Annotated in this window: 110 protein-coding genes, 1 tRNA gene and 2 pseudogenes (2 of these 113 cut by a window edge); 76 read left to right on the top strand and 37 right to left on the bottom strand. The window is 68.1% G+C overall.

Annotation, left to right across the window (positions count from 1 at the left end):
- Positions 1 to 526, top strand: the 3' portion of a protein-coding gene (locus tag AC07NF_RS12795) for a hypothetical protein (RefSeq protein ID WP_494626363.1). 38 nt of this gene lie to the left of the window's left edge; the window shows 526 of its 564 coding nt (coding positions 39-564); its start codon lies off the left edge, out of view; its stop codon occupies positions 524 to 526.
- On the opposite strand, the gene ubiB is transcribed toward AC07NF_RS12795, so the two are convergent.
- Together ubiB and AC07NF_RS12805 are read right to left on the bottom strand one after the other, a co-directional pair.
- Positions 523 to 2,040: a 2-polyprenylphenol 6-hydroxylase gene (gene ubiB, locus AC07NF_RS12800; RefSeq protein WP_494626365.1), complete on the bottom strand. Its 1,518-nt coding sequence runs from the start codon at positions 2,038 to 2,040 to the stop codon at positions 523 to 525. The genes AC07NF_RS12795 and ubiB overlap by 4 nt on opposite strands.
- A 4-nt stretch (positions 2,041 to 2,044) precedes the next feature.
- Entirely contained in the window at positions 2,045 to 2,803 is a 759-nt protein-coding gene (locus tag AC07NF_RS12805) for a class I SAM-dependent methyltransferase (protein WP_494626367.1), read from the bottom strand.
- Positions 2,804 to 2,884: 81 nt separating this feature from the next.
- Here AC07NF_RS12805 and mutM point away from each other — a divergent pair, with 81 nt between their 5' ends.
- Complete coding sequence (gene mutM, locus AC07NF_RS12810) at positions 2,885 to 3,748, top strand: bifunctional DNA-formamidopyrimidine glycosylase/DNA-(apurinic or apyrimidinic site) lyase (protein ID WP_494626369.1); 864 nt, start codon at positions 2,885 to 2,887, stop codon at positions 3,746 to 3,748.
- On the opposite strand, the gene AC07NF_RS12815 is transcribed toward mutM, so the two are convergent.
- Both AC07NF_RS12815 and AC07NF_RS12820 read right to left on the bottom strand, forming a co-directional pair.
- A complete protein-coding gene (locus AC07NF_RS12815; protein ID WP_494626371.1) occupies positions 3,745 to 4,281 on the bottom strand; it encodes a hypothetical protein in 537 nt (178 codons plus the stop codon). The two genes, mutM and AC07NF_RS12815, sit on opposite strands and share 4 nt — an antisense overlap.
- On the bottom strand, positions 4,278 to 5,447 hold the full coding sequence (locus AC07NF_RS12820; protein ID WP_494626373.1) for a putative hexosyltransferase: 1,170 nt from the start codon (positions 5,445 to 5,447) through the stop codon (positions 4,278 to 4,280). Before AC07NF_RS12820 ends, AC07NF_RS12815 begins: the two co-directional genes overlap by 4 nt.
- Positions 5,448 to 5,566: 119 nt before the next feature.
- Between AC07NF_RS12820 and AC07NF_RS12825 the strand changes: the two genes are divergently transcribed.
- From AC07NF_RS12825 to AC07NF_RS12840, 4 genes are all read left to right on the top strand, one after another.
- Entirely contained in the window at positions 5,567 to 6,355 is a 789-nt protein-coding gene (locus tag AC07NF_RS12825) for an enoyl-CoA hydratase (RefSeq protein WP_494626375.1), read from the top strand.
- A 146-nt stretch (positions 6,356 to 6,501) separates the two neighbouring features.
- A complete protein-coding gene (gene rpsT, locus AC07NF_RS12830; RefSeq protein WP_454718605.1) occupies positions 6,502 to 6,777 on the top strand; it encodes a 30S ribosomal protein S20 in 276 nt (91 codons plus the stop codon).
- A 407-nt stretch (positions 6,778 to 7,184) separates the two neighbouring features.
- Positions 7,185 to 8,657 carry a chromosomal replication initiator protein DnaA gene (dnaA, locus tag AC07NF_RS12835; protein WP_492816048.1) on the top strand — a complete coding sequence of 491 codons (1,473 nt, stop codon included), beginning with the start codon at positions 7,185 to 7,187 and terminating at the stop codon, positions 8,655 to 8,657.
- 117 nt (positions 8,658 to 8,774) lie between these two features.
- Positions 8,775 to 9,962 (top strand): tetratricopeptide repeat protein, encoded by a 1,188-nt coding sequence (locus AC07NF_RS12840; RefSeq protein WP_494626378.1) that lies wholly within the window; start codon positions 8,775 to 8,777, stop codon positions 9,960 to 9,962.
- Here the strand turns inward: AC07NF_RS12840 and AC07NF_RS12845 are convergent.
- A complete protein-coding gene (locus tag AC07NF_RS12845) occupies positions 9,959 to 10,576 on the bottom strand; it encodes an alpha-ketoglutarate-dependent dioxygenase AlkB (RefSeq protein ID WP_494626380.1) in 618 nt (205 codons plus the stop codon). The two genes, AC07NF_RS12840 and AC07NF_RS12845, sit on opposite strands and share 4 nt — an antisense overlap.
- Positions 10,577 to 10,669: 93 nt before the next feature.
- Between AC07NF_RS12845 and AC07NF_RS12850 the strand changes: the two genes are divergently transcribed.
- The 3 genes from AC07NF_RS12850 (at position 10,670) to dnaJ (ending at position 16,861) form a co-directional block, all read left to right on the top strand.
- A complete protein-coding gene (locus AC07NF_RS12850) occupies positions 10,670 to 13,312 on the top strand; it encodes a M1 family metallopeptidase (protein WP_494626382.1) in 2,643 nt (880 codons plus the stop codon).
- Positions 13,313 to 13,641: 329 nt separating this feature from the next.
- Positions 13,642 to 15,543: a molecular chaperone DnaK gene (gene dnaK / locus AC07NF_RS12855; protein ID WP_492816040.1), complete on the top strand. Its 1,902-nt coding sequence runs from the start codon at positions 13,642 to 13,644 to the stop codon at positions 15,541 to 15,543.
- A gap of 160 nt (positions 15,544 to 15,703) precedes the next feature.
- Positions 15,704 to 16,861, top strand: a complete 1,158-nt coding sequence (gene dnaJ, locus AC07NF_RS12860; protein ID WP_454713480.1) for a molecular chaperone DnaJ — start codon at positions 15,704 to 15,706, stop codon at positions 16,859 to 16,861.
- Here the strand turns inward: dnaJ and AC07NF_RS12865 are convergent.
- Entirely contained in the window at positions 16,858 to 17,334 is a 477-nt protein-coding gene (locus AC07NF_RS12865) for an energy transducer TonB (RefSeq protein ID WP_494626385.1), read from the bottom strand. The two genes, dnaJ and AC07NF_RS12865, sit on opposite strands and share 4 nt — an antisense overlap.
- Before the next feature lie 130 nt (positions 17,335 to 17,464).
- Between AC07NF_RS12865 and mutS the strand changes: the two genes are divergently transcribed.
- From mutS to AC07NF_RS12900, 7 genes are all read left to right on the top strand, one after another.
- Positions 17,465 to 20,191 carry a DNA mismatch repair protein MutS gene (gene mutS, locus AC07NF_RS12870; protein WP_494626387.1) on the top strand — a complete coding sequence of 909 codons (2,727 nt, stop codon included), beginning with the start codon at positions 17,465 to 17,467 and terminating at the stop codon, positions 20,189 to 20,191.
- A 20-nt stretch (positions 20,192 to 20,211) separates the two neighbouring features.
- Complete coding sequence (locus tag AC07NF_RS12875) at positions 20,212 to 23,034, top strand: [protein-PII] uridylyltransferase (protein WP_494626389.1); 2,823 nt, start codon at positions 20,212 to 20,214, stop codon at positions 23,032 to 23,034.
- A 65-nt stretch (positions 23,035 to 23,099) separates the two neighbouring features.
- Entirely contained in the window at positions 23,100 to 23,270 is a 171-nt protein-coding gene (locus AC07NF_RS12880; protein ID WP_454758188.1) for a hypothetical protein, read from the top strand.
- A 106-nt stretch (positions 23,271 to 23,376) separates the two neighbouring features.
- Positions 23,377 to 25,326, top strand: a complete 1,950-nt coding sequence (locus AC07NF_RS12885) for a DNA/RNA non-specific endonuclease (protein ID WP_494626391.1) — start codon at positions 23,377 to 23,379, stop codon at positions 25,324 to 25,326.
- 45 nt (positions 25,327 to 25,371) lie between these two features.
- On the top strand, positions 25,372 to 27,006 hold the full coding sequence (gene murJ / locus AC07NF_RS12890) for a murein biosynthesis integral membrane protein MurJ (RefSeq protein ID WP_494626393.1): 1,635 nt from the start codon (positions 25,372 to 25,374) through the stop codon (positions 27,004 to 27,006).
- Positions 27,007 to 27,047: 41 nt separating this feature from the next.
- Positions 27,048 to 28,094, top strand: coding sequence for a tryptophan--tRNA ligase (gene trpS, locus AC07NF_RS12895; protein WP_494626396.1), 1,047 nt, complete (start codon positions 27,048 to 27,050; stop codon positions 28,092 to 28,094).
- Between the two features lie 31 nt (positions 28,095 to 28,125).
- Positions 28,126 to 28,614, top strand: a complete 489-nt coding sequence (locus AC07NF_RS12900) for a universal stress protein (protein ID WP_494626398.1) — start codon at positions 28,126 to 28,128, stop codon at positions 28,612 to 28,614.
- Positions 28,615 to 28,777: 163 nt separating this feature from the next.
- On the opposite strand, the gene AC07NF_RS12905 is transcribed toward AC07NF_RS12900, so the two are convergent.
- A complete protein-coding gene (locus AC07NF_RS12905) occupies positions 28,778 to 30,046 on the bottom strand; it encodes a cytochrome P450 (protein ID WP_494626400.1) in 1,269 nt (422 codons plus the stop codon).
- Between the two features lie 144 nt (positions 30,047 to 30,190).
- Between AC07NF_RS12905 and AC07NF_RS12910 the strand changes: the two genes are divergently transcribed.
- The 14 genes from AC07NF_RS12910 (at position 30,191) to trmB (ending at position 41,577) form a co-directional block, all read left to right on the top strand.
- Positions 30,191 to 30,769 (top strand): NifU family protein, encoded by a 579-nt coding sequence (locus AC07NF_RS12910; protein WP_494626402.1) that lies wholly within the window; start codon positions 30,191 to 30,193, stop codon positions 30,767 to 30,769.
- Between the two features lie 75 nt (positions 30,770 to 30,844).
- On the top strand, positions 30,845 to 31,432 hold the full coding sequence (locus AC07NF_RS12915) for a malonic semialdehyde reductase (protein WP_494626405.1): 588 nt from the start codon (positions 30,845 to 30,847) through the stop codon (positions 31,430 to 31,432).
- A gap of 39 nt (positions 31,433 to 31,471) precedes the next feature.
- Complete coding sequence (locus AC07NF_RS12920; RefSeq protein ID WP_494626407.1) at positions 31,472 to 32,110, top strand: DUF1131 family protein; 639 nt, start codon at positions 31,472 to 31,474, stop codon at positions 32,108 to 32,110.
- Between the two features lie 3 nt (positions 32,111 to 32,113).
- Positions 32,114 to 32,749 carry a tRNA (adenosine(37)-N6)-threonylcarbamoyltransferase complex dimerization subunit type 1 TsaB gene (gene tsaB / locus AC07NF_RS12925; RefSeq protein ID WP_494626408.1) on the top strand — a complete coding sequence of 212 codons (636 nt, stop codon included), beginning with the start codon at positions 32,114 to 32,116 and terminating at the stop codon, positions 32,747 to 32,749.
- Positions 32,746 to 33,198, top strand: a complete 453-nt coding sequence (rimI, locus tag AC07NF_RS12930; RefSeq protein WP_492816014.1) for a ribosomal protein S18-alanine N-acetyltransferase — start codon at positions 32,746 to 32,748, stop codon at positions 33,196 to 33,198. Before tsaB ends, rimI begins: the two co-directional genes overlap by 4 nt.
- A gap of 45 nt (positions 33,199 to 33,243) precedes the next feature.
- Positions 33,244 to 33,651 carry a Fur family transcriptional regulator gene (locus AC07NF_RS12935; protein ID WP_492816012.1) on the top strand — a complete coding sequence of 136 codons (408 nt, stop codon included), beginning with the start codon at positions 33,244 to 33,246 and terminating at the stop codon, positions 33,649 to 33,651.
- A 63-nt stretch (positions 33,652 to 33,714) separates the two neighbouring features.
- Positions 33,715 to 35,067, top strand: coding sequence for a tRNA (N6-isopentenyl adenosine(37)-C2)-methylthiotransferase MiaB (gene miaB, locus AC07NF_RS12940; protein ID WP_494626411.1), 1,353 nt, complete (start codon positions 33,715 to 33,717; stop codon positions 35,065 to 35,067).
- A complete protein-coding gene (locus tag AC07NF_RS12945) occupies positions 35,064 to 36,008 on the top strand; it encodes a PhoH family protein (protein ID WP_494626413.1) in 945 nt (314 codons plus the stop codon). Before miaB ends, AC07NF_RS12945 begins: the two co-directional genes overlap by 4 nt.
- Positions 36,009 to 36,026: 18 nt before the next feature.
- Positions 36,027 to 36,482 (top strand): rRNA maturation RNase YbeY, encoded by a 456-nt coding sequence (ybeY, locus tag AC07NF_RS12950; protein ID WP_291878961.1) that lies wholly within the window; start codon positions 36,027 to 36,029, stop codon positions 36,480 to 36,482.
- A gap of 8 nt (positions 36,483 to 36,490) precedes the next feature.
- The gene (locus tag AC07NF_RS12955) at positions 36,491 to 37,405 is read left to right on the top strand and encodes a hemolysin family protein (RefSeq protein WP_494626415.1); all 915 of its coding nucleotides are present in this window, start codon (positions 36,491 to 36,493) and stop codon (positions 37,403 to 37,405) included.
- Positions 37,402 to 38,994 (top strand): apolipoprotein N-acyltransferase, encoded by a 1,593-nt coding sequence (gene lnt / locus AC07NF_RS12960; RefSeq protein ID WP_494626417.1) that lies wholly within the window; start codon positions 37,402 to 37,404, stop codon positions 38,992 to 38,994. Before AC07NF_RS12955 ends, lnt begins: the two co-directional genes overlap by 4 nt.
- A gap of 34 nt (positions 38,995 to 39,028) precedes the next feature.
- A complete protein-coding gene (locus tag AC07NF_RS12965) occupies positions 39,029 to 39,460 on the top strand; it encodes a helix-turn-helix domain-containing protein (protein ID WP_492816002.1) in 432 nt (143 codons plus the stop codon).
- A gap of 120 nt (positions 39,461 to 39,580) precedes the next feature.
- Positions 39,581 to 40,804, top strand: a complete 1,224-nt coding sequence (metK, locus tag AC07NF_RS12970) for a methionine adenosyltransferase (RefSeq protein WP_492816000.1) — start codon at positions 39,581 to 39,583, stop codon at positions 40,802 to 40,804.
- A 92-nt stretch (positions 40,805 to 40,896) separates the two neighbouring features.
- On the top strand, positions 40,897 to 41,577 hold the full coding sequence (trmB, locus tag AC07NF_RS12975; RefSeq protein ID WP_494626420.1) for a tRNA (guanosine(46)-N7)-methyltransferase TrmB: 681 nt from the start codon (positions 40,897 to 40,899) through the stop codon (positions 41,575 to 41,577).
- Here trmB and AC07NF_RS12980 read toward each other — a convergent pair.
- Positions 41,567 to 42,481 carry a LysR family transcriptional regulator gene (locus AC07NF_RS12980; RefSeq protein WP_494626422.1) on the bottom strand — a complete coding sequence of 305 codons (915 nt, stop codon included), beginning with the start codon at positions 42,479 to 42,481 and terminating at the stop codon, positions 41,567 to 41,569. The two genes, trmB and AC07NF_RS12980, sit on opposite strands and share 11 nt — an antisense overlap.
- Positions 42,482 to 42,864: 383 nt before the next feature.
- On the opposite strand from AC07NF_RS12980, the gene AC07NF_RS12985 reads away from it, so the two are divergent.
- A complete protein-coding gene (locus tag AC07NF_RS12985; protein ID WP_492815993.1) occupies positions 42,865 to 43,437 on the top strand; it encodes a LytTR family DNA-binding domain-containing protein in 573 nt (190 codons plus the stop codon).
- Here AC07NF_RS12985 and AC07NF_RS12990 read toward each other — a convergent pair.
- Positions 43,424 to 43,837, bottom strand: coding sequence for a DUF5990 family protein (locus AC07NF_RS12990; protein WP_494626424.1), 414 nt, complete (start codon positions 43,835 to 43,837; stop codon positions 43,424 to 43,426). The genes AC07NF_RS12985 and AC07NF_RS12990 overlap by 14 nt on opposite strands.
- A 5-nt stretch (positions 43,838 to 43,842) precedes the next feature.
- The gene (gene ppa / locus AC07NF_RS12995; RefSeq protein WP_295107376.1) at positions 43,843 to 44,376 is read right to left on the bottom strand and encodes an inorganic diphosphatase; all 534 of its coding nucleotides are present in this window, start codon (positions 44,374 to 44,376) and stop codon (positions 43,843 to 43,845) included.
- Positions 44,377 to 44,743: 367 nt separating this feature from the next.
- Between ppa and rimP the strand changes: the two genes are divergently transcribed.
- The 17 genes from rimP to AC07NF_RS13080 all read left to right on the top strand — a co-directional run bounded on the left by rimP (position 44,744) and on the right by AC07NF_RS13080 (position 60,542).
- Positions 44,744 to 45,334, top strand: a complete 591-nt coding sequence (rimP, locus tag AC07NF_RS13000; RefSeq protein ID WP_454713520.1) for a ribosome maturation factor RimP — start codon at positions 44,744 to 44,746, stop codon at positions 45,332 to 45,334.
- 2 nt (positions 45,335 to 45,336) lie between these two features.
- On the top strand, positions 45,337 to 47,040 hold the full coding sequence (gene nusA / locus AC07NF_RS13005; RefSeq protein WP_494626427.1) for a transcription termination factor NusA: 1,704 nt from the start codon (positions 45,337 to 45,339) through the stop codon (positions 47,038 to 47,040).
- Between the two features lie 69 nt (positions 47,041 to 47,109).
- Positions 47,110 to 47,760, top strand: a complete 651-nt coding sequence (locus AC07NF_RS13010; RefSeq protein ID WP_494626429.1) for an RNA-binding protein — start codon at positions 47,110 to 47,112, stop codon at positions 47,758 to 47,760.
- A 291-nt stretch (positions 47,761 to 48,051) separates the two neighbouring features.
- A complete protein-coding gene (gene infB / locus AC07NF_RS13015) occupies positions 48,052 to 51,165 on the top strand; it encodes a translation initiation factor IF-2 (RefSeq protein WP_494626431.1) in 3,114 nt (1,037 codons plus the stop codon).
- Between the two features lie 72 nt (positions 51,166 to 51,237).
- Positions 51,238 to 51,789, top strand: a complete 552-nt coding sequence (locus AC07NF_RS13020; protein WP_494626433.1) for a YcxB family protein — start codon at positions 51,238 to 51,240, stop codon at positions 51,787 to 51,789.
- 38 nt (positions 51,790 to 51,827) lie between these two features.
- A complete protein-coding gene (locus tag AC07NF_RS13025; RefSeq protein WP_494626435.1) occupies positions 51,828 to 52,349 on the top strand; it encodes a DUF2939 domain-containing protein in 522 nt (173 codons plus the stop codon).
- Positions 52,346 to 52,921 (top strand): hypothetical protein, encoded by a 576-nt coding sequence (locus AC07NF_RS13030; protein ID WP_494626436.1) that lies wholly within the window; start codon positions 52,346 to 52,348, stop codon positions 52,919 to 52,921. Before AC07NF_RS13025 ends, AC07NF_RS13030 begins: the two co-directional genes overlap by 4 nt.
- A gap of 71 nt (positions 52,922 to 52,992) precedes the next feature.
- Positions 52,993 to 53,349: a YciI family protein gene (locus tag AC07NF_RS13035; RefSeq protein ID WP_494626438.1), complete on the top strand. Its 357-nt coding sequence runs from the start codon at positions 52,993 to 52,995 to the stop codon at positions 53,347 to 53,349.
- 42 nt (positions 53,350 to 53,391) lie between these two features.
- Entirely contained in the window at positions 53,392 to 54,177 is a 786-nt protein-coding gene (locus AC07NF_RS13040; protein WP_494626440.1) for a dienelactone hydrolase family protein, read from the top strand.
- A 238-nt stretch (positions 54,178 to 54,415) separates the two neighbouring features.
- Complete coding sequence (rbfA, locus tag AC07NF_RS13045; protein ID WP_494626442.1) at positions 54,416 to 54,883, top strand: 30S ribosome-binding factor RbfA; 468 nt, start codon at positions 54,416 to 54,418, stop codon at positions 54,881 to 54,883.
- A 3-nt stretch (positions 54,884 to 54,886) separates the two neighbouring features.
- Positions 54,887 to 55,819 (top strand): tRNA pseudouridine(55) synthase TruB, encoded by a 933-nt coding sequence (gene truB / locus AC07NF_RS13050; protein WP_494626444.1) that lies wholly within the window; start codon positions 54,887 to 54,889, stop codon positions 55,817 to 55,819.
- 13 nt (positions 55,820 to 55,832) lie between these two features.
- Entirely contained in the window at positions 55,833 to 56,102 is a 270-nt protein-coding gene (rpsO, locus tag AC07NF_RS13055) for a 30S ribosomal protein S15 (protein ID WP_454713536.1), read from the top strand.
- Between the two features lie 243 nt (positions 56,103 to 56,345).
- Positions 56,346 to 58,496, top strand: a complete 2,151-nt coding sequence (pnp, locus tag AC07NF_RS13060) for a polyribonucleotide nucleotidyltransferase (protein ID WP_492815970.1) — start codon at positions 56,346 to 56,348, stop codon at positions 58,494 to 58,496.
- Between the two features lie 129 nt (positions 58,497 to 58,625).
- Positions 58,626 to 58,877 carry a hypothetical protein gene (locus AC07NF_RS13065; protein ID WP_494626447.1) on the top strand — a complete coding sequence of 84 codons (252 nt, stop codon included), beginning with the start codon at positions 58,626 to 58,628 and terminating at the stop codon, positions 58,875 to 58,877.
- A 76-nt stretch (positions 58,878 to 58,953) separates the two neighbouring features.
- Entirely contained in the window at positions 58,954 to 59,193 is a 240-nt protein-coding gene (locus tag AC07NF_RS13070) for an antitoxin (RefSeq protein ID WP_494626449.1), read from the top strand.
- Positions 59,194 to 59,580: a PIN domain-containing protein gene (locus tag AC07NF_RS13075; protein ID WP_494626451.1), complete on the top strand. Its 387-nt coding sequence runs from the start codon at positions 59,194 to 59,196 to the stop codon at positions 59,578 to 59,580.
- Positions 59,581 to 59,705: 125 nt separating this feature from the next.
- Entirely contained in the window at positions 59,706 to 60,542 is an 837-nt protein-coding gene (locus tag AC07NF_RS13080) for an alpha/beta fold hydrolase (RefSeq protein WP_494626453.1), read from the top strand.
- Here the strand turns inward: AC07NF_RS13080 and AC07NF_RS13085 are convergent.
- The 3 genes and pseudogenes from AC07NF_RS13085 to AC07NF_RS13095 all read right to left on the bottom strand — a co-directional run bounded on the left by AC07NF_RS13085 (position 60,529) and on the right by AC07NF_RS13095 (position 62,068).
- Positions 60,529 to 60,661: pseudogene (locus AC07NF_RS13085) on the bottom strand (hypothetical protein). The gene AC07NF_RS13080 and the pseudogene AC07NF_RS13085 overlap by 14 nt on opposite strands.
- 12 nt (positions 60,662 to 60,673) lie before the next feature.
- Entirely contained in the window at positions 60,674 to 61,375 is a 702-nt protein-coding gene (locus AC07NF_RS13090; RefSeq protein WP_494626455.1) for a ribonuclease T2, read from the bottom strand.
- Between the two features lie 60 nt (positions 61,376 to 61,435).
- Entirely contained in the window at positions 61,436 to 62,068 is a 633-nt protein-coding gene (locus AC07NF_RS13095; protein WP_454713546.1) for a LysE family translocator, read from the bottom strand.
- A gap of 867 nt (positions 62,069 to 62,935) precedes the next feature.
- On the opposite strand from AC07NF_RS13095, the gene AC07NF_RS13100 reads away from it, so the two are divergent.
- From AC07NF_RS13100 to AC07NF_RS13115, 4 genes are all read left to right on the top strand, one after another.
- Positions 62,936 to 65,281 (top strand): TonB-dependent receptor, encoded by a 2,346-nt coding sequence (locus tag AC07NF_RS13100; RefSeq protein WP_494626458.1) that lies wholly within the window; start codon positions 62,936 to 62,938, stop codon positions 65,279 to 65,281.
- Positions 65,282 to 65,423: 142 nt separating this feature from the next.
- Complete coding sequence (locus AC07NF_RS13105; protein ID WP_494626460.1) at positions 65,424 to 66,107, top strand: Fe2+-dependent dioxygenase; 684 nt, start codon at positions 65,424 to 65,426, stop codon at positions 66,105 to 66,107.
- Positions 66,108 to 66,199: 92 nt separating this feature from the next.
- Entirely contained in the window at positions 66,200 to 68,896 is a 2,697-nt protein-coding gene (locus tag AC07NF_RS13110) for a PAS domain S-box protein (RefSeq protein ID WP_494626462.1), read from the top strand.
- 58 nt (positions 68,897 to 68,954) lie between these two features.
- On the top strand, positions 68,955 to 70,595 hold the full coding sequence (locus AC07NF_RS13115) for an MFS transporter (protein WP_494626464.1): 1,641 nt from the start codon (positions 68,955 to 68,957) through the stop codon (positions 70,593 to 70,595).
- On the opposite strand, the gene AC07NF_RS13120 is transcribed toward AC07NF_RS13115, so the two are convergent.
- On the bottom strand, positions 70,588 to 71,478 hold the full coding sequence (locus AC07NF_RS13120) for an NAD(P)-dependent oxidoreductase (protein ID WP_494626466.1): 891 nt from the start codon (positions 71,476 to 71,478) through the stop codon (positions 70,588 to 70,590). The genes AC07NF_RS13115 and AC07NF_RS13120 overlap by 8 nt on opposite strands.
- Before the next feature lie 14 nt (positions 71,479 to 71,492).
- Positions 71,493 to 71,807, bottom strand: coding sequence for an MliC family protein (locus AC07NF_RS13125; RefSeq protein WP_492815947.1), 315 nt, complete (start codon positions 71,805 to 71,807; stop codon positions 71,493 to 71,495).
- Positions 71,808 to 71,996: 189 nt separating this feature from the next.
- Between AC07NF_RS13125 and AC07NF_RS13130 the strand changes: the two genes are divergently transcribed.
- The 5 genes from AC07NF_RS13130 to AC07NF_RS13150 all read left to right on the top strand — a co-directional run bounded on the left by AC07NF_RS13130 (position 71,997) and on the right by AC07NF_RS13150 (position 76,100).
- Complete coding sequence (locus AC07NF_RS13130) at positions 71,997 to 72,527, top strand: (2Fe-2S)-binding protein (RefSeq protein ID WP_494626468.1); 531 nt, start codon at positions 71,997 to 71,999, stop codon at positions 72,525 to 72,527.
- Positions 72,524 to 74,704: a xanthine dehydrogenase family protein molybdopterin-binding subunit gene (locus AC07NF_RS13135; protein WP_494626470.1), complete on the top strand. Its 2,181-nt coding sequence runs from the start codon at positions 72,524 to 72,526 to the stop codon at positions 74,702 to 74,704. The genes AC07NF_RS13130 and AC07NF_RS13135 overlap by 4 nt, the downstream gene beginning before the upstream one ends.
- 62 nt (positions 74,705 to 74,766) lie before the next feature.
- Positions 74,767 to 75,261 (top strand): helix-turn-helix domain-containing protein, encoded by a 495-nt coding sequence (locus AC07NF_RS13140; protein WP_494626472.1) that lies wholly within the window; start codon positions 74,767 to 74,769, stop codon positions 75,259 to 75,261.
- 199 nt (positions 75,262 to 75,460) lie between these two features.
- On the top strand, positions 75,461 to 75,898 hold the full coding sequence (locus AC07NF_RS13145) for a hypothetical protein (protein ID WP_492815939.1): 438 nt from the start codon (positions 75,461 to 75,463) through the stop codon (positions 75,896 to 75,898).
- Positions 75,876 to 76,100 carry a hypothetical protein gene (locus AC07NF_RS13150; protein WP_492815937.1) on the top strand — a complete coding sequence of 75 codons (225 nt, stop codon included), beginning with the start codon at positions 75,876 to 75,878 and terminating at the stop codon, positions 76,098 to 76,100. Before AC07NF_RS13145 ends, AC07NF_RS13150 begins: the two co-directional genes overlap by 23 nt.
- Positions 76,101 to 76,124: 24 nt before the next feature.
- Here AC07NF_RS13150 and AC07NF_RS13155 read toward each other — a convergent pair whose 3' ends face one another.
- Positions 76,125 to 76,745: a nucleotidyltransferase family protein gene (locus tag AC07NF_RS13155; RefSeq protein ID WP_494626475.1), complete on the bottom strand. Its 621-nt coding sequence runs from the start codon at positions 76,743 to 76,745 to the stop codon at positions 76,125 to 76,127.
- Positions 76,746 to 76,774: 29 nt separating this feature from the next.
- On the opposite strand from AC07NF_RS13155, the gene moaA reads away from it, so the two are divergent.
- The 6 genes and pseudogenes from moaA to AC07NF_RS13185 form a co-directional block, all read left to right on the top strand.
- Positions 76,775 to 77,803 (top strand): GTP 3',8-cyclase MoaA, encoded by a 1,029-nt coding sequence (gene moaA / locus AC07NF_RS13160; protein WP_494626477.1) that lies wholly within the window; start codon positions 76,775 to 76,777, stop codon positions 77,801 to 77,803.
- Between the two features lies 1 nt (position 77,804).
- On the top strand, positions 77,805 to 78,035 hold the full coding sequence (locus AC07NF_RS13165; RefSeq protein ID WP_494626479.1) for a MoaD/ThiS family protein: 231 nt from the start codon (positions 77,805 to 77,807) through the stop codon (positions 78,033 to 78,035).
- Entirely contained in the window at positions 78,032 to 78,475 is a 444-nt protein-coding gene (locus AC07NF_RS13170; protein ID WP_494626480.1) for a molybdenum cofactor biosynthesis protein MoaE, read from the top strand. Before AC07NF_RS13165 ends, AC07NF_RS13170 begins: the two co-directional genes overlap by 4 nt.
- A gap of 11 nt (positions 78,476 to 78,486) precedes the next feature.
- On the top strand, positions 78,487 to 79,038 hold the full coding sequence (moaB, locus tag AC07NF_RS13175; RefSeq protein ID WP_492815927.1) for a molybdenum cofactor biosynthesis protein B: 552 nt from the start codon (positions 78,487 to 78,489) through the stop codon (positions 79,036 to 79,038).
- The gene (gene moaC / locus AC07NF_RS13180) at positions 79,035 to 79,505 is read left to right on the top strand and encodes a cyclic pyranopterin monophosphate synthase MoaC (RefSeq protein WP_494626483.1); all 471 of its coding nucleotides are present in this window, start codon (positions 79,035 to 79,037) and stop codon (positions 79,503 to 79,505) included. The genes moaB and moaC overlap by 4 nt, the downstream gene beginning before the upstream one ends.
- 15 nt (positions 79,506 to 79,520) lie before the next feature.
- Positions 79,521 to 79,605 (top strand): annotated as a pseudogene (locus AC07NF_RS13185) (hypothetical protein); the annotation flags it as partial.
- Positions 79,606 to 79,610: 5 nt separating this feature from the next.
- On the opposite strand, the gene AC07NF_RS13190 reads toward AC07NF_RS13185, so the two are convergent.
- The 7 genes from AC07NF_RS13190 to tsaD all read right to left on the bottom strand — a co-directional run bounded on the left by AC07NF_RS13190 (position 79,611) and on the right by tsaD (position 85,387).
- Entirely contained in the window at positions 79,611 to 81,407 is a 1,797-nt protein-coding gene (locus tag AC07NF_RS13190; protein ID WP_494626485.1) for a methyl-accepting chemotaxis protein, read from the bottom strand.
- 108 nt (positions 81,408 to 81,515) lie between these two features.
- Positions 81,516 to 82,286, bottom strand: coding sequence for a class I SAM-dependent methyltransferase (locus AC07NF_RS13195; protein WP_494626487.1), 771 nt, complete (start codon positions 82,284 to 82,286; stop codon positions 81,516 to 81,518).
- Between the two features lie 46 nt (positions 82,287 to 82,332).
- The gene (locus AC07NF_RS13200) at positions 82,333 to 82,698 is read right to left on the bottom strand and encodes a Rieske (2Fe-2S) protein (protein ID WP_494626490.1); all 366 of its coding nucleotides are present in this window, start codon (positions 82,696 to 82,698) and stop codon (positions 82,333 to 82,335) included.
- The gene (locus tag AC07NF_RS13205; protein ID WP_494626492.1) at positions 82,695 to 83,018 is read right to left on the bottom strand and encodes a YciI family protein; all 324 of its coding nucleotides are present in this window, start codon (positions 83,016 to 83,018) and stop codon (positions 82,695 to 82,697) included. Before AC07NF_RS13205 ends, AC07NF_RS13200 begins: the two co-directional genes overlap by 4 nt.
- Positions 82,988 to 83,272 (bottom strand): YciI family protein, encoded by a 285-nt coding sequence (locus AC07NF_RS13210; protein WP_494626495.1) that lies wholly within the window; start codon positions 83,270 to 83,272, stop codon positions 82,988 to 82,990. The genes AC07NF_RS13205 and AC07NF_RS13210 overlap by 31 nt, the downstream gene beginning before the upstream one ends.
- Positions 83,273 to 83,291: 19 nt before the next feature.
- On the bottom strand, positions 83,292 to 84,287 hold the full coding sequence (locus AC07NF_RS13215) for an NAD(P)H-dependent glycerol-3-phosphate dehydrogenase (RefSeq protein WP_494626497.1): 996 nt from the start codon (positions 84,285 to 84,287) through the stop codon (positions 83,292 to 83,294).
- Complete coding sequence (gene tsaD, locus AC07NF_RS13220; RefSeq protein WP_494626499.1) at positions 84,284 to 85,387, bottom strand: tRNA (adenosine(37)-N6)-threonylcarbamoyltransferase complex transferase subunit TsaD; 1,104 nt, start codon at positions 85,385 to 85,387, stop codon at positions 84,284 to 84,286. Before tsaD ends, AC07NF_RS13215 begins: the two co-directional genes overlap by 4 nt.
- 71 nt (positions 85,388 to 85,458) lie before the next feature.
- Between tsaD and hemC the strand changes: the two genes are divergently transcribed.
- The 6 genes from hemC (at position 85,459) to AC07NF_RS13250 (ending at position 90,073) form a co-directional block, all read left to right on the top strand.
- Positions 85,459 to 86,427, top strand: coding sequence for a hydroxymethylbilane synthase (hemC, locus tag AC07NF_RS13225; protein WP_494626501.1), 969 nt, complete (start codon positions 85,459 to 85,461; stop codon positions 86,425 to 86,427).
- Positions 86,428 to 86,431: 4 nt separating this feature from the next.
- A complete protein-coding gene (locus AC07NF_RS13230) occupies positions 86,432 to 87,109 on the top strand; it encodes a uroporphyrinogen-III synthase (RefSeq protein WP_494626503.1) in 678 nt (225 codons plus the stop codon).
- Positions 87,110 to 87,154: 45 nt separating this feature from the next.
- The gene (locus AC07NF_RS13235) at positions 87,155 to 88,048 is read left to right on the top strand and encodes a COG4223 family protein (protein WP_494627566.1); all 894 of its coding nucleotides are present in this window, start codon (positions 87,155 to 87,157) and stop codon (positions 88,046 to 88,048) included.
- Positions 88,045 to 89,589: a heme biosynthesis HemY N-terminal domain-containing protein gene (locus AC07NF_RS13240; RefSeq protein ID WP_494626505.1), complete on the top strand. Its 1,545-nt coding sequence runs from the start codon at positions 88,045 to 88,047 to the stop codon at positions 89,587 to 89,589. Before AC07NF_RS13235 ends, AC07NF_RS13240 begins: the two co-directional genes overlap by 4 nt.
- 39 nt (positions 89,590 to 89,628) lie before the next feature.
- Positions 89,629 to 89,704, top strand: a tRNA-Thr gene (locus AC07NF_RS13245).
- Between the two features lie 72 nt (positions 89,705 to 89,776).
- Positions 89,777 to 90,073: a hypothetical protein gene (locus AC07NF_RS13250; protein ID WP_494626507.1), complete on the top strand. Its 297-nt coding sequence runs from the start codon at positions 89,777 to 89,779 to the stop codon at positions 90,071 to 90,073.
- On the opposite strand, the gene AC07NF_RS13255 is transcribed toward AC07NF_RS13250, so the two are convergent.
- From AC07NF_RS13255 to AC07NF_RS13285, 7 genes are all read right to left on the bottom strand, one after another.
- A complete protein-coding gene (locus tag AC07NF_RS13255) occupies positions 90,070 to 90,705 on the bottom strand; it encodes a hypothetical protein (protein ID WP_494626509.1) in 636 nt (211 codons plus the stop codon). The genes AC07NF_RS13250 and AC07NF_RS13255 overlap by 4 nt on opposite strands.
- A gap of 133 nt (positions 90,706 to 90,838) precedes the next feature.
- On the bottom strand, positions 90,839 to 93,037 hold the full coding sequence (locus AC07NF_RS13260) for a 3-hydroxyacyl-CoA dehydrogenase NAD-binding domain-containing protein (RefSeq protein ID WP_494626511.1): 2,199 nt from the start codon (positions 93,035 to 93,037) through the stop codon (positions 90,839 to 90,841).
- A gap of 18 nt (positions 93,038 to 93,055) precedes the next feature.
- Positions 93,056 to 94,261: an acetyl-CoA C-acetyltransferase gene (locus AC07NF_RS13265; RefSeq protein ID WP_492815902.1), complete on the bottom strand. Its 1,206-nt coding sequence runs from the start codon at positions 94,259 to 94,261 to the stop codon at positions 93,056 to 93,058.
- A 60-nt stretch (positions 94,262 to 94,321) separates the two neighbouring features.
- A complete protein-coding gene (locus AC07NF_RS13270) occupies positions 94,322 to 94,696 on the bottom strand; it encodes a hypothetical protein (RefSeq protein WP_492815901.1) in 375 nt (124 codons plus the stop codon).
- Positions 94,693 to 95,856 carry an acyl-CoA dehydrogenase family protein gene (locus AC07NF_RS13275; protein ID WP_494626513.1) on the bottom strand — a complete coding sequence of 388 codons (1,164 nt, stop codon included), beginning with the start codon at positions 95,854 to 95,856 and terminating at the stop codon, positions 94,693 to 94,695. Before AC07NF_RS13275 ends, AC07NF_RS13270 begins: the two co-directional genes overlap by 4 nt.
- Positions 95,857 to 95,858: 2 nt before the next feature.
- On the bottom strand, positions 95,859 to 97,652 hold the full coding sequence (locus tag AC07NF_RS13280) for an acyl-CoA dehydrogenase C-terminal domain-containing protein (RefSeq protein WP_494626515.1): 1,794 nt from the start codon (positions 97,650 to 97,652) through the stop codon (positions 95,859 to 95,861).
- A gap of 90 nt (positions 97,653 to 97,742) precedes the next feature.
- Positions 97,743 to 98,222 (bottom strand): MerR family transcriptional regulator, encoded by a 480-nt coding sequence (locus AC07NF_RS13285; protein ID WP_291874532.1) that lies wholly within the window; start codon positions 98,220 to 98,222, stop codon positions 97,743 to 97,745.
- A 194-nt stretch (positions 98,223 to 98,416) separates the two neighbouring features.
- Between AC07NF_RS13285 and AC07NF_RS13290 the strand changes: the two genes are divergently transcribed.
- Positions 98,417 to 99,061, top strand: a complete 645-nt coding sequence (locus tag AC07NF_RS13290) for a S24 family peptidase (protein WP_494626517.1) — start codon at positions 98,417 to 98,419, stop codon at positions 99,059 to 99,061.
- Between the two features lie 21 nt (positions 99,062 to 99,082).
- On the opposite strand, the gene AC07NF_RS13295 is transcribed toward AC07NF_RS13290, so the two are convergent.
- The 4 genes from AC07NF_RS13295 to pgm form a co-directional block, all read right to left on the bottom strand.
- Complete coding sequence (locus tag AC07NF_RS13295) at positions 99,083 to 99,292, bottom strand: hypothetical protein (RefSeq protein ID WP_454713591.1); 210 nt, start codon at positions 99,290 to 99,292, stop codon at positions 99,083 to 99,085.
- 137 nt (positions 99,293 to 99,429) lie between these two features.
- Positions 99,430 to 100,248, bottom strand: a complete 819-nt coding sequence (locus AC07NF_RS13300; RefSeq protein WP_494626519.1) for a DUF6624 domain-containing protein — start codon at positions 100,246 to 100,248, stop codon at positions 99,430 to 99,432.
- Positions 100,249 to 100,318: 70 nt separating this feature from the next.
- Positions 100,319 to 101,977 carry a lysine--tRNA ligase gene (locus AC07NF_RS13305; RefSeq protein ID WP_494626521.1) on the bottom strand — a complete coding sequence of 553 codons (1,659 nt, stop codon included), beginning with the start codon at positions 101,975 to 101,977 and terminating at the stop codon, positions 100,319 to 100,321.
- Positions 101,978 to 102,009: 32 nt separating this feature from the next.
- Complete coding sequence (pgm, locus tag AC07NF_RS13310) at positions 102,010 to 103,650, bottom strand: phosphoglucomutase (alpha-D-glucose-1,6-bisphosphate-dependent) (RefSeq protein WP_494626523.1); 1,641 nt, start codon at positions 103,648 to 103,650, stop codon at positions 102,010 to 102,012.
- Positions 103,651 to 103,896: 246 nt separating this feature from the next.
- On the opposite strand from pgm, the gene AC07NF_RS13315 reads away from it, so the two are divergent.
- A complete protein-coding gene (locus tag AC07NF_RS13315) occupies positions 103,897 to 104,322 on the top strand; it encodes a helix-turn-helix domain-containing protein (RefSeq protein WP_492815894.1) in 426 nt (141 codons plus the stop codon).
- On the opposite strand, the gene AC07NF_RS13320 is transcribed toward AC07NF_RS13315, so the two are convergent.
- Entirely contained in the window at positions 104,323 to 105,201 is an 879-nt protein-coding gene (locus tag AC07NF_RS13320) for an isoaspartyl peptidase/L-asparaginase family protein (RefSeq protein ID WP_494626527.1), read from the bottom strand. It abuts the gene before it with no gap.
- A gap of 71 nt (positions 105,202 to 105,272) precedes the next feature.
- On the opposite strand from AC07NF_RS13320, the gene AC07NF_RS13325 reads away from it, so the two are divergent.
- The 5 genes from AC07NF_RS13325 to AC07NF_RS13345 all read left to right on the top strand — a co-directional run bounded on the left by AC07NF_RS13325 (position 105,273) and on the right by AC07NF_RS13345 (position 109,447).
- On the top strand, positions 105,273 to 106,271 hold the full coding sequence (locus AC07NF_RS13325) for an NADPH:quinone oxidoreductase family protein (protein WP_494626529.1): 999 nt from the start codon (positions 105,273 to 105,275) through the stop codon (positions 106,269 to 106,271).
- A gap of 106 nt (positions 106,272 to 106,377) precedes the next feature.
- Complete coding sequence (locus tag AC07NF_RS13330) at positions 106,378 to 107,298, top strand: WecB/TagA/CpsF family glycosyltransferase (RefSeq protein ID WP_492815891.1); 921 nt, start codon at positions 106,378 to 106,380, stop codon at positions 107,296 to 107,298.
- Positions 107,299 to 107,373: 75 nt separating this feature from the next.
- Positions 107,374 to 107,565 carry a hypothetical protein gene (locus tag AC07NF_RS13335; protein ID WP_494626531.1) on the top strand — a complete coding sequence of 64 codons (192 nt, stop codon included), beginning with the start codon at positions 107,374 to 107,376 and terminating at the stop codon, positions 107,563 to 107,565.
- Positions 107,566 to 107,666: 101 nt separating this feature from the next.
- On the top strand, positions 107,667 to 108,557 hold the full coding sequence (locus AC07NF_RS13340) for an SDR family NAD(P)-dependent oxidoreductase (RefSeq protein WP_494626534.1): 891 nt from the start codon (positions 107,667 to 107,669) through the stop codon (positions 108,555 to 108,557).
- Positions 108,554 to 109,447: a DMT family transporter gene (locus tag AC07NF_RS13345; protein WP_494626536.1), complete on the top strand. Its 894-nt coding sequence runs from the start codon at positions 108,554 to 108,556 to the stop codon at positions 109,445 to 109,447. Before AC07NF_RS13340 ends, AC07NF_RS13345 begins: the two co-directional genes overlap by 4 nt.
- Here the strand turns inward: AC07NF_RS13345 and AC07NF_RS13350 are convergent.
- Positions 109,435 to 110,406, bottom strand: a complete 972-nt coding sequence (locus AC07NF_RS13350) for an NAD-dependent epimerase/dehydratase family protein (protein WP_494626538.1) — start codon at positions 110,404 to 110,406, stop codon at positions 109,435 to 109,437. The genes AC07NF_RS13345 and AC07NF_RS13350 overlap by 13 nt on opposite strands.
- A gap of 4 nt (positions 110,407 to 110,410) precedes the next feature.
- Positions 110,411 to 110,983, bottom strand: the final stretch of a protein-coding gene (locus AC07NF_RS13355) for a UDP-glucose dehydrogenase family protein (RefSeq protein ID WP_494626540.1). 735 nt of this gene lie beyond the right edge of the window; 573 of the gene's 1,308 nt are visible here — the last part of the coding sequence; its start codon lies beyond the right edge, outside the window; its stop codon occupies positions 110,411 to 110,413.

Below are 110,983 nucleotides of genomic sequence, written 5' to 3' on the forward strand. Positions count from 1 at the left end.
GCTCTTGTTGCTGGCGGGCCTCGCGGCCTGCGACAGCGGGGCCTCGGCGGTGAAGGCGCAAAAGGCCGGGGAGCGGGCGGTCGCCGATGTCGCGCCCCCGTTGACCGGCGGCGAAAGCAGCAGCGGCGGCCGGCGCGCCGATCCGCGCGACGCCCCGGTCAAGCTGGTCTCGGGCAAGCCCTACTGGGCCGCCAACCGTACGCGGTCGGCCGAGGAGAACGCCCAGCGCTCATTTGAGCGTAACGGCGCGACCTTCGAGGCCAAGACCGCCGACGACTATGTCGCCAAGGTCCACGCCTTCGTCAGCGACCCGCCCAAGGGCTCGGAAACCCTGAAGCGGTCGAACGGCGACCTCCTGATCTACGACCCCAAGGGCAATGTCTTCGCGGTGGTCTCGCGCGAGGGCGCGCCGCGCACGATGTTCAAGCCGGACGAAGGCGCGGCCTATTGGGACGAACAGAAGACCCGCGAGGCGCGCAGGGCCTCGGCGTCGAACCGGCGCGAGCGCGAACCGGCGGAGAGCTAGACCGGCGGCCGCGCCAGCAGTAGGCCGGTGACGAAGGCCGCGCCGGCGGTGGCGGCGCCGACCAGGAACCACAGCAGGGGCCAGGCGTGCTGGCGCTCCGGGACCACGGCGACGGGCGCCGGCGGGGCCTCGGCCAGGCGAGCCAGGGCCTTGATGGCGCGCAGGGCTTCCTCGGCGAAGTCGCGGGCCTTGGCGGCGGGTGACAGCTCGCGGCCGATCCAGCGGCGCACCACCGGGTCGGCGGCAGCCCACAGGTCGTGGGTCGGGTCGATGCGGCGGGCGACGCCCTCGACGGTGACCATGGTCTTCTGCAGGAGCACGAGCTCCGGCCGCAGGGCCATGTCGAACAGGGCGGTGATCTCGAAAAGCTGCGCCAAGAGGCGGCCCATCGAGACGTCGCGGGCGTTGCGGCCGAAGACCGGTTCGCCGACGGCGCGCAGGGCCTGGGCGAAGGCGTCCATGTCCTGGTGGGCCGGGACGTAGCCGGCGTCGAAATGCACCTTGGCCACGCGGGCGTAGTCGCGGTTCAGGAAGCCGTACAGGATTTCGGCCAGGTACCGGCGCTCACCGGGGCCCAGGCGCCCGACGATGCCGTAGTCGACGGCGACCACCTCGGCCGGGGCGGCCACGAACAGGTTGCCCTCGTGCAGGTCGGCGTGGAACAGGCCGTGGTCCAGGGCTTGAGCCAGAAAACCACGGGTGACGTTCTCGGCCAGGGCCTTGCGGTCCAGGCCCGGCAACTCCAGCGCGGCGACCTCGGACAGCGGCGCGCCTTCGGCCCAGGTCAGGGTCAGGACGCGTTTGCCGACACCCTCCCAGCAGACCAGCGGCGCGCGCATGTAGGAGTCGACCGCCATGGCCTCGCCCAGCTCGGCGCAGCCGGCGGCTTCGAACCGCAGGTCCATCTCCAGGTCCAGGGCGCGGATCACGACCTCGACGAATTCGGTGGGGCGCAGGCGGCGCGACGCGGGCGCGAGTTTCTCGGCCAGGCGCGCAGCCAGGCGCAGCACGGCGGTGTCCTGGGCCACCTGGCGCTCGACGCCGGGACGCAGCACCTTCACGGCGACCTTGCGGCCGTCGACCAGCGTCGCCGGATGGGCCTGGGCCAGCGAGGCGGCGGCGACCGGCTCGCCGATCTCGGCGTAGATTTCGGCCAGCGGCTTGCCCAGGTTGCGGGCGATCTCGGCCTTGGCCACCGCCAGCGGGAAGGCCGGCAGCCGGTCCTTCAGGCGCGACAGGTCGTCGGCGAAGGCAGTCCCGAAGATGTCGGCGCGGGTCGACAGAAACTGGCCCATCTTGATCGCGGCCGGACCTTGATGCTCGAGCACATGCGCCAAGCGTTCGCCCGGCCGGCCGCGTCGGGCCGCGCCGCCGGCGAACAGGCGCAAAAACCGGCCCGCCCACTTGGCCGAGGTCGGCAGCAGCGGTTCGACCTCGCGCGGGATCAGGGCGTCGGCCCGGACCAGGGCCCAGCCCGCGCCGGTCAGGCGCCAGAAGGCGGAAAAGCGGGTCACCGTTCTAGAGCGCCCAGCCCTGGTGCAGGGCCGCGACGCCGCCGGTGAAGTTGGTGTAGGTCACCCGTTTGAAGCCGGCGTTTTCGATCATGCCAGCGAAGGTGCGCTGGTCGGGGAAGCGGCGGATGCTCTCGACCAGGTACTGATAGGCGTCGCGATCCTTGGCGACCCACTCGCCGACCTGCGGAATGACCTTGAAGCTGTAGGCGTCGTACGCCTTGGCCAGCGCTTCCGTCACCGGCCGGGAGAACTCCAGGCACAGGAAGCGGCCGCCCGGCTTCAGCACCCGGCGCGCCTCGCGCAGGGCCGCGTCGATGTCGGTGACGTTGCGGATGCCGAAGCTGATCACATAGGCATTGGCGTAGTTGTCGGGCAGCGGCAGGCGCTGAGCGTCGCCGACGGTCCAGGTGATCTCGGGTTCGCCGCCGCGCTCGATGCCGGCCATGATCATCTCGGCATTGTAGTCGACGATGTTGATGGTGGCGTCCGGACCGCCGCGGCGCTCCTGCGCGTTGCGGGCCATCTTGGCGAAACGGCGGGCCATGTCGCCGGTGCCGCCGGCGCAATCGACGATCACCTCGCCCGGCTGCGGATTGAGGCGCGCGGCCACGGCGTCCTTCCAGAGCCGGTGCACGCCGCCGCTCATCAGGTCGTTCATGATGTCGTAGTTCTTGGCGACGCGGTCGAAGACCCCGCGCACCAGGCCCGCCTTCAACGAGGCGTCGACATCCGTGAAACCGAAGCTGGCGGAGGTGTTGCTCATGACGTCTTTGGGCCGAACTCTCTATATGACAGGACGCTCTTAGCCCGCGTCACGCGTCGCGTCATCCGCCGAAGGTTTGCCTTGCCCGAATTGCCCGAAGTCGAGACCGTCCGTCGGGGCCTGGAGCCGGTGCTGTCCGGCGCGCGTCTGGCCCGTGTCCGCGCCAACCGGCCCGACCTGCGTTTCCCGCTGCCGGACGGCTTCGTCCAGCGGCTGACGGGGGCCAAGATCCTGCGCCTGGACCGCCGGGCCAAATATATCCTGGCCCCACTGGATCGCGGCGACACCCTGGTGATGCACCTGGGGATGACCGGGCGGTTTGAGATTGCCGCCCCGGAAGGATCTGTGCGTCCCGGCGACTTCGCCCGCGAGGTCACGCCCGACGACAAGCACGCCCACGTCGTCTTCGAGACCGAGGACGGCGCCACCGTCACGTATTACGACCCCCGACGGTTCGGCTTCATGGACCTGATCCCGACCGACCGCGTCAGCCACCACCCGTGGTTCGCGACCATGGGCCCCGAGCCGCTGGGCGACGGCTTCGACGCCAAGACCCTGGAAAAGGCCTTCGCCAATCGCAAGCAGGGCCCCAAGACTCTGCTCTTGGACCAGAAGACCGTCGCGGGCCTGGGTAATATCTATGTGTGCGAGGCCCTGCACCGGTCGCACATCTCACCGTTCAAGCCGTCGGGCGGGATCGCCAAGAAGCGGCTTGCGCCCCTGACCACGGCGATCAAGGAGGTCCTGGCCGAGGCTGTCGAGGTGGGCGGCTCCAGCCTGAAGGACTTCGCCGCCGCCGACGGCGCCCTGGGCTATTTCCAGCACCGCTTCCGCGTCTACGACCGCGAGGACGAGCCGTGCCCGACCCCCGGCTGCAAGGGCGTCATCGCCCGCGAGGTCCAGGCGGGACGGTCGACCTTCTTCTGCCCGGTGTGCCAGGTCTAGGGCGCGCGCAGGATCCGGGTCGAGGCGCGGACGAGCCGGATCGGCTGGGCCGCGCCGTCCGCGCCCGCCAGGTCGAAGTCCACCCGCAGCTGGTAGCTCAGCACCCGCTGTGAACGGGGAACGATAAAACGCACCGTCTCCTCGCCGCTGCCGGCCGGGCTCCAGGTTCCGACGGGGAGGGACCCGACCGGCGCGTCGCCGGCCTTCACGTCCGCCGGCCGGGTTCGGGGCGCGGACGAGGCCAGGACCAGGGTCAGCTCGACATCGCCCGCGGCGGTGGAGGTCGGCAGCAGCAGGGTCGGCCGCAGGATGGTCGACACCGCGCCCTGGCCGGGCGTGGGCGCGCTCCAGCCATAATAGAGAATGAGCGGTCCGACCGGATGGTCGAACAGCACGGTGACGGCGCGGATATCGCTGCGGACTGGCGTGGCCGCTTCGTAGGCCTGGTTGGCGCGGCTGCACATCTGGATCAGCAGGATGATCGCGAGGCCCGCGAACGTCGCCAGGCCCAGGGCGCGAAGGACGCGGCTCATGCGGCGACCCTCAGGGCCAGGGTCCAGGTCACCATCAGGAAGCCGTTCAGCATGGCCAGGGCCGCGATGACGGCGGGCGCCAGCTTGGGCCGGTCGGCCAGGAGCCTGGCGGCGACCAGCCACAGCGGCAGCACGACCAGGGCGTAGCGCGCGAACGAGTTGAGGCCGGCCGCCAGTGGGACCAGGGTCAGGAACAAGGCCAGGCTCAGCAGCCGCCAGCGGCGCATGGCGGCCAGCACGATCAGCAGGCCGATCGCCAGCCAGCCGGCCGCCAGGCTCAGCAGGTTGGCGTCGTGCACCGTCGACGGATGCAGCAGGCCGTTCACCAGGACCGAGACGGGGTCGCCGAACGTGCGATGCCAGGCCTTTTGCACATGCATGAAGGCCAGGGCATCGCCGGTGCGAGCCTTCAGATGCAGCACGAAACCGAGCAGCGCCGCGACGGGGATCACGCCGCCCAGGCCGATGCGGGCCAGCTCCGCCGCGCGAGGGGGAGGGGCGGCTCGCAATCGCTCCAGCGCTGTCCAGGCGTAGGGCAAGAGCAGGCCGACGCCGAGATTGCGGGTCAGGACGGCCAGCGCCATGACCGCGCCGGCCGCCAGCCAGCGCCGGCTTCGGATCAGGACCAATCCGCCGGCCACGCAGGCCAGGAACAGCGCCTCGGTATAGGCGGCCGAGAAGATGTAGCTGCCCGGCGCCGCGCACAGCAGCACGACGGAGAGATCGGCGGTCCTGGGGTCGAACTCGTCGCGCGCCAGGCGGTGGATCAGGACCAGCGCCGCCAGGAACGCCAGGTTCGAGATGACCAGCATGGCCTGGAACACGCTCAGGCCGGTCAGGTGGGCCAGCGCGCTGGCCAGGCCCGGATAGGCCGGAAAGAAGGCCCAGTTGGCCTGGCCGTCCAGGCCCGGCGCGCGCTGATAGCCGTTCAGCGCCAGGTCCATGTACCAGCCGCTGTCGGAAGCGCCCCACAGGTTCAGCGCCTGCTGGCCGCTGAGGCTCAGCACATTGCCGGCGGTGGTGAGCGGCCGGAGGTGGATCAGGGTCAGCAGGCCGATGACCAGCAGCGCCAGCCGGCTGGCCAGGAAGGCGTAGAGGATGACGGCATGGTCGCTTAGCGCGCGCCGGGCCAGGGTCATCAATTCGCGCGCTTGTTGTCCGGTCAACGGAAGCTCCGGCCTGGGTTGCGCCCCTTGTCGCCCGCTTCGTGCGTGACGACAACGCGGGAGGGCTCCCCAAGTGCGCGCGCCTCTCTATAACTGCACCGTTCAAGCAGGAGACCGTGATGGCCGAGTACCAGACCCTGATCGTCGAGGCGCCGGAAAAGGCGCCGGGCGTGACCCTGATCCGCCTGAACCGGCCCGAGGCCCTGAACGCTCTGAACACCGCCCTGCTGGCCGAGCTGGCCCAGGCGCTGGCGGCGGCCCAGGCCGATGACGCGGTGGGCTGCATCGTGCTGACGGGCTCGGCCAAGGCCTTCGCGGCTGGCGCCGACATCAAGGAGATGTCGGACAAGAGCTATGCCGACATGTTCAAGGCCGACTTCTTTACGGCTGGCGCGCGGGCGATCGAGCAGTGCCGCAAGCCGATCATCGCCGCCGTCGCCGGCTACGCCCTGGGCGGCGGCTGCGAGCTGGCGATGATGTGCGACTTCATCCTGGCCGCCGACACCGCCAAGTTCGGCCAGCCCGAGATCAATCTGGGCGTCGCGCCCGGCATCGGCGGCACCCAGCGCCTGACGCGCTTCGTCGGCAAGTCCAAGGCCATGGACATGATCCTGACCGGCCGGATGATGGGCGCCGAGGAGGCCGAGCGCTCGGGCCTGGTGTCCCGGATCTTCCCCGCCGACACCCTGGTCGACGAGGTCCTGGCGGTCGCCGCCAAGATCGCCAGCCAGTCGCCGCTGGCCGTGGCCATGAACAAGGAACTGGTCGAGGCCGCCTATGAGACGACCCTGACGACCGGGGTCGCGCTGGAGCGGCGGCTGTTCCACTCGCTGTTCGCGTTCGAGGATCAGAAAGAAGGCATGGCGGCGTTCGTCGAGAAGCGTAAGCCGGCCTTCAAGGGTAAGTGATCCGGTAAGAAACGATTGCGTCACCGGCCTCGCAGGAATCTGGCCTGTGGACCGTTGACCCCGGCCAACGCTTCCCGTATATCCGCGCGCTCTATTTTCCCTGCTTCGCGGCCGCCCGCGGGCTGTCCGTTTGAAGGTCCTACCTTATGGCCAATAATCCCGGCGCTAAGAAAGCGATCCGCAAGATCGCCCGTCGCACCGAAGTCAACACCGCTCGTCGTTCGCGCGTGCGCACCTTCCTGCGCAAGTTCGAAGACGCCATCGCCAAGGGCGACGTCACCGTCGCCAAGGCCGCTTTCGTGGAAGCTCAATCGGAGCTGATGCGCGCGGTGTCGAAGGGCGTCGTTCACCCGAACACGGGTTCGCGCAAAGTGTCGCGTCTGGCGGCTCGCCTGAAGAAGCTGGATAAGGCCGCCGCCTAAGTCCAGAATTTGGACGAACGCTGTTCGTTCAATGATTACAAGTATTTACAGAAGCCGGTCAGGTCCGCCTGACCGGCTTTTGCTTTGAATCCAACGCTCTATTTTTGGCGTTGCAATCTGTGATCTGAGGGACTGGCTTCACTATTCCCTTGCCACGCGAGGGGCTCTCGCGAGTCAACAGAAATATCCGGACTCGGACGCAAGTTTTCCGTTTGACCGGCCCCCTCCGCTGGCTAGTTTAAGCGTCTCAGCGCTTCTCCAGTCTTGGAAAAAACAAGGCGGCGGCGGACCTCCTGCGTTCGCCGGGTAAGAACCTGTGTGCGCTGAGTAACCGGCTGTACGCCATGGGGGGCGAGCGGCTGAAGTGGGTTTGCGGCGGTTGTTTTTGTGCGAAGGCGGTGGATGTAATGACGATGAAGGGCGGGGTGGCCAGCCAGGACTTTTCGGCGGCGATCGCGACGGCTGTAGAGCCGGCTGCGACCGTGTGGTCGAAAGTGACCGTGGCTCTGAAACGCGAGCTGGGCGACGCGGCCTTCGGGTCATGGATCGCACCGGCGATGCTGCGTGAGGCCGCGACCGGTGACGTCGTGTTGGTCACGCCGACGGGCATTGCGCGGGACTGGATCCGTCGCAGCGCCTGGCGCCGCATTGGCGAGCTGTGGGCCGCCAATGACGCGACCGGTCGTCGCATCGACCTGAAGTCGCGTTTGGAATTCGAGGCTTCGGCTGGCGCCTATGTCGAGGCCGCCCCGAAAGCCGCCGCGGCTGAACCCATCGAGATCGTCCTGCCCGTGTCGACCGACGCGCCGGCCGTCGTAGCGCCCAGCGCCAAGTCGCCCCGCACCCAGGGTCTGCAAGAGCGCTTCACCTTCGAGACCTTCGTCCCGGGTCCGGCCAACGAGTTCGCCCACGCCGTGGCGCGCCGGATCGCCAACTGGGCCGACGGCCACTTCAATCCCGTGCTGTTCCACGGCCCCTACGGCTTCGGCAAGACGCACCTGCTGAACGCCCTGGCCTGGGAAGCCATGCGCAACGCGCCGGAAAAGCGCGTCGTGTACCTGACCGCCGAGCGTTTCCTGTCGACCTTCGTGCGCGCCCTGATGGATCGCCAGACGGCGGCCTTCAAGGAAGAGCTGCGCGCCGCCGACCTGCTGATCATCGACGATGTGCATTTCATCGCCGGCAAGCAGTCGACCCAGGAAGAGCTGTTCCACACCCTGACCGCCCTGGTCGGCGAAGGCGGCCGCGTCGTGTTCTCGGCGGACCGTCCGCCGTCGGCCATGACCGAGATGGACCCGCACCTGCGCTCGCACCTGTCGGCGGGCCTGGTCTGCGGCCTGGAGCCGGCTGACCGCAACCTGCGCATGGGCATCCTGGAGCGCAAGATCCAGACCCTGGCCGCCGCGCATGGCTTCGATCCGACCATGCGTCCGGACGTGCTGCAGTTCCTGGCCGACCGCTTCACCGACAGCGTCCGCGAGCTGGAAGGCGCGCTGAACACCCTGTCGGCCCGCGCCGGCGAAGGCCTGTCGCGCATGACCCTGGACGAGGTGCAGGCCATCCTGCGTCCGCACCTGCGGTCGGGCGAGAAGCGCATCACCATCGACGACATCCAGAAGGCGACGTCTGAGCACTACGGCATGAAGCAGGCTGACCTGCTCAGCGAGCGCCGCAACCGCGCCGTGGCCCGTCCGCGCCAGGCCGCCATGTGGCTGGCCAAGCAGCTGACCACCCGTTCGCTGCCGGACATCGGCCGTCGTTTCGGTGGCCGCGACCACACCACCGTCCTGCACGCCGTGCGCCGCATCGAGGCGCTGCGCGCCGAGGACAGCGCCCTGAACCACGACCTGGAAGTCATCACGCGCAAGCTGCGCGGCTGATCCGGGGCAAGCCGGGACACCGGTTTCCAAGACACGAGAAGGCCGCTCCGAAAGGGGCGGCCTTTTTCGTTATCAGCGGCTGGCTTTAGGATCGGGCGGTTCGCGTCAGGAGGGATCGTGTTCGAGTTTGTCGCCAAGGGTCTGCGGACCACGATCCTGTCTGTCTTTGCGTTGGCGCTGGGGGCGTCGGCGGCGATGGCCCAAACAGCGCCAGCCAATCTGGACGCCGTCTCCAGCACGGCCTCGCGTTATTCCGTCCTGTCCGACGCGCTGTGGACCATGGGCTCGGACGCCGTGCCCGAGCGGCTCGACACCGCCCAGGCCGCCTTCGCCGCCGATCCTCGCAGCGCCGAGGCCAATCTGCGGCTGGGCCTGGCGATGCGGCTGGAGCATCCCGAAGCTGTGACCCTGATCCAGCGCGCCTACGAAGAGGCTCTGCGGCTCGATCCCAAGTCGCCCCGCGCCTATGCCGTGATGGGCGAGTTCCTCAGCGACCAGGGCGACGCAGAGGGCGTGGCGAAGAACTACCAGGCCTGGCTGGCCTTCGCGCCGAACGATCCTCGGGCGCACCTGTCCTACGCCCTGGCGCTGGGGCGGCTGGGCCAGATCCCGGAAGCCCATGCGGAGCTCGACAAGTCCCTGGCGCTGGGCCCGACCTCGGCGGCCTATCAGCTGAAAGCCGTGTTGGCCGAGGGCGGTCCGCCGGAAGAGGTCCTGGCCGCGCTCGAGGCGGCGCTGAAGGTCGGTGGCGGCGAAGACCGGATCTATTATTACCGCGCCCGGATGCGCTGGGGGCGAGGGGAGACGGACCTCGCCCTGGCCGATGTCGCCAGGGGGCTGGCGTACGCGCCCAGCAGCTTTCGCTTTCGCCAGCTGCGCGGCGAGATCAATGCCGACGCGGGGCGCTACGACCTGGCGATCGCCGAGTACGACGCCTTGATCGCCCAGCAGCCCGGCTGGCCGGACCTGATGAACGATCGCTGCTGGGCGCGGGCGAGGGCGGGCAAGGAGCTGCAGAAGGCGTTGGCCGACTGCGATGCCGCTCTGGGCCTGGATCCGGGCCGGCCCGAGGCGCTGGACAGCCGGGGCTTGGTCAAGCTGCGGCTGGGCGACCTGCCGGGCGCGCTGGCCGACTATGACGAGGCGTTGAAGACCGATCCACCGGTGCCGACCGCTCTCTATGGTCGCGGCATCACCAAGCGCCGAAATGGCGACAAGGCTGGCAGCGACGCCGACCTCGCCAAGGCCCAGGAGCTCGATCCCGGGCTCGACCAGCAGTTCGCCCGGTTTGGCGTGACGCCTTAGGCCGGTTGCGCCCGCCGGAGGGTCAGGTTGATCCGGCCGCCGCCGGGGACCAGGCTCGACGACCCGGCCAGGATGCGGTCCACCCCGTGGAAAGCCAGGCGCGCTGGACCGGACAGCCGACACACATCCCCGGAGCTCAGTTTCAGGCTCCGCGTCGGGTCCTTGCGGTTGGTCCCGCCGATGCGGAACACGGCGGTGTCACCCAGCGAGATCGACAGCACCGGAAAGCGCGGATCGGCCTCGTCGCGGTCCTGATGCAGGCCCATGCGGGCGCCGTCGCGATAGAGGTTGATCAGGCACGAGTCCGGCGGCGTGTCCGGGTCGCCCAGTTTGGTCCACAGGTCGAGCAGGGCAGGGGGCATGGCGGGCCAGGGCTGGTCCGTGTCCGGATGCCGTTCGGCGTAGCGGTATCCGCCAGTATCGCTGGTCCAGCCCAGCGGGCCGAACGCCGTCATCGCTACGCTCATCGGCTTACCATAGGCCGTGCCATAGTTCGCGAACGGAGCAGTTTCCGCCGCTGCCAGCACGGCGTCGACCAGGTCCCGCTGGGCCGCGGCGTCCAGGAAACTGGGCCAGAGGTCGAAACCCGGAATGACGGTCAGGGGCTGAAACATTACTGAAACTTAACGCGCGCCATAGGGGCGAAGGGTGTTGGTTTGCCCGGCCGGCTGAGGGGGCCGGATAATTTTTCCATACTAGGACCGAACATGCGTCGTCTTATGTCCTCAGCGGCCATGGCCGTGATTTTGTTAACCGCCGGCAGCGCTTCCGCCGCCCCGGCCGCTGTCGGCACGAAGGGCGCGACTTTCGCGACCGTGACGACCCAGCTGCCGCGTAACGTCCGGCCGTCGCATTATGATCTGGCCTTCACGCCCGACGCTGACAAGCTGACCTTCACGGCTCAAGTGAAGATCGCCATCGAGGTCGTCGAGCCCACCGCCACCATCACCCTGCAAGCCGCCGACCTGACGTTCGCCAAGGCGCAGATCGCCGGGATCGGCGCGGCCAAGATCAAGGTCGACGAAGAGGCCCAGACCGCCGCCTTCACGTTCGCCAAGGCCCTGCCGAAGGGCAAGTACGTCCTGTCGATCGACTATGCCGGCAAGATCTACAAGCAGGCCGCCGGCCTGTTCGCCCTCGACTACGAGACCGACGCCGGCAAGAAGCGGGCGCTCTACACCCAGTTCGAGAACAGCGACGCCCGCCGCTTCATCCCGTCGTGGGACGAGCCGTTCTACAAGGCCACCTACACCGTCGAGGCGACGATCCCGACCGGCCAGATGGCCCTGGGCAACATGCCGATCGCGTCCTCGAAGGACATCGGTGGCGGCAAGAGCGTCGTGAAGTTCGCGACCTCGCCCAAGATGTCGACCTACCTGCTGTTCTTCGGCCTGGGCGAGTTCGACCGCGCCTCGGTCAAGGCCGCCGGCGTGGATGTCGGCGTGGTGACCAAGAAGGGCGACACCCCCAAGGCCGACTTCGCCCTGAAGTCGGCCGCCGACATCCTGCCCTGGTACAACGACTATTTCGGCACGCCCTATCCGCTGCCGGTGCTGGACAACATCGCCGCGCCGGGCCGAAGCCAGTTCTTCAGCGCCATGGAGAACTGGGGGGCGATCTTCTACTTCGAATACGCCATGAACCTGGACCCGAAGATCTCGACGGAGTCCGACAAGCAGAACGTCTTCACCACGGTCGCCCACGAGATGGCGCACCAGTGGTTCGGCGACCTGGTCACCATGGCCTGGTGGGACGACCTGTGGCTGAACGAGGGCTTCGCCTCGTGGATGGAAGGCCGGGCGACCGAGCACTTCCACCCCGAATGGAACGCCGCCGTCGGCGCGGTGAACGGCCGTGAATACGCCATGGGCCTGGACGCCCTGCAGACCACCCACCCGGTGGTGCAGCACGTCGAGACCGTCGAGCAGGCCAGCCAGGCCTTCGACGCCATCACCTACCAGAAGGGCGAGGCCGTCATCCGCATGCTGGAAAGCTATGTGGGCCACGACGCCTGGCGCGACGGCGTGCGCGCCTACATGAAGCAGCACAACCACGGCAACACGGTCAGCGATGACCTGTGGCAGGCCGTCGAGGTCGCGGCCAAGAAGCCGATCAAGGCCATCGCCCACGACTTCACCCTGCAGCCGGGCGTGCCGCTGATCACGGTCAGCAACACGACCTGCGCGGCGGGCAAGAGCACGCTCACCCTGACCCAGGGCGAGTTCAGCAAGGACATCCCCGGCAAGAAGCCCCTGACCTGGCGCGTGCCGGTCACGGTCCAGGCGATCGGCGGCGGAACGGCAAAGACCCTGGTCACCGGCGGCCAGGGCACGGTCACGATCGACGGCTGCGGCCCGGTGGTCGTCAATGCCGGCCAGAGCGGCTACTTCCGCACCCTGTACGGTTCGGAGCGCTTCACCGGCATCGTGCAGAACTTCGCCAAGCTGCCGGCGATCGACCAACTGGGCGTGATGAGCGACGCCTGGTCGATGGGCCTGGCCGGCTATCAGCCCGCCACCGACTTCCTCGATCTGGCCAAGGCCACGCCGGCCGACGCCGATCCGCAGGTGCTGTCCAAGGTGACCAAGGTGCTGTCGGCCATCGACGGCTACTACGAAGGCCAGCCGGCCGAGCGCGCCGCGTTCCGCAAGGTCGCCATCGGCCAGCTGCGGCCGCTGATGGCCAAGGTGGGCTGGACCGCCAAGACCGGCGAGCCGGACAATATCGCCATCCTGCGCGCCGACGTGATCGGCGCTCTGGGCGGCCTGGGCGATCCTGAGGTGACGGCCGAGGCGACCCGTCGCTTCAACGCCGACAAGACCGACCCGTCGGCCATCCCCGGTCCGCTGCGCAAGACCATCCTGGGCGTCGTGGCCGCTCACGCCGACCAGGCGACCTGGGACGCCATCCGCGCCCAGGGCCAGGCCGAGAAGACCCCGCTGGTCCGCGCCCAGCTGTACAGCCTGCTGGCCGCGGCCGAGGACGAGGGCCTGGCCAGGAAGGCGCTGGAACTGGCTCTGACTCCGGAGCCGGGCGAGACCCTGTCATCGACCATGATCTCCAAGGTCGCCGCCAGCCATCCGGATATGACCTTCGACTGGGCGATCGCCAACAAGGACGCGGTCAACGACAAGGTCGACTCCACCTCGCGCACCCGGTTCATCCCGGGCCTGGGCGCGGCTTCGTCGAACCCGGCCACGGCCGAGAAGATCAAGGCCTGGACCGCCGCCAACCTGGCCGAAGGATCGCGCAAGGAAGGCGACAAGGCCGCCGCCGCCGTGATGAACCGCGCCCAGATCCGCCAGCAACGCCTGCCGGCGATCACCGCCTGGGTCGCCAAGGCCGGCTAATTCTCGAATAACTTAGAACTTTCAATGGTCGCGCTTCGAAAGGGGTGCGGCCATTTTTCTTGGTCGCGGTACCAGATTCCCCCTCGTTACGAGGGGTTATGGGCTTGCGCCCGGGCCCCTATCCCCCATATCCGGCTTCGAAGCGGGGTTGACGGGCTCGTCAACTTCGCACAACGCATTTTGCCCGCTCGACTTTCGTCGGCGGAACAGGATGTGGAACGTAAACCGTAGAGCGTACGAACCACGGGGACGGAACGAGAAAAACCGGGGCGCTTCCGAGAAGGCCCTTGTCACCGCCGTCCGCCTAGAAGGAGCGAACAGGTACCAATATGAGCAAGATTATCGGCATCGACCTTGGCACCACGAACTCGTGCGTGGCCATCATGGACGGTAAGAACCCGAAGGTGATCGAGAACGCCGAAGGCGCTCGCACGACACCGTCGGTCGTCGCCTTCATGGAAGATGGCGAACGCCTGGTGGGCCAGCCGGCCAAGCGCCAGGCCGTGACCAACCCGACCAACACGCTGTTCGCGATCAAGCGCCTGATCGGCCGCTCCGCCAGCGACCCGGTCGTGGAAAAAGACAAGGGCATGGTGCCCTATGACATCGTCAAGGGCCCGACCGGCGACGCCTGGGTCAAGGCGCACGGCAAGGACTACAGCCCGCAGGAAGTGTCGGCCTTCATCCTGCAGAAGATGAAGGAAGCCGCCGAAGCCCACCTGGGCGAGCCGGTGACCAAGGCGGTCATCACGGTTCCGGCCTATTTCAACGACGCTCAGCGTCAGGCGACCAAGGACGCCGGCAAGATCGCCGGCCTGGAAGTCCTGCGCATCATCAACGAGCCGACCGCCGCGGCCCTGGCCTATGGCCTGGACAAGGACAACAACAAGAAGATCGCCGTCTACGACCTGGGCGGCGGCACCTTCGACGTGTCGATCCTGGAAATCGGCGACGGCGTCTTCGAAGTGAAGTCGACCAACGGCGACACCTTCCTGGGCGGTGAAGACTTCGACCTTCGGATCGTCGACTACCTGGCCGACGAGTTCAAGAAGGAGCAGGGCGTCGACCTGCGCAAGGACAAGCTGGCCCTGCAGCGCCTGCGTGAAGAGGCCGAAAAGGCCAAGAAGGAACTGAGCTCGGTCGCTCAGTACGAAGTGAACCTGCCGTTCATCAGCATGAACGCCTCGGGTCCGCTGCACCTGAACATCAAGCTGTCGCGCGCCAAGCTGGAAGCCCTGGTCGACGACCTGATCTCGCGCACCATCGGTCCGTGCGAGCAGGCTCTGAAGGACGCCGGCCTGAAGAAGAGCGACATCGACGAAGTGATCCTGGTCGGCGGCATGAGCCGCATGCCCAAGGTCCAGCAGGCGGTGCAGGACTTCTTCGGTCGCGAGCCGCACAAGGGCGTGAACCCCGATGAAGTCGTGGCGCTGGGCGCGGCCGTCCAGGCCGGCGTGCTGCAAGGCGACGTCAAGGACGTGCTGCTGCTGGACGTGACCCCGCTGACCCTGGGCATCGAGACCCTGGGCGGTGTGTTCACCCCGCTGATCGAACGCAACACCACCATCCCGACCAAGCGCTCGCAGACCTTCTCGACCGCCGACGACAACCAGTCGGCCGTGACGATCCGCGTGTTCCAGGGCGAACGCCCGATGGCCGTGGACAACAAGATCCTGGGTCAGTTCGACCTGGTCGGCATCCCGCCGGCGCCGCGCGGCGTGCCGCAGATCGAGGTCACCTTCGACATCGACGCCAACGGCATCGTGCAGGTCCACGCCAAGGACAAGGCGACCAACAAGGAGCACTCGATCCGCATCCAGGCCAATGGCGGCCTCTCGGACAGCGACATCGAGCGCATGGTCAAGGAAGCCGAGGCCAACAAGGCCGCGGACGAGACCAAGAAGAAGCTGGTCGAGGCCAAGAACCAGGGCGAGGCGATCCTGCACTCGACCGAGAAGGCTCTGGCCGAGCACGGCGACAAGGTCGGCGCGGCCGAGAAGGGCGCGATCGAGACCGGGATCACCGAGCTGAAGACCGCCCTGGAAGGCGAGGACGTCGAGGCCATCCAGGCCAAGACCCAAGCCCTGATCCAGGCTTCGATGAAGCTGGGCGAGGCCATGTACGCTTCGCAGCAAGGCTCGGAAGACGGCGCTGATGGCGCTGAAGCCGCGGACGATGGCGTCGTCGACGCCGAGTTCGAAGAAGTCGACGACAACAAGCCGGCGAACTAATCGCCATGCGCGCGCCGCGGAACATGCTCGATAGGTCTGTTCCGCGGCCGCGACGTCTTGTCTCGCCGCCCGAGGACGCCTTGCGCCGGGCCGCGTGCTATCCCACCTCTTTCCCTATCAACGCCACTCTCGTGGGCCTTTTGGGCGCCAGACGCTGACGATGCGCGATTATTACGAAATCCTCGGCGTGACCCGGACCATCGATGATGCTGGTCTGAAGTCCGCGTTCCGCAAGTTGGCGATGGAACACCATCCCGACCGCAATGGCGGCTGCGAGAACGCCACCGGCCGGTTCAAGGAAATCAACGAGGCCTACAGCGTCCTCTCCGATCCGCAGAAGCGCGCGGCCTATGACCGCTTCGGCCATGCCGGCGTCAACGGCGGCCAAGGCGGCGGCGGTTTCAACGGCCAGCAGGGCTTCGACGCCAGCGACATCTTCAACGACGTGTTCGGTGACGTCTTCGGCGAGATGTTCGGCGGCGGCCGTCGCCAGTCGAACGGCCCCCAGCGCGGCCAGGACCTGCGCTACGACCTGGAGATCTCCCTCGAGCAGGCCTATGCCGGCGCCGAGGTCGAGATCAAGGTGCCCGCCGCCATGACCTGCGAGGTCTGCGAGGGCTCGGGCGCCAAGCCCGGCACCAATCCCACCGTCTGCGGCACCTGCGGCGGCGCTGGCCGGGTCCGCGCCACCCAAGGCTTCTTCGCGGTCGAGCGCGGTTGCCCGCGCTGCGGCGGCTCGGGCCGTATGATCCTGGATCCCTGCACCAACTGCCATGGCCATGGCCAGGTGCGCCGCGAGCGCATCCTGTCGGTCCGCATCCCGGCCGGCGTCGATGACGGCGCTCGCATCCGCCTGGCGGGCGAGGGCGACGCGGGCGCGCGCGGCGGTCCGCGCGGCGACCTCTACATCTTCCTGTCGGTGACCCCGCACGAGCTGTTCGAGCGCGATGGTCTCGACCTGCTCTGCACCGTGCCGGTGCCGATGACCACGGCCGCCCTGGGCGGCGAGATCGAGGCCCCCTGCCTGCTGGGCGGCGAGACCTGCGACGGCCAGTGCAAGATCAACGTCTCGGTGCCGGAAGGCGCCCAGACCGGCAAGACAGTCCGCCTCAAGGGCAAGGGCATGCCGTCCCTGCGCAGCCGCCAGCGCGGCGACCTGGTGGTGGAACTCTTCGTCGAAACCCCGACCCACCTGTCCGCCCGCCAGAAGGAATTGATGCGCGAACTGGCCGGCCTGTGCGGCGAGAAGCAGAACCCCAAGTCGGCGAACTTCGTCGGCAAGGCCAAGCGCTTCTGGGAAGAAGTGACGGGGAACTAGGACTTCGTCTTCTTGGCCGCCCGATTGTGATAGCGGCCAAGACCCCAGATCATCGCGATCAGCAGAAGCGCGCAGACGCCGGCCACGCCCAGGCCGGCGCCCATCAGGATCTGGGCGGCGCCGGGTTCGCCTGGCGCTCTTTCCGGGATCTCGAAGATCAGCGGCACGGTCACCTCGCCGGGGGGCGTGTTGGGATCGTCGGGCGGGATCATCCGGAACTTGGGGGCCAGCTTCAGAGCCGCCTCGCCGAAATGCTCGCCGGGCGGGCTCTCCTCGACGACCTTGCAGTACTCGAGCAGCCCGCCGGTCGACACCTGGCAACTGATCGTCGCCTTGCCCCGGATCTCGTTTCGCGCGGCGTGCTCGGGGTAGAAGTCCGCCATGTCCTCGACGGTCGGCTTCTCGAGCCAGTCGGGGCGATAGCGTCCCATGACGGCAGGGCGCGGCGGCGGTGACTGGGCGGGTGTGCTCATGCCGCTAGCTCAACCGCACGTCGATATCTCGTCAAGGGCGTTCAAAAACCGCCGGACCTGCCTTCCATCCCCTGAAAACCTTAACGCCGCCCCTTAACGGGAGTCGCGACGCTCTGTAGTTTCGGGCGTCATGAACGCCCACGCCACGCCTACCCCCGCGCACCTGCTCGACCCCACCGGCGCGACGCCGGTGATGCAGCAGTTCTTCGAGATGAAGGCGCGGCAGCCCGATGCGTTGATCTTCTTCCGCATGGGCGACTTCTACGAGCTGTTCTTCGAGGACGCGTACAAGGCCGCCGCCGCGCTGGGCATCAGCCAGACGTTCCGGGGCACCCATGCGGGCCAGCCCATCCCGATGGCGGGCGTGCCGCAGCACGCGGCCGAGGCCTATCTCTCCAAGCTGATCCGCATGGGCTTCAAGGTCGCCGTCTGCGAGCAGATGGAAGACCCCGCCGAGGCCAAGAAGCGTGGCTCCAAGTCGGTGGTCCGCCGCGACATCGTCCGCGTGGTGACGCCCGGCACCCTGACCGAGGACGGTCTGCTGGACGCCCGCGGCGCCAACCGCCTGGCCGCTGTCGCCGTGCGCGCCGGGCAGGCGGCCGTGGCCTCCGTGGAACTATCGACCGGCGAGGTCGAGGTGTTCGCCCTGGCCAAGGAGGCCGTCGCGCCGATCCTGGCGGCCCTGGCCCCGTCCGAGACCCTGGTCGCCGACCGCCTCCTGTCGGACGAGAGCCTCTCCCAGACCCTGAAGATCTGCGGCGGCCTGGTGCAGCCGATGCCGTCGGCGCTGTCGGAGCCGCAGGCCTCGGAAGCCCGCGTGAAGCGCCTGTACGGCGTCGACACCCTGGATGGCTTCGGCGGGCTGACCCCGGCCGAGATCGGGGCCCTGGGCCTGATCGCCGCCCACCTGGAAATGACCCAGGCCGGCAAGCTGCCGGCGCTCCGCGCGCCGCGTCGCGCCGCCGACGCCGATGTCATGGCCATCGACCCGGCCACGCGCGGCAGCCTGGAGATCGACCGCACCCAGACCGGCGACCGCAACGGCTCACTGCTGGCCTGCATCGACCGCACGGTCACCGCTGGCGGCGCCCGGATGCTGGCCTCGCGCCTGGCCCGGCCGCTGCTGGACGTCGCCGCGATCGACCAGCGCCTGGACGCGGTGGAGTGGTTCGTCGAGCACCGCCAGCTGCGCCAGCGCCTGCGTGAGGTGCTGAAAGGGGCCGGCGACATGGCCCGCGCCCTATCGCGCCTGGCCCTCGGTCGAGGCGGTCCGCGCGACCTGGGAACCCTGCGCGACACCCTGAAGGTCGGCGAGCGCCTGGCCGGCATGGCGGGGGGCTCGCCCGACCCGCTGTCGCCGCCGCCGTTCGAGCTGGAGCACGCCTTCAAGGCCCTGACCCCGTCGCTGCATGAGGGCCTGTCGCAGTATCTGAACATCTTGGAGCAGGGCCTCGGCTCGGATCTCCCGGCCCTGGCCCGCGACGGCGGCTTCGTCGCCGCCGGCATCCGTCCCGAGCTGGACCAGGCGCGCGGCCTGCGCGACGACAGCCGCAAGGTCATCGTCGCCCTGGAGGCCCAGCTGACCGTCGAGAGCGGCGTGCCGCTGAAGATCCGCCACAACGGCGTGCTGGGTTATTTCGTCGAGGCCACGGCCGGCAAGGCCGACCCGCTGTTCCAGCCGCCGCTGAACGCCACCTTCATCCACCGCCAGACCCTGGCCAACCAGGTGCGCTTCACCACGGTGGAGCTGGCCGACCTGGACGCCCGCATCGCCCAGGCCGCCGAGCGCGCTTTGGCCATGGAGGTCGCCGCCTTCGAGGACTGGCGCGAACAGGCCCGCCTGCTGGCCGACGCCATCCAGATCGCCGCCGAGGCCCTGGCCCGCCTGGACGTCGCCTCGGCCTTGGCCGAGTGGGCCGAAGACGCCGGCGCGGTCCGTCCGCAGGTCGACAAGTCCTACGCCTTCGACGCCAAGGGCGCCCGCCACCCGGTGGTGGAAGCGGCGGTGAAGAAGGCCGGCGACCCCTACACGCCCAACGACTGCTGCCTGGACGCCTCGGGCGAGACCGGCGCGCGCCTGTCGATCGTCACGGGCCCGAACATGGCCGGTAAGTCGACCTTCCTGCGCCAGAACGCCCTGCTGGCCATCCTGGCCCAGTCGGGCTGCTACGTGCCCGCCGCCAGCTTCCGCCTGGGCGTCGTCGACCGCCTGTTCAGCCGCGTTGGCGCCGGCGATGACCTGGCCCGTGGCCGCTCGACCTTCATGATGGAGATGGTCGAGACCGCCGCCATCCTCACGCAAGCCGGCCCGCGCAGCCTGGTGATCCTGGACGAGATCGGTCGCGGCACGGCCACCTATGACGGTCTGGCCATCGCCTGGGCCTGCGCCGAGGCCCTGCACGACACCAACAAGAGCCGCGCGCTCTTCGCCACGCACTATCACGAGCTGGCGACGCTGGAGGAGCGGATGAGCTTCGTCTCCAACCTCAGCCTGCGGGCCAAGGAATGGAACGGCGACCTCGTCTTCCTGCACGAAGCCGCGCCCGGTCCGGCCGACCGCTCGTACGGCGTGCAGGTGGCCAAGCTGGCCGGCGTGCCAGGGCCAGTGGTCGTCCGCGCCCGCGAGGTGCTCGACCGCCTGGAGAGCAAGGACCAGTCGCCGGCCAAGCTGGACGACCTGCCGCTGTTCGCCGTCAGCCAGGCCGCCGCCGTCGCCGCCCAAAACGCCATGGGGGCGCCCGCGAAAGCGGCGCCGAGTGTCGTCGAGGACACCTTGTCGGATCTGGACGTTGACGGCATGAGCCCGCGCGAGGCCCTGGAGGCGCTCTATCGTCTTAAGGGTCTGCTGAAGACCTAGCTGGTACCCATATAATCAACATGCCCCGTCGCCTTCGCCCCACCCGCCTGGAACACGTCGTCGACGGACACGCCCTGCGGGCCCGACTGTCGGCCGCCGCCCTGGATTCCATCGGCAACGAGGCCGAACAGCGCTCGCGGGCCATCGAGATCCTCAAGCAGGCGCTGTTTCGCGGCCGGATGATCGCCAAGGAGCGGCTGGAGAACGGGGCCGCCGGCGTCGAGACCGCCCGGCTGCTGTCGGGCGTCACCGACGAGGTGATCACCGCCCTCTACGACTTCACGACGGTGCACGTGTTCCGGGCCCGCAACCCGACCGAGGGCGAGCGCCTGTGCCTGCTGGCCGTCGGTGGTTATGGTCGGCGGACCCTGGCCCCGTTCAGCGACATCGATCTGCTGTTCCTGCGGCCCTACAAGCAGACGCCGCACGCCGAGAGCGTGATCGAGTACATGCTGTATGCGCTGTGGGATCTGGGCTTCAAGGTCGGCCACGCCTCGCGGACCATCGAGGAGTGCGTGCGCCTCTCGAAGGAGGATTTCACGATCCGCACCTCGATCCTGGAGGCCCGCCGCCTGACCGGCGACGAGCGCTTGGCCGAGGATCTGAAGAAGCGCTTCCGCGACGACGTCATGAAGGGCACCGGCGCTCAGTTCGTCGCCGCCAAGCTGAAGGAGCGCGACGACCGCCAGGCCCGCGCCGGCGCCAGCCGCTACATGGTCGAGCCCAACGTCAAGGAAGGCAAGGGCGGCCTGCGCGACCTCCACACCCTGATGTGGATCGCCGAATATCTGCACCCCGTCGACAAGCCCGAAGACGTCTTCAAGATGGATGTCTTCTCGGGCCGCGAGACCAAGGCCTTCATCCGCGCCTTCGACTTCCTGCACGCCGTGCGCGCCCACCTGCACTTTACGACGGGCCGGCCCGAAGAGCGCCTGACCTTCGACCTGCAGCCCGAGATCGCCCGCCGCATGGGCTACGGCGACCGGGGCGACGCGCCGGCGGTCGAGCGCTTCATGCGGCGCTACTTCCTGATCGCCAAGGAGGTCGGGGCCCTGACCCGCGCCTTCTCGGCCAAGCTGGAAGCCGAGCACTTCAAGAACGAGCCCAAGGGCATTTCGCGGTTCCTGCCGGGCGGCCGCCCCAAGCGCAAGGCGCTGGAGGTCGAGGGTTTCTTCGAGGACAACGGCCGCCTGAACATCGAGGGCCAGGAGGTCTTCGAGGCCGATCCGGTCAACCTGATCCGCCTGTTCAAGATCGCCGACGAGCGGGACCTGGACCTGCACCCCGACGCCTTCACGGCGGTGACCCGCAGCCTGTCGCTGATCACCTCGCGCGTGCGCCGCGATCCCGACGCCTGCCGAACGTTCATGGACCTGCTGGCGCGGGGCAAGCGCAGCTATCGCACCCTGACCCTGATGAACGACGCCGGGGTCCTGGGCCGCTTCGTGCCGGAGTTCGGCCGGGTCGTGGCCCAGATGCAGTTCAACATGTACCACTCGTACACGGTGGACGAGCACACCCTGCGGGCCGTGGGCATCATCGGCGACATGGCGGCCGGCCGCCTGGTGGATGACCACCCGCTGGCGGTGTCGATCATGCCGCTTATCGAGGACCGCGAGGCCCTGTTCCTGGCCATGCTGCTGCACGACACCGGCAAGGGCGGCGTGGGTGGCCAGGAGAAGGCCGGGGCCCGCTCGGCCCGCAGCGCCTGCGAGCGGCTGGGCGTCGAGCGTGTGAAGGTCGAGCTGGTCGCCTGGCTGGTCGAGAACCACCTGGTGATGAGCGACTTCGCCCAGAAGCGCGACGTCTCCGATCCCGGCACGGTCGCGGCCTTCGCGCGCATCGTCGAGAACCCCGAGCGCCTACGCCTGCTGCTGGTCATCACCGTCGCCGACATCCGCGCCGTGGGGCCGGGCGTGTGGAACGGCTGGAAGGGCCAGCTGCTGCGCGAGCTCTACAACGCCACCGAGGCCGTGTTCCGGGGCGGGCGCGGCAGCGACGCCGCCGCCAATGTCCAGCGCCACCAGGAGATCGCCGCCGAGACCGCGCGCGCCGCCCTGCTGGAGACCGACCCGGCCGCCATGGGCTGGGCGACGGCGATGGAGAACGCCTACTTCTCGGCCTTCAGCCACGAGGACCTCTTCGAGCACGCCTCGCTGGCCCGCCGCGCGGCCATCCAGGGCGGGGCCGCCGCCGAGGGGCGGGTGCGCTCAGGCCAGAACGCCGCCGAGATCGTGGTGGCGGCCAAGGACCGTCGCGGCCTGTTCGCCGACCTCGCGCTGGCCATCTCGTCCCTGGGCGGCAACGTGGTCGGGGCGCGGGTGTTCACTTCCCGCCAGGGGCAGGCGTTGGACGTGTTCTATGTGCAGGACGTGACTGGCGCGCCGTTCGGCTGTGAGAACCCGCGCGCCCTGCGCCGCTTGGCCGACGCTCTGGAAGCCGCCGGCCGGGGCGAAGCCCTATCCGTGGAGCCGCGTCGCGGCGCCGAGCAGTCGCGCGCCGCGGCCTTCGCCATCGCGCCGGCCGTGGTGGTCGACAACGAGGCCTCCAACGACGCCACCGTGGTCGAGGCCTCGGGCCGCGACCGTCCGGGCCTGCTGCACGCCCTGGCCAAGACCCTGGCCGAGAGCGGCCTCTCGATCCAGTCGGCCCATATCGACGGCTACGGCGAGCGGGCGGTCGACGCCTTCTACGTCCAGACGGCCGAGGGCGGGAAGGTCACCGAGACCCGCAAGGTCAACGCCCTGAAGGCCGACCTGCTGGCCGCCCTGGAACAGAACGAAGCCACGGCCCCGGCCGCGCGTGCGGGCCTGCGCAAAGCCAGGGCAAGCGTGGCGCGCTAGGGCCTTCGCGAGATCGTCACGGGCGGGCGCTTAAGCTTGTCCGGTCACAAGCCTGAGGAAACGACATGAAGCCGCCGATCAAGCGCCTGGCCGACCTCAAGCCGGCGGCCGCGCCCGCAGGCGCCTATGCGCGGCCAACCCCGAAGGTGGCGCGACGCAAGACCGCCAAGGTGCTGACCGACGAGGAACGCGCGGCGTTCCTGGCGTCCCGGCCGGACCTCGCGCCGAAATCCTGACCGCGCCCTTAATGGTTGTGTTTTTGCCGGGTTAACGCCAGGATCGTCACAGGCGTGTCGTGCAGACCGTTCAAGGTCTGTCCGACCACAAGCTCGGGGGAGCGCCGTGACGGACACCGATCGCGATAAGGGACCTCGCCGCGACATCGTCGCCACCGAGTCCGCGGCCCTGTCAGAGGCGGTCGCCAAGGCCGTCGACAAGACCCCATTCTACGTTCCGGCGGCCCAGCGCGCGGAGCGGGCGTCGGCGGCCCGGTCCGATCGGCGGTTCCTGGCGCGCAAGACGCTGATCGAGTCGAGCGCGGCCGATCCCAACGGCTTCGAGCGGATCATCGGCGCCAGCGACCTGCTGTCGATCAACTTCCTGGATCGCGGCCGGCGCGCGGCTGGGGCCGTCTGCCGGATCAAGGTGCCCGCCGACGGCGGCGCCTGGTACGGCACCGGCTTTCTGGTCGGCCCGCGCCTGCTGCTGACCAACCACCACGTGCTGGGCAGCCCCGACGAGGCCAGCCAGGCCGACGCGCAATTCGCCTATGAGCACGACCTGGACGGGGCCTTGCAGGACCCGGTGCAGTTCAACCTGGCGCCGCATGAGGTGTTCTACACCAACGCCGAACTGGACTTCACCTTCGTCGCCGTGACGCCGCTGTCGGACAACAACGTGCCTTTGACGCGCTTTGGCCGGCTGCCGCTGCTGCCGATCTCGGGCAAGGCCGTCGAGGGCGAATGGGTGTCGATCATCCAGCATCCCGGCGGCGAGCCCAAGCAGATCGCGATCCATGCCAGTCAGATCCTGGACCTGGATCCAGCCGCTGCGGCCGGCATCGACCTGAACGCGTTCATCCACTACTCGACCGACACCGAACCGGGCGCGTCCGGCGCGCCGGTCATGAACGACCAGTGGCAGGTCCTGGCCTTGCACCACAAGGCGGTGCCCGATCCGGAAAGCCTGAGTGTTCCGGGCGCCGCGCCGGTCTTCATCGCCAACGAGGGCGTGCGCGTCAGCGCGATCTTCAACCACCTGGAGGCCAACCGCTTCCAGACGCCCCAGGCCGGGGTCGTGCTGAACCGCCTGGAAGGCACGCTGGGCCTGTCGCCGATGTCCAAGGGCGAGGGCGAAAGCGCCGCCCTGCTCGAGGCCGACCGGTCGCCCTTGCCGGTCACGCGCTGGGCCAATGCGGGCGGCTACGATCGCGACTTCCTCAGCGTGCGCGTCGACCTGGACCAGGTCATCGCGCCGATGCGGGCCCTGGGCCACGTGGCGCCGCTGCTGGATGGCGGCGAGATCCTGAAATACAGCCACTATTCGGCGGTGATCCATAAGCAGCGGAAGTTCCCGCTGCTGACCGCCGTCAATGTCGACGGCGCGCGGCTGGTCCATCCAGGCGAGCGCAAGAACACCTGGCGGCGCGACGCGCGGATCGCCGACGAATATCAGCCGGCGGGCAATTTCTACGAGAAGAACAAGGGCACCGATCCGGTCCAGTTCAGCCGCGGCCACCAGGTCAGGCTGCTTGACCCGTGCTGGGGCGCCGACAAGGCCGAGGCGGCGGCCAATGCCGAGGAGACGTTCCACTACACCAACGCCGCGCCCCAGGTGCAGGGCTACAACGACGTCGACTGGGGCAATCTTGAGGACTACCTGCTCAACAAGGCCCAGCTGACCGAGCAGCGGCTGACCATCTTCACCGGTCCGATCTATCGCGACGAAGACCCCTGGTACGGCCATGGGCGAGAGGGCGGACCCTGGCGCATCCCGCTGTCGTTCTGGAAGATCGCGGTGCTGCAGAAGACCCCCACCGTGGCCAAGGCGGCGGCCTTCATCGTCGGTCAGACCCAATATGTTCAGGCCCTGTACGAGGCCAAGGTGTTCTCGGGTCTCAAGCCCTACACCCTGGACGAGATGCGCAGCCGTCATATCCAGACCACCGTGGCGGCGATCCAGGCTGAGACCGGGTTGGACTTCTCGCCCTTACGCGCCATCGACGCCCAGGGATCGCTGGAATCGACGCGGCAGACGCGCTGGATCCGCGACGTCGACGAGATCGCGATCTAGCGGGCGGCTCTTGACGCCTCCTCGGCGCCGTCACAGAAGCCGTTGGTGACCGACACCGCGCCCCCCGCCGCCGCCCCTGAAGCTCCCGCGCCCAAGAAGGGCGGAGGTCTTCTCAAGTCGTCGGCGATCTATTCGGGCCTGACCCTGGTCAGCCGCTTCATGGGCTTCGCGCGGGACCTGGCGGTCTCGTACCGGATGGGGGCCAGCGCCACCCCGGCCGCCGACGCCTACAACGCCGCCTTGGCGTTCCCGAACCTGTTCCGCCGGTTCTTCGCCGAGGGCGCCTTCGCGGCGGCCTTCGTGCCGGCCTACGCCAAGTCGCTGCAGCGCGACGGCGAGGAGAAGGCCGACATCCTGGCGGCCGACGCCATGGCGACCCTGGCGGCCTCGACCATCATCATCACCGTGATCTGCCAGCTGGCCATGCCGTGGCTGATGATGCTGATCAGCCCGGGCTTTGGCTGGGGCACCGAGAAGTACAAGCTGGCGGTGCTGCTGACCCAGATCACCATGCCCTACCTGCCGTGCATGGCCATCGTCGCGCACCTGTCGGGCGTGCTGAACGCCCGCGACCGCTTCATCCTGTCGGCCGGCGCGCCGATCCTGCTGAACATCAGCACCTTGATCTTCATCCTGCCCCAGACCAGCGCCGTCGGCGCGGCGACCTGGGGTTCGATCGGCGTGGTGGTGGCTGGTGTCGCCCAGGCCGCTCTGCTGACCTGGGGCGTCAACAAGTCCGGGGCCAAGGTCCACTGGCGGCTGCCGCGCCTGACGCCGGAAGTGCGCGAGCTGATCGGCAAGGCCATCCCCGGCGCCCTGGCGGCCAGCGCCACCCAGGTCAACATCTTCATCTCCGGCAACCTGGCCAGCCACGTCCCCGGCGGCCGCACCTGGCTGGCCACGGCCGACCGTCTCTACCAGTTGCCGCTAGGTTTGGTTGGTGTCGCCATCGGCGTCGCCCTGCTGCCGCGCCTGTCGCGCGCCGTGCACTCGGGCGACCGTGACGACGCCCAGAGCGCCATGGACCAGGGCGTTACGCTGGCCATGGCCCTGACCCTGCCGGCCGCCGCGGCCTTGGTCGCCATGCCCGGCTTCCTGTCGGACGGCCTCTACACCCGCGGCCAGTTCACCGCCTTCGACGCCAGCCAGACGGCGGCGGCGCTGTTCTTCTACGGCCTGGGCACCCCGGCCTTCGTGCTGCAGCAGCTGTATTCGCGAGCCTTCTTCGCGCGCGGCGACACCAAGAGCCCGATGCGCTTTGCTTTGATCTCGGTGGCCGTGAACATCGCCTTCGGCGTGGTCCTGTTCCAGCTGGTCGGGGTCAAGGGCATCGCGGCCGCCACGGCCATCGCCTCGTGGATCAATGTCGGCCAGATGGCCTTCGGCCTGTCGCGGAAGAAGGACTACAGCCCGACCGGCCAGACCTGGTCGCGCCTGGTCCGCATCCTGCTGGCCAGCTTAGGCATGGGCCTCCTGATGGCCGCCGCCTCGCACTATCGCGACTTAATCGAGGCGCCGCTGCGCGGCATCGGCCTGACCGGCCACGCGATCGGGGCCAAGGAATTCGCCCTGGCGCTGACCTGCCTGGCCGGTGTCTTGGTCTATCCGCCGCTGCTGTTCCTGTTCGGCGGGGTCAAGCCGTCCGAGCTGAAGGCGGCGCTCAAGCGGGGCAAGGCTTGATCGGCCTTGCCCTGGTCGGGTCGCGGCGCTAACCAGCGGCCATGACCGATCAAGCTCCTGCCGTCTATTCGGGTCCGTCGCGTGTGCTCTCGGGCGTCCAGCCCTCGGGCGCCTTGCACCTGGGCAACTATCTCGGCGCGCTGGTGAAGTTCACCCGCCTGCAGCACGAGATCGACACCTTCATCTTCGTGGCCGACCTGCACGCCATCACCGTGTGGCAGGACCCGGCGCTGCTGGCCCAGCAGACCCGTGAGATCGCCGCCGCCTACATCGCCTCGGGCCTGGACCCGGACAAGGCGACGATCTTCCCGCAATCGGCGGTGCGCGAGCACGCCGAACTGGCCTGGATCTTCCAGTGCGTCGCCCGCCTCGGCTGGCTGGACCGCATGACCCAGTTCAAGGAGAAGAGCGGCAAGCATAAGGAGCGCAGCTCGGTGGGTCTCTACACCTACCCGGTGCTGCAGGCGGCCGACATCCTGGTCTACAAGGCCACCCACGTGCCGGTCGGCGAAGACCAGAAGCAGCACCTGGAGCTGACCCGCGACATCGCCGGCAAGTTCAACCATGACTTCGGCATCCCCGGCGGCGCCCCGGCCTTCTTCCCGCAGCCCGATCCGTTGATTCAGGGTCCCGGCGCGCGGGTCATGAGCCTGCGTGACGGTTCGGCCAAGATGAGCAAGTCCGACCCGTCGGACTATTCGCGCATCAACCTGACCGACACGGCCGACGACATCGCCGCCAAGGTCAAGAAGGCCCGCACCGATCCGGAACCGCTGCCGGAAACCCTGGAAGAGCTGGGAACCCGCGCCGAGGCCGACAACCTGGTCGGCATCTTCGCGGCCCTGGCCGGCAAGACCAAGGCCGAGGTGCTGGCCGAATACGCCGGCAAGGGCTTCGGGACCTTCAAGCCGGCCCTGGCCGAGCTGGCGGTCGAGAGCCTGGCCCCGGTTGGCGAGCGCATGCGCGGCCTGCTGGGCGATCCGGCGGTGCTGGACGCCATCCTGGCCAAGGGCGCGGAGAAGGCTCGCGAAGCCGCCGCCCCGACCCTGGCCGAGGTCAAGAAGCTGGTCGGCTTCTGGGGGGCTTGAGGTTCCGGCGGAAGCGGCGTTCTGTCGGCCCATGACCGATGCCGCTTCTAGTCGCCGCAAGTTCCTGGTCGTCGCCGACGACACGCCGGAGTTCGGCGCGGCGCTGAAATACGCCTGCCGCCGCGCCCGCTCGACCGGCGGTCACGTGGCGCTGCTGAAGGTGATCTCGCCCGCCGAGTTCGAGCACTGGAGCGGGGTGCGCGAAGAGATCGAGCGCCAGGAACGCGAGGAGGCCGAGGTCCTGCTCCAGAGCCTGGCCGCCCAGGTCGTGGCCGAGACCGGCCTGCCGCCCGAGTTCATCATCAAGCACGCCGACAGCGTCCGCATGGCCCTGAAGGCGGTGGTCGCCGCCGATCCCAGCATCAAGATCCTGATCCTGGCGACCTCGACGGCCGGCCGTGGGCCAGGGCCGCTGATCGCCGCCATCGCCAAGGACGGCGTCGGCTTCGGCGGCCGCAAGCTACCCGTCACCGTGGTGCCGGGCGACCTGACGGACGAAGAGATCGACGCTTTGGCGTAACTTCCTTCTCCCCTTGAGGGAGAAGGTGGCGCGCAGCGCCGGATGAGGGGTCGCACAAACGAGAACCGCCGCGACGGCGGTCAGGCTGTCGCGGCGGTTTCTGTCTTCAACCCCTCACCCGACCCACTTCGTGGGCCACCCTCTCCCGCAAGGGGAGAGGGGATCAATTGCGTTCGGGAATTCTGACCATCATCCGCTCGTAGCCTTTCACGAAGGTCGAGTAGACGCGCTTGGGCTCTTCCAGGACCTCGATCTTGGGGAAGCGTTTCAGCACCTCTTCCCAGACGATCTTCAGCTGCATCTCGGCCAGGCGGTTGCCGACGCAACGGTGGATGCCGAAGCCGAACGACAGGTGGCGGCGGGCTTGCGGGCGGTCGATGATGAAGGCGTCGGCGTTTTCGATGACCGTGTCGTCGCGGTTGCCCGAGACGTACCACATGACGACCTTGTCGCCCTTCTTGATGGTTTTGCCGGCCAGCTCGAAGTCCTCCAGCGCCGTGCGGCGCATGTGGGCCAGCGGGGTCTGCCAGCGGATGATCTCCGAGACCATGTTGGGGATCAGGCTGGGGTCGGCGCGCAGCTTGGCCTCTTCGGCCGGGTTCTGCGACAGAGCGTAGAGGCCGCCGGTGATCGAGTTGCGGGTGGTGTCGTTGCCGCCGACGATCAGCAGGATGACATTGCCCAGATATTCGAAGGGCGGCATGTCGCGGGTGGCCTCGCCATGGGCCAGCATCGAGATCAGGTCGCTGCCGGGTTCGGTCTGGTTGACCCGCTCGTTCCACAGGTTGGTGAAGTAGCCCAGGCATTCCAGAAGCTCGGCGCGGCGGGCGTCCTCGCTCTCGACGATGCCGCTCTCGGGCGAGGCGGTGGCCACGTCCGACCAGCGGGTCAGCTTGCGGCGCTCTTCCCAGGGGAAGTCGAACAGGGTGGCCAGCATCTGGGTGGTCAGCTCGATCGAGACCCGGTCGACCCAGTCGAACGGCTCGTTGATCGGCAGCGCATCCAGGATCTGGCCGGCCCGTTCACGGATCACGCCTTCCAGCTTGGCCAGGTTCGGCGGCGAGACGATCGGGCTGACCGTCTTGCGCTGGATGTCGTGCTTGGGCTGGTCCATGGCGATGAACATCGGCAGGACGAAGTCCTCGTCGAAGTCGCGGATGGTGATGCCGCCCAGGTGGGCGTCCGACGAGAAGACCTGGTGGGTCGTGTCGACGGTCATGATGTCGTTGTAGCGGGTGATCGACCAATAGGGTCCGATCTCCTCGTCGCCCTTCGAGTAGTGGACGGGGTCTTCGTTCCGCATCCGCTCGAAATAGGGCCACATGGCGTCGGCCTGGAACAGGGCCGGATCGGCGATGTGGTAGTCCTCGAGAGGGATCGAATAGGCCCGCGCGCGCGCGGCCTCTTTCAGGTCGATAGAACCGTCGCTCATCTTGGATCCTCCCGCGGATCGGTGTTTTGCGAGCATACCGCCAGAAAATGACGCCTGTGTCACTTTCAAAATGCGCCAATCTGTCTTCTTGTGAAGGAGGCGGTCGCCCTTGCGTCACGAGGCCGCGAGGTCCATTTCAGGGCCATGTTCATTCAGACCGAAACCACCCCGAACCCCGAGGTCCTGAAGTTCCTGCCCGGCCGCGAAGTGCTGGGCGAGGGCGCAAGGGAGTTCCGCACGCCGGAAGAGGGCGACGCCTCGCCGCTGGCCAAGGCCCTGTTCGACCTGGGCGACGTGACGCGGGTGTTCTTCGGTCCCGACTTCCTGACCGTGACCAAGGGCGAGGACGCCCAGTGGCCGCACCTGAAGGCGCCGATCCTGGCGGCCATCATGGACCACTTCACCAGCGGTCGGCCGGTGCTGCTGGAGGCCGCGGGCGCTGAAGGCGGCCACGACGATGACGGCGTCTATGACGAGGAAGCCTCGCAGATCGTCGCCGAGATCAAGGAACTGCTCGACACCCGCATCCGTCCGGCCGTGGCCCAGGACGGCGGCGACATCGTCTTCTCGCGCTTCGAGCCGCAGACCGGCGTGGTGTGGCTGCACATGCGCGGCGCCTGCTCGGGCTGCCCGTCCTCGTCCGCGACCCTGAAGTCGGGCGTCGAGAACATGCTCAAGCACTATGTGCCGGAAGTGACCCGCGTGGAGCAGACGCTGGGCTAGGCCTTCTTGCGCGATGCGGCGGAAGCTCTATATTGTAACTATTGTAGTTGCAAATAGCTTCCTCAAGGATCGCTCATGGCCAAGCTCGAAGACGCCACGCTCGCCCAGCTGTTTACCGAAGCCCGGACCCGCAATGGCTGGGATCCGACGCCGCTGCCGGAAAGCGTCCTGCGCGAGCTCTATGAGCTGACCAAGTTCGGCCCGACCGCGGCCAACTCGACCCCGGCGCGGTTCTATTTCCTGACCTCGCAAGAGGCCAAGGAACGCCTGGCCAAGCACTCGTCGGGCTCGAACGCCCCGAAGATCCTGCAGGCCCCGGTGACGGTGATCATTGGCTACGACCTCGATTTCCCCGAGACCCTGCCCAAGCTGTTCCCGCACGCCCCGGGCGCCAAGGACTGGTTCAACGACCTGACGGCCCGCGAGTGGGGCGCGCTGCGCAACAGCTCGCTGCAGGGCGGCTACTTCATCCTGGCCGCGCGGGCCCTGGGCCTGGACGTCGGCGCGATGTCGGGCTTCGACAATGCCGCCGTCGATGCCGAGTTCTTCGCGGGCACCAACATCAAGAGCAACTTCATCGCCTCGATCGGCCACGGCACGGACGAGGGCCTGTTCCCGCGCAATCCGCGCCTGGACTTCGATGAGGCGGCGAAAATCCTCTGATCTGATGACGGCGGAGGGGCTTGGGGCTAGAACGCTCTCATGACCCTCCGCCACACCTTCCTCGCCCTGCCGCTCGTGCTGCTGGCCGCCTGCGGGCCGGCCAAGAAGGACGAGACCGCGACCCCCACCGCGCCCGCTGGCGCCAAGCCGCCGGTCACCGTCGCCATCGCGCCCTATGCTGGCGGTCCACTGAAGGTGACCAAGGACGGCGTCGGGCCGATCAACGGCACGGTCGCCTTTGACCTGGCCACCCTCAAGGTGCTGTTCCCGAAGGCCAAGGTCGACAACGCCTTCCTGCACTTCGGCGAAGGCCCGCCCCAGCCGATCATCAATATCGAGCAGGACAACGTCCTGCTGGCCGAGGTCGGCAAGAACGACGAGGGCGAGATCGCCTATGTCCGGGTCAATGCCGGCGACGCGCGCGGTCCGAAGGACGAGCAGCTGCTGGCCAAGTGGGCCGGCCTGGGCTTCACCGTCGACCAGTGCCGGGCCGGCGAAGGCCGCGAGGTCAACATGACGATCTGCGTGCGCCCCGAAGCTCCGACCGTGTCCTACGTGTTCGGCGTGCCGGGCTACACCGGCAAGGCCGTGCCGCCCGAGGCGACCCTGAAGGCCAAGGGCCAGCTGAACGAATTCGTCTGGCGTCCGGCCGAAGGCGCCGTCGTCGGCGCCGGCTGATCCATGATCCTGTCGATCGACACCTGCCTCGGCGCCAGCTCGGTCGCCGTGCTCGATGGCGAGCGCGTCCTGGCGACCCGCAGCGAGCCCATGACCCGTGGCCACCAGGAGCGGATCGGCATCATCGCCCGCGAGGCCGCCGCCGAGGCCGGCATCGCCTTCACCGACCTTTCCCGCATCGGCGTCACGGTCGGTCCGGGCTCGTTCACCGGCCTGCGCGTGGGCCTGGCCTTCGCCAAGGGGCTGGCCACGGCGCTGTCGATCCCCTGCGTGGGCGTCAACACGCTGGAGAGCCTGGCCTACGGGGCCAAGGGTTTCGTCGCCGCCGTGCTCGATGCCCGGATGGACCAGGTCTACATCCAGGTGTTCGCCGATGGCGTCTCGCTGATGGCTCCGGACGCCCTAGGCCTAGGCGAGGCCGCCGCGCGCCTGGCCGAGCTCTATTCGGGCGGCCCGGCGACCCTGGTCGGCTCCGGCGCGCCGTTGCTGGCCGATACGCTGAGCGTCGCGACCGTGTTGACCCCGGCCGCGCCCGATCCTGTCGCCGTCGCTCGCCTGGCCGCCAGGAAGCCCGCGCCTGCCCATTCGCCTCGGCCGCTCTATTTGCGCGCGCCCTACGCCACGCTGCCCGCCGCATGAACCTGCGTCCTGTCGGCTCGGAAGCCGCGTTCGATCTCGCCGACCTGCACGACAAGGCTTTTCCCCGGCCCTGGACGGCGCTGGAGTTCGACGAGCTGCTGAAATCCCCCGGCGCTTTCGCCGTGCTGGGCGAGGCGGGGGAGCCCGCCGAGAGCAAGGGCTTCATCCTCTGCCGTTCGATCGCCGGCGAGGCCGAGATCCTGACCATCGCCGTCGACCCCGCCGCTCGCCGGCGCGGCTGGGGTGCGGCGCTGGTGGAAATCGCCGCCGGGATCGCTTCCGAGACCAAGGCCGAGGCCATGTTCCTGGAGGTCGCGGCCGACAATCTGGCGGCCATCGCCCTCTATCAAGCGACCGGTTTCGCCAAGGTCGGCCTGCGGAAGGGATATTATCCCCATCCCGATGGCCCCAAGGACGCGCTTGTCATGCGCCGGGTGCTTAACACTTAGCGATCGACCGCCTATCTTGCCGGCGACTCAGACGGAGGTTCCGCCGTGGATCGACTCGAAAAAGCCTGTATCGAAAAAGGCATGCGCATGACGGACCAGCGCCGCGTGATCGCGCGCGTGCTGTCGTCTGCCGAGGACCATCCCGACGTCGAAGAGCTGCACCGCCGCGCCCACGCCATCGATCCGCACATCTCGATCGCCACGGTCTACCGCACCGTCCGTCTGTTCGAGGAAAGCGGCATCATCGAGCGCCACGACTTCCGTGACGGCCGTTCGCGCTATGAAGAGACGCCCGACCACCACCACGACCACCTGATCGACATGAAGACCGGCAAGGTCGTCGAGTTCGTGGACGAGGAGATCGAGGCCCTGCAGCACGCCATCGCCCGCAAGCTGGGCTACAAGCTGGTCGACCACCGGCTCGAACTCTACGGCCTGCCGATCGAGGACTGAGCGGGTCGGGGTGTGGCCCTGGCGAACTTGCGCCAAGGGCCGCGTGACCCCATAACCTCGCGCATGAGCGAGACCCCGCAAAAGCGCCTCTATATCAAGACCTACGGCTGTCAGATGAACGTCTATGACAGCGAGCGCATGGCCGATGTCCTGCGTCCGCTGGGCTATGGCGTCGTGGACGATCCCGAAGGCGCGGACCTGGTGGTGCTGAACACCTGCCACATCCGCGAGAAGGCCACCGAGAAGGTCTATTCCGAGCTCGGTTACATCAAGCAGATGAAGGACCGCAAAGCCCAGGACGGCGGTCGCATGACCATCGCCGTGGCCGGCTGCGTGGCCCAGGCCGAGGGCAAGGAGATCATGCATCGCCAGAAGGCGGTCGATCTGGTCGTCGGTCCCCAGGCCTATCACCAGCTGCCCGAGTTGATCGCCCGCGCCCACCGGGCCACCGGCGAGCGCCTGGCCGCCGACTTCGCCGCCGACGAGAAGTTCGACGCCCTGCCGGCCGAGCGCCACGTGACCGGGGTCACCGCGTTCCTGACCGTGCAGGAAGGCTGCGACAAGTTCTGCACCTTCTGCGTGGTGCCCTATACGCGCGGCGGCGAGTGGTCGCGGCCGGTGAACGACATCGTCGAGGAGGCCAAGCAACTAGCCGACAAGGGCGTGCGCGAAGTCACGCTCCTCGGCCAGAACGTCAACGCCTATGACGGCGACGGCTCGACCCTGGCCAAGCTGGTGCGCCAGCTGGCCAAGATCGATGGCCTGGACCGCATCCGCTACACGACCAGCCATCCGCGCGACATGGGCGACGACCTGATCGAGGCCCATGGCGAGCTGCCGGAGCTGATGCCCTACCTCCACCTGCCGGTGCAGGCGGGTTCGGACAAAATCCTGAAAGCCATGAACCGCGACCACACGGCCGAGAGCTATGTGAAGCTGATCGAGAAGATCCGCGCCGCGCGGCCCGACATCGCCATGAGCGGCGACTTCATCGTCGGCTTCCCCGGCGAGCGCGATGGTGATTTCGACAAGACCCTGGAGCTGGTCCGCGAGGTCGGCTTCGCCAGCGCCTTCTCGTTCAAATATTCGCGGCGTCCTGGGACGCCGGCTTCGGCCATGCCTGGCCAGGTCGACGAGGCGGTCAAGGCCGAGCGCCTGGACCGCCTGAACCAGTTGCTGGACGACCAGCAGCGGGCCTTCAACGCCAGCCAGGTCGGCAAGGTCATGCCGGTGCTGTTCGAGAAAGCCGGCCGCCACCCTGGTCAGGTCGTGGGTCGCAGCCCATATCTGCAGGCCGTGCATGCTGAAGGCCCCGAAAGCCTGATCGGCACGATCGTGCCTGTCCGTATCGAGAGCGCCGCCAAGATGAGCTTGGGCGGGGTGCTCGAAACCAATCCTGCTCTGGAGACCGCTTGAGCCGTACGCCTGAGTTCCTGCCGCTGTCCGACGACGCCGTCGTCGCTGTTACCGGTCCGTCGGGCCGTCACGCCGCCCTGATCGAGGACGCCTTCAAGGTGTTGATCGAGACCCCCGGCGGCGGCGTCACCATCACCGGCGACGCCCGCGGCCGCACCGGCGCGAAACGGGTGCTGCAGACCCTGGCCGCCCGCGCCGACGACGGCGAGGAAGTGGTCGAGGCCGATGTCCGCATCGCCATCGGCAATGCTCACGAGACCGGCGGCCAGGCCTCGCCCCGCGCGGTGCGCAAGGGCAATGTCTCGCCCAAGACCAAGAGCCAGGCCGTCTATCTGGAGCGGATGGCCACCCATCCGCTGGTCTTCGGCCTGGGTCCTGCCGGCACCGGCAAGACCTTCCTGGCCGTGGCCCATGGGGCCGGCATGCTGATGCGCGGCGAGGTCGATCGCCTGATCGTCACCCGCCCCGCCGTCGAGGCCGGCGAGAAGCTGGGCTTCCTGCCGGGCGACCTGAACGAGAAGGTTGACCCCTACATGGCCCCGGTCTGGGAGGCCCTGACCGACATCATGGGCGCCGACCAGCTGCGTCGGCGTCGCGAGAAGCTGGAGATCGAGGTCGCCCCGATCGCCTTCATGCGCGGCCGCACGCTGGCCCATGCGTTCGTCATCGTCGACGAGGCCCAGAACTGTTCGCGCCTGCAGATGAAGATGGTCCTGACCCGGATCGGCGAGGGCGCCCGTATGGTCGTCACTGGCGACCCGACCCAGGTCGACCTGATGAATCCCCGCGATTCAGGCCTGGCCCACGCCGTCTCGATCCTGGATGGCGTCGAGGGCGTGGCGGTGTCGCGCTTTACCGCGTCGGACGTGGTGCGCCATCCGCTCGTCGAGCGTATCGTAAAGGCCTATGACGCCGACGCGGCGCAGAGTACTCCCCGCTAAATGACGATTACCGTAGACATCGAGATCGAGGACGAGGCCTGGACCACGGCGGAAGCCGAGACCGAGGCCCTGGTCTGGCGCGCCGCCCAGGCCGTGCTGGATGCGCATGAGGACATCGAAGGGCAGGGGATCGTGATCCTGCTGACCGACGACGACAGCGTCCAGGCCCTCAATCGCGACTTCCGCCAGAAGGACAAGCCGACCAACGTCCTGTCCTTCCCCTCGCCGCCCAATCCCGAAGGCCAGATCGGCGATATCGCCCTGGCCTATGGGGTTTGCGCGCGCGAAGCGGCCGAGCAGGGCAAGCCTCTGGGCCACCATCTGCAACATCTGGTGGCGCATGGCGTGCTTCATCTCCTAGGATACGATCACGAGGGCGACGACGAGGCGGAAGCCATGGAGGCGCTCGAACGCGAAATCCTGGCGGGTCTGGACGTTCCAGATCCTTATGCCGGTGATGAAGAGGGGCGCTGACACGGGCCATGCCCAGCGACGAGCCTAGTCAACAGCCCGCCGTTCCGGTTCGCAGAAGCCGGGGCGTGCGGGCGTTTTTCCGACGTATGCGCCGGCAGCTGACCGGCGGCGGCGAGTCCGTTCGGCCGTCCGAGGCGCCGCCCGCGACCGGCGCGGTCGACATGGTCGACCAGGCCGAGGCCTTCCAGACCCTGCGGGTCGCCGACGTGATGACCCCGCGCGCCGACATCGTGTCCGTCGAGCTGTCGGCGCCATTCGAGGCGGTGGTGGCGCAGTTCACCGAGGCCGAACACTCGCGGATGCCGATCTATCGCGAGACGCTGGACGACCCGGTGGGCGTGGTCCACGTCAAGGACATCTTCCGCCTGCTGTCCGATGAGGCCAAGCGCCCCGCGCCAAGTGACATCGTGCTGCACAAGCTGCGCCGCGACGCCTTGTACGTGCCCGCGTCGATGAAGGCCGCCGACCTGCTGCTGCGCATGCGCACCAGCCGGATCCACATGGCCCTGGTCATCGACGAGTTCGGCGGCACCGACGGCCTGGTCTCGATGGAAGACCTGATCGAGGCGGTGGTCGGCGAAATCGACGACGAGCACGATGACGCCGCCGCCGTGGCCATCGTCGCCCGTCCCGGCGGGATCTTCGAGGCCGAGGCCCGCGCGCCGCTGGAGGAGCTGGAGGCGGCCGTCGGCCGCAGCCTGGCCCCTTCCGACATGGAAGAGGACATCGACACGGTCGCCGGCCTGGTCGTGGCCCTGGCCGGCCGCGTGCCGCAGCGGGGCGAGGTGATCACCCACCCCGACGGCTACGAGTTCGAGGTGGTCGAGGCCGATCCGCGCCGGGTGCGCCGGGTGCGCATGCGGGGCGGTCCGTCGCGGGACGCTGCTCGCGAGCCCGCGACCGAGGACGTCGCGGCTTCGTGACGGCCTGGATCAGCTTCCGTGCGAAGGCCTGGAGCGGGCCGCTGCTGGCGTTGCTGGCCGGCCTGGCCGCCGCCTTGGCCCATCCGCCGTTCGGCGTATTGCCGGGCCTGCTGGGCTATGCGGGCCTGCTTTACCTGCTCGACGACGCCCATGCCGAGAAGCCGCTGCGCTCGGCCTTTTGGCGCGGCTGGCTGGCGGGTGTCGGCTATTTCGGCTTGGGCACCTGGTGGATCGCCGAGGCCTTTATGGTCGATGCGGCCAACCAGGGCTGGATGGCCCCGTTCGCCGTAGCGGCCATGGCCTCGGGTTTGGCGTTGTTCTGGGGCCTGGCGGGGCTGCTCTATCGCCTTGTCCGTCCGGCCAGCGCCTGGCGCGTGCTGACCTTCGCCGCCGCCTTCGGGGCGCTGGAGTGGCTGCGGGGCCATGTGCTGACCGGGTTTCCCTGGAACCTGCCGGGCGAGACCTGGCGGGCGGGTTCTTGGCCATCGCAATTCGCGGCGGTGGTCGGCGCTTACGGCCTGACCTGGATCACCCTGGCCATCGCCGCCGCGCCGGCCGTGTGGCGCGAGGGTAGGGCGGGGAAGATCGCCCTGGGTTCGGCGGTCGCCGGCCTTGTCGCTATTTATAGCTACGGCGCTTTTGCGGTGTCGCGCCCGCTGGTTGCCGGGACGCCCGTCACGGTGCGCATCGTCCAGGCCGACATCCAGCAGGACGCCAAGTGGGACGCCGCCCGCTTCGCCCAGATCGTCCAGGCCTACGTCTCGCTGACCGCCAAGCCCTATGCCGGCAGGCCCGCCGACCTGGTGGTTTGGCCCGAGGGCGCGCTGCCGGCGGCGATCAACGACTACATGGCCCCCGGGACTTGGGTGCGGCAGGCGATCCTGGACAGCCTCCAGCCCGGCCAGACCCTGCTGATCGGCGGCTATCGTTACGAGGGCTCGGTGCAGAGCCCGGTCTACTACAACAGCCTGATCGCCCTGAAGCGCACGGCGACCGATCTCGAGGTCGTGGGCGTCTATGACAAGCACCGCCTGGTGCCGTTCGGCGAATATCTGCCGGCCGAAAAGTTCCTGACCGCCATCGGCTTCAAGAGCCTGGCCCATCTTGGGGACGGTTTCGCCACCGGCCCGCGCCCCGTCCCGCTGAAGGTCGGCGACGGCCTGCTGACCCAGCCGCTGATCTGCTACGAGAGCCTGTTTCCGGGCCTGGCCAAGGCGGATCCGAACGTCCGAGTCCTGATCAATGTTTCGAACGACGCCTGGTTCGGCGTCACGTCTGGCCCCTTGCAGCACCTGAACCTGGCCAGCTACCGGGCCATCGAAAGCGCCAAGCCGATCCTGCGGGCGACCCCCACGGGAGTCAGCGCTGTCATCGACGCCCACGGTCGAATCATCTCGGGAACGCGCCTGGATCTAGGCAAAAGTGGAGTGATCGACTCCGCTATACCAGGTAAGGGTGGCGTTACACCCTTCGACAACTTCGGTGATTCCGCGTTTTTCGCACTTCTACTGATATCTGCGGTTGCGTCAGCTCGCCGACCGAGGGGTAAGTCCTTTTCTTCTATTGCACGCGTGCAAGACTTAGGCTGAATTAAAACCGCAATTTCAGCTATCAAGCGTAGGCATGAGCGAGTCGTCCGACGCCGAGCGTCACCCCAATCCCGTTGACCTGCATGTGGGCGCCCGTATCCGCATGCGCCGCAAGATCCTGGGCGTCAGCCAGGAACGCCTGGCCGAGGACCTGGGGCTGACCTTCCAGCAGATCCAGAAATACGAACGCGGGGCCAACCGGGTCAGCGCCAGCAAGCTGTACGAGATCGCCAAGAGCCTGCAGTCGTCGGTCGGCTACTTCTTCGAAGGCCTGGCCGATCCGACCGCCGACGGCGTGGCCGAGACCGGCGAGCCGTTCGTGCACGACTTCCTGATGACCTCGGAAGGCCTGGAGTTGGCCGCCCTGTTCCCCAAGATCAGCCGCGCCAAGGTGCGCCGCCGGATCCTGGAGCTGGTCCGCTCGATGGCCGAGGAAGAGGCCAACGCCGGCGCCGACGAGGACTAAAGGCGGTCACAGGTTCTCTCGCCTTGCTCGCATAAACATATCTTTATATGGTTCCCGTCTAACTGGACGCCGAAGCGGGCGTAAGCTCGCACGCGCGCATCCTCAAGGCGGAGCCGTCTCTTGAACCGTTCGTCCTACATCTTCACCAGCGAGAGCGTCTCCGAGGGCCATCCCGACAAGGTCGCCGATCGTATCAGCGACACCGTCGTCGACGCCTTCCTGACCGCCGATCCCGAGGCGCGCGTCGCCTGCGAGACCCTGGTCACCACCAACCGCATCGTGCTGGCCGGTGAAGTCCGCGCCGGCAAGCCGGATGGCGACAAGAAAGCCAACAAGCAGCTGACCAAGGACATCCTGGCCTCGCTCGAACCCAAGGTTCGCGCGGCGATCAAGGACATCGGCTACGAGCAGAAGGGTTTCCACTGGCAGAAGGCGAAGTTCGCCAACTACCTGCACGGCCAGTCGGCGCACATCGCCCAGGGCGTGGATGCTACCGAGAAGAAGGACGAAGGCGCCGGCGACCAGGGCATCATGTTCGGCTACGCCAGCACCGAGACCCCGGAGCTGATGCCGGCCACCCTGCAGTACAGCCACAACGTGCTGAAGCGCCTGGCCGAGCTGCGTCACAGCGGCGAGCTGTCGGAGCTGGAGCCGGACGCCAAGAGCCAGGTGACCCTGGAATATGACGGCAACGGCCGCCCGACGCGCGTCGTCTCGATCGTCGTGAGCCACCAGCACGCCAAGAAGATCGACGGCAAGGCCGCGACCTCCAAGCGCGTGCTCGACCTGATCAAGCCGCACATCCTGCCGATCTTCCCGGACGGCCTGATCACCAAGAAGACCCAGTGGCTGGTCAACCCGACCGGTCGCTTCGAGATCGGTGGTCCGGACGGCGACGCCGGCGTGACCGGCCGCAAGATCATCGTCGACACCTACGGCGGCGCGGCCCCGCACGGCGGCGGCGCGTTCTCGGGCAAGGATCCGACCAAGGTCGACCGCTCGGCCGCCTATGCCTGCCGCTACCTGGCCAAGAACGTCGTGGCCTCGGGCCTGGCCGATCGCTGCACCATCCAGATCGCCTATGCGATCGGTGTGGCCCAGCCGGTCTCGTTCCACGTCGACCTGCACGGCACCGGCAAGGTCGATCCGGCCGTGCTGGAAAAGATCCTGCCGCAGCTGATCGGCGGCGCGACCCCGCGCGCGATCCGCGAGCACCTGCAGCTGAACCGCCCGATCTACGCCCGCACCGCCGCTTACGGCCACTTCGGCCGCACGCCGGATAACGAAGGCGGCTTCTCGTGGGAGAAGACCGACCTCGTGGGCGAGCTGAAGGGTCTGGCGTAAGCCTCACCTTCTGATCTTTTGGAAGCGGGCTCCGATCCTCACGGGTCGGAGCCCGTTTTCATTTCGTCCTCAACGCTCTAAGACGCCCGCCCATGACCAATCCGACCCAACCCCATGGCCCGCTGCGCTCGTTCGGCCGCATCAAGGCGCGTCCGGTGAAGCCGCGCCAGCAGGCCCTGCTCGACACCCTGCTGCCCGAGATCGCCGTGCCGCAGGGCCCGTTCCAGCCGCTGGACCTGATGCCGGACGCCAAGGCCGTGTGGCTGGAGATCGGCTTCGGCGGCGGCGAGCACATGGCCACGCAAGCCGGCCGTCACCCCGAGACCCTGGTTATCGGCGCCGAGCCGTTCGTGAACGGCGTGGCCAGCGCCGTGCGTCACGTCGAGGAGCAGGCCCTCAAGAACGTCCGCGTCCACGAGGGCGACGCCCGGGATGTCGTCGACTGGTTGCCCGACGCCTGCCTGGACCGGGTGTTCATCATGTTCCCCGACCCCTGGCACAAGGCCCGCCACAACAAGCGCCGCCTGATCCAGCCGGAGTTCGTCGCCAGGCTTGCGCGCGTGATGAAGCCGGGCGCGGCCCTGCGCTTCGCCACTGACTGGGCCGACTACGGCGAGTGGACGACCGAGCGGGTCCTGGCCGATCCGAACTTCCGCTTCGCGCAGGAAGACGCCGACCGTAACGCCATCCCGGCCGACCACGTCACCACCCGCTACGAGGAAAAGAAGCTGGGCGACTGCGCGCCGGTGTTCCTGGACTTCGTCAGGCGCTAGGCGCCGAATAGTCCGGAGATTGGCGCGCCGCGGCCGCCACCTGCGGGATGATGAAATCCATGAACGCCCGGATGCGCGGCGTGTGGCGCAGCTCGGCCGTGGTCATCAGCCAGACGGCCGGTTCGCCGGGCAGGGGGATGTGCTGGCAGCGCCGCAACTCGGGGTGCCGGCTTCCCAGGCCGTCGGGCAAGGCCGCGAGACCCAGGCCCGCGAGCACCGCGTTCAGCACGTTGTGCAGTGAGCTGCAACGGATGGCGACGGTCCCGGACGGTCCGGCCTTTTCGCGCAGCCAGATCATGGGCGGCAGGGTCGCCATCGGGCCTTCGCTGTCGATGAACGGATGCGCCGGCAGTTGATCCTGGAGGGTCGGGACGCCGTGGGTCTCCGCGTAGTCGAGGGTGCAGTAGACGCCCCAGGTCTCGTCGCGGATCTTGCGGGCGATCAGGTTCGAGGGCTCCAGATTGAACGACGCCCGGATGGCGATGTCGGCCTCGCCCTTCTCCAGATCGAGGAAGGCGTCGGTCAGGACCAGTTCGACCTGGATCTCGGGATAGAGCCGGCGGAACTCGCCCATGGCCGGGATCACGCCGATCGTGGCCATCAGCTCCGAACAGGTCAGCCGGACGGCGCCCGAAAGGCCGCGACGATGCGCGCTCAAGCGATGCTCGCAGGCCGCCATCGCCTTCTCCGCCGCCTCGGCGTGGGCCAGGAGGTCGGCGCCGGCTTCGGTCAAGGCCGCGCCGTTGCGATCACGATCGAACAGCCGCACGCCGCAGGCGGCCTCCAGGGCGTCCAGCCGGCGGGCCACGGTCGACTGGTTCACGCGCAGGCGCTTGGACGCGCCAAGGGTGCTGCCGGCCCTTGCGGTCGCCAGGAAGTGCCGAAGGTCGTTCCAGTCGAACATCCGGTGACTATGCGTTTGTGCATAGCCGTGTTGCAAGAACGCTGATTGCTGGAATGGGGGCGAAGGCGCTAGTCAGGCTGCAACTCAAGCATCCTAAAAAAGCGAATTCGATCAATGCCTTTCTAGCGCGCCCCGGCCGTCGACCGAGCGCGCATTAAAAATAGGACACATTATGTGCCAGATTTAATTTGACACATTTTGTGCCAAACAGCATTCAACGAACCATCGGGGGATCGAGAAGGATGACGCCAGACGCGCCATGATCGGCGTTTCATCAGGCAATCATCGGTTCGACATCCTGTCCATCAGCGGGAGCTGCGGCGATGTCTGCGGCTCCAACAACCACCGTCGGCGCCCTGAGGCGGACGCCGTGAGGAGAGCCCATGTCTGCCGCGCCTTTGATCAACCGGGCCATCGCCCACGACCCGTGGGATCCCGCCTACCGGGACCTGCGCCAGGCGCTGTCGCGCCTGATGACGGGGCTGGGCCTGACGGGTCTGGCCGAGCAGGGCGGCGTGGCCATCCTGCTGGCCGATCCGCGCGCGCCGATGATCCTGACCATGAGCGCTCAGGCGCCGGCGCTCGAGCCCGAGCCCAGCGAGGAGCTTGAAGGCCTGTGGGTGCCCGGCCGTCATGGCCAGGTGCGGGTGGCGATCAGCGAGATCGACTGGATCGAGGCGGCCAAGGACTATGTCCTGCTGCACACGGCCACGCGCCGGCACATCCACCGCATCACCATGAACACGCTGGAGCAGCAGCTGAACCCGCGCCGGATGATGCGGGTGCACCGCTCGGCCTTCGTCAATCCAGAGCGGGTCAAGGCGGTCAATCGCGCCGGACGGGGGCTGATCTCGCTGGTGCTGCGCGACGGCGTCGCGGTGCCGGTGGGCCCCAGCTATGTCGGGGCGGTGCAGGAGCGTTTGAGCCTGCGTGGCCCGGCGCTTATGGCGGCGTGACGCGGGTCCAGCCGCTCAGCAGCGGCACGGTCGCGCAGGCTGGTCCGCCGTCCTTGGCGCGGCCGGCGATGGTCGCCGCCAACACCTCGCCGCCGCTCAGGTCCGCCGGGAGGTCGTGCAGATAGATCTTGATGCGCCGCGACCACACGGTGTGGCCGTCGCCCGCCTGTCCGCCCGAGGCGATGTAGACGAACCGTCCCCGGCTGTCGTTGCGCACGAAGCCGCCGCCGGGGCGCAGGCCCTGCGGTGTCGGGGTCAGGGTGATGGGGATGTCGAAGGAGAGGTCGCCTTCAGACCGAACCGGATCGACCGGATGGTTCTTGGCGTCCTGCTTGGAAAAGACCACGCCGGGCGGCGGGTCGGCCAGGATGATCCTCAGGGTGAGATCGATCCTGGCCATTTCGCTTAGTACGTCTCGTTGTAGCGCTTGATCGCCGCGCGGATGACGTCGGCGGTCTCTTCGATGTCGGCCCAGCCGGTGATCTTGGTCGACTTGCCCTTTTCCAGGTCCTTGTAGTGCTGGAAGAAGTGGGCGATCTGCTCGGTCAGGATGGTCGGCAGGTCACGCCAGCTGGACACGCCGGTGTAGAACGGGTGCAGCTTGTCGACCGGCACGGCCAGGATCTTTTCGTCCGAGCCGGCTTCGTCGACCATCATCAGGGTGCCGATCGGGCGGCAGCGGATGATCGCGCCCGGCACCACCGGGGTCGGGCCCACGACCATGATGTCGGCCGGGTCGCCGTCGTCGGCCAGGGTGTGCGGGATGAAGCCGTAGTTGGCCGGATAAAACATCGCCGTATGCAGGAAGCGGTCGACCATCAGGGCGCCGCTTTCCTTGTCGATCTCGTACTTCACCGGCTCGCCGCCCTGCGGGATCTCGATGATGGCGTTGAGGTCGTAAGGCGGGTTGGCCCCGGTCGGAATCTTGGAGAGGTCCATTGTGACTCTTCGTCTTATGAGGACCGCGGGGAGGCGGCCTGCGCGGGCTGGCTTATAGAGCGTGATAGCCAAAAGTGTGAGCGGTTTTGGCGGCCATCACGCTCTAATTCTTAGCTAAGAGCCTGCTTGTCCGCTTTGGATGCCTACGCATCCAAAGCGGGCAGGCTCTTCCGATTAGTGCTGCGGTGCGAAAGCCGAGTCTGAGATTTCCCGCCTGAGAGTCGACAGCCTTTATCAATTCGCCTATAAAGCGTTCCACATCGTCCGTTAGCGCTAGATGGCGCTTTCGAGCGGCGGCCGAAAGGCTGCCGCTTTTTGTTTGGCTGATCGGCAGCGAAGCTGGCCAGCCCTGAGAGTTGAGAGAACCGTGCGCGGCAAGACGCAGGAAGACCGTGATCTGATCGAGTTGCTCGATCCCGTCGCCGAGAGCCTTGGCTACGAGATCGTTCGCCTGCGCCTGATGGGCGGGGCCGAGCAGCGCCGCCTGCAGATCATGGCCGAACACCCGCTGCAGGAAGACGGCAGCGGCGGCGACATGAACGTCGAGGACTGCGCCCGCCTGTCGCGCGGCCTGTCCGAGGTTCTGGACCCCGCCGACCCGATCTCCGGCGAATACACGCTGGAAGTCTCGAGCCCCGGCATCGACCGCCCCCTGACCCGCCTGAAGGACTTCGACGACTACGCCGGCCTGGACGCTCGCATCGAGCTGGACCGCGTGGCCGAGGGCCGCAAGCGCTTCAAGGGCGAGCTGGCCGGCGTCGAGGACGACCAGGTGGGTTTGAACATCGAGGGCGAGGACGACGTTACCGTCTACTTCCCCTTCGCGTGGATCATCGACGCCAAGCTCGTCCTGACCGACGCCCTGATGGATCGGGGGGCCAAGCAACGGGCCGCCCGCCTGAAATCTGAAACCGACCAATCCGACAACGACGACCTGTCCGAAAGTGAAGAGGACTGACCATGGCCATCGGCATCGCCGCCAACCGGCTCGAACTCCTGCAGATCGCCGACGCGGTCGCCCGTGAAAAGGGCATCGAGAAGGAAGTCGTCATCGAGGCCATCGAGGACGCGCTGCAAAAGGCCGCCCGCGCCCGCTACGGCGCCGAGCACGACATCCGCGTCAAGATCGACCCGCGCACGGGCGAGACGACGCAGAAGCGCGTGATCGAGGTCGTCGCCGACGACACCGAACTCGAAGGCGAGATCGGCAAGATGCAGCTGTCGATCGCCAAGCGCGCCTGGCGCGACGCCGAGATCGGCAAGGTCTACGAAGAAGTCCTGCCGCCGTTCGAGATCGGCCGCGTCCAGACCCAGATGGCCCGTCAGGTCGTCATGCACAAAGTGCGTGAAGCCGAGCGCGAGCGTCAGTTCGACGAGTACAAGGATCGCGTCGGCGAGATCGTCAACGGCAGCGTCAAGCGCGTCGAATACGGCAACGTCATCGTCGACCTGGGCCGTGGCGAAGGCATCATGCGCCGCGACCAGTCGATCCCGCGCGAGAACTTCAACGTCGGCGACCGCATCCGCGCCTACATCTACGACGTCCGTCGCGAGACCAAGGGCCCGCAGATCATGCTGAGCCGCGCGCACGGCGGCTTCATGGCCAAGCTGTTCGCGCAGGAAGTGCCGGAAGTCTACGACGCCGTCATCGAGATCCGCGCCGTGGCCCGCGACCCGGGTTCGCGCGCCAAGATGGCCGTCATCTCGAACGACAGCTCGATCGATCCGGTCGGCGCCTGCGTCGGTATGCGTGGTTCGCGCGTGCAGGCCGTCGTGGCCGAGCTGCAGGGCGAAAAGATCGACATCATCCAGTGGTCGGAAGATGAAGCCACCTTCATCGTCAACGCCCTGGCCCCGGCCGAAGTCTCCAAGGTCGTCATGGACGAGGAAGACGAGCGCGTCGAAGTCGTGGTGCCGGACGAGCAGCTGTCGCTGGCCATCGGCCGCCGCGGCCAGAACGTCCGCCTGGCCTCGCAGCTGACCGGCTGGCAGATCGACATCATGACCGAAAGCCAGGAGAGCGAGCGCCGTCAGCGCGAGTTCACCGAGCGCACGGCCCTGTTCCAGGAAGCCCTGGACGTCGACGAGGTCATCGCCCAGCTGCTGGTCACCGAAGGCTTCGCCGCGGTGGAAGACGTGGCGTTCGTCGAAGCGCACGAAGTCGCCTCGATCGAAGGCTTCGACGAAGAGACCGCCGAGGAACTGCAGGCCCGCGCCCGTGAGTTCCTGGAAAAGGAAGCCGCCGCCCTGGACGCCAAGCGCGTCGAGCTGGGCGTGCAGGACGAGGTCCTGGCCATCGAGGGCGTGACCCTGGCCATGGCCGTGGCCCTGGGCGAAGGCGACGTGAAGACCGTCGAGGACTTCGCCGGCCTGGTGCCCGACGACATGCGGGGCTGGTTCGAGAACAAGGGCGGCGAGCGCGTGCGCGAGCCGGGCATCCTGGAAAGCTTCAACCTGTCGCCGGAAGACGCCGAGGCCCTGATCATGCGCGCCCGCATTATCATGGGCTGGGTCGAGGCCCCGCCGGAGCCGGAATACGAGCCGGAAGCCGAGTACGAGGCTGAAGCCGAAGGTGAAGCTGAAGGCGAATTCGAAGGCGAGGCCGAAGAGGTCGTCGCTGAAGAGCCGGCTTCGGAAGAACCCGCGTCGGAAGAAGAGGCCTAAGGCCCTTCGGAGCGTTAAATGACGGCCTCGCGGAGCAATCCGCGGGGCCGTTCGTCTTTCAGAAAGATCATGACCGAAGCCCCCGCCCCCAAGACCCACGCCGAAGCCAATCGTCTGCGCAAGGACATCGTCCTGGGCGAGGCGACGGACGAGGCGCGCCTGGTCCGCTTCGTGGCGGGGCCGGACGGGGTGGTCGTCCCGGACGTGGCCCGCAAGCTGCCCGGTCGCGGGATCTGGGTCGGCGCCGACCGGGAGTCGATCGCGACGGCGGCCAAGAAGGGCCTGTTCTCGCGCGCGGCCAAGACCAAGCTGACCGCGCCGGCCGACCTGGCCGACCAGGTCGAGGCCCTGCTGGCCCGTCGCATCCTGGACAGCCTGGGTCTTGCGCGGAAGGCCGGGACCATTATCTCAGGCTACGAAAAGGTGGTCGCGGCCCTGGGGACGGGCAACGTCGCCTGGCTGATCGAGGCCTCGGACAGCGCCGAGGACGGTCGCCGCAAGATCCTGAACGCCGCCCGAAAGGCCCCCAGAGCCCCCCGTTTGCTGGGCGCATTCAATTCGGATGAATTGGGTTTGGCCTTGGGCGGGGAGAATGTGATACACACCGCTCTCCTTGCCGGGCGCGGCATCGATAGCTGGACACAGGATGTCGAGCGTTTGTCAGGTTTCCGCCCGCTTTTGCCTCCCGAATGGTCGGCGAACGGACGCGAGGACGGCTAGAGGCCTCCCCGCTCTGCGCGGAGGGGGTCTTTATGAAAAAGGGCGAGCCTGTTCGCCCGGGTTGGCCAGCCGATCGTGACAGGCCTAGGGTTTTTGCATCCCACCGGGGAACCGCCGGTGCGATGGAAAAGCTCTAGAATCTTTGATGTTGGACGCGGCTATTCGGGTCGGGTTCGTGAGTGAAGGGTCGGGAAACGCGCTTCCTTTTTGGAGGTACGTCCAGGCCCCTTTCTCACATGGAAAGAACGGTTTTTTAGCCGGGTACCGCCCGGCGGAAGTACAAGCGAGCGCATGAGCGACGAAAACGAAAACGGCCGTAACGGCAATCGACCCCCGATGACGCTGAAGCCCCGCCAGGGCTCGGTGAGCGCAGGGGTCGTGAAGCAAAGCTTCAGCCACGGCCGGACCAAGACGGTGGTTGTGGAAACCAAGCGGACGCGTCCTCACGCCGCCGCGACCGGCAATCTTGCCGCGCCGTCTTCGGCTGAACGTCGCCATGGTGACGCCCCGGCTCCCCGTCCGCAGCATCAGCCGCAATCGAGCGGTGGTGGCGGCGGCGGTTCGGCCGGCGGCCTGTCGCAGGAAGAACTGCGCGCCCGTCAACGCGTCGTCGACGCGGCTCGCGAGAACCAAGCCCGTCAGGCGGCCGACCAGGCCGCCGCCGAAGCGCGCGCTCGCGCCGCTCAGGAAGCCGCTCAGCGCGAAGCCGCCGCCAAGGCCGCGGCCGAACGCGCGGCCGCGGCTCCGGCCCCCGTCGCTCAGGCTCCGGCTCCGGCCGCGCCCGCCGCGCCCGTGACCCCGCCGCCGGCTGCTCCGGCGCCGCGTCCCGTCGCCCAGGCTCCGACCCCGGCCGCGCCGCGCGCCGAGGCTCCGCGCCAGGATGCGCCCCGTCACGAAGGTCCTCGCCATGAGGGCCCCCGTAACGATGGTCCCCGTCATGATGGCCCGCGCGGCCAGGCCGCTCCGGGCCAGACCCGCACCTACGAGCCCAGCCGCGAACGCCGCGACGATCGTCCCAGCACGACGACCTATCGCCCGGCCCCGCAAGGCGACCGCCCGTTCAACCAACGCGCGCCGCGTCCCGACGCCGGCGCCAATTTCGGCCAGCGCGCGCCGCGTCCCGAGGGCGACCGTCCTCGTGGTCCGCGTCCCGACGGTGATCGTCCGCAAGGCGATCGCGGCGGTGATCGCGGCGGCTACCGTGGCGATCGTCCGCAGGGTGATCGTCCGCAAGGCGACCGTCCGCAACAGACCGTCCGTTACTCGGCCCTGGCCCCGCGCCCGGCGCCCGGCGGCCCCCGTGGTCCCGGCGGTCCGCCGCGCGGCCCGCGTCCGGGCGTCCCGGCCTCGGCTCCGGCCACCCCCGAAATCCAGCGCGCCATGCGTTCGGCCCCGCGTCCCGGCGGCGAAGTCCGCCGTCCCGACGAGGATGACGATCGCCGCAAGGCCGCCAACGCCCCCAACAAGGCCGTATCGCGCGTCAAGGGCGCGCCGCAACGCCGCGAAGGGCGCCTGACCATCCAGGCCGTCGCCGGTGATGGGGATTCCGCCGATCGTATGCGTTCGCTGGCCTCGGTTCGCCGGGCCCGTGAACGTGAAAAGGAAAAGCGCCGTGGCGGCGTGGCCGAACAGGCCCGTGTCGCGCGTGAAGTCGTCATTCCCGACGTCATCACCGTGCAGGAGCTGTCCAACCGGATGGCCGTGCGTGGCGTGGACATCATCAAGTTCCTGATGCGTCAGGGCGTGATGCTGAAGATCAACGACGTCATCGACAACGACACCGCCGAGCTGGTGGCGACCGAGTTCGGTCACACCGTCAAGCGCGTGTCGGAAGCCGACGTCGAAGAAGGCTTCATCGGCGCCGAGGACATCGACGATCACATGGAGCCGCGACCCCCGGTCGTGACGATCATGGGTCACGTCGACCACGGCAAGACCAGCCTGCTCGACGCCCTGCGCTCCACGGACGTGGCGGCCGGCGAACACGGCGGCATCACCCAGCACATCGGCGCCTATCAGGTTCGCCTGAAGGACGGCCAGCGCGTGACGTTCCTCGACACGCCCGGCCACGCCGCGTTCTCGTCGATGCGCGCCCGCGGCGCCAACATCACCGACATCGTCGTGCTGGTGGTGGCCGGTGACGATGGCGTCATGCCCCAGACGGTCGAGGCGATCAAACACGCCAAGGCCGCCGACGTGCCGATCATCGTCGCCGTCAACAAGATGGACAAGCCGGGCTCGGATCCGACCCGCGTGGTCAACGAGCTGCTGCAGCACGAGATCGTCGTCGAAAGCCTGGGTGGCGACACCCAGATCATCGAGGTCTCGGCCAAGGCCCGCACCGGCCTGGACGAGCTGCTCGAAGGCATCCTGCTGCAAGCCGAAGTGCTGGACCTGAAGGCCAACCCCGACCGCAGCGCCGACGGCGTCGTGATCGAGGCCAAGCTGGACAAGGGTCGCGGCGCGGTCTCGACCGTCCTGGTCAACCGCGGCACGCTGAAGCGCGGCGACATCGTCGTCGCCGGCAGCCAGTGGGGCCGCGTCCGCGCGCTTCTCAACGAGCGCAACGAGCAGCTGACTGAAGCGGGTCCCGCCACCCCGGTCGAGATCCTCGGCCTGGACGGCGTGCCCTCGCCGGGCGACGCCATCGCCGTGGTCGAGAACGAAGCCCGCGCTCGCGAGCTGACCGAGTACCGCATCCGCCTGAAGCGCGAGAAGTCGCTGGCCCCGGTGGGCGCCGGCGCTTCGATGGCCGACATGATGGCCAAGCTGCAGGACAAGAAGCTGAAAGAGCTTCCGCTGATCATCAAGGCCGACGTGCAAGGTTCGGCCGAGGCGATCATCGGTTCGCTGGACAAGATGGCCACCGACGAGGTCCGCGCGCGGATCATCCTGTCGGGCGCCGGCGCGATCAGCGAAAGCGACGTCATGCTGGCCAAGGGCGCCGGCGCGCCGGTCATCGGCTTCAACGTCCGCGCCTCGGCGCAGGCGCGGGCCCTGGCCGAACGCGAAGGGGTCGAGATCCGCTACTACGCGATCATCTACGACCTGCTGGACGACATCAAAGGCGTGCTCTCGGGCATGCTGGCCCCGATCCAGCGCGAAACCTTCCTCGGCAACGCCGAGGTCCTGCAGGCCTTCGACATCTCGAAGATCGGCAAGGTCGCCGGCTGTAAGGTCACCGAAGGCGTGGTCCGCAAGGGCGCCAAGGTCCGGATCATCCGTCAGGACATCGTCGTCCTGGAACTGGGCACCCTGCAGACGCTCAAGCGCTTCAAGGACGAGGTCAACGAAGTCCCCGTCGGTCAGGAGTGCGGCATGCTGTTCGCCGGCTTCCAGGACATCAAGGTCGGCGACACCATCGAGTGCTTCACCGTCGAAGAGATCAAGCGCCAGCTCGACTAGGCGTTCGATCCGAACTCAGCTTAAAGGGAGGCGCGGGCGCAAGCTCGCGCCTTTCTTGCGTCTGGGGGCGGGATGGAAGTCAGCGGCGACATTGCGATGGGGGAGTCCGCCAAGGCCTGCGGGCCTCTTGGCAAAAGACTCTACGGATGGCGCCGGTTCGGCCTTTTCACCTACCTGACGCCAGTGCTCGTCGGGACCTTACTGCTCCAGAACCTCGTCGAGCGGTTCATTGGCGCGCGCCTGGCGGTCTATATCAGCCTGGCGTTCCTCATTATCGGCAGCATCGCCGCTATTCGATGGGCGCAACCGATCGTCAGGCGCGTCTGGACAGCGCGCGGTGTGCCGACGATTTCGTCCGTGGTCTATGTCGCCGACGAGACCGGGCTGGCGATCAACGGACCACTGCAACGCATGACCCTGGCCTGGGCGGGTATCTCCGAGATCGCGCCGGGACGTGAGGCGTGGCTGATCATCGGTCCTGGGCAGGCCTACTTCCTGCCGCGTCGTTTCTTCCCGACGCCAGGTGACGAGATCGCCTTCCTGAGGATCTGCCTCGAGCATCTCTCGCCCTCGGCGCAGGCTCGGAGCCGAGAGGTAGCCACCCTGGTGCGAGGCGCCCCCTGAACCCAGACTGGAAATCGCCCCATTCCGGGGGTACCCATTTGCGCATGCGCATCAAGGTTCTTCTTGCTCTGACCGCCGTCGCCGCCTCGCTCGGGGCCTGTGCGACCGCGACCCGTTACGACGCCGCCGGCGACGTGCACGCCCTGCTGATCGCCATCCGCGACAACGACCGGGCGACCTTCGACGCCCATGTCGACCGCCGGGCGCTGAAGTACCAGATCGAGACGCGGCTGATGGACGAGGCCCGCCAGCGCGGCGGGCAGAGCAACGGCGTCATGGCCCTGGCCGCCCTGGCGGCGGGGCCGCTGGCCGACGTGGCCGGCGAGGCGCTGATCCGGCCCGAGACCTTCCACGCGGCCGCCAACTATTACGGCTACACGCCCGACCGTCCGATCCCGGGCCGCATCGCCATCGCCAGCACCCTGCGCCCGGTCGGCGACGGCCGGGTCTGCGCGGCCAAGAAGGACGGCCCTTGCCTGCTGACCTTCAGCCTGGAGGGCGACCGCTGGCGCCTGTCGGGCTTTGATCCTCAAGCCGCGAACCTGCACGCCAGACGATGAAGCACGCGATCTGGGGGGGCGCGGCCCTGGCCCTGTTGGCGGCGAACGCCGCTGGGGCCGAGACGCGGATGTTTTCGTACGACCCGATATCGCCGGACGCCAAGCGGCTGACCGGTGCGGGGGTGACGATCCTGTTCAACCAGGGCCTGCTGGGCTCGGGCCGGCCGATCAAGGTGCTGGCCACCGGCGTGCCGGCCGAGGCGCGGCTCAACAACGGCAGCCAGAAGGACCTTGGCCCCGGCGGCCTTTCGGCCATGAGCGGCGTCGACGCCGACGCCATGCTGTTCGAGGTCGACAGCAAGGCCGCCCAGGGCAAGGTCTATGTCCGCGCCTTCTGTCCGGGCTCGACGCGGCTGTGGCTGTCGTTCAGCACCATCGTCATCCGCCGCGACCTGCGGATCCAGGCGTTCGGGGATGATCCGAAAGCCTCCAAAGACTCTGGGCCCAAGGCCCGCCTCTGCGGCACGCTGGACTTCTCGTATCGCGGCGAGTGGCGCCTGCCCAAGAACCGCGCGCCCGATCCGATGCAGGATTGGACCGACAGTCCGCAACATCCGGACACGACGAACTAAGAATTTTTCGCCGGTCGTGTCGCATCCGACCGGGCTCCCGCGTCTTTGAAGAGAGGAACGGGAGATGCGTGATGCGCTTCATGGTGCTGCTGAGGGTCGAGGCCGAGCCAGGTCCGGAACTGAACCGGGCCATGCAGGCCTATGACGCCGAGCTCGAGAGGGCCGGGGTGGCCGACCACACCAAGCTGGCGGCCCGAGGCGCGCGCACCACGCCGGACATCGGTAGCGAGGGCCGCACGGTCGCCGGTTTCTGGGTGTTCAACGTCGACAGTCGCGAGGACGCCGCCGCCTGGGTGCGCCGTTGCCCCGCGCCGGCCGACGGTTCGGCGGAGATCGAGATCCGCCTGCTGCTCGAGCCCGGCGACCTTTCCGAGCGCCCTGTGCAGGGCAGGCCCAAGCCCGTCTGGGAGCGGGCGATGGCGTTCTGAAGACCGCCGGTCTAGCCTTCTCGAAACAAAGAGGGGGCGGGCATGGCTGACGACGCGCTGGCGGGGTTCGAGCGGTTCGACTTCGACGACGGGCGGTGGAGCCGCGAGGTCTACAAGATCGGTTCGGGGCCGGCGGTGATCGTCATCCACGAGGTGCCCGGCCTGCATCCGGGCGTGCTGGCCTTCGCCCGCGACCTGGCCGCCTCGGGTCTGACCGCCTGGTGCCCCAGCCTGTTCGGCAAGCCGGCCAAGCCGGTGACGCGCGGCTATGCGATCGGGGTGATCCTCAAGAACATCTGCGTGCGGCGCGAGTTCAGCGTCTGGAGGGACGGCCGCTCCAGCCCGATCGTCGACTGGCTGCGGGCCCTGGCCCGCAAGGCTCATGAAGACTGCGGCGGCAAGGGCGTCGGCGCGGTGGGCATGTGTTTCACCGGCGGCTTCGCCCTGGCCATGATGACCGAGCCGGCCGTGGTGGCGCCGGTGCTGTCCCAGCCCTCCCTGCCGCTGAAGGATAAGGGCGGCCTGGACTGCTCGGCCTCGGAGCTGGCCTGCGCCAAGCGGCGGTTTAAGGACGAGGACCTGTCGCTGCTGGCCCTGCGCTTTTCCTCCGACAAGCTGGTGCCCGACGCCCGCATCGCCCGCCTGAAGGCCGAGTTCGGCGACAAGGTCGAGGTAGTCGAGCTGGCCGACGAGGACGCCGCGCCCGGCGTGCCGATGGAACCACACTCGGTCCTGACCCTGCACCTGCACCGCTCGGTCCCGGACAGCGGGAGCATGAAGGCGCGCGACAAGGTGATCGCGTTCTTCAGGGAAAGGACGGGGGCTTAGTATCCCTCTCCCCTTGTGGGAGAGGGTGGCCCGCGAAGCGGGTCGGGTGAGGGGTTGAAAGCCCTGTCCGACAAGTCGGCGCGACCCCTCATCCGTCAGCTCCGCTGACACCTTCTCCCACAAGGGGAGAAGGGGGAGCTCTGGACTTTCCGCCTTCAGGAGCCTAGACACCCCGCCTTCCGATTTTCCCCGCGCACCGGCGTTCGATCCGCCGGCCGGGCCGCAAGGATACCGCGCCATGAAGCGCCAATCTGACACCAAGAAGGGGCCTGCGGGGCCCTCGCAACGCCAGCTCCGCGCCGGCGAGCTCATCCGCCACGCCCTGGTCGATGTCTTCCGCGAGGAAGGCTTGGCCGATCCGGCGCTGGTTGGCGTCTCGATCACGGTGTCCGAAGTGCGGATGAGCCCCGACTTGCGCCACGCCGTCTGTTTCGTGGAGCCGCTGGGCGCCGGCCTGAAGGGCGAGCCGGGCCGCAAGGAAGAGGACATCAAAGAGGTCATCAAGGCCCTGAACCGCGGCGCGAGTTTCCTGCGCGGGCGCCTGGGCAAGGTGATCGACATGAAGTTCACGCCCGACCTGAAGTTCATCCACGATGAGAGCTTCGGCGCCGCAGCCCACATGGATCGTCTGTTCGACGATCCCCGCGTGCAGCAGGATACCCGCACGCTGGCCGACGTCCTCGGTGATGATGAGGACGAGAACTAGTCCATGGCCCGCCGCAAGAAGGGCGATCCCGTCTCGGGCTGGCTGTGCCTGGACAAGCCCTACGACCTGACCTCGACCACGGCCGTTTCCCGTGTGCGCCGCGCGTTCAATGCCCAGAAGGGCGGCCATGCCGGCACCCTGGACCCGCTGGCGACCGGCATCCTGCCCATCGCGCTGGGCGAGGCGACCAAGACCGTCCCGTTCCTGATGGACGCCGACAAGGCCTATCGGTTCACCATCGCCTGGGGCCGCGACACCACGACCCTGGACCGCGAAGGCGAGACCACCGGGACCTCGGACGTGCGTCCGACCCGCGAGCAGGTGGAAGCCGCCCTGCCGGCCTTCATCGGCGAGGTCGACCAGGTCCCGCCGAACTTCTCGGCCATCAAAGTCGACGGCGAGCGCGCCTATGACCTGGCCCGCGACGGGGTCGAGTTCGAGCTGGCCACCCGCAAGGTCAACATCTTCGACCTGAAGGTCGTCGAGGCCGCCGACGCCGACCACGTCACCCTGGAGATGGAATGCGGCAAGGGCACCTATGTCCGCGCCGTGGTCCGCGACCTGGCCAAGGCGCTGGGAACCTGCGGCCACGTCGCCGAGCTGCGCCGGACGCGGGTGGGCGGGTTTACCGAGAGTGGCTCGATATCGCTGGAAACTCTCGAGAATTTGAGCTATGAGGCCCGGCTGTCGGAGGCATTGCTTCCGGTCGAGACCGCGCTGGACGACATCCCGGCGTTGGCCGTGACCGATGAAGACGCCTTCCGGCTTGCACAGGGACGCGCCATCGTCCTGCTCCCAAGGCAGGTGGAAACGCTGAAAGCCGAGCTCACGCCCGGCGATCGCACCGTTTCCGCCATGTCGGGGGATCGGCTGGTGGCCCTGTGCGAGATGCGCGCTGGGAAGCTCAATCCCGTGCGGGTCTTCCAACTCACCTGAGCGGAGACATCCGATGTCGATCACCATCGAGCGCAAGAGCGCTCTTATCGCCGAACACGCCCGCACCACTGGCGACACCGGCAGCGCTGAAGTCCAGGTCGCGATCCTCTCGGAGCGCATCTCGAACCTGACCGAGCACTTCAAGACGCACAAGAAGGACAACCACAGCCGTCGTGGCCTGCTGAAGCTGGTTTCCCAGCGTCGCCGGCTTCTCGACCACCTGAAGAAGTCCGACGTCGCCCGTTACCAGTCCCTGATCGAAAAGCTGGGTCTGCGTCGCTAAGGCACAATTCGGCCGCCCTGCTCCGGTAGGGCGGCCGAACGTTTTTCCAACCTTCGTTTCGAGACAGGCCGAAACGCGAGGTTGTCGCGGATCCGCTCTAAGCATGATCCGGACACGTAAGCCGGAGATCACGGTCTTCGGGAGCCTGTCGAACTGGATGAGGAAATCTCGGGACCGCCCTTCGGCCGCCCGCCCCTGTCCGTCCTGAAGGAAATGGGTCCTTCGGAACCGAAAGAAGCAAAAATGTTCGATATCAAGCGCAAGACGATCGAGTGGGGCGGCAAGACGCTGGTCCTCGAAACCGGTCGTATCGCCCGTCAAGCCGACGGCGCCGTTCTGGCCACCATGGGCGAAACCGTCGTCCTGGCCACCGCCGTGTTCGCCAAGAAGGCGAAGCCCGGCCAAGATTTCTTCCCGCTGACGGTCAACTACCAAGAAAAGACCTTCGCGGCCGGCAAGATCCCCGGTGGTTTCTTCAAGCGTGAAGGCCGTCCGTCGGAAAAGGAAACCCTGGTTTCCCGCCTGATCGACCGTCCGATCCGCCCGCTGTTCGTCAAGGGCTTCAAGAACGAAGTCCAGGTTGTCGTCACCGTGCTGCAGCACGACCTCGAGAACGATCCCGACATCCTGGGCATGGTGGCCGCCTCGGCCGCCCTGGTCCTGTCGGGCGCCCCGTTCATGGGCCCGATCGGCGCCGCGCGCGTCGGCTACATTGACGGCGGCTACGTGCTGAACCCGACGCTCGAAGAGCTGAAGGAAAGCAAGATGGACCTGGTCGTGGCCGGCACCGCCGACGCCGTGATGATGGTCGAAAGCGAAATCCAAGAGCTCTCGGAAGAGGTCGTGCTGGGCGGCGTCAACTTCGCCCACAAGGAAATGCAGACGGTGATCGACGCGATCATCGAGCTGGCCGAGCACGCCGCCAAGGAGCCCTTCGACTTCCAACCGGAAGACACCGACGCCCTGAAGGCCGAAGTGAAGAAGGCCGTCGGCCAAGACCTGGCCGACGCCTACAAGATCCAGACCAAGGGCGACCGCGTCGCCGCGCTGGGCGCCGCCAAGACCAAGGCGATCGACACCTTCGCCAAGAGCGACACCAACCCGGCCGGCATCGACCCGCTGAAGCTGGTTTCGGTCTTCAAGGAACTGGAAGCCGACATCGTCCGTCGCTCGATCCTGGACACCGGCATCCGCATCGACGGCCGCACCGTCGACAAGGTCCGTCCGATCCTGGGTGAAGTCGGCATCCTGCCGCGCACCCACGGCTCGGCCCTGTTCACCCGCGGCGAGACCCAGGCGATCGTGGTCGCCACCCTGGGCACCGGCGACGACGAGCAATTCATCGACGCCCTGGAAGGCACCTACAAGGAATCCTTCCTGCTGCACTACAACTTCCCTCCCTACAGCGTCGGTGAAACCGGCCGTATGGGCAGCCCGGGCCGCCGCGAAATCGGCCACGGCAAGCTGGCCTGGCGCGCCCTGCGCCCGATGCTGCCGACCAAGGAAGACTTCCCCTACACGATCCGTCTGGTCTCGGAGATCACCGAGTCGAACGGTTCGTCCTCGATGGCCACGGTCTGCGGTTCGTCGCTGGCCATGATGGACGCCGGCGTGCCGCTGGTCCGTCCGGTCTCGGGCATCGCCATGGGCCTGATCCTGGAAAAGGACGGCTTCGCGGTTCTGTCGGACATCCTGGGTGACGAAGATCACCTGGGCGACATGGACTTCAAGGTCGCCGGCACCAGCGAAGGCCTGACCTCGCTGCAGATGGACATCAAGATCGCCGGCATCACGCCCGCGATCATGGAGCAGGCCCTGGCTCAAGCTAAGGGTGGCCGCGAGCACATCCTCGGCGAAATGAACAAGGCCATGGACGCCCCGCGTGAAGAGGTCGGCGACTTCGCTCCGAAGATCGAGACCATCACCATCCCGACCGACAAGATCCGTGAAGTGATCGGTTCGGGCGGCAAGGTGATCCGCGAGATCGTCGCCACCACCGGCGCCAAGGTCGACATCAACGACGAAGGCACCGTGAAGGTCTCGGCCTCGGACGGCGCCAAGATCAAGGCCGCGATCGACTGGATCAAGTCGATCACCGACGAAGCCGAAGTGGGCAAGATCTACGACGGCAAGGTCGTGAAGGTCGTCGATTTCGGCGCCTTCGTGAACTTCTTCGGCGCCAAGGACGGCCTCGTCCACGTCAGCCAGATCAGCAACGAACGCGTCGCCAAGCCGTCGGACGTGCTGAAGGAAGGCCAGATCGTCAAGGTGAAGCTCCTGGGCTTCGACGATCGCGGCAAGACCAAGCTGTCGATGAAGGTTGTCGATCAAGAGACCGGCGAAGACCTGTCGAAGAAGACCGAACTGGCCCCGGAAGACGCCGTCAACACCTAAGGGTGAACGGCTCTCCCCGGTGAGAGGTTAGCGAGCGGGCGGTTCCGAAAGGGACCGCCCGTTTTGCGTTTCTGGGGTTGTCGTTGTTCTCTATTTGTTCCATTCTGAGTTGTGGAATGGAGACGGGCCATGGCTGACCAGGTCGTGCAGTGCGGCGCCTGCCGGGTCGATGTCCGCGTGGCGCACATGGACGGCGGAGATGTCGTGAGATGTCCCGCCTGCGCGCGGACCGCGCCGAAGGCCGAGGCCATCCAGATGGCCCGCAGCGCCCTGATCGACGTCGTCATGCGCGATCTGCCCGAAGACCTCCGCCAGATCGTCCGGAGCAACGCCGCGCTCGGGTACAGGGCGTCGGATCGTTACGACTGGGTGCTGCGATAGGTCTTGAGCTTCAAAGGGAGGTCGAAGAATGGTATATACGCGTCATCACTTCTCGCCCTTTGATCGAGGCACGACGATGGCGACCACGACCAGTCGAACCTTCAAGAGCGGAAACAGCGAGGCCGTACGCCTGCCGCGCGACATGGCCTTCGGCCCGGGCGTGGAGCTGACTCTGGTGCGGTCGGGCGACGTGCTGACGATCTATCCGACCCGGACGTCCGTCGCGGACATGGTCGCGGCGTTGAACGCCTTGCCGCGCCCCGCCAGCATCGAGGTGCGCGACGAAGACCTGTTTCCTGAGCGCCCCGGCCTCTGAGTGGCCTACGTTCTCGGCACGAGCGTCGCGATACACCTGCGTGATGGTGATCCCGCGATCATCGAACGTGTCACAAGCCTGGATGGCGCGATCTTCCTGTCGATCATCAGCCGGGTAGAACTGGAGGGCGGCGTTTATCGCGAACCGTCCGAAGCCGGTGTTCGGCGCGCCCGTTTGGACGCCATTCTGAGAGCCGTGCCCGTCCTCGATTTCGACGGGGAAGCGGCCGACGCCTATCGTACGATTGTCGAAGCTGCGGGCTATTCTCGACGCAAGGTCGCGGACCGCATGATCGCCGTCCAGGCGTTGGCTCACCGTGCGACCTTGGTCACGCTCAACGCGACAGACTTCAAGGATGTGCCGGGGCTGTCGCTGCTGGCCTGGTAGTGCAATTTCGGAAACAATGAGTTTCGATCATTTCCATATCCGCGCCAATCTGTCGCGGGCACAGTCTCGTCATCAAACGGCGGTAACGGCCTGATGGGGGCCTAGCCAAGCGAGGGATGACGGACATGAGCAGCGGCTTCTTCACCACCAACGACGGCGTGAACATCTTCTTCAAGGACTGGGGTCCCAAGGACGCCCAACCGATCGTCTTCCACCACGGCTGGCCCCTGTCGTCGGACGACTGGGACGCCCAGATGATGTTCTTCCTCTCGAAGGGCTACCGGGTCATCGCCCATGACCGCCGTGGCCACGGCCGGTCGGACCAGACGGATGCCGGCAACGAGATGGACACCTACGCCGCCGACGTTATCGCCCTGGCCAAGCATCTGGACCTCAAGAACGCCGTCCACATCGGCCACTCCACCGGCGGCGGCGAAGTCGCTCACTATGTGGCGCGCGCCGAGCCCGGCCGCGTCGCCAAGGCCGTGCTGGTCGGCGCCGTGACGCCGATCATGCTGAGGACCGAGGCCAATCCGGGCGGCCTGCCGCGCGAGGTGTTCGACGGCTTCCGCAATGGCACCGCCTTCGACCGCGCCCAGTTCTTCCGCGACGTGGCCGCCGGTCCGTTCTACGGCTTCAACCGCGACGGCGCGAAGGTCAGCCAGGGCGTGATCGACAACTGGTGGCGCCAGGGCATGATGGCCGGCGTCAAGGCGCTGTACGACTGCGTGGCCGCCTTCTCGGAGACCGACTTCACCCAGGACCTGAAGACCATCGAGGTCCCCGTCCTGGTGCTGCACGGCGAGGACGACCAGGTCGTGCCGATCGACGCCTCGGCCCGCCAGGCGATCAAGCTGCTGAAGAATGGCACGCTGATCACCTATCCGGGCTTCCCGCACGGCATGGCGACCACCCAGGCCGAGACGATCAACAAGGACCTGCTGGCCTTCATCGAGGGCTAGGTTGTCTGCCCTCTCCCCTTGCGGGAGAGGGTGGCCCACGCAGTGGGTCGGGTGAGGGGTTTCACGGCGCGTCCGTGCGACCCCTCATCCGTCGCTTTCAGCGACACCTTCTCCCGCAAGGGGAGAAGGGATCAGCCTTTGGGCGTGACCTTCACGACCGCCTGGTCGGGCGCGCCGTTGCCGCCTCGGCAGGCGGCCCACTTGTACTTGATGTCCATGCAGACCCAGACCTCGGTCAGCCGGCCGTCCTTGACGCGGACGTTCAGGCCCTCGGGCCGGACGCCGCGATTGCGCGAGACGAACGCCTGGCGGATCTCGCCGGCGGTCATCACTTGGTCCGATCCGGCATCCAGGTCCGGCACGTTCAGCTTTTCGCGGATCTTGCGGGCCTTCTTGAAATAGGCCTCCGGCGTCGCCCAGTTGCAGGTGCCATGCGCCTGCCACTCGTGCTGCAGCAGCCAGGGCGAGGGGGTCATGCACAGATTGGCCTTCACCGTCGCCGGGCTCATCGGCGGGCTAGGCTTACAGTAGCGCGGATGCACCTTGTCCGGGCCATTGGGCCACAGGCCGTGCACCGTGAAGCCGAAGCTGTTGGCCTGGCACTGGATCTTCTTGTCCGACTCCGGGATGCCGGCGCGGCAGGCCTCGGGCGACCAGAAGAGCGCCAGCAGATAGGCCGCGATCGGCACGTCGGGATGGATCTCGTCGGCCGGCGGGATCTCGGACTGAGCCGGGGTGACGACCGGCGGTATCGCACACGCCTTCAGGCTGGAGGCCTGGGCGCCGGTCGCGAGGGCGACGACGGCGAGAGAAGCGGCGAGGGCGGTCTTCATGTCTAACTCCGGACTACGAGCCGGATAGACGCCCGCGCCAAGGCCCCGTCAAGCGAACGTCTAGCGACGGGCCTCGGTGGCCATCCGCACGGCCAGGCCGCCCAGCACCGTGGCCATCAGCCAGCGCTGGATCAGGGCGAAGCTGGGGCGCGTGGCCAGGAAGGTCGCGATCGAGCCGGCCATGATGCAGATGATCCCGTTGACGCTCAGCGAGACGGCGATCTGGCTCAGGCCCAGCACCAGCGACTGGGTGAACACCCCGCCGTGCTCGGGCTTGATGAACTGCGGCAGCAGCGACAGGTACAGCATGGCCGCCTTGGGGTTCAGGATGTTGGTGACGAAGCCCATGGTGATCAGCTTGGCGGGGCTGTCCTTGGGCAGCTCGCGCACCTGGAACGGCGAGGCGCCGCCCGGCTTGATCGCCTGCCAGGCCAGCCAGGCGAGATACAGGGCGCCGCCGAAGCGCAGCACGTCATAGGCGATCGGCGCGGCCATCAGCAGGGCGGTGATGCCCAGCGCCGCGCACAGCAGATAGACGACGAACCCGGCTGCCGTGCCGATCAGCGACACGATCCCGGCCCAGCGACCCTGACAGATCGAGCGGCTGACCAGATAGAGCATGTTCGGACCCGGAGTCAGGGCCATGCCCAGGCAGACGAGGGTGAAGGCGATCCAGGTCTTGGCGTCGGGCATGGGCGGGCTCCGTGGGGACGGTGGAGCTTTAGCATGTGGGGACGAACGCAGCGACGGGCAGGGGGATTGAAACCCTCTCTCATGGAGAGAGGGAGGGGCCCGCGCCGTAGGCGTGGGAGGGTGAGAGGGTAGGCGAAGCCCCGTCCGGGTTCGCTCATCATGCTGATTCTTCAGGACTATTCGGCCAGCGGTGTAACCACTCACCCTCCCATGCTGCGCATGGGTCCCTCCCTCTCTCTAAGAGAGAGGGCGATGTGAGGCACGAGCATTCACGCCAACTTATCCCCAGCCTCAAAACCTGCCGTATTCTCTACCCACCTCGTCGCGAGGAAAGGGCGCATGGCCAGCGACCGTTGCGGCGGCGGGGTGTGATCGAGCGGTGAAGGTCCGAGGGGGATACTCGGACGGTCCGGGGACCTGGTTCGCTGACCAGGCCCGCCCGCCGTCGGCGTGGTCGAAGGTGAAGGGGTGTGTCTTAGCCATTTTTGGCTCGCCTTCTTCGGCCGTTGGGCGCTTCCGGAAACGGAAAAGTCCGGCTCCCGGTAAGGCCTGAACAGGGCCACCCGACGGGACGCTGATGGAAAACGGTCGCGCGGAGCGTCTGGCTTCGTCGAAACGGTATTCATTTTTCAAACTCCGGACGTTGTCCGGCGCTCCGCATCCCTTTCCACCCGCCCTTCGCAGCCGCTCGGCGCGAGGCCGTCGCCCCGTGCACGGGCGCCTTCCGCAATAAAGCGTCGCTTTTCGGACACAGGCTGCGCAATTGCGAACTATTATCATTGCGACAGCTTCGCAACGTGTCTAAGAACGCCTCGCAATTTCAGGAGGGGCCTGCTCAACACCGCGCCCCCGGGGATAGGACCAACCATGCGTAAGCTGAACTCTTCCGGCGTCGTGAGCCGGCCCCGTCGCGCCCTGGGCGCTGTCGCCGTCGCCGGTCTGGCCGGCCTGGGCCTGGCTCAAACCGCCGCCGCTGCCGACCTGGACGCGCCCGTCGCGACCGCCGCCGCGACCGCCCCGGCCGCCGACAGCACCGAGGTCGCTGGCGTCAAGATCGACGCCAAGCGCACCGCCGACCCCTCGTCGAGCAAGTTCACCGCGCCGCTGCTGGACACGCCGCGTTCGATCACCGTGATCTCCTCGCGGATCATCGAGCAGACCGCCGCCACCTCGCTGACGGACATCCTGCGCACCTCGCCGGGCATCACCTTCGGGGCCGGGGAGGGTGGTCAGCCTTTGGCTGACCGGCCGTTCATCCGCGGCCAGAGCTCGGGCAACAACATCTTCGTCGACGGCGTCCGCGACACCGGCGGCCAGACCCGCGAAGTCTTCAACCTGGAACAGGTCGAGGTCATCAAGGGTCCGGACTCGGTCTATAGCGGCCGCGGCTCGGGCGGCGGCAGCATCAACCTGTCGTCCAAGAGCCCGAAGACCACCAGCTTCATGGCGGGTTCGGCCGCCGCCGGCACCGACAGCTACTATCGCCTCACCGCCGACGGCAACTACGCCTTCGCCAAGAACGCCGCGTTCCGCCTGAACCTGATGGCCACCGGCGGCGACACGCCCGGCCGCAACACCGTCGACTTCAAGCGCTGGGGCTTCGCCCCGTCGGTCGCCCTCGGCATCGACACCGACACCCAGGCGACCCTGAGCTACTATCACGTGGATACCGACCAGGATCCGGACTACGGCATCCCGCTGGCCAGCAAGCGCACCTGGGGCGTGGCCGGCACCGACAGCCGCACCCGTCCGGCCAACGGCATCCTGGACGTCGATCGTTCGGCCTATTACGGCCTGGACCGCGACTGGATGAAGACCAAGGCCGACATCACGACCTTCGCCATCCGCCACGAGATCAATGACGACTTCGCGGTCCGTCAGGTCTTCCGCTACGGCAAGACCCTGAACGACTACTTCGTCACCAACCCTGGCGACGGCGGCGCGGCCCAGTTCGTGGCCGGCGAATGGTGGATGCTGCGCGGGACCAAGTCGCGCTGGAACGAGACGACCAGCACGGCCTTCACCACCGACCTGACCGGCAAGTTCAACCTCGGCAGCATCGAGAACCGCTTCAACGCGGGCTTCGAGCTGTCGCGCGAAGTCAACGACAACGCCAGCTACACCTTCTTCACCAACGGCGGCTCGGCCTGTCCGACCGGCTTCACCGGCGCCACCGTCGGCTGCACGCGTCTCTACTCGCCGAACCCGGCTGACGCCTGGACCGGCGTGATCAATCTGGGCCCGGTCTCGCAATCCAAGACCCGCAGCGGCGCGATCTACGCCTTCGACACGGTCAAGCTCTCGGAGAAGCTGCTGCTGAACCTGGGCGTCCGCTACGATGACTATTCGACGCGCGGCACGACCGCCGCCTCGACCACCGCCAATGGCGTCATCACCAGCGCGACCTACACCAGCGTGCCGAAAGCCAGCTGGGACTTCGTCAACTATCAGGTCGGCCTGAACTACAAGCCGACGCCGTCGAGCAGCCTGTACGTCTCGTACGCCACCTCCTCGACCCCCCCGACGACGCAGGGCGGCGACCAGAACACCGCGGCGACGCCGGTCCAGGCGATCCTGGATCCGGAAGACACCACCAGCTTCGAAGCCGGCGCCAAGTGGAACGTCTTCAACGACAAGCTGGCCCTGTCCGGCGCGGTGTTCAAAACCCAGCGCAAGAACGCCCTGATCCTGGTCGACAACGGCATTTCCCAGCAGGTGGGCGAAACCGAGGTCAAGGGCGTCGAACTGGGCGCTTCGGGCTATCTGACCCGCGCCTGGCAGGTGTTCGGCGGCTACACCTACATGGACAGCGAGCTGGTGCGCGGGGCGGTGACGATCCCGACCGGCGGCGGCGCGCCGATCCCGAACATCAACCAGGGCGACCCCCTGGCCAATACGCCCAAGCACAGCTTCAGCCTGTTCACGACCTATCGTGTGATCCCGGCCCTGTCGGTGGGCGGCGGCGTCTACTACGTGTCCAAGAGCTTCGGCGGCAACCAGGGCGGCGCCGGCGGCGGGGCCAACAAGGTCTTCGCGCCCTCGTATACCCGCCTGGACGCCTTCGCCTCGTACAAGATCAACGACAAGATGGACCTGCAGCTGAACGTCCAGAACCTGACGGACAAGCAGTACATCCTGCGCACCAACGGCGTGCACCACGCCGACCCGGCGCCGGGCCGCCAGGCGATGCTGACCCTTGCCGTGAAGTACTAGCCCTCCCCTTACTAGTGCCTCACGACTGTGCCCCGCTCGAACGGACCTCGAGCGGGGCGCTTTATTTTTCGGCCTGATCCGGGTCAAAGAAGGCCGAGCCTGATCGGTCTAATTCCGGACCAGGATGGAAGGAGCCGCCCGCATGATGCTGCAGATCCCGCAGGTGCTGACCAAGGATCAGGTCGCCGAGCACCGGGCGATCCTGGACGCAGGGCCCTGGGTCGACGGCAACCTGACCTCGGGCCACCAGGCCGCGCGGGCCAAGACCAATGAGCAGCTGCCCCAGGACAGCGACGCGGCCCGCACCGTCGGCGCGGCCATCCTGCAGGCGCTGGAAGCCAATCCGCTGTTCGTCTCGGCGGCCCTGCCGCAGGTCATCCTGCCGCCGATGTTCAACCGCTACGGCGAAGGCATGGGCTTCAAGGACCATGTCGACAACGCCATCCGCCGCGATCCGGTGACCGGCCAGCGCCTGCGCACCGACCTGTCGGCGACGCTCTTCCTGGCCGAGCCGGAGGACTATGACGGCGGCGAGCTGGTCGTGAACGACCTCTATGGCGACCACGTCGTCAAGCTGGAGGCCGGCGACATGATCCTCTATCCCAGTTCCAGCCTGCACCATGTGACCCCGGTGACCCGAGGCCGCCGGACGGCCAGCTTCTTCTGGATCCAGAGCCTGATCCGCGACGACGCCAAGCGCACGATACTTCTGGAGATGGATGTCGCCATCCAGCGCCTGGCCCGTCAGGTCGCGGCCGACGACCAAGGGATCCTGTCACTGACCGGCGTCTACCATAATCTGCTTAGGCAATGGGCCGAGGTCTGACGCCAGATACCCGTTCACGGAACATCGCTCTGCGTTTGGAACTATAAGTTTACGGTTGCGCTCCACGATCCGCCCAACCTCGCGGAGACCGGATGTCCACGGCGTCGAGCATAGATGCGAATTCCAGCGCCCCCACGCCGTTCGGCGAGGAAGAGGCGGCGCGCTGGTTCTTCGACAACGCCAGCGATCTTTTCACGATCGTCTCGGCTGAAGGCCGCTTCGTCACCGTCAACGCCGCCTGGACCGCCCTGACCGGCTGGAGCGCCGAAGAGACGATCGGTCAGCCGACGATCAAGTTCGTGCATCCCGACAGCCAGCCCGAGCTGCTCGACATCGGCGACCGCATGCGCCGCACCGGGGCGACCACCACCGACCTGCAGGTGCGCCGCAAGGACGGGCTCTGGATCTGGCTGCGCGGCCGAGGGCGGCTGGGGCCTAACGGCGAACTGGTCGGCATGCTGCACGACGTCTCGGCCGAGATCGAAAACCGCGCCGAGCTGGAGGCGGCTCGCCACACCCAGCAGCTGCTGGCCGAGGCCGCCGGCATCGGCGTCTGGCGCTACGACCCCGACGGCGAATGCATCGACTGGTCGCCTGACACCCTGGCCCTGCTGGGCCTCAAGCCGTCCGACGTCGACACCGCCGAAAAGTTCGTGGCCCGCCTGGCCGAGGATCAACGCGAAGCGGTGCACGACGTCTTCCGCCGCGCCGTCGCGACCGGCGAGGGCGGGGCGATCGAGTTCCGCCTGTGTGGCAATGACGGCCGCTGGCAGACCTTCCGCAGCACCTATCGCGCCGAGACGCAGGCGGGGCCGCCGTTCGCGCTGAACGGCATCACCCAGAACATCACCGACGTGGCCCGCAGCCGCGACAAGGCCATCTGGAGCGAACGCCGGGCCCGCCGCCTGGTCGAGGACGCGCCGTTCGCGGTGGCCGTCTACGACCTGGACATGCGCCTGCGGCTGGTCAGCCCGCGCTTCCTGGAAATCTTCCGCTCGACCGAGGCCCAGGTCATCGGCAAGACCCTGACCGAGCTGACGCACGGCAGCCGCCGCCGCTTCGTGGCCGGGGTGACCCGGGCGCTGTCGGGCGAGGTCGTCACCCGCCGCGAAGACCGCCTCGACGACGCCGACGGGGTCGAGCGCACCTTCCGCTGGGAGGCTCGCCCTTGGCGCAACGAGGCTGGCGAAGTCGTCGGCGTCATCACCTATATGGACGACGTCACCGCCCTGACGACGGCGCGGCGCGAGGCGCGGATCAACGCCCGCCGGCTGAAGGTCGCCCTGGGCGCGGCCCGCGCCGGCGTCTACGAGATCGACCACGAGTCCCAGGGCTTCTGGGGCTCGCCCGAACTGCACCGCATGATGGGCCGCCGGGTCGGCTACGAGGACGTCCGCGAGGCCGTCTGGCCCATGATCCACCCCGAGGACCGCGCCCAGCTCTATGAGGCCGCGGCCGAGTGGCGGCGGACCGGCGCCTGGGGCTCGCAGGAATACGACGTGCGCATCGTCGCGCCCGACGGCCGGTCGCGCTGGGTGCGGGTCTTCCACGACGTGCGCCGCGACGCCTCGGGCCGGGCCCGCAAGGCGTTCGGCCTCGTCCTGGATGTCGACGAGAAGAAAAAGGCCGAGCTCGCCTTGGTCGCCGCCGAACGCGCGGCCCAGGCGGCCAACGAGGCCAAGGCCCAGTTCCTGGCCAACATGTCCCATGAGATCCGCACGCCGATGAACGGGGTGCTGGGCGTCATGCACGTGCTCAAGCGCGAGCTGCCCGCCGGCGACAGCGCCGAGCTGCTGGGCGAGGCCTTGGCGGCCGGCCAAATGCTGTCGACCCTGCTGGATGACGTCATCGACATCTCGCGCATCGAGGCTGGACGCCTGGACCTGCATTACGAAGCGGTCGACCCCGGTGAACTCGTCAGGGGCGTTGCCCGCCTGCTGGCCGGCCAGGCCTCGCACAAGGGCCTGCGGCTGGAGCTGGACATCGCGCCGGACCTGGGCTGGATCCAGACGGACCCGACCCGGGTGCGGCAGGCGCTGTTCAACCTGATCGGCAACGCCGTGAAGTTCACCCTGCGTGGCTCGGTGACCGTGCGAGCTCGCAAGGCTGACGGGCAACTGGTCTTCGACGTCATCGACACGGGCGTCGGCGTGCCGCTGGAGGCCCAGGGGCATCTGTTCGAACGCTTCCAGCAGGCCGACGCCAGCACCACCCGCCGCTTCGGCGGCTCGGGCCTGGGCTTGGCCATCACCCGCAAGGTGGCCCAGATGCTGGGCGGCGAGGTCTCGTTCACCTCGGTCCCGGGCGAGGGCTCGACCTTCACCCTGACGATCGCCGCCAAGGCCGTCGCCGCGCCGGAAGCGGTCGGGGCCCATGCCGACGACCTGCTGGCTGGATTGAAGGTGCTGGTCGTCGAGGACAATCCGACCAACCAGCTGGTCGCCCGCCGCATCCTGCAGCAGCTGGGCGCGGACGTCAGCGTCGCCGACGACGGCGCCTCGGGCGTCGAGGCGGCCCGCGACGGGGCCTTTGACCTCATCCTGATGGACGTGCAGATGCCGGGCATGGACGGGCTGGAGGCGACCCGCCGGATCCGCGCCCTGCCGGGTCCCGCCGCCCGCGTGCCAATCATCGCCCTGACCGCCAATGTCATGGCCCACCAGCGGGCCTCGTACCGCGCCGCTGGCATGAACGGCGTGGCCGCCAAGCCGATCGCCCCGGCCGCCCTGGTCACCGAGATCGTCCGCCTGTCGCAGGCCGGCCCGGACGAACAAGGCGCCGTCGCCTAACCCCGTTTCCCCAATCCCTGAACCACGCTAAGCAGGGGCCAACAAACGGGGGAAATACATGGCCGGCGAAGGTCAAAAAGGCGCGTCGATGCGCACGGTGGTCGCGGCCTCGTCGGCCGGCACGGCCTTCGAGTGGTACGACTTCTTCATCTTCGGCAGCCTGGCCCAGGTCATTTCCAAGACCTTCTTCACCGGTCTGCCGGACGCCGCCGGCTATATCGCGGCCCTCGCTTTGTTCGGCGTGGGCTTCGCGTTCCGGCCGCTGGGCGCGCTGGTCTTCGGCAAGATCGGCGACCAGGCCGGCCGCAAGGGCGCGTTCCTGGCCACCGTGCTGCTGATGGGCGGCGCCACCTTCGCCATCGCCTTCCTGCCGACCTACCAGCAGGCGGGGATCATCTCGCCGATCCTGCTGATCATCCTGCGCTGCGTGCAGGGCTTCGCCCTGGGCGGCGAGTATGGCGGGGCGGCGATCTATGTCGCCGAGCATTCGCCGCCCGACCAGCGCGGCCGGTCGACCTCGTGGGTCCAGACCTCGGCCGCCTTCGGTTTGTTCGGCGCACTGATGGTCATCATGATCACCCGCTCCATCGTCGGCCTCGAGGCCTTCGACGCCTGGGGCTGGCGCATTCCGTTCGCCGTCTCGATCGGCCTTTTGGGCGTCTCGGTCTGGATGCGCATGAAGCTGACCGAGAGCCCCGCCTTCGCCGCCATGAAGGAGGAGGGCCAGGCCTCCAAGGCGCCCTATGCCGAGGCCTTCGGCCAATGGAAGAACCTGAAGCTGGTGATCCTGGCCTTCCTGTCGATGATGTGCGCTCAGGGCGCGGTCTGGTACACCAGCTTCTTCTACGTCCAGACCTTCATGGAGAAGTTCCTGAAGGTCGATCCGGTCACCATCAACGAGCTGATGATGATCGCCACGGCGGTCAGCGCCGTGTTCTACGTCGTCTTCGGCTGGCTATCGGACAAGGTGGGCCGCAAGCCGGTGATGCTGGGCGGCATGACCCTGGCGCTGCTGTTCTACTTCCCCGGTTTCCACATCCTGGAGAAGGCCGCCAACCCGGCCCTGGCTGAGGCTAGCGCGAAAGCGCCCGTCGTTGTCGTGGCCGATCCGGCCGACTGCTCGCTGCAGTTCGACCCCGTCGGCAAGGCCGCCTTCGTCACCTCGTGCGACATCGTCAAGGGCGCGCTGGCCAATGCCGGCGTGTCCTACACGAACGAAAAGGCCCCGGCCGGCGCGACGGCGGTGATGAAGGTCGGCGGCGCCGAAGTCGTCTCCCAGAGCGCGAAGGGTCTGCCCAAGGCCGAGACGAAGGCGGCCAAGACCGGCGTCGAGAAGCAGATCAAGGCCGCCCTGGCCAAGGCCGGTTATCCCGCCAAGGCCGACCCGGCGCGGATGAACAAGCCGTTGATCCTGGGCGTGCTGTTCGTCTTCGTGGTCGCCGCCACGGCCCTGTTCGGCCCGCTAGCCGCCTGCTTGGTCGAGCTGTTCCCGACCCGGGTCCGCTACACGGCCCTGTCGCTGCCCTATCACATCGGCACCGGCTGGGTCGGCGGCTTCGTGCCGTTCTTCGCCTTCGCCATCGTCACCGCGGTCGGCGATATCTATGCCGGCCTCTGGTACCCGGTCGTCTTCACCCTGATCAGCGTGCTGGTCACGGCGTTCCTGCTGCCCGAGACGAAAGGACGGCCGCTCAACTAGCGGCCGGCACCACTTCCACCGCGATCTCGGCCTGGGTCAGGGCGTGGATCAGGGCCGGGTCGACGGCATGGGTGATCAGCCGGACGATCTGGCGGCCTTCGCGGGCCAGCTGGATCAGGTGCTCGGCATTGGCCTCCGCTGCGTCCATCCGCTCGACATCGCGGCGGGCCATCTTCACGACCTCGGGATCGGCGTCGGCTTCCAGCACCAGCACGTCGGCCGCGCCCAGAGCCCGGCTGGCGCGCAGGGTCAGCAGGTCCACCGGACCCTTGCCGGCGATGAAGCGCACCGTCCCCTTGCGAGCCGTGCCCTTGGCCAGGGCCTCGCGGAACAGCTGGCCGGCCTTGTCCATGTCGCCGGCGCGAGCGGCGGCGGCGGCTTCTCCCAGTACGGCGTCGCGCAGGAAGGCCCGGCGTTCGTGCAGGGCCGGCAAGGTCCCGCGCACCTCGCCCTGGAACTTCTGCAGCAGGGCGGCGACGCGGCCCATGCCCTCGGGCACCTGGGCCTCGATGTCGTTGCGCAGCATGGTCGCCAGCACCGGGGCCGAGCCGCCGGTGCCGACGGCCGCCACCACCTCGCCGCGGTCGATCACGGCCGGGGTGTTGAAGTCGCACAGCGCCGGCCGGTCGACGACATTGACCAGCACCCGCGCCGCCCGCGCCGCGCTGGCGGCGGCCTGGACGAACACCTCGTCGGGACTGGCCACAAAGGCCAGGATCGCACCGGAATAGGACCCCGGCAGATAGGCGTCGTGGCCCTCCAGCCGCACCAGGGTCGCGGGCGAGCCGTCGAACAGCCGGGCCTTGGCGTCAGCCGCGTCGCCGACGCCGGCGATCACCACCTTGCGGCCGGCCAGGGGGAAGTAGGCGGGGAAGGAATCCAACGCGGGACCTCGACTTACTGCGAACGGCAATCGGCGTAGGGACCGCCGGGGAAACCCTTGAGCATGGCGTCGGCGCCCTTGCTCCAGATCTCGGCGTCGCCGGCGGTGTAGCGGGCGCCGGACGCCGAGCGGGCCAGCTTCAGGGTCTTGGTGACGCCGCCGGCGGTGACCACGACCTTCTTGCCGTGCAGGGCGTAGGCGCTGGTGAACCGCTTGCCGCCCTTGCAGCTGTAGCGGATCGGCGCGTCCGTCGAGTCCATCGGGGCGACGGTGGCGCAACCGGCCAAGGTCACGGCCAGGACGGCAAGGGGAACGAGGACGCGGCGCAAGACGGAAGCCTCCGGGCGGTTACGACGCCGAGCATAGCGGGCCTTCGCAGGTGCGGCAGCGATTTTCAGCCGCTAGGCGTTCCCTGCTCAAAGGCGCCGCTAAAATTCCCGCTGGCCAAGCCCAGTGTGAACGGTGTTAGGTTTCGATCAGGGCGCGGGGCGTCCTTCTTTCGTTGGAGGCGAAGACGCATGGCCGTGACGCTCGACATCAACGGTAAGCCCACATCGGTACAGGCCTCGCCCGACACGCCCCTGCTGTGGGTGCTGCGCGACGAGCTGGGCATGACGGGCACCAAGTTCGGTTGCGGCATGGCCCAGTGCGGGGCCTGCACCGTGCATCTGGACGGCCAGGCGATCCGTTCGTGCGTGACGCCGATCGAGGCGGTCGGCACGGCCAAGATCACCACCATCGAGGGGCTGGGCGGCGCGCATCCGGTGCAGCAGGCCTGGGTGCGCCATGACGTGCCTCAGTGCGGCTACTGCCAGTCGGGCCAGATCATGTCGGCCTGCGCCCTGCTGGCCCAGAAGGCCAAGCCCAGCGACGAGGACATCGACAACGCCATGGCGGGCAACATCTGTCGTTGCGGCGCCTATCAGCGCATCCGCGCGGCGATCAAGGACGCGGCCGACACCGGTCCGCCGCTGGGCCAGCCGCACGCCGACATCGACGAGGCCATCGTCGCCGGTTCGGGCGCCACCCATCGTGGAGCCGGCCGATGAACGCGCCCTTCAAGCCCATCGAGGGCCCCAGCCGCCGCGATGTCGTCGTCGCCTCGGCCCTGGTCGGCGGTTCGCTGCTGGTCGGCTGCTCGCCGGCCGACATCATGAGCGCCGGCTCCAAGGTCGAGGTCGGGGCTTTCGGACCCTTCATCAAGATCGCGCCGGACGGCGTGGTGACGGTGATTTCCAAGCACGTCGAGTTCGGCCAGGGCAACCATGCGGGCCTGGCGGCCATCGTCGCCGAGGAGCTGGACGCCGACTGGACCAAGGTCCAGGTCGAGCAGGCGCCCGCCAACGCCAAGCTCTATGCCAACGGCGCCTTGGGCGCGCAGCTGACCGGCGGCTCGTCGGCGATCTCCAACTCGTGGGACCAGCTGCGCAAGGCCGGGGCCGGCGCGCGGGCCATGTTCGTCCAGGCCGCCGCCAACAAATGGAACGTCCCGGTCGGCGAGATCGCCGTGAAGGACAGCACCGTCACCCACACCTCGGGCAAGACGGCGACCTTTGGCGACCTGCTGGCCGACGCGGCCAGGGTCCCGGCGCCGACCGACGTCAAGCTGAAGGACCCCAAGACCTTCACCCTGATCGGTACCGACCGGGTGCGCCGCAAGGACGCCCAGGCCAAGAGCGACGGCACGGCCCGCTACACCCAGGACGTCCGGCTGCCCGACATGCTGACGGCGGTGGTCGCTCACGGGCCGCGCTTCGGCGCCAAGGTCAAAAGCTTCGACGCCGCCGAGGCCAAGAAGGTCGCGGGCGTGGTCGACGTCTTCGAGATCCCGACCGGGGTGGCCGTCGTCGCCCAGAACACCTTCGCCGCCCGCATGGGTCGCGAGGCGCTGAAGCTGGAGTGGGATGAGGACAAGGCCGAGAAGCGCGGCTCGGCGGCCATTGCCCAGCTGTTCAACGACGTGGCGGCCGGCAAGAACACCGAGACCAAGTGGGAGCCCTTCGACCAGCGCGGCGACGCGACGGCGCTCGCTTCCGCCAAAGGCGCGAACGTCTTCGAGACGACCTACGAGTTCCCCTATCTGGCCCATGCGACCATGGAGCCGATGAACTGCGTGGCGTCCGTCGACGGCAACAAGGTCAAGATGGTGTTCGGCTCGCAGGGCCAGACCCTGGACCAGCTGGCCGCCGCCAAGATCGTCGGCTGCCTGCCGGGCTCGGTCGAGATCGAGACCCTGTTCGCCGGCGGCTCGTTCGGCCGCCGGGCCAACTTCCAGTCCGACTATGTCGCCGAATGCGTCCACATCGCCAAGAAAGTCGGCAAGGGCCGGCCGGTGAAGCTGGTCTGGACCCGCGAGGACGACATGCAGGCCGGCTATTTCCGGCCGCTGACCGTGCACGCCGTGAAGGTCCAACTGGACAAGGACGGCTATCCGGCCGCCTGGCGCCACCGGATCGTCAGCCAGTCGATCATGAAGGGCTCGCCCATGCCGGCCGGCAAGGGTCCGGACCAGACGGCGATCGAAGGCACAGCGGGCTCGCCCTATCTGAAGGCCACGCCGATCGTCGACGCCCAGGTGGCCCTGCCCGACGTCGGGGTGCCGGTGCTGTGGTGGCGCTCGGTGGGCGCGACCCATACCGCCTTCGTCATGGAACACACGATCGACCAGCTGGCTGCCAAGGCCGGCAAGGATCCGATCGAGTACCGCCGCGCGCTCTACACCAAGGCCGGCGCCGACCGGCACCTGGCCGCCCTGAACCTGGCCGTCGAGAAGGCCGGACCCAAGGCCGCCGCCGGCTGGACGCGCGGCGTGGCGGTGCACGAGAGCTTCGGCTCGGTCGTGGCCCAGGTGGCCGAGGTCAAGGTCGAGAACGGGACCCCGCGCGTCGGCCGCGTGGTCACCGCCATCGACTGCGGCGTCGCCGTCTCGCCCGACCAGATCGCGGCCCAGATGGAAGGCGGCACCTGCTATGGCCTGTCGGGCTTCCTGTTCGGCGAGGTGACCCTGACCGATGGCAAGGTCGATCAGACCAACTTCGATCGTTATCGGGTGCTGCGGATCAACGAGGCGCCGACGGTGGAGACCAACATCGTGCCCTCCGGCAATCCCCCCAGCGGGGTCGGCGAGCCGGGGACGCCGGTGATCGGTCCGGCCGTGGCCAACGCCCTGCTGGCCCTCAACAAGACGCCCACCACGCGGCTGCCGTTCGTGCGCTCGGAAAACTGATTGTTTCAGAATACCCGTTCTGCTCGCTAGACGAGAGCCGGGCGGCCTAGCATCCTGGCCGCATGGTGGATCGCGTCAGTATCGCTTTCGAGAAGCTTACCCCCCGGGAGCGGGAGATCCTCCGACTCATCGCGGCCCATCTCCAGTCCAAGGAGATCGCGCGAGCACTGGGCCTGTCGCCCAAGACCGTCGAGATGCACGTGCTCAGCGCCCGCCGCCGGCTGTCGGGCATGAGCCGCCGCGACGCGGCCCTGGCCTTCGTGGCCTGGGAAGGCGGCGACCCCGGTAAAGACTACCGTAAGCAGCCAGACGGGATGGCAGCGCTTCCGGGCGCGCGCCCTTTTGATCACGAGATCAAAAGCGACCGCAAAGGCGCATCACGGCCCAGTCTCGACGTTCAGCCCACGGGCCGGCGGGATTGGCGTTATGAACTGAGCGGTCTTCAATGGCTCGGCCTCGTGCTGGGCGTCACGGCCGCCGTCGCCGTGGCCCTGGCTGTGATCGCGATCAGCATCGACGCCCTCATCATGGCGATCCAGCGGATCACGCACTACTAGCCTGGCCGGTCACGAAGCCTGCGATCTCCAGTGTGAAACGGCCGCGCGGACGTCGCCGCGCGACAGGATTTGCTTTGGATGTTGCCGCGCGTTGAATATCGGAGGGCGGTCTCGGCGTTCGAAGACGCCGCGCCGCTGGCGTTCTGGCGAACGCCGACCTATTGGCTTGAACAGCCCTCACGCGCTTCGGGACCCGAGTTTGTCGATTTCCCTGAACACCTACATCCACTATCTGATCGCCGTGATCGTCTGCGGCTTGGGACTGTGGAAGGGCGATCGGCCGCTGCGGCTCGTGTCGGGCGTGACGATCATTTCCTGGAGCGTCACGCCGCTTCTCAGCCAATGGGACCATCCCGGCCTGAACGTGCCCCAGACGGTGACGGACGTGATCACCACGGGGGCCTATGTGTGGCTCTCTCTGCGATGGCGTCGGCTGTGGATCGTGGTGCTGGCCGCCCTGGCGACGCTGGTGATCCTGTGTCCGTTCGTCTACCTCCTGGACCCGCGGGTTCACCGCAACAGCTGGATAGCGGCCAACAATATCCTGGCCGTGTTCCACTTGCTGGTCATCCTGGTCGGCTTCTGGCTGACCCGTCGCGCCCCGGAGCGGGCCGATGAAGGAACTGTTCGATCCTGACCTCGATGCGATCGCCGACGAGGAAGACATCGACGAATTCCGGCGCGGCCTCGTCACGCTGAACGAGGATCATCGCCGCATCCTCATGATCTTGGTCCCCAAGCTGGTGGCGCTGCAGGAGCGCGGCGACTCCAGCGCCGCCCTGCGGCTGATCGCCGAGATCCGGCGCCTGGTGACCGGCGCCGAGGGACCGCTGCACTAGGGTTTGGGGGAAGGCCGCTGGATCTCAGCGGTCTTCGACGGCGCGGGCGAGGTCTTCGGGTCGATCCACATCGAGATGGATCCCCGGGTCCTCGACGGGAACCCGCGCCAAACGGGCGCCCGCGGTCTCCAGGAGGACGCGGGCGCCTTCGTCTCCGGACAGGGCGCGCAGGGCGGGGAACCACGAGGCGCCAAACAGCACCGGATGGCCGCGCCGGCCCAGATAGGTCGGGGCGACGATGTCGTGGGGGCTGGTCAGGGTGCGGGCCAGCGTCGTGACCGTGGCCGGGTCGATCCTGGGCATGTCGCCCAGCAGCACGAACACGCCGGCCGCGTTGTCGGGCAGGGCGCGGGCGGCGGCGCGCAGCGAGGCGCCCATGCCCTCGGCGGCGTCCTCGACCGTGACGATCGTCAGTCGGTCGCTAGCCGCCAGGCGCTCGGCGGTGGCCTTGACCACCTTGCGCACGGCGTCGCTGGCCACGGCCACATGGACGCGCCGGACGGGCGACAGGAAGGCGGTCAGCAGGGCGCCGGCGACCAGCGGTGCGCCATCCAGCCGCGCCAGCAGCTTGGCGCCGCCGAAACGGGCGCTGGCCCCCGCCGCCAGCACGATCGCCTCCAGCGACGTCGTATCCCTTTCCGTCATGGGTCTCAGCGCCTATTCTAGAAGCGGATATGACGCCTTATGACGATAGTCCCGCGCAAGCGGTCTTCGCGGCCCCCCGTCTGATTGACGGTTTTGGGCGCGCCGTCACCTATCTGCGCGTCTCCGTGACCGACCGCTGCGACCTGCGCTGCCTCTACTGCATGTCCGAGCACATGACCTTCCTGCCGAAGGCTGAAGTGCTGACGCTGGAGGAGCTGGACCGCCTGGCCTCGACCTTCGTCGGTCTGGGCGTGCGCAAGCTGCGCCTGACCGGCGGCGAGCCACTGGTGCGCAAGGGCTTCATGGAGCTGGTCGCCAGTCTGTCGCGCCACCTGCGCTCGGGCGCGCTGGACGAGCTGACCCTGACCACCAACGGCACCCAGCTGGAGCGGTTCGCCGCCGACCTGGCCCGCCACGGCGTGCGGCGGATCAATGTCTCTCTGGATACGCTGAAGCCCGATCTCTTCCGCAAGCTGACGCGCGGCGGCGACCTGGAGCGCGTGATCGCCGGGATCGACGCGGCCCTGGCGGCCGGTATCGCGGTGAAGATCAACGCCGTGGCCCTCAAGGCCGACAACGCGGCCGAGCTGCCCGACTTGATCCAGTGGGCCCATGCCCGTGGCTGCGACATGACCCTGATCGAGACCATGCCGATGGGCGAGGTCGACCAGGATCGCACCGACCAATATCTGTCGCTGCAGGACGTCCGCCGCGACCTGTCCTCGTTCTGGACGCTGGAGGACATCCACCACGCCACCGGCGGTCCGGCGCGTTATGTCCGGGTGGCGCAGACCGGCGGGCGGCTGGGCCTGATCACCCCGCTCAGCAACCACTTCTGCGATACCTGCAACCGGGTGCGGCTGACCTGCACCGGCACGCTGCACACCTGCCTGGGCCGCGACGACGCCAGCGATCTGCGCGCCGTGATCCGGGGCGGAGCGACCGAGGCGCAGCTGCGCGAGGCGATCTTCGCGGCGATCGGGTCCAAGCCCAAGGGCCACGACTTCCAGATCGCCCGCCCGGCCGTTGCCCGCCACATGTCCACGACCGGCGGCTGAGATGGCCCGCGTTCTTCTTTTCGGGCGCCTGGCCGATCAGGCCGGCTGGCGCGACCGCGTGATCGAGGCGGCTGATCTTTCGGCTTTGCGGCAAGTGCTCTCGGCCGAACTCGGCGACGCCCTGACCGCGCCCGGCGTCCAGGTCGCGGTCGACAAGGCCATCGTCCGGGGCGAGGTCGCCCTGACCGCCACGACCGAGGTTGCCTTCCTGCCGCCGATGAGCGGCGGATGATCGTCACCCTGACCAACGAACCATTCGAGCCCGGCGCGCTGGTCACGGCCTTCTGCGCCGATCGCCAGGAGACCGGCGCGGTGGCCACCTTCGTCGGCTTGGCGCGGGCCGAGAAGGGCCAGGCGGCGGCGCTTGAGCTGGAGGCCTATCCCGGCTTCACCGACGTCGCGATCGGCGAGATCGTTCAAGCGGCGATCGAACGGTTCAAGCTGCAGGACGTCCATATCGTCCACCGCACCGGTCGCATCGCGCCGGGCGAGGCGATCGTCTTCGTCGCTACGGCGGCCGGCCATCGCCGCGAGGCCTTCGAGGCCTGCGACTTCCTGATGGACTATCTGAAGAGCCGCGCGCCCTTCTGGAAGAAGGAGCACGGCCCGGACGGCGCGCGCTGGATCGAGCCGACGGACCGCGATAGGACCGACGCGCAACGGTGGGACTGAGGAGAGACGCAATGTCAGAAGGCCTGAAGCCGGGCGGCGGGATCAAGCCGGAGCTGCCGTTCAAGCCGGTGCGCATCGCCGTCTTGACCGTGTCGGACACCCGCGACGAAAGCACCGACACCTCGGGTCAGATCCTGATCGACCGGGTCCGCGACGCTGGTCATGAGTTCGCCGGCCGCGCCGTGATCCGCGACGACGTCGAGCAGATCCGCGCCCAGGTTCGCGACTGGATCGACAGCAAGGCGGTAGACGCCATCCTCACCACCGGTGGCACCGGCCTAACGGGCCGCGACGTCACGGTCCAGGCCCTTGAGCCCCTGTTCGACAAGAAGATCGACGGCTTCTCGGTGATCTTCCATCTGGTCAGCTACGCCACGGTGGGCCTCTCGACCCTGCAGTCGCGGGCCACGGCCGGCCTGATCGACGGCGTCTTCGTGTTCTGCCTGCCGGGCAGCAACGGCGCGGTGAAGGACGGCTGGGACAAGGTCATCGCCGCCCAGCTCGACAGCCGCCACAAGCCCTGCAACATGGTCGAGCTGATGCCGAGACTCCTCGAGCAATGAGCAAGCTGACCCACATCGACGACCAGGGCCGCGCCCGCATGGTCGACGTCTCCGACAAGCCGGCGACGGCGCGCGAGGCAGTGGCGACGGGCTTCGTGCGGATGAGCGCTGAGACCCTGGCGCTGGCCGTGTCCGGCTCCGGCCGCAAAGGCGACGTCCGCGCCGTGGCCGAACTGGCCGGCGTGATGGCCGCCAAGAAGACTTCGGACCTGATCCCGCTGTGCCATCCGCTGGCGCTGTCGAAGGTGGTCGTCGAAGTCGAGCCGGCCGAGGGCGGGCTGGCCGTCACGGCGCGGGTCAAGACGACCGGCCCAACCGGCGTCGAGATGGAGGCCCTGACGGCCGCCTCGATCGCCTGCCTGACGATCTACGACATGCTGAAGGCCGCCGAGAAGGGCATGGTCATCGAGGCCGTGCGCCTGCTCGAAAAGACGGGCGGCAAGTCGGGGGATTGGAAAGCGGACTAGCCGTGGGGCCGAAACCTCGTCCTTCGACAGGCTCAGGATGAGGTTTCTAATTCGACGTCCCGGTAGTCCTCATCCTGAGCTTGTCGAAGGACGAGGGCGGGCCCGCTAAGCCGCCCGACGCTGAGCTTCGCCGCTGATCCGCAGCTCGCCCATCCGCTGGGCCAAACGCGTAGCCTCCTGGGCCAGGGCATGGCTGGCGGCGGTGGTTTCCTCGACCATGGCGGCGTTGCGCTGGGTGACCTGGTCCATCTGGTTCATGGTCGTGTTGACCTCGGCCAGGCCGCGGGCCTGTTCCTGGGTCGAGGCGGCCATCTCGCCGACCAGGCCGTCGATCTGGTCGACCTCGTCGGCGATGGCGCGCAAAGCTTCGCCCGCTTTACCGACATATTCCACGCCCTGACCGACCTCGGCCGTGCTGGCGCTGATCAGCGTCTTGATCTCCTTGGCGGCGTCGGCGGAACGCTGGGCTAGGGCCCGGACCTCCTGGGCGACGACCGCGAAACCACGACCGGCTTCACCCGCGCGAGCGGCTTCGACGCCGGCATTGAGCGCCAGAAGATTGGTCTGGAAAGCGATCTCGTCGATGACGCCGATGATCTGGCCGATCTGTTCCGAGGACTTCTCGATGGCGCCCATGGCCTCGACGGCCTGGCTGACGATCGAGCCCGAGGCGTCGGCGGCGGTGCGGGCGCGTTCGACCACCTTACGGGCGCGGCTGGCCCCTTCGGCGGTCAGGCGCACGGTGCTGGTGATCTCGTCCAGGGCGGCGACGGCCTCTTCCAGGCTGGCGGCCTGGCGCTCGGTGCGGCCCGACAGGTCGTCGGCGGCGGCGGTGATCTCGGCCGTGCCGCCATGGATCGCGGTCACCGCGCCCAGCGAGGCGGCGATGACGCCCGACAGCTTCTCGACGGCGACGTTGAAGTCGACGCGCAGCTTCTCGTAGCCGGCGGGGAAGGGGCGCTCCAGGCGATGGCTGAGGTCGCCGCGCGACATGTGCTGCAGCGCCTCGGCCAGGCTCTCGACGACGGCCTTCTGGGTGGCCTCGGCCTCGTTGCGGCGTTGCTCGGCCTGCTGGCGCTCGATCTCCAGCGCGTCGCGGACATCGGCGGCTTCCAGCTCCTTGCGGCGGGCTTCGACGGTGTCGTGGAAGGTCTGCAGGGCGTCGGTCATCTGGCCGATCTCGTCCTGGCTGGTTTTCTTGGGCAGTACGACCGACAGGTCGCCGGCCGACAGGCGGCGCAGCGCGTGGGTGATGGCGACCAGCGGCGCGACCAGGCCGCGCTTGGCCGCGACCATCAGCGCGACGGCGAACAGGCCGGCGGCGACCAGCAGCGCGCCCATCACGACCTGGCCCAGCAGGCTCATCGACTTGGCGGCCTTGGAGTCACGAACGGCGGCGGCTTCGATCTTGGTCGAGGCCTCTTCCATCTTGGTCTCGAGCGCCGAGAACTGCTTGGCGAAGCCCGGCAGCTTGTCGCGGGCGCCGGCGATGTCGCTGTCGGCGCTGCCGACGATCTCGCCGGCCGAGGCGATGTAGGTCGCCAGCGGCGCCTCGACCTCGGCCAGGGCGGCCTTGACCGCCGGGTCCTGGGCCAGCTGGGCGCTGGAGGCGATGTCGTCCTTGAACGCCTGGGTGTGTTCGGCCAGGTCCGCGCGCACCGCCTTCAGGTCGACACCCAGGGCCGGGTCGCTGGACATGATGCCGCCCATGACGTCGGCGCGCAGGGCGTCGTGCATCATGTCGGCGTGCATGTGCAGGCGCAGGATCTTGGCGGAGGCTTCCGATCGCGTCAGCGCGCTGTCGAGGCTCATGGCCACCCACAGGCCCGTGCCGGCCGTGGCCGCGCACAGCAGCGCCGCGCCGGCTGCCGCTCCCATGACCTTCTGACCCAAGGACGCCATGTCGATCTTCTCCCTGCGGGTAGGCCGCAAATCTCGGGAAGAAGGATGCCGGTGGAGGTCTCTAACGCGTCTTAACCGTAACCGTGTCGGGCCGGCGACATAACGTCGCTATCGGGGAATCTCGGCCGTCTTCACGAGCGCGACCTGGCGGTAGACCGCCGCGATCTCGAAATAACGGCCGAAGGCGGCGTGGAACTGGTCGACCGCCTGTTTCACGCCCGGTCCGCCGATCTCGCTGATGTCGTGCCAATAGTCGTCCAGCACCATCATGCCGCCCACGCTGAGCAGGCTGGCGCAGAAGCACAGGTCGATCAGCACGGCCAGGGCCGTGTGGCTGCCGTCGACATAGATCAGGTCGAACTGTTCGTTCCGCTCCAGCATCTGGGGCAGGACATAGGTCGAGAAACCCTTGTGCGTGTCCAGGCTGCGGAAGCCGCACTTGGCCATGTTGCGGCGGAAGCGCGGTTCGACGGCGTGGTACTTCTCTTCCGGGTTCAGGGCCTCGTCGAACCAGGGGTCGATGACGGTGACCGCCAGGCGGCTGGGCAGCAGCCAGTCCATGAAGGCCAGGTTGCGGCCCTCATAGGCGCCGATCTCCATGTAGCGGATCGTCTCGCCCTCGGGGCGCTTAGCCGCGAAGTCGCGCAGCAGCGGAGCCACGAACGGGATGTTGTTGCTGGCCCAGGTCGAGGTGAACTCGAAACCGGCCTGCTCGGCGTGGGTGTTGAAAGCGTCGACCACGGCGTGGTCGCGCTGGCCGCCCAGTATGGTCTTGGCCAGGTTGGTCGCCAGGCGCGGATTGATCTTGGTCAGCGAGCGCAGCTTGGCCAGACCGGCGCGGTGGGTCACCGCCTCGGCGTCGAAGTGCATGTCGGCCATGGTCCGTGTCCCCGCAATCGTTCGCGAAGACCCTAGGCCAAAGGTCTTAAGCGACGATGATCTGGCCGTCGCGGATCTCGACGGGCCAGGGGAACAGCTTCTCGTTGGGGCAGGGGCCGGCGACGCAGGCCCCGTCCTCGATCTTGAACAGGGCCGCATGGCCGGCGCACAGGATCAGGTCGTTCTCGCGGGTCAGGTAGCGCCCGGCGAAGCCCGCCAGCGGCCAGCCGGCGTGCGGGCAGCTGTCGACATAGCCGACCACCAGGTCGCCCTTGCGCACCACGAAGCCGGCGAACATCGCGTCACCCTCGCGATAGCGGAAACCCTTCGAGCCGGGCGAAGGCACCTCGTCCAGCGCGCAGAGCACCGTGCCGGCGGTGGGGCGGGCGGGGTTGTCGCGGTCGAGGTTCATGGCGCCGGGACCGCGTCGATCCCGACCGGCCACTCGTGAATCTCGACTCGCTCGAACAGGCCGGCCTGGAAGTAAGGATCAGCCGCCGAGAAGGCCCGCGCGGCGGCGAAGTCGACGACCTCGACCGCCATCAGCGAACCGCGCATGACGCCGGCTTCGTCCTTCAGATAGGCCCCGAACCGGTAGTCCGGCCGCGAGCGGACGAAGGCCAGGTGCGCAGGCCGGGTGGCTTGGCGCAGATCTTCGGTCCCGGGCCGGTCCAGGTAGTGCAGGGCGAACAGCGGCAAGGTCAGCCGATCGAGCCGACGCCCACGCGCCAACCGTCGATCGCGACGCTCTCAAAGATGCCGGCCAGGGTATAGGGATCGTTGTCGACGAAGGTCTGCACGGCGGCGCGGTCCTCGGCTTCCACGATCAGCATCGAGCCGATCGGCGAGCCGGCGTCGTCCAGCAGCGGGCCGGCGGCCTTCACGACGCCCGCGGCGTTCAGATAGTCGAGGTGGGTCGGGCGGGTGGCCATGCGCGTCTCGAGGGCGCCGGGCCTGTCCTTGCAGTAGACGACGAAGAGGGCCATGCGGTGGTCCTTACCTAACTTAAGCTTCTGATTTCAGGGGGCGCGAGAGCAGCCCGGCGATGGCGGCGTCGACCGCGACCTCGCCGGCCAGGATGGCGGCGACGGCCTCGCAGATCGGAACTTCCACGCCGACCTTGCGGGCCAAGGCGCGGACCGCCGGGGCCGACGCGACGCCTTCGGCCACCGAGACCTTGCCGGCCAGGGCCTGTTCCAGGGTCAGGCCCTGGCCCAGGGCCAGGCCGACGCTCATGTTGCGCGATTGCGGGCTGGAGCAGGTGAGCACCAGGTCGCCCAGGCCGCACAGGCCGGCGACGGTCTCGGGCTTGGCCCCCAAGGTCACGGCCAGGCGGGTCAGTTCCGCGAAGCCGCGGGTGATCACCGTGGCGTGGGCGTTGCGGCCCAGGCCCTTGCCCTCGACAATGCCGCAGGCGATGGCCAGGACGTTCTTGACCGCCCCGCCGGCCTCGGCCCCGATCAGGTCGTTGGCCGTGTAGGGCCGGAAGGTCGGGATGGCGATAGCCTCGGCGATGGCGCGGCCCAGGATCTCGTCCTCGCAGGCCAGGGTGACGGCGGCGGGCAGGTTCCGGGCCACCTCGCCGGCGAAGCTGGGGCCCGACAGCACCGCGATCGGCGCGCCCGGCAGGCTCTCGGCGGCGACGTCGGTCATCAGTTTCAGCGAGCCCTGCTCGACGCCCTTGGAGCACAGCACGATCGGCGCGCCGGCCTGGTGATGCGGGGCGAAGGCGGTCAGGGCCGCGCGCAGGTGCTGGGCCGGCGCGACGGCCAGGATCAGGTCGCAGTCGGCGAGACCAGCCAGGTCGGTGACCGCCTTGATGCCGGGCTCCAGGGCGATGCCGGGCAGGAACACCGCGTTCTCGTGCTTTTCGTTGACCGCCGCGACCACCTCGGGCTCACGCGCCTGGAGGGTGACTTGGAGGCCCGCGCGGGCCGCGACTTGGGCCAGGGCCGTGCCCCAGGCGCCGGCGCCGATTACGCCTACGTGGTGGAAGGTCATGCCTTGGCTCCCTTGCGTCCGTAGGCGTTGGCGGGATTGGCCAGCGCCGCGGCTTCGTCCAGCGGCCAGCGCGGACGGGCGACGGCGTCGAGGTCGTCGGAGATCCCCAGCGCCAGCCGCTCGGCCCCGGCCAGGGCGATCATGGCGGCGTTGTCGGTGCAATAGGCCAGCGGCGGGGCGGCGAAGCTGAAGCCGTTTTTCTCGCAGTCGGCCAACAGGGCCGCGCGCACCGCGCCATTGGCGGCCACGCCGCCGGCGACGACGAAGCGCAGCTCATCCGCGCCGTGGCTTTCCTTGTAGAGCTTCATCGCTCGATCGACCCGCTCGGACAGCTGGCGAGCGATGGCGAACTGGACGGCGGCGGCCAGGTCGCGGCGCTCGTCGTCGGTGGTCAGGGTCTCGGCGATCCGCGCGGCGGCGGTCTTCAGGCCCGAGAACGAGAAGTCGCAGTCCTTGCGGCCCAGCAGGGCGCGGGGCAGGGCGTAGCGGGTCGCGTCGCCGCCGACCGCCAGCTTCTCCAGGGCCGGACCGCCCGGATAGGGCAGGCCCAGGCTCTTGGCGATCTTGTCGAACGCCTCGCCGGCCGCGTCGTCGATCGTGGTGCCCAGGCGCTTGCAGGCCCCGACGCCGGACACTTCCAACAGCTGGCAGTGGCCGCCGGAGACCAGCAGCAGCAAAAACGGATAGGCGATGTCGGCGCCCAGGCGGGCCGAGACCGCGTGGCCTTCCAGGTGGTTGACGGCGACCAGCGGCACGCCGCGCGCCAGCGACACGGCCTTGCCGAACGCCAGGCCGACCATCACGCCGCCGACCAAGCCGGGACCCGCCGTGGCGGCCACGCCGTCCAGCTGGTCGAAGCCCACGCCCGAGGCGCGCATGGCCTCCGCGGCGATGGCGTCGACGGATTCCACGTGAGCGCGGGCGGCGATCTCGGGCACCACGCCGCCGAACGGCGCGTGCATCTCGAACTGGGTGCCGATGATCGAGGACAGCACCGTGACCGTCCCGTCCGCCTCGCGGCGCACGACCGAGGCCGCGGTCTCGTCGCAGCTGGTCTCGAGGCCGAGGATGATCAGGGCGGAATCCGTAGGGGTTTTCATTCGTTGCGGGCTTCCCGCCGCTCCTGTAGCAGCGAAGATGAAATCTCGTCTCCGCAGGTAACGTTCCGACCGTGTCCCGGCAACCTCCCATCCGCATCGGCGCGCGCGGCTCCAAGCTCTCCCTGGCCCAATCGGGGCTGATGCAGGCGCGGATCGCGCATGCCCTGGGCGTCCCCGTGGGCGCTTCGCAGGAAGAGATCGAGGCCGCCGCGCCGCTGATCCCGATCGTCACCAGCGGCGACCGCATCCAGGACCGCCGCCTGATGGAGATCGGCGGCAAGGGCCTCTTCACCAAGGAGATCGAGGAAGCCCTGCTGGACGGCCGCATCGACTGCGCCGTCCACTCGCTGAAGGACATGCCGGCAGAACTGCCGCCGGGCCTGATCCTCGCCGCGACGCCCGAGCGCGAAGATCCGCGCGACGCCTTCATCAGCAATATCTGCGAGCGTTTGGAAGACCTGCCTAAGGGCGCGCGCCTGGGCACCGCCTCGCTGCGTCGCCAGGCCCAGGCCCTGCACGTGCGGCCCGACCTCGAGATCGTCATGCTGCGCGGCAATGTCGACACGCGCCTGGCCAAGCTGGAGCGCGGCGAGGCCGACGCCATCCTGCTGGCGCAGTCCGGCCTGAACCGCCTGGGCCTGGGTCACATCACCAAGAGCTGGCTCGATCCCGACGCCGCCCCGCCGGCCCCGGGCCAGGGCGCGCTGGTCATCGAAACCCGCCTGGAAGACGCCCACGCGCCGTGGCTGCAGGCCGTCAGCTGCCGCGAGACCACCATCGCCGTCGCCGCCGAGCGTGGCGCCCTCTATGCGCTGGAAGGCTCGTGCCGCACGGCCATCGGCGCGCGCGCGGTGCTGGACGGGACGCGGCTGACGATGATCGTCGAGGCCCTGACCCCGGACGGGGCTCAGCGCTTCCGCCGCCACGGCGAGACGACCCTGTCGGGCGCCAACGACATCGCCGAGGCCCGCGAACTGGGCCTCAAGCTCGGCGCCGAGGTCCGCGCCGAGGGCGGCGACGCCATCCTGCTGCCGGAGTAACGGCATGAACGCGGGCGCGCCGGTCTGGATCACCCGCGCCCGTCCCGGCGCCCTGGCCACGGCCGAGCGCGTGCGGGCCCTGGGCTTTGACGCCATCGTCGACCCGCTGCTGGCGGTCGAGACCCTGGACGCCGAAATCGACCTCTCCCACATCGCGGCCTTGGCCTTCACCAGCGCCAACGGCGTCGAGGCCTTCGCGCGGCTGTCGGACGCGCGCGGCCTGCCGGTGTTCGCTGTCGGGCGGGCGACCGCGCGGGCGGCGGAAGGGCAGGGGTTCGCCTCGGTCTCCAGCGCCGACGGCGATGTCGAGGACCTATGCGACCTGATCGCCGCTGGGGCGGCCGGGATCGTGCTGTGGGCCGGCGCCAAGGAACCGGCGGGAGACTTGGTCGGCATGCTGCGCGGCTGCGGGGTGATGGCCAAGGGCGTCAGCGTCTACGAGACGCTGGAGCGCGCCCCGTCCGAAGAGACCCTGGCCCGGCTGGACGCTCCGCTGACGACGCTGGTCCACTCGCCCCGCGCGGCGCGTGTCCTCGCCGAGCATCTGCGGGCGCGGCCCGCGCCGAACCTGCGAGCCTTATGCCTGTCCGAAGCGGTCGCCGCGCCGCTTGGCGGCCTCGCCAGCGTGACCTTCGCGCCGCGTCCGGACGAATCCGCGCTCTTGGACCTGCTCTCAGCTTAAGCCTGACGTTGCACGGCGCGGCGGCGTGGGGCACGAATGGACGCCATGAACGCCGCTCCCGATCCCGCTGAAATCGTCGCGCCCAGCGATCCGGCGCTGTATGCCCGCCGACGAGTCATGGGGCCGGGCGTCTGGCTGTGGCTGGTGCTGTGCGTGCTGTGCATCGCCCTGGGCGCCGGCGTCGCCCACTACGGCCCGACCCTGTTCAAGTCCAAGGACAAACCGGCCGATGGCGCGGTCTCGGCCGCGCCCAGCGCCCGCCCGGTCGCCGATCGTGTCGCCACGGGCTCGGCCCTACCGGTCGAGAACGGCGACACCGCCGTCGCCCCGCCCGCCGCCGACGTCGAGCGCCTGGACGGCCGAATCACTGCCCTGGAGAGCGGCCAGAAGAACGTCACCGACGCCGCCGTGGCCGCCCTGGCCGTCTCGGCCCTGGCCGAAGCCGCCGAGACCTCGCGCCCGTTCGGCCAGGAGCTGGCCGGCCTGCAGCGCGTGCTGGCTCCGTCGCCGGACCTGCGCGCCCTGGAGAGCCTGTCCGAGCGCGGCGCCCCGACCCGCGCGGGCCTGGCCATCCAGTTCGGCAACCTGGCCGGCCGCGCCGCCAGCGCCGCCCGCAATCCCGGCGCCGACGCCGACCTGTTCTCGCGGATCCGCTACGCCCTCGCCAGCATCGTCTCGATCCGCCACGTCGGCTCGACCAAGGGCGCGACGCCGGACGCCATGCTGGCCCGCGCCCAGGCCCTGCTGGATGACGGCGACATCGAGGGCGCGGTCCAGGCGCTGGACGCCCTGCCGGATCCGGCCCGCGAGGTGCTGGCGCCGTGGTTCAACGCCGCCGGTCGCCGCATCGAGATCGATCGCCACGTCGCGGCCATCCGCGCGGACGCCCTGGCCGGCCTGTCGCGCGTGTCCCGAGCCGCGCCCCAGGGGCTGCAATGACGCGCGTCGCCTTCGCCCTCTTCCTGGTCGCCGCCGTCGCGGTCGGGGTCCTGGCCCTGACCGGCGAGCCCGGTCGCGCGGCGTTGGAGTGGATGGGCTGGCGCATCGAGATGACCGCCGCCACGGCGGCCCTGCTGACCCTGTTCTCGGCCCTGCTGTTCACCCTGCTGTGGCGCGGGATCATCTGGATCGTCGAGGCCCCCCGCCGGGCCGCCCGCGCCCGCGCCGAGGCCAAGCGCAAGCAGGCCATCGAAGCTCTGTCGCGTGGCTTCCTGGCCGTCGCGGCCGGTGACGGCTCCGAGGCCCGCCGCCTGGCCCAGAAGTCCGCCGAGCTGGCCGAAGACGCCCCGGCCCTGGTTCGCGTCCTGGCCGCCCAGGCCGCCGAAGCCGCCGGCGATCGCGGCGCGGCCAAGAGCGCCTACAACGCCATGCTCGGCTTTCCCGAAATGCGCCTGGCCGGCCTGCGCGGCCTGATGCAGGCGGCCCAAGCTGAAGGCGACAAGGCCGCCGCCGTTCGTCACGCCGAAGCCGCCTACGGCCTGGCCCGCACCGCTCGCTGGGCCTGGCGCGCGCTGCTGGAGGCCCGCCTCGAGGCCGGCGACTGGGCCGCAGCGTTGGACCTCGTCCAGGGCGCTCTGGAGCGCAAGATCGTCTCGCCCGCCGTGGCTGACCGCAGTCGCGCGGCCCTGCTGGCCGCCTCGGCCGCGAGCCTGGAAGAATCCCACGACCCCAAGGCCCGCGCCCAGGCGCTGGACTTCGCGACCCAGTCGGTGAAGCTCAAGCCCGACTTCGCCCCCGGCGTGGTCATGGCCGCCCGCCTGTTGGCCGACGACGGCAAGGTCGCCAAGGCCGGCCAGCTGATCGAGGCCGCCTGGAAGGCCGAGCCGCACCCGGCCCTGTGGCTGGCCTATCGCGACCTGAAGACCAACGAGCTGCCCAAGGCCCGCGCCCAGCGCCTGGCCGCCCTGGCCGCCATGAAGCCCGAAGCTCGTGAGAGTCGCATGCTGCGGGTCGAGAGCGCCCTGATCGGCGGTGACCCCATCGCCGCCCGCGCCGCCGCCCGCCTGTTGGACCAGGAAGCCCCGACCGCCCGCTTCGCCGGCCTGATGGCTCGCGTCGCCGCCGCCAACAGCGAGGCCGATGAGGCCCGCGCCTGGATCGCCCGCGGCGTAGAGGCCCCGCAGGAGCCCGACTGGTCGGACCTCGACCCGGAAGGTCGCGCCTTCGCCTATCAGCGCGAGGACTGGGCTCGCCTGGCGTCCAGCTACGCCGAGACCGGCCAGCTGATCCATCCGCGCCACGAGCGCCGCGAGCGGACGATGAACGACCTGCCGGAGATTCCCTCGGCCTATTCGGACTATGCCGAATCGACGCCGTTCATCCGCGCGGCCGAGACCGGCGGGCCCATGATCCCTATTCCGGATGACCCCGGAATCTTCGACGCGCCGCCGATTTCCGACCCTCCGGAAGGGGGTCCGGCGCCAAGACGCAATTCTGGTGCAAGACGACGCTTGGCAAGTGGCTCGCGTCCCGCTAAGTAGGCGCTCCTCGCGGTCGGACCCTGGTTCGAAGCGACGTGGGCCGCTTTAGCTCAGCTGGTAGAGCACATCATTCGTAATGATGGGGTCAGGTGTTCGAGTCACCTAAGCGGCACCACCACTTCTCCTTCTTCTGAAATTCGGAACTCGCTTCACGACGGCTCCGTTCGTGTCTCGAAGGAGTTTCGCCATGTCCCAATCCGTCGATAACGACACCGCCCTCGAAGAGGTGATGACCTTCCTCGACTCGCCGCCCGAGCCGGGTTCGGCCGACGATGAGCGGTTCGGGGAGCGGTTGCGGCAGGTGATCGCGGCGTCGATCCCGTTGGACGAGGGCGAGGATCCGGAGGATGCGCCGACCTTGCAGTTGGACGATGCGTTCCGGAGCAAGCTGGAGAAGGTGGCTCAGCAGCGCGGCGGGTCTTACTTCGGCGACCATCCCGATGGGATCGGCCCGACGCTGGGCATGGACGTGAGCAAGGCCTAGTCGTCCCAGCCTTTGCGTTTCTTCTTCTTGCCCAGGGCGAAGATGCCTGGATAGGGGCCTTTGCCGACGCGGTAGAGGCACCAGTCATCGTCCTTGGCGCAGTCGCCATCGAAGGCGGCCTTCTTGTCCGGGTCGATGGCCGCGTACATCGGGGCGGTGCGTGAGCGTTGGCCGTCGGCCTCGGCGCAGGCGGCTTTCTGGTCGCGGTTCAGGGCCACGGTCTTTTCGTGCCGACAGCCGAGGCTTTCGCGCAGGCTGTCGCGGGTCTGGTCGCTCTGCTCGACCAGCTTGCGGGCGGTGAAGCCGGGCGGGGCGACGATGGCTGGCGGGCCGGAGGGCTTGGCGACCACGGGCGGGGCCGGGATAGCGGCAAGCGGCGGTGGGGTAGCGCTGGGGCGAATAGGCGCCGGCGTCGTGGGAGCGGCCTTCGGCGTTTCCGCGCGCGGCGAGGGCGCGTCCAGCAGTTCAGCTTCGATGACCGGCGGCTCGACCAGCTGGGGCATCCAATGCGCGCCGGAGACCAGGGCCAGCAGCACCAGCGCGTGGGCGGCCAGGATCAGCGCCAGGATCGCCAGATCCCGCCCAAGGGATTGGCTTTTGGGCCGTCGCCACGTCTCGTTGGCGATCGCCATGCCCAAAGTCGCTACTCCGTCACTCTGGAGAGGTCGGTACGCGCGGGGTGCGTTACAAGCACGGCCGTTTCGGACAAGAAAAAGGCCCGGTGTTTCCACCGGGCCTTCTCTTTGATCAGCTACGGGGCGGAGCTTACGCCGCTTCCTTCGCCTTGACGCCGAAGCGGCCGTAGAAGGTCTCGCCCTTTTCAGCCATCTCGCGCAGCAGAGCCGGCGGCGCGAAGCGTTTGCCGTACTGCTGGGCCAGGCGATCGCAGGTCTCGACGAAGGCCTTGGCGCCGACGCCGTCGATCAGGCTGATCGGGCCGCCGGTCCAGGGCGCGAAGCCCCAGCCCAGGATGGCGCCGACGTCGGCTTCGCGCGGGTCGGTGATGACGCCTTCCTCGAAGCAGCGGGCGGCTTCGACGGCCTGGCGGTACAGCAGGCGCGTGCGGATCTCCTGGATCAGCGTCGCGTCGGCGTCCGTGGTCGTCACCGGGGCGAGGTCCGAAAGGCCCTTCCACAGGGTCTTCTGGCCGTTCTCCGGATAGTCGTAGAAGCCCTTGCCGTTCTTGCGGCCCAGGCGGCCCAGCTCGACGACCATCTTCTCCAGGACGGGCGCGAACGGACGCTCTTCGTACTTGTCGCCGAGGTCCTTCTTGGTCTGCTCGCCGATCTTGTAGGAGAGGTCCAGGGCGACGTCGTCGTTCATCTCCAGCGGGCCGCGCGGCATGCCCGTGGCGCGGCCGACATTGTCGATGATGGCGGGCGCGATGCCCTCGGCCATCATCTCCAGGCCTTCCTGCACGAAGGTGCCGAAGCAGCGCGAGGTGTAGAAGCCGCGGCTGTCGTTGACGACGATCGGGGTCTTCTTGATCTTCAGGACGTAGTCGATCGACTTGGCCAGGGCTTCCTGGCTGGTCTCGGCGCCCATGATGATCTCGACCAGGCCCATCTTGTCGACCGGCGAGAAGAAGTGGATGCCGATGAACGAGGCCGGGCGGACCGAGGCCTTGGCCAGACCGGTGATCGGCAGGGTCGAGGTGTTGGAGCCGAAGATGGCGGTGTCGGCCAGTTCGGCTTCCGCCTTCTTGGTGACTTCCGCCTTCACGTCGCGGTTCTCGAACACGGCCTCGACGACCAGGTCAGAACCCTTGACCAGGCCGTAGTCGGTGGTCGGGGTGATCAGGGCCAGGATGGCGTCGCCCTTCTCCTGGGTCAGCTTGCCGCGCGAGACGGCCTTCTTCACCAGGCCCTCGGCATAGGCCTTGCCCTTGTCGGCGGCTTCCTGCGTCTGGTCGATCAGCACGCTCTCGATGCCGGCCATGGCTTGGACGTAGGCGATGCCTGCGCCCATCATGCCGGCGCCCAGCACGGCGACCTTCTTGACGTCGTAGTGCGGGACATTGGCCGGACGGCCCGAACCCTTGCCCAGCTCTTGCAGGCTGAGGAACAGGGTGCGGATCATGCCCTTGGCCTGGGGCGACATCATCGTCTTCAGGAAGTAGCGGGTCTCGATGCGCAGGGCGGCGTCGAACGGCACTTGGGTGCCCTCATAGACCGCCTTCATGATGTTCAGCTGGGCCGGATAGTTGCCATAGGTCTGCTTGCGCAGCATGGCGTTGCCCATGATGAAGACCTGGCTGCCGGTCGGGGTGTAGGGACCGCCGCCCGGGAGCTTGAACTCCTTCTTGTCCCACAGGGCGACCGGGTCGCCCTTGGTCTTGACCCAGGTCTTGGCGGCTTCCACCACCTGATCGGCCGGGACGACCTCGTGCACGACCTTGTTGGCCAGGGCCTCGGCCGGCTTCATCGACTTGCCTTCCAGCAGGTACGGCGCGGCGGCCATCACGCCCATCAGGCGCGGCAGACGCTGGGTGCCGCCGGCGCCCGGCAGCAGGCCGACCTTGGCTTCCGGCAGGGCCAGCTGGATCTTCGGATTGTCGGCGACCACGCGGTAGTGGCAGGCCAGGGTGATCTCGAGACCGCCGCCCATGGCCAGGCCGTTGATGGCCGCGGCCACCGGCTTGCCGCAGGTTTCCAGGGCGCGGAACGCCTTGTTCAGCGCGAAGCCGGCTTCGAAGGCGGCCTTCAGGCCCTCTTCGCCCGGCTTGCCGCCGCCCAGGCCACCGCTGCCGCCGAGTTCACCCAGGTCGGCGCCGGCGCAGAAGCCGCTGGCCTTGCCCGAGGTGATGACGGCGCCCTTGATGGCCTCGTCGCTCTTGATGCGGTCGACGACGTCGCCGATTTCCTTGATGACCGAAGCGGTCAGGGTGTTCATCGAGCGGCCGGGCACGTCGAAGGTGACCAGGGCCACGCCGTCGGAATCGACCTCGATCTTGAAGTTTTCCATGGTGTTAGCTCCTAGGTCTTAGACGCGTTCGATGACGGTGGCGGTGCCCATGCCGGCGCCGACGCACAGGGTGATCAGGGCGGTTTCCTTGTCCGAGCGTTCCAGCTCGTCGACCATGGTGCCCAGGATCATCGCGCCGGTGGCGCCCAGGGGGTGACCCATGGCGATGGCGCCGCCGTTCACGTTCATCTTGTCGTGCGGGATGTTCAGCGCCTGCATCATGCGCAGGACGACGGCGGCGAAGGCTTCGTTCAGCTCGTAGAGGTCGATGTCGGAGACCTCCATCTTCAGCTTCTTGAGCAGCTTCTCGGTGACCAGCGACGGACCCGTCAGCATGATCGAGGGCTCCGAGCCGATCGAGGCGGCGCCCTTGATGCGGGCGCGGGCCTTGAGACCCAGGGCCTCGCCCATTTCCTTGGTGCCGATCAGGACGCCGGCGGCGCCGTCGACGATGCCCGAGCTGTTGCCGGCGTGGTGGACGTGGTTGACCTTCTCCACCTGCGGATAGCGCTGGGTGACGACGGCGTCGAAGGCCATGTCGCCCATGCCCTGGAACGAGGGGTTCAGCGAAGCCAGGGTCTGCATGGTGGTCGAGCCGCGCACGGTCTCGTCATGGTCCAGGATGGTGATGCCCAGCTGGTCCTTCACGCCCACGACCGACTTCTTGAAGCGACCGTCGGCCCACGAGGCCGCGGCGCGCTTCTGGCTCTCGACGGCATAGGCGTCGACGTCGTCGCGGCTGAAGCCGTACAGCGAGGCGATCAGGTCGGCCGAGACGCCCTGCGGGGCGAAATAGGTCTTGAAGGCCGAGGACGGGTCGGTCGGCCAGGCGCCGCCATCGCTGCCCATGGGCACGCGGCTCATGCTCTCGACGCCGCCGCCGATGGCCAGGTTGGCTTCGCCCGAGGCGACCTTGGCGGCGGCCATGTTCACGGCTTCCAGGCCCGAGGCGCAGAAGCGGTTGATCTGCACGCCGGCGACGCTCTCGGCGTAGTCGGCGGTCAGGACGGCGGTGCGGGCGATGTCCGAACCCTGCTCGCCGACGGGGGCGACGCAGCCCAGCACGACGTCGTCGACGTACGAGGTGTCGAGGTTGTTGCGGTCGCGGATGGCTTCCAGGACCTGGGTGGCCAGCGACAGGGCGGTGATCTCGTGCAGAGACCCGTCCTTCTTGCCCTTGCCGCGCGGGGTGCGCACGGCGTCGAAGATGTAAGCGTCAGCCATGGAATGGCTCCTTCCTGCGAAGCGATGTTCGTGTCGTTGAAAGCGGGCTGTGGACCCGGCTTATTGTTTCCAGTTGCCGATCGGGTAGGTGCCGATCGGTTCGCATTTGAGGCCGCTGGCGGCGGCCTTGGCGCGGTAATAAACGCGCTTGCCGAACGTCGGCGGCGGCAGCGAACAGGCGGTGAAGCCCGAGGTCGTGACCTCCAGCTTCCACTCGGCGATCTTGGAGCGCAGCAGCGTCTGGCAGATGTCCTTGCCAGCCGGCGTCAGCGGCAGCTTGAAGGCGCCGGGCTGGGCGCGCTTGCCGACCAGCTCGCCGGAATAGGTGAGGGGCCGCGGGCCTTGGACGGCGCGCACGCAGACCACGGCCGAACGGTCTTCGGTCGGCGCGGCGGCGGGGCCGGCCAACAGGGCGATGAGGGTCAGTACGATCACAGCGTCCTCGCGATCAGGAGTTTCATGATCTCGTTCGTGCCGCCGTAGATGCGCTGGATGCGGCTGTCCTTGTACATGCGCGCGATCGGGTACTCGTTCATGAAGCCATAGCCGCCGAACAGCTGCAGACAGCGGTCGACGATCTTGTTCTCGAGGTCGCTGACCCAGTACTTGGCCATCGAGGCCGTCGCGGCGTCGAGCTTGCCTTCGAGATGCTGGCCGATGCAGTGGTTGACGAAGACCTTGGCGACGGTCGCCTCGGTCTTGCATTCGGCCAGGACGAACTGGGTGTTCTGGAAGTCGATGATCGCCTTGCCGAAAGCCTGGCGCTGCTTGACGTAGTCGATGGTCAGTTCCAGGGCGCGCTCGATCGTCGCCATGCCCTGCACGGCGATGTTCAGGCGTTCCTGGGGCAGTTGGCCCATCAGCTGGAAGAAGCCCTGGCCTTCGTCGGTCCCCAGCAGGTTCTCGGTCGGCACCTTCACGTCGTTGAAGAACAGTTCCGAGGTGTCCTGGGCCTCGTGACCCAGCTTGTCGAGGTTGCGGCCGCGCTCGAAGCCTTCGGCGCCATCGGTCTCGACGATCATCAGTGAGGTGCCACGGGCGCCGCCGGTCACGTCGGTCTTGGCGACCACGATGATCAGGTTGGCGGTCTGGCCGTTGGTGATGAAGGTCTTGGAGCCGTTGATGACGTACTGGTTGCCGGACTTCTTGGCGGTGGTCTTGATGCCTTGAAGGTCGGAGCCGGCGCCCGGCTCGGTCATGGCGATGGCGCCGACCAGCTCGCCGGTGGCCAGGCGCGGCAGCCAGCGCTGCTTCTGCTCTTCCGTGCCGTAGTGGAAGATGTACGGCATGACGATGGCGTTGTGCAGGCTGATGCCGAAGCCGTCGACGCCCTTCAGGCCCAGCTGTTCCATCAGCACGACCTCGTGGCGATAGTCGCCGCCGGCCCCGCCATACTGGTCGGGCGTGGAGAGGCCGAGCAGGCCGGCCTCTCCCGATTTCGTCCACATGTCGCGATCGACGCAGTGGTTCTTGCGCCACTTCGCGACCGTCGATTCAGGCGCGTGCTCATCGAAGAACTTGCCCACCGCGTCCTCGAAGATCGCGATGTCCTCTTCGGCCATGAAGGCGGGTTTTTCGACGTTGAGCACGCTCATGATCAGAAGGCCTCCGCGGGCAGCGCCATCAGGGTCGCCGAGCCGGTCTTCAGCTTGGCCAGGTGTGCCCCGGCGTCAGGCAAGACGCGTTCGATGAAATAGCGGCCGGTGACCAGCTTGGTGGTGAAGAACGGATCGGACGAGCCGGCCGCGATCTTGGCGTTGGCCGCCTTGGCCATCAGCGCCCACATGTACGCCAGGCCGGTCAGGCCGAAGAGGTGCATGTAGTCGGTCGAGGCCGCGCCGGCGTTGTCGGGGTTCTGCAGGCCGTTCTGCATCAGCCACATGGTGCCGTCCTGCAGCTGGGCCTTCACGCCCGACAGGGCTTCGATGAAGGGCTTCAGCTCGGTGTCGGCGTCGTTCTCGCCGATGAACTGGTCGACTTCCTGGAAGAAGGTCATGACCGCGCGGCCGCCCTTGGCGGCCAGCTTGCGGCCGACCAGGTCCAGGGCCTGCACGCCATTGGTGCCTTCGTAGATCAGGGCGATACGGCAATCGCGCATGAACTGGCTGACCGGGAAGTGCTCGGTGAAGCCGCTGCCGCCGTGCACCTGCACCGCGTTCGAGCAAACCTCGAAGCCCTTGTCGGTCAGGTAGCCTTTCAGCACCGGCGTCATCAGGCCCATGTAGTCCGAGGACTTTTCACGCACCGCCGCGTCCGGGTGGACGTGCGACAGGTCGCCGTGCAGGGCGGTCCAGAACAGGAAGGCGCGGCCGCCTTCGATCAGGGCCTTGCTCTCCAGCAGCATGCGGCGCACGTCCGGGTGGACGATGATCGGATCGGCCGGACCGTCGGCGTTTTTCGGACCCGTCAGCGAGCGGCCTTGCAGGCGGTCCTTGGCGAAGGCGACGGCGGCTTGATACGCCGCTTCGCCCTGGGCCACGCCCTGCATGCCGACGCCCAGACGCGCCTCGTTCATCATGACGAACATGATCTTGAGGCCCGAATTCTCTTCGCCGATCAGATAGCCCTCGGCGTCGTCGTACTGCATGACGCAGGTGGCGTTGCCGTGGATGCCCATCTTCTCTTCCAGACCGACGCACTTGACGCCCTGGTTACGCTCGCCGACCGAGCCGTCGTCCTTGGGGAAGAACTTCGGCACGATGAACAGGCTGATGCCCTTCACGCCGGCCGGGGCGCCTTCGATGCGGGCCAGCACCAGGTGGACGATGTTGTCAGACATGTCGTGCTCGCCGGCGCTGATCCAGATCTTCTGGCCGGTGATCTTGTAGCTGCCGTCGGCCTGCGGGACCGCCTTGGTGCGCAGGAGACCCAGGTCCGTGCCGCAGTGCGGCTCGGTCAGGTTCATGGTGCCGGTCCATTCGCCGGTGACCATCTTCGGCAGGTAGGTCTGCTTCTGGTCGTCCGAGCCGCCCGTGTGGATGGCCGAATAGGCGCCGTGGGCCAGGCCCGGATACATCGAGAACGCCATGTTGGCCGAGCTCGACATCTCGCTGAAGGCCAGGTTGACGACGTGCGGCAGGCCCTGGCCGCCATAGGCCGGGTCAGAGCCCAGGCCGGTCCAGCCGCCTTCGCACAGCTGCTTGTAGGCGTCCTTGAAGCCCGGCGGGGTGGTGACGACGTTGGTGACCGGATCCAGCTTGCAGCCGTTCTTGTCGCCGACCGTGTTCAGCGGGGCCAGCACCTCGCCGGTGAACTGGGCGGCGGCGTCCAGGATCTGCTCGACGACGTCGAACGGCGCGTCCGAGAAGCCGGGCAGGTCGCCGTGCTGATCGATGTTGAGCACGTCGCGCAGGATGAACGCGTGATCGCGAACGGGCGGCTGGTAGGTCATGAAACGGTCCTGGCTAGGATCGGGAGGAGGGACAGGTGTGCGTCCGCCCTCTGCCGCGCGTCTTGCACGTAAGAGGGCGTCGCGAAGGTCTTACTTGCCCAGCATCGCTTCGGCGTGACCGTCGAGACGGGCGCGCAGCACCTGCTCGTAGTCGGCCGCGCGGGGCAGCAGGTCGGGGCGGATCTCGGCGAGGCGCTTTTCGAGGCGGTTGCAGGCTTCGCGCAGCTCGATCAGGGCGTTGTCGATGTCTTCGCGCTGTTGCTCCAGCGCGTTGGCGCGTTCGCGGAACTTCTTCAGCGAGCGGGCCATCTGCGCCGCGCCCTCGTCGTTCTCGTCGTACAGGTCGAGAAGTTCGCGGATCTCGGTCAGCGACAGGCCCACGCGCTTGCCGCGCAGGATCAGCTGCAGGCGGACGCGGTCCTTGTGGGAATAGACGCGGTTCAGGCCCTCGCGGGCCGGATTCAGCAGGCCCTTGTCTTCGTAGAAGCGCAGGGCGCGCGGGGTAGCCTTAAATTCGTTGCAGAGCTGGCGGATCGTAAAGGTCCGCTCTGGGCGTCGCAGGTCGGCCATGGGTTGAAACCTCCCGGAAAGTGGGCCCGGCTACTGCGGCCGGGCCGCTTGGTTATCGACGATCACCCTAAACCCGATATCGGGCGACCGTCAACGCTTACGTAAACGTCAACTTGTCGATAGCCGATAGGTTTACTTTCCTAGGGTTGCAGGCGTACTTTCCTAGGGAAGGCCGAGCGCAAGGAGACGCCGCGATGGCGACCCTCTCTCACGGCGAAATCTGGCGCGCCATCGACGCTCTGGCCGAGCGGTTCGACATGACGCCGTCGGCCATGGCCCGGATGGCGGGCCTGGATCCGACCAGCTTCAATCGTTCCAAGCGCGGTTCCAGCGAACCCGACAGCCGGCCGCGCTGGCCCTCGACCGAGAGCCTGGCCAAGCTGCTGGAAGCGACGGGGGTCAATTTTTCGGAATTCGCGGCCCTGACCGAACAGGCGCCGGTGCGGACGCCCGGACGACGCGGTGCGCCGCTGATCGGGCTGGATCAAGCGGGCAGGGACGGCTTCTTCGACGAGGCGGGCCTGCCGGTCGGCGCCGGCTGGGACGAGGTCTCCGCGCCGGACCTGGGCGAGGGGCTCTTTGCGCTGGAAGTCTCGGGAACGGCGCTGGCCCCGGTCTATCGCGACGGCGATCGGCTCTTGGTCTCGCCCACCGTCGAGCCGCGCAAAGGCGACCGCGTGGTGGCGCGGACGAGCGCGGGCGAGGTGCTGGTGCGGGAGCTGGGCCGGGTGACGGCCAGGACGATCGAGCTCTTGCCGTTTAGCCGCTCCGGCGACGATCGCCTGCTGTCGCGGGACGAGGTCGCCTGGATCGCTCGGATCGTCTGGGTCAGCCAGTAGGCCGACCCTTAGACAGGTCGCTTAGGTGCGCGGGCAGCTGGCGTGGGTGTCGAGCAGCCAGGCGATCAGCGGACCGGCCGACGGATCCTCGCACGACACGTCCAGGCGGTACGACGCCCAGGTATCGTTATGCGCGGCCTCGACGTGAGCGTCGGGGAACTGTTGGACAATGCCGCCCAGCAAGGAATCGAATTCGGTGCGGTCGGCAGGGCGAAGCGTGAACGAAGCCATTGGAATAACCTTGATGACTAAATCTTGGTTCTGATGGTCGCAGCCTAGACTCCGAAAGGTGGGCGGACCCTTAATAGCGAATTCAGACTTCGTTCATTTACGGAGACACGGTGTCGCAGGTCGCGAGGATTCATCCGCTAGGGACAGCGCGCGCTGTTCAGATTCTTCTCTTCGGCGAAGCTTCGCGTCACGCCATAGCGGCGGCGACGCTCGTCGAGTTGTTCTGGATCCTCGATCGGCAGCGGTTCCCACACGCCCTTTGACTTGCAGGCGCCCTGGAAACCGAAGCGCAGCGGCTTGCCGGCCTGGGCCGCCCAGCGGTCGTACATGTAGGGGAAGAAGCCGCGATCGCTCTCGCCGGCTTCGACCAGCGGTTCGAGCAGGGCGATCATCTCGCCCTTGAAGGCGACGTCCGCGTCGGCGTGCTGAACGATCAACTGGGCGGCCTTGTCGGCCTCGGCGCCGTCACGGCTGATCGTGAACCAGCCGCGCCGCGCGATGACGGGTTTCAGCCAGGCGCGGCTCTGTATATCGGCATTGGTCGCATCGACGGCGACCATGGCTCGGTAGAGGCGCATCGCCAGGGGCGAGATGCCGGCGTTGACCAGTCCGGGGCGCAGGCCGTCCCGCGCGGCCTGTTCGACGGCGACGATGCGGAAAAGCTCCGCGACCGTCGGGTCCGTGGCCTTTCGCGCATTGGCCAGTTGAGCGGTCGCCGCCGGAAAGCCACCGACGGGCGAGACGCCCGTTGCCATCAGCACCTTTATCGCCGAGACACGCCGCGCATTGGCGTCCCGCGCTTGCCGGCAGGCCTCCCGCCAGGCCCCCTCCGAAATCGTGACCTTCTCACGCGCGATCGCGGCCCAGTCCGCATAGGCCTTGTCCACGCCCAGGCAGGCGGTGATCTCGGCCGGCGACACGGTCAGGGCCGCAGCGGCCGCGATGATGGCGAGCAAAGAAAAAACCCCCGAAACGCCGAGCGCTCCGGGGGATCATTCTAGATCATCTGACGATTGTAAATCGCGATCAGCCCAGCTTCTCTTCGATCAGCGCGATCGTCCGGTCGATGCCGAAGATCGCCGCGAACGAGCCGAAGCGCGGGCCCTGGCTCTGGCCGAGGAGAACCTCGTACAGGGCCTGGAACCAGGCGCGCAGCGGGTCGAAGCCGTGGGTCTTGCCGACTTCGAAGACCTCGTTCTGGATCAGCTCGGCGTCCGGGGCGTCGGCCGGCATGGCCTTCAGCTTGGCCAGCAGGTCCAGCATCGCGGCGCGCTCCTGGTCGGTCGGGGCGCGGAAGGTCTTGGTCGGTTTGACGAAGTCCTCGTAGTAGTTGATCGCGTAGCCGGCCAGGCGGTCCAGCAGCGGCTGGGTCTCCGGCGAGGCGCCCGGGATGTAGCGCGACAGGAAGCCCCAGAGGATTTCCTTGGTCGAGGCGTCGGCGGCCGACACCAGGTTCAGCATCAGGCTGAACGACACCGGCGAGCCGTTCTGCGGCGGACGGCCGGCGTGGATGTGCCAGACCGGGTTGTCCAGCTGCTTGGCCGGCTCCTGGCGCTGATAGGCGTCCAGCTGCTGCAGATATTCGTCCGTCGCCTTGGGGATGACGTCGAAATAGAGCTTCTTGGCCGACTTGGGGCTCTGGAACATGTAGTACGACAGGCTCTCCGGCGCGCCGTAGCGCAGCCAGTCCTCCATCGACAGACCATTGCCCTTGGACTTGGAGATCTTCTGGTTGTTCTCGTCCAGGAAGAGTTCGTAGTTGAAGCCTTCGGGCGGCACGCCGCCGAGCGCCTTGCAGATCGCGCCCGAGGCCTTGACCGAGTCGATCAGGTCCTTGCCCGACATCTCGTAGTCGACGCCCAGCGCCGTCCAGCGCATGGCCCAGTCGGGCTTCCACTGCATCTTCACGTGGCCGCCGGTGACCGGGACCTCGACCTTGGAGCCGTCCTCGTCCTCGAAGACGATCGTGCCCTTCTCGACATTGCGCTCCAGGGTCGGCACCTGCAGCACCTTGCCAGTGGTGGGGCTGACCGGGAGGAACGGCGAATAGGTGGCGCGGCGCTCTTCGCCCAGGGTCGGCAGCATGACCTTCTGGATGGCGTCGAAGCGCTCCAGGGCGGTCAGCAGGGTCGTGTCGAACAGGCCAGACTTGTAGCACTCGGTCGACGAGACGAACTCGTACTCGAAGCCGAAGCCGTCCAGGAACGCGCGCAGGCGGGCGTTGTTGTGGGCGCCGAAGCTGTCGTGGGTGCCGAACGGGTCGCGGACGACCGTCAGCGGCTTGCCCAGGTCCTCGATCAGCGGCTGCTTGTTCTCGATGTTGTCGGGAACCTTGCGCAGGCCGTCCATGTCGTCGCTGAAGGCGATCAGGCGGGTCGGGATGTGGTCGTCGACCAGCGCGCGGAAGGCCTGGCGCACCATGGTGGTGCGCGCGACTTCGCCGAACGTGCCCAGGTGCGGCAGTCCCGACGGACCATAGCCGGTCTCGAAGATCACAGCCTTGGCCAGGGCTGGATAGGCTTTCACCGCCTCGTCGGCCTTGCCGGCGTCGATCAGGGCCTTGGCGGCTTCCTGGTCGGCGCGGTCGGGAAGACGCACGCGCAGGACGCGGGCGATGGTGGCGCGCGCCTGCTCGAACGGCCAGGAGCGGGCTTCGCGGGCGAGGGGGGAGAGGCCTTCAAACATGCGGGGCGTATAAACGCTGGAGCGTCAGAGGGCTACCCCGCGAGAGCCCCCGCCACGACCTCGCGCGCCTCGGCTTGCACCTGCTTCAGGTGATCCGGGCCCAGGAAAGACTCCGCATAGACCTTGTAGACGTCCTCGGTGCCGGACGGCCGGGCGGCGAACCAGGCGTTCTGGGTGCAGACCTTCAGGCCGCCGATCGCCTCGCCGTTGCCGGGGGCGTTGGTGAGGATGGCGGTGATGTCTTCGCCGGCCAGGGTCTTGGCGGTGACGTCGCTGGGGCTGAGCTTACCCAGGCGGGCTTTCTCCTCGCGCGTCGCGGGGGCGTCGACGCGGGCATAGGCCGGGGCGTCGTACTTGGCGGTCAGGTCGGCATAGAGCTGGCTGGCGCTCTGGCCGGTCCTGGCCTGGATCTCGGCGGCCAGCAAAGCCAGCTGCAGGCCGTCCTTGTCGGTGGTCCACACCGAGCCGTCGTGGCGCAGGAAGGCCGCGCCGGCCGACTCCTCGCCGCCGAAACCGACCGAACCGTCCAGCAAACCCGGCACGAAATATTTGAAGCCGACCGGCACTTCGAGCAGGCGGCGGCCCAGGCCGGCGACCACGCGGTCGATCATCGACGACGAGACCAGGGTCTTGCCGACCGCGACATCGGCGCCCCAACCCGGACGGTGGGTGAACAGGTACGCGATCGCCGCGGCCAGGTAGTGGTTGGGGTTCATCAGCCCGCCGTCGGGCGTGACGATGCCGTGGCGGTCGGCGTCGGCGTCGTTGCCGGTGGCCACATCGTAGGCCGCGCCGCCCTTCATGATCTCAATCAGATTGGCCATGGCCGAGCTCGACGAGCAGTCCATGCGGATCTTGCCGTCGGTGTCGAGCGGCATGAACGCCCAGCGCGGATCGACCGCCTGGTTGACCACGGTCAGGTTCAGCTTGTGGCGCTCGGCGATCGCGCCCCAGTAGGCGACGGCCGCGCCGCCCAGCGGGTCGGCGCCGATGCGCACCCCGGCCGCGCGGATGGTCTCGATGTCGATGACGCTGGGCAGGTCGTCGACATAACGGCCCAGGAAGTCGTAGCGGCTCGCGGCCTTCAGCGCCTCGTCGACGCTCACGCGCTTCACACCGGCCAGGTTCTGGGCGAGCAGTTCATTGGCGCGGGCGGCGATGGCCGAGGTCGCGCCGCTGTCGGCGGGGCCGCCGGACGGAGGATTGTACTTGATGCCGCCGTCGCGGGGCGGGTTGTGCGAGGGCGTCAGCAGCAGGCCGTCGGCCTGCGCGGTGTTCTCGCGATTGAAGGTCAGGATGGCGTGCGACACCGCCGGCGTCGGCGTGTAGCCGTCTTGGGCGTCGATCAGCGCCGTGACGCCGTTGCCGGCCAGCACTTCCAGCACCGAGCGGAAAGACGGCTCGGACAGGCCATGGGTGTCGCGGCCGACGAAGATCGGGCCGGTGACGCCTTGGGCCGCGCGCTGCTCGACCACGGCCTGGGTCACGGCCAGGATGTGGTTCTCGTTGAACCCACCGTCCAGGCTGGAGCCGCGATGGCCCGAGGTGCCGAACACGACCTTCTGGGCCGGGTTCGAAACGTCCGGCTTGGTCTCGTAATAGGCGCCGATCAGCGCATCCAGGTCGATCAGATCCTCGGGGAGAGCCCGAAGGCCGGCGCGGCTGTGCATCAAGACACCTGGGTAATGTTCGTCGTCGGAGCGCAACGGGTAAATCCCCTAGTCGGGTTCCGTGTCGATTTCATCAAGTATCTCAGCGATCGGGCGACAGCGTTCGCCGGAGAACTTTTTTCGCGCGCGGGCTGCGGCTGAAGCGCGCGGGCGGCGTCTACTCGACAGTACAACGTGGAATATTCGCCAGAAAATTGTAACTTGGAGGCGAATTCCAGCGGCCAACACGACGCATAAGGGCGACGCGAAGTGACCTACGAGACCACCGAAGGACGCCGCACCAGCGCGGTCGATACTCACGTCGGCGAGCGGGTTCGCATGCGGCGCAAGCTGCTCGGCGTCAGCCAGGACCAACTGGCCGACAATCTGGGCCTGACGTTCCAGCAGGTGCAGAAATACGAGCGCGGCGCCAACCGGATCAGCGCCAGCAAGCTGTTCCGCATCGCCGAGATCCTCAATGTCGACGTCGCCTACTTCTTCGACGGCCTGCCGGACCCGATCGAGGGCAGCGGGCCCGACGGAACCACCCTGCGCGTCCAGGAGGTCATGCAGACCTTCCTGCAGACCTCGGAAGGCGTCGAGCTGGCCGAGATCTTCCCGCGCATCGCCAGCGGCCGTGTCCGGCGCCAGATCCTGGACCTGGTCCGAACCATGGCCGCCGAAGAAGACAAGTAGCTAGAAGGCCTCGCTGACGATCGCGCCGTCCGGCAGCAGGGCGGCGCGCTTTAGGCCGCTTGAGGCGAAGGGCATGGCGATATTGCCCTCGCGGTCCACCGCGATCAGGCCGCCGTGTCCGCCCAGGTCGGCGACGCCCTGAATGGCCGCTTGAGCCGCCGCTTCCAGGCTCTCGCCGCCGAACCGCACCCGGTGGGCGATCTGGGCCGCGACGGCGGTGCGGATGAAATACTCGCCCTGACCCGTGCACGAGACGGCCGCGTGGCCGTCGGCCCAGGCGCCGGCGCCGATGATCGGACTGTCGCCCACGCGGCCCGGCCGCTTGCCGAACACGCCGGCGGTCGAGGTGGCGGCGGCCAGCCGGCCCTCCGCGTCACGAACCACGCAGCCGACCGTACCGACGGGCAGGGCGTCCGGCGGGTGGTTGTCCTCGAAGGCCCCGGCGTGGGTGAACCAGCTGGCCGGATCCTCGACGGTCTCCAGCCCCTGGTCGCGGGCGAAGTCGATCGCGCCCTGGCCGGCCAGCATGACGTGCGGGGTTGCTTCCATCACCGCGCGGGCGGCCAGGATCGGGCTCTTGAAGCCTTGCAGGGCGGCTACCGAGCCGGCGCGCAGGGTCGAACCGCACATCAGGCTGGCGTCCAGCTCATATTCGCCCTCGGCGTTGGGCGAGGCGCCCTTGCCGGCGATGTAGAGGCCGCTGGCCTCCAGCCCGACCACGGTCTCGACGGCGACGTCCAGGGCGTCGGCCCCGGCGGCCAGCCGATCGCGGGCGGCTTCGACCAGGCCGCGCATGTGGGCGATCTCGACACTGTAGTCATGGCCGCGCTTGGCGCCGGCGCCGCCGTGCAGGGCGAGACTAAAACGTTTGTTTGACATTCTGCTTCCTTGGTCGAACGCCCTGCGCTAGCGTCCGCGCGTCATAACCAAGAACCGCGGGAGAGGCGATCATGAAGGCAGTGCTCAGCAAGGACGTCGGCGGTCCCGAGACCCTGGTGCTGGAGGAGCTGCCCGATCCCGTCGCCGGTCCCGGACAGGTGCTGATCGACGTCAAGGCGTGCGGGGTGAACTATCCCGACGTCCTGATCATCGAGGACAAGTACCAGTTCAAGCCGCCGCGCCCGTTCGCGCCGGGCGGCGAGGTGTCGGGCGTGATCTCGGCCGTCGGCGAGAGCGTCACCCGCTTCAAGGTCGGCGACCGCGTCCTGGCCTCGACCGGCTGGGGCGGCTACGCCGAGAAACTGGCGCTGGAAGAGCAGCGCTGCACGCTCATCCCCGACAACATGCCCTTCGACGAGGCCGCAGCCTTCGTCCTGACCTATGGCACCTCGTACTATGCCCTGAAGGACCGGGGACACGTTAAGCTTGGCGAGACTCTACTCATTTTGGGTGCGGCCGGCGGCGTCGGCCTGGCGGCCGTCGAGCTGGGCAAGGCGATGGGGGTGCGCGTTATCGCCGCAGCCTCCAGCCAGGAGAAGATCGATCTGGCCATCAAGCACGGCGCCGACAGCGGCGTCGTCTATCCGCAAGGCCCGTTCGACAAGGACGGTCAGAAGGCTCTGGCCAACCTGATCAAGGACGCCTGCGGCCCCAATGGCTGGGACGTCGCCTACGACGCGGTGGGCGGCGATTACTCCGAAGCCACCATCCGCGCGGCGGGCTGGAACGGCCGTTTCCTGGTCATCGGTTTCCCGTCGGGGATTCCGAAAATCCCGTTGAATCTCACGCTGTTGAAGTCGTGCGACATCGTCGGCGTGTTCTGGGGCGCGGCGGTGGCGCGCGATCCCAAGGGTCACGCCCAGAACCTCCGCGAGCTGATGGATCTGTACGCCGCCGGCAAGATCAAGCCGTACGTCTCCGAGCGCTTCCCGCTGGCCCGCGCCGGCGAGGCGATCGCCCACCTCTCCAGCCGCAAGGCGATGGGCAAGGTGGTGATCACGGTTGACTAGAATGGTTACCGGCGATCGTGGTTAAATCCCGCTAAGTATCCTTTTTAGCAAAGGAAAAACGACAACTCCGCAATGTGTCTCCTCGAGACTAGGAGACTCTGCGGAGATGTACGTCCCACAAGAGCAGAGCGTCGCCAACGAAGCGGCGCCCGCCGCATCGCGGCGCCCCTACCGGCTGACGCGGCGCCCGGAAGAGCGCGTCCGCGTGCTGGGCGGGACCATGGACCTGGTGCGCCCGGAGGAAGTGTTCCACTTCGTCACGGGCAAGCTGGAAGCGCGTCAAAGCGCCATCGTCGCCAACCACAATCTCCACAGCCTGTACCTGATCGGCAAGGACCACCAGATCGGTGAGTTCTACAAGGAAGCCGACCTGATCGAGGTCGACAGCGTGCCGCTGATCTTCTGGGCGCGCCTGGTGGGCCGCGCCAGCCGGCGCTTCCACCGCTGCACCTATCTGGACTGGCGCGACGACTTCTGGTCGCTTGCCGTCGAGAAGAACTGGAAGGTCTTTTTCGTGGGCGGGGCGCCGGGCGTGGCCGACCAGGCCATCACGCGCATCCACGAGGATTACCCGACCGCCCAGATCGCCAGCCATCACGGCTATTTCGACGTGACCCAGGGCTCGGCGGAGAACACCGCGGTGGTCGACGCCATCAAGGCTTATCAGCCGGACATCGTCCTGGTCGGCATGGGCATGCCGCGCCAGGAGGTCTGGACCCTGGAAAACCACAAGGCCTATGGCCCGGCGGTGACCTTCACCGTGGGCGGGGCTTTCGACTATGAGGCCGGCGTCCAGCTGGCGGCTCCGCGATGGATGGGGCCGATGGGCATGGAATGGCTGTTCCGGCTGATGAACGATCCCCAGCGACTGTTCTCGCGCTATTGCGTCGAGCCCTGGTCGCTGGTCGGACCGGCCTGTCGCGACGTGACAAGGGCGCTGTCACGACGTCTGACGGAAGGCGACCCGCGAGCGGCTGAGGCCGCCCGCTGGGAGCAAATGCGCGCACGTAACGAGGCGGCGCGCTAAGATGACTATTCTGGTGGGGGCCGCATGCGGCGAGGTCGTGGAAATCACGGCCTGGAATAGGGGGCACGGGTTCTAATGGGCCTGGATATTAGGGTAATGACGCTGGAGGCCAAGGAGCGCTCCGGCTTTACGCACCGCGCCGTGGCGGGCGCGGGTCTGGTGGGGCTGGGCCTGGCCTGGGCGGTGCTTCTGGTGCCGTGCATGCTGTGGCTGGCCGTCAGCCATCTGGGACGTTGTCTGGAACCGTTGACGCGCCGACCGGCCTGACCCCGGTCGGCGAGATACTTCTAGCCAACGACTGTTTGCTCCGCGAATATGATCATTGATCACTGACCCACGAAGAGGTCAGGGACGCGGAGGGAATTTCCATGGTCGGACGTCTGGACGGCAAGGTCGCCGTCGTCACCGGAGGCTGCTCGGGCATCGGGCTCGGCGCGGTCGAGCTATATGTGGCCGAGGGGGCGTGCGTGATCGCCGCCGACCTGCAGGCCGAGAAGGGCGAGATGCTGGAAAAGCGTTTCCCCGACAAGGTTCGCTTCTCGCGCTGCGACGTCACGTCGGAAGACGACCTGACCAAGACCATGGCGCTCGCGGAGAGCAGCTTCGGCGGCCTCGACATCCTGTTCAACAACGCCGGCCACGGCGGCACGCCCGCCTCGGTGCCGGAGCTGACGGTCGAGGGCTGGGACAAGACCTTCGCCCTTTTGGTGCGCGGTCCGGCCATCGGCATGAAGCACGCCCTGCCGCTGATGCTGAAGCGCGGCGGCGGCTCGATCATCAACACCGCCTCGATCGCCGGCCTGCAGGCGGGCTTCGGACCGCTGGCCTATTCGGCGGCCAAGGCGGCGGTGATCCACATGAGCCGGTGCGCGGCGGCCGAGCTGTCGCCGCTGAAGATCCGGGTCAACGCCATCTGCCCGGGCCTGATCGCCACCTCGATCTTCGGGGCCTCGATGGGCCTGCCGCGCGAGGTCGCCGACCAGATGGCCGCCCAGATCGCCTCGATCGGTCCCAAGATCCAGCCGATCCCCAAGTCGGGCCTGCCCGAGGACATCGCCGCGGCCGCCCTCTACCTGGCCAGCGACGACTCCAAGTTCGTCACGGGGACCCACATCGTCGTCGACGGCGGCATCACGGTCGGTCCGCGTTCGGCCTGGGACAAGAACACGCCCTCGCCGATCCTGGCGGCCATGGGCATCACGCCCGAACAGGCCGAGGCGATGCGCGCCCAGCTGGTCGCCGCCGGCGCGGCGGGGTGACCCTCACGCCCAACCTGCGCGGCGCGCTGTGGATGCTGGCCTCGGCGGTCGGCTTCACGGCGATGACCACCCTGATCAAGTTCCTGGGGCCCGGCTACCCGGCCGCGCTGCAGACCTTCTACCGGCAGCTGGCGGGGGTGATCGTGCTGCTGCCGCTGATGGCGCGCGACTGGAAGGCGGCGTTCCGGACGACGCGGCCGGGGATCCTGGTCTTCCGCTCCAGCGCCGGGGTTCTAGCCCTGATCATGGGTTTCTACGCCTATCAGAAGCTACCCCTGGCCGACGCCAACGCCCTGTCGTTCACGCGGACGCTGTGGCTGGTCCCGCTGGCCGCCTTCGTGCTGCGCGAGCCGATCGGGCCGTTGCGGATCGGCGCTGCGCTGGTCGGGTTCCTGGGCGTGCTGATCATGCTGCGGCCTGGTTCCGGAGGCATGGGCGCCTGGATCGGCTGGCCGCAGGCCTGCGCCCTGGCCTCGGCCTTCCTGTTCGCCCTGACCATCACCGGCATGAAGGTGATGACCCGCGACCACAGTCCGTTCGTGCTCTTGGTCTACGCCGCCGTGCTGGGCCTGGTCTTCGCCATCCCGCCGGCCCTGTTCGTGTGGAAGTGGCCGACCTGGCCCGACCTTGGGCTGCTGGCCGCCATGGGCGTGATCGGCACCTTCACCCAGGGGGCCTACATCAAGGGCATGGAGGCGGGCGAAGCGGCGGTCATGGCCCCGATCGACTATACGCGGCTGGTGTTCGCGGTGGGCGCGGGCTTCCTGCTGTTCCACGAGGTTCCCAAGCCGGCGGTGCTCATCGGCGCGGTGGTCGTGGTCGCCTCGACCCTGTTCATCTCCTGGCGCGAGCACCAGGCGGCCAAGCAGGCGATGGCTCAGCCCGCGTAGGCGCGCCGCCACGCGACGAAGCGCGCCAGCCCCTCGGCCAGCTTGACCTTGGGCTTGTAGCCACACAGAGCGTGGATCTTGTCGATATTGGCGAAGGTGGCCGGCACGTCGCCCGGCTGCATCGGCAGGAAGATCTTCTGGGCCTCGATCCCCAGGGCGCTCTCCAGCGTGGTGATCATCTCCATCAGCCCGACCGGGTCGTTGTCGCCGATGTTGTAGACCTCGTGCCCGCCTTCGCCCGGCGGATGATCCAGCACGCCCAGGATGCCGTCGACGATGTCGTCGATGAAGGTGAAGTCGCGCGCCATCTGGCCCTCGCCATAGACGTCGATCGGCTCGCCCTTCAGCATCTTCTCGGTGAAGCCATAATAGGCCATGTCCGGCCGGCCCCAGGGACCGTAGACGGTGAAGAACCGCAGGCCCGACTGCGGGAAGCCGTACAGCGTCGCATAGCTCTGGCTCAGCATCTCGCACGAGCGCTTGGTGGCGGCGTACAGCGAGACGGGCTCGTTGGCCGGGTCGGTTTCGCGGAAGCCGTCACCGTTCAGCGGCCGGTCGCCATAGACGCTGGACGAGCTGGCATAGACCAGGTGCTCGACCCCGGCGTGGCGGCAGGCCTCCAGCACCGACAGGTGGCCGGCCAGGTTCGACCGCTCATAGGCGAACGGGTTCTCGATCGAGTAGCGGACCCCGGCCTGGGCGGCCAGGTGGATCACCTGCCTGGCGCCTGAACCCTTCACCAGCTCGGCGAAGGCCTCGTGCTCGGCGATGTCCAGGCGGACCATCGTGAAGCCGTCGCGGCCTTCCAGCCGGGCGGCGCGGGCGGCCTTCAGGGCAGGGTCGTAGTAGTCGTTGAAGACATCGACCCCGATCACCGCCGCGCCGCGATCCAGCAGGCGTTCGGCCACGTGCATGCCGATGAAGCCCGCCGCGCCCGTGACGATGATCGGGGTCGTCATGCCCTTAGCCTCGCCCGATCGAGGCGTAGGTGAAGCCGTGGCGGACCATCTCGGCCGGCTTGTAGACGTTGCGCAGGTCGACAACCGTCGGCGACGTCATCAAGAGCTTCAGGCGGTCCAGGTCCAGGGCCCGGAACTGGTCCCACTCGGTGATGATCACCAGCGCGTCGGCGCCCTCGGCGGCCTCATAGGCCCCCGACTTGAAGTCGACGCCCTTGAGCATGTGGGCGGCTTCCTTAGCGCCTTCCGGATCGAAGGCCTGGACCTTGGCGCCGAGGGCCTGCAGGGCCGGGACGATGTCGAGGCTGGGGGCGTCGCGCATGTCGTCGGTGTTGGGCTTGAAGGTCAGGCCCAGCACGCCGATCGTCTTGCCGGTCAGGTCGTCCGAGCCGATGGCCTTGGCGACCTTGCCGGCCATGGCTTTCTTGCGGGCGTCGTTGACCTCGACCGTGGTCTCGATCAGCCGCGTGGGCGCGCCGTAGTCCTGGGCGGTCTTGACGAGCGCGATGGTGTCCTTCGGGAAGCACGAGCCGCCGTAGCCGGGACCAGCGTTCAGGAACTTGCCGCCGATCCGCTT

Source organism: Caulobacter sp. GW821-FHT10A06 (assembly GCF_059415805.1).

What these genes read in the sequence shown, in the direction of transcription:
- AC07NF_RS12805 (WP_494626367.1), bottom strand. Translation starts at nt 2,803, where the DNA reads ATGAGCAACACCTCCGCCAGCTTCGGTTTCACGGATGTCGACGCCTCG.
- AC07NF_RS12815 (WP_494626371.1), bottom strand. Translation starts at nt 4,281, where the DNA reads ATGAGCCGCGTCCTTCGCGCCCTGGGCCTGGCGACGTTCGCGGGCCTC.
- AC07NF_RS12825 (WP_494626375.1), top strand. Translation starts at nt 5,567, where the DNA reads ATGGCCGAGTACCAGACCCTGATCGTCGAGGCGCCGGAAAAGGCGCCG.
- rpsT (WP_454718605.1), top strand. Translation starts at nt 6,502, where the DNA reads ATGGCCAATAATCCCGGCGCTAAGAAAGCGATCCGCAAGATCGCCCGT.
- dnaA (WP_492816048.1), top strand. Translation starts at nt 7,185, where the DNA reads ATGACGATGAAGGGCGGGGTGGCCAGCCAGGACTTTTCGGCGGCGATC.
- AC07NF_RS12845 (WP_494626380.1), bottom strand. Translation starts at nt 10,576, where the DNA reads ATGTTTCAGCCCCTGACCGTCATTCCGGGTTTCGACCTCTGGCCCAGT.
- AC07NF_RS12850 (WP_494626382.1), top strand. Translation starts at nt 10,670, where the DNA reads ATGCGTCGTCTTATGTCCTCAGCGGCCATGGCCGTGATTTTGTTAACC.
- dnaK (WP_492816040.1), top strand. Translation starts at nt 13,642, where the DNA reads ATGAGCAAGATTATCGGCATCGACCTTGGCACCACGAACTCGTGCGTG.
- dnaJ (WP_454713480.1), top strand. Translation starts at nt 15,704, where the DNA reads ATGCGCGATTATTACGAAATCCTCGGCGTGACCCGGACCATCGATGAT.
- AC07NF_RS12865 (WP_494626385.1), bottom strand. Translation starts at nt 17,334, where the DNA reads ATGAGCACACCCGCCCAGTCACCGCCGCCGCGCCCTGCCGTCATGGGA.
- mutS (WP_494626387.1), top strand. Translation starts at nt 17,465, where the DNA reads ATGAACGCCCACGCCACGCCTACCCCCGCGCACCTGCTCGACCCCACC.
- AC07NF_RS12875 (WP_494626389.1), top strand. Translation starts at nt 20,212, where the DNA reads ATGCCCCGTCGCCTTCGCCCCACCCGCCTGGAACACGTCGTCGACGGA.
- AC07NF_RS12880 (WP_454758188.1), top strand. Translation starts at nt 23,100, where the DNA reads ATGAAGCCGCCGATCAAGCGCCTGGCCGACCTCAAGCCGGCGGCCGCG.
- trpS (WP_494626396.1), top strand. Translation starts at nt 27,048, where the DNA reads ATGACCGATCAAGCTCCTGCCGTCTATTCGGGTCCGTCGCGTGTGCTC.
- AC07NF_RS12900 (WP_494626398.1), top strand. Translation starts at nt 28,126, where the DNA reads ATGACCGATGCCGCTTCTAGTCGCCGCAAGTTCCTGGTCGTCGCCGAC.
- AC07NF_RS12905 (WP_494626400.1), bottom strand. Translation starts at nt 30,046, where the DNA reads ATGAGCGACGGTTCTATCGACCTGAAAGAGGCCGCGCGCGCGCGGGCC.
- AC07NF_RS12910 (WP_494626402.1), top strand. Translation starts at nt 30,191, where the DNA reads ATGTTCATTCAGACCGAAACCACCCCGAACCCCGAGGTCCTGAAGTTC.
- AC07NF_RS12915 (WP_494626405.1), top strand. Translation starts at nt 30,845, where the DNA reads ATGGCCAAGCTCGAAGACGCCACGCTCGCCCAGCTGTTTACCGAAGCC.
- AC07NF_RS12920 (WP_494626407.1), top strand. Translation starts at nt 31,472, where the DNA reads ATGACCCTCCGCCACACCTTCCTCGCCCTGCCGCTCGTGCTGCTGGCC.
- tsaB (WP_494626408.1), top strand. Translation starts at nt 32,114, where the DNA reads ATGATCCTGTCGATCGACACCTGCCTCGGCGCCAGCTCGGTCGCCGTG.
- rimI (WP_492816014.1), top strand. Translation starts at nt 32,746, where the DNA reads ATGAACCTGCGTCCTGTCGGCTCGGAAGCCGCGTTCGATCTCGCCGAC.
- miaB (WP_494626411.1), top strand. Translation starts at nt 33,715, where the DNA reads ATGAGCGAGACCCCGCAAAAGCGCCTCTATATCAAGACCTACGGCTGT.
- AC07NF_RS12955 (WP_494626415.1), top strand. Translation starts at nt 36,491, where the DNA reads ATGCCCAGCGACGAGCCTAGTCAACAGCCCGCCGTTCCGGTTCGCAGA.
- AC07NF_RS12965 (WP_492816002.1), top strand. Translation starts at nt 39,029, where the DNA reads ATGAGCGAGTCGTCCGACGCCGAGCGTCACCCCAATCCCGTTGACCTG.
- trmB (WP_494626420.1), top strand. Translation starts at nt 40,897, where the DNA reads ATGACCAATCCGACCCAACCCCATGGCCCGCTGCGCTCGTTCGGCCGC.
- AC07NF_RS12980 (WP_494626422.1), bottom strand. Translation starts at nt 42,481, where the DNA reads ATGTTCGACTGGAACGACCTTCGGCACTTCCTGGCGACCGCAAGGGCC.
- AC07NF_RS12985 (WP_492815993.1), top strand. Translation starts at nt 42,865, where the DNA reads ATGTCTGCCGCGCCTTTGATCAACCGGGCCATCGCCCACGACCCGTGG.
- AC07NF_RS12990 (WP_494626424.1), bottom strand. Translation starts at nt 43,837, where the DNA reads ATGGCCAGGATCGATCTCACCCTGAGGATCATCCTGGCCGACCCGCCG.
- ppa (WP_295107376.1), bottom strand. Translation starts at nt 44,376, where the DNA reads ATGGACCTCTCCAAGATTCCGACCGGGGCCAACCCGCCTTACGACCTC.
- nusA (WP_494626427.1), top strand. Translation starts at nt 45,337, where the DNA reads ATGGCCATCGGCATCGCCGCCAACCGGCTCGAACTCCTGCAGATCGCC.
- AC07NF_RS13010 (WP_494626429.1), top strand. Translation starts at nt 47,110, where the DNA reads ATGACCGAAGCCCCCGCCCCCAAGACCCACGCCGAAGCCAATCGTCTG.
- infB (WP_494626431.1), top strand. Translation starts at nt 48,052, where the DNA reads ATGAGCGACGAAAACGAAAACGGCCGTAACGGCAATCGACCCCCGATG.
- AC07NF_RS13020 (WP_494626433.1), top strand. Translation starts at nt 51,238, where the DNA reads ATGGAAGTCAGCGGCGACATTGCGATGGGGGAGTCCGCCAAGGCCTGC.
- AC07NF_RS13030 (WP_494626436.1), top strand. Translation starts at nt 52,346, where the DNA reads ATGAAGCACGCGATCTGGGGGGGCGCGGCCCTGGCCCTGTTGGCGGCG.
- AC07NF_RS13035 (WP_494626438.1), top strand. Translation starts at nt 52,993, where the DNA reads ATGCGCTTCATGGTGCTGCTGAGGGTCGAGGCCGAGCCAGGTCCGGAA.
- AC07NF_RS13040 (WP_494626440.1), top strand. Translation starts at nt 53,392, where the DNA reads ATGGCTGACGACGCGCTGGCGGGGTTCGAGCGGTTCGACTTCGACGAC.
- rbfA (WP_494626442.1), top strand. Translation starts at nt 54,416, where the DNA reads ATGAAGCGCCAATCTGACACCAAGAAGGGGCCTGCGGGGCCCTCGCAA.
- truB (WP_494626444.1), top strand. Translation starts at nt 54,887, where the DNA reads ATGGCCCGCCGCAAGAAGGGCGATCCCGTCTCGGGCTGGCTGTGCCTG.
- rpsO (WP_454713536.1), top strand. Translation starts at nt 55,833, where the DNA reads ATGTCGATCACCATCGAGCGCAAGAGCGCTCTTATCGCCGAACACGCC.
- pnp (WP_492815970.1), top strand. Translation starts at nt 56,346, where the DNA reads ATGTTCGATATCAAGCGCAAGACGATCGAGTGGGGCGGCAAGACGCTG.
- AC07NF_RS13065 (WP_494626447.1), top strand. Translation starts at nt 58,626, where the DNA reads ATGGCTGACCAGGTCGTGCAGTGCGGCGCCTGCCGGGTCGATGTCCGC.
- AC07NF_RS13070 (WP_494626449.1), top strand. Translation starts at nt 58,954, where the DNA reads ATGGCGACCACGACCAGTCGAACCTTCAAGAGCGGAAACAGCGAGGCC.
- AC07NF_RS13080 (WP_494626453.1), top strand. Translation starts at nt 59,706, where the DNA reads ATGAGCAGCGGCTTCTTCACCACCAACGACGGCGTGAACATCTTCTTC.
- AC07NF_RS13090 (WP_494626455.1), bottom strand. Translation starts at nt 61,375, where the DNA reads ATGAAGACCGCCCTCGCCGCTTCTCTCGCCGTCGTCGCCCTCGCGACC.
- AC07NF_RS13095 (WP_454713546.1), bottom strand. Translation starts at nt 62,068, where the DNA reads ATGCCCGACGCCAAGACCTGGATCGCCTTCACCCTCGTCTGCCTGGGC.
- AC07NF_RS13100 (WP_494626458.1), top strand. Translation starts at nt 62,936, where the DNA reads ATGCGTAAGCTGAACTCTTCCGGCGTCGTGAGCCGGCCCCGTCGCGCC.
- AC07NF_RS13105 (WP_494626460.1), top strand. Translation starts at nt 65,424, where the DNA reads ATGATGCTGCAGATCCCGCAGGTGCTGACCAAGGATCAGGTCGCCGAG.
- AC07NF_RS13110 (WP_494626462.1), top strand. Translation starts at nt 66,200, where the DNA reads ATGTCCACGGCGTCGAGCATAGATGCGAATTCCAGCGCCCCCACGCCG.
- AC07NF_RS13115 (WP_494626464.1), top strand. Translation starts at nt 68,955, where the DNA reads ATGGCCGGCGAAGGTCAAAAAGGCGCGTCGATGCGCACGGTGGTCGCG.
- AC07NF_RS13130 (WP_494626468.1), top strand. Translation starts at nt 71,997, where the DNA reads ATGGCCGTGACGCTCGACATCAACGGTAAGCCCACATCGGTACAGGCC.
- AC07NF_RS13135 (WP_494626470.1), top strand. Translation starts at nt 72,524, where the DNA reads ATGAACGCGCCCTTCAAGCCCATCGAGGGCCCCAGCCGCCGCGATGTC.
- AC07NF_RS13140 (WP_494626472.1), top strand. Translation starts at nt 74,767, where the DNA reads ATGGTGGATCGCGTCAGTATCGCTTTCGAGAAGCTTACCCCCCGGGAG.
- AC07NF_RS13150 (WP_492815937.1), top strand. Translation starts at nt 75,876, where the DNA reads ATGAAGGAACTGTTCGATCCTGACCTCGATGCGATCGCCGACGAGGAA.
- AC07NF_RS13155 (WP_494626475.1), bottom strand. Translation starts at nt 76,745, where the DNA reads ATGACGGAAAGGGATACGACGTCGCTGGAGGCGATCGTGCTGGCGGCG.
- moaA (WP_494626477.1), top strand. Translation starts at nt 76,775, where the DNA reads ATGACGCCTTATGACGATAGTCCCGCGCAAGCGGTCTTCGCGGCCCCC.
- AC07NF_RS13165 (WP_494626479.1), top strand. Translation starts at nt 77,805, where the DNA reads ATGGCCCGCGTTCTTCTTTTCGGGCGCCTGGCCGATCAGGCCGGCTGG.
- AC07NF_RS13170 (WP_494626480.1), top strand. Translation starts at nt 78,032, where the DNA reads ATGATCGTCACCCTGACCAACGAACCATTCGAGCCCGGCGCGCTGGTC.
- moaB (WP_492815927.1), top strand. Translation starts at nt 78,487, where the DNA reads ATGTCAGAAGGCCTGAAGCCGGGCGGCGGGATCAAGCCGGAGCTGCCG.
- moaC (WP_494626483.1), top strand. Translation starts at nt 79,035, where the DNA reads ATGAGCAAGCTGACCCACATCGACGACCAGGGCCGCGCCCGCATGGTC.
- AC07NF_RS13190 (WP_494626485.1), bottom strand. Translation starts at nt 81,407, where the DNA reads ATGGCGTCCTTGGGTCAGAAGGTCATGGGAGCGGCAGCCGGCGCGGCG.
- AC07NF_RS13195 (WP_494626487.1), bottom strand. Translation starts at nt 82,286, where the DNA reads ATGGCCGACATGCACTTCGACGCCGAGGCGGTGACCCACCGCGCCGGT.
- AC07NF_RS13200 (WP_494626490.1), bottom strand. Translation starts at nt 82,698, where the DNA reads ATGAACCTCGACCGCGACAACCCCGCCCGCCCCACCGCCGGCACGGTG.
- AC07NF_RS13210 (WP_494626495.1), bottom strand. Translation starts at nt 83,272, where the DNA reads ATGGCCCTCTTCGTCGTCTACTGCAAGGACAGGCCCGGCGCCCTCGAG.
- AC07NF_RS13215 (WP_494626497.1), bottom strand. Translation starts at nt 84,287, where the DNA reads ATGACCTTCCACCACGTAGGCGTAATCGGCGCCGGCGCCTGGGGCACG.
- tsaD (WP_494626499.1), bottom strand. Translation starts at nt 85,387, where the DNA reads ATGAAAACCCCTACGGATTCCGCCCTGATCATCCTCGGCCTCGAGACC.
- AC07NF_RS13230 (WP_494626503.1), top strand. Translation starts at nt 86,432, where the DNA reads ATGAACGCGGGCGCGCCGGTCTGGATCACCCGCGCCCGTCCCGGCGCC.
- AC07NF_RS13235 (WP_494627566.1), top strand. Translation starts at nt 87,155, where the DNA reads ATGAACGCCGCTCCCGATCCCGCTGAAATCGTCGCGCCCAGCGATCCG.
- AC07NF_RS13240 (WP_494626505.1), top strand. Translation starts at nt 88,045, where the DNA reads ATGACGCGCGTCGCCTTCGCCCTCTTCCTGGTCGCCGCCGTCGCGGTC.
- AC07NF_RS13250 (WP_494626507.1), top strand. Translation starts at nt 89,777, where the DNA reads ATGTCCCAATCCGTCGATAACGACACCGCCCTCGAAGAGGTGATGACC.
- AC07NF_RS13255 (WP_494626509.1), bottom strand. Translation starts at nt 90,705, where the DNA reads ATGGCGATCGCCAACGAGACGTGGCGACGGCCCAAAAGCCAATCCCTT.
- AC07NF_RS13260 (WP_494626511.1), bottom strand. Translation starts at nt 93,037, where the DNA reads ATGGAAAACTTCAAGATCGAGGTCGATTCCGACGGCGTGGCCCTGGTC.
- AC07NF_RS13265 (WP_492815902.1), bottom strand. Translation starts at nt 94,261, where the DNA reads ATGGCTGACGCTTACATCTTCGACGCCGTGCGCACCCCGCGCGGCAAG.
- AC07NF_RS13275 (WP_494626513.1), bottom strand. Translation starts at nt 95,856, where the DNA reads ATGAGCGTGCTCAACGTCGAAAAACCCGCCTTCATGGCCGAAGAGGAC.
- AC07NF_RS13280 (WP_494626515.1), bottom strand. Translation starts at nt 97,652, where the DNA reads ATGACCTACCAGCCGCCCGTTCGCGATCACGCGTTCATCCTGCGCGAC.
- AC07NF_RS13285 (WP_291874532.1), bottom strand. Translation starts at nt 98,222, where the DNA reads ATGGCCGACCTGCGACGCCCAGAGCGGACCTTTACGATCCGCCAGCTC.
- AC07NF_RS13290 (WP_494626517.1), top strand. Translation starts at nt 98,417, where the DNA reads ATGGCGACCCTCTCTCACGGCGAAATCTGGCGCGCCATCGACGCTCTG.
- AC07NF_RS13295 (WP_454713591.1), bottom strand. Translation starts at nt 99,292, where the DNA reads ATGGCTTCGTTCACGCTTCGCCCTGCCGACCGCACCGAATTCGATTCC.
- AC07NF_RS13305 (WP_494626521.1), bottom strand. Translation starts at nt 101,977, where the DNA reads ATGTTTGAAGGCCTCTCCCCCCTCGCCCGCGAAGCCCGCTCCTGGCCG.
- AC07NF_RS13320 (WP_494626527.1), bottom strand. Translation starts at nt 105,201, where the DNA reads ATGTCAAACAAACGTTTTAGTCTCGCCCTGCACGGCGGCGCCGGCGCC.
- AC07NF_RS13325 (WP_494626529.1), top strand. Translation starts at nt 105,273, where the DNA reads ATGAAGGCAGTGCTCAGCAAGGACGTCGGCGGTCCCGAGACCCTGGTG.
- AC07NF_RS13330 (WP_492815891.1), top strand. Translation starts at nt 106,378, where the DNA reads ATGTACGTCCCACAAGAGCAGAGCGTCGCCAACGAAGCGGCGCCCGCC.
- AC07NF_RS13335 (WP_494626531.1), top strand. Translation starts at nt 107,374, where the DNA reads ATGGGCCTGGATATTAGGGTAATGACGCTGGAGGCCAAGGAGCGCTCC.
- AC07NF_RS13340 (WP_494626534.1), top strand. Translation starts at nt 107,667, where the DNA reads ATGGTCGGACGTCTGGACGGCAAGGTCGCCGTCGTCACCGGAGGCTGC.
- AC07NF_RS13350 (WP_494626538.1), bottom strand. Translation starts at nt 110,406, where the DNA reads ATGACGACCCCGATCATCGTCACGGGCGCGGCGGGCTTCATCGGCATG.